Source organism: Thermodesulfobacterium hveragerdense DSM 12571, from assembly GCF_000423845.1.
Taxonomy (GTDB): domain Bacteria; phylum Desulfobacterota; class Thermodesulfobacteria; order Thermodesulfobacteriales; family Thermodesulfobacteriaceae; genus Thermodesulfobacterium; species Thermodesulfobacterium hveragerdense.
On record NZ_AUIT01000001.1, the window covers coordinates 1 to 112,397 of the forward strand.

A 112,397-nucleotide genomic window follows, 5' to 3' on the forward strand; every position below is an offset into this window, starting at 1 on the left:
ATCTTTAAGTTCAGACTGTTTTTTTATAACCTCTCTTATCTGCTGGTCTACTGATATGTCTTCTCCTTCAAACAGTTTGTACTGCACATCATAGGTAAACACAAACGGGCAGGACCATTCTACAGGGTCCTCAAGCTCTAAGACCTTATGGATAAACATCGCCTCTTCATCAAGAATTTTGTCTCCTACCTTGACAGGCACTTTGCCTATCAACTTCATATAACCAACTTTACTTCCTTTTTCTTTCAGGTTTAAAGCAAGGCCTAACGCTAAGACGTTTCTTCCGGTAAACGGTCTGTTTGATACCAAAAATATGGATTTCATCTCCTTACCCCCTTGTTCCTTATCCTTTTTAATTATATTATGCCTTTTAATAGAACTTTTGACAACTCTCAAAATTAAAAAGCGCGTTGAAATTTCTTAAATCAATTTTAAAATAATATTTATAAAAAGTTTTTTTAAGGAGATAAGGATGGAAATAGTAATCTTAGGTCATCCAGTTTTAAAGGAAAAAGCTTTACCTATAGAAAACATAGATGGAGAGATCAAAAGCCTGGTGGAACAAATGGCGGAAACCATGTATAAAGCCAAAGGGCTTGGATTAGCAGCCAATCAAGTAGGAGTATTAAAAAGAGTGTTTTTATTAGATGTTTCACAGAAAGAAGGAACCCCAAAGTTAGAAGTCTATATAAACCCAGAAATCTTACAAACTGAGGGATACACTACATATGAAGAAGGATGTCTTAGTATCCCTGGATATTATGCCAAGGTAGAAAGACATGCCAAGCTTTATATTAGAGCGTTAGATTTAAATGGCAATCCATTTGAACGAGAACTTGAAGGGTTACATGCTATAGCCTTTCAACATGAATATGACCATTTAGAAGGAATCCTTTTTATAGACCATCTGTCCCCTTTAAAACGTAGCCTTTTCCAAAAATGGTGGAAAAAAAATAAACCTAAGAAATAACCCTAAAAGTTTCGATAAAAATGGTTTCTCCTTTTTGATTTAATTTTATAAAGGCGCCTTCGAGTTTAAGTTGTCCTGTTTTTTCTACCTCTAGCTTTCTTGGAACCATGTTTAAGTACATCTCTAATGCCTGGTCTATCTTCATACCTATGATACTTTCTACTGCTCCACACATCCCTACATCGGTTATATACCCGGTCTTATGAGATAAAATCCTGGCATCTGAGGTTTGAACGTGGGTATGAGTACCCAGAACTACAGAGACCACTCCGTCTAAAAAGTAACCCAGGGCTATTTTTTCTGAGGTGGCTTCAGCATGAAAATCAACCAAGATTAACGGTGTTTCTTTTTTTAATTCTAAAGCTAATTTTTTACCTACCAAAAATGGATTAAACAAAGGACGCATAAAGATGCGTCCTTCAAGGTTAATTACCCCTAATTTTAAATCTTTTTTAGTATATACAGTCCATCCTTTGCCTGGAGCCCCTTCCCCATAATTAGCAGGTCTTATTACTCTTTCAGACTTATTAAGATAAGGATAAAATTCTTTTTTCCAAACATGATTGCCTGAGGTTAAAACATCTATACCATAAGAAAAAAGTTCGTCAGCTACTTTCTCGGTAAGACCATACCCACCTGCGGCATTTTCTCCATTAGCTACCACAAAATCAGGTTGATATTTTTTAAAGACCTCTGGCAGAAGGTCTTTAACCGCTTTTCTTCCGGCACTACCTACGATATCTCCTAAAAACAAAATCCTTATTTCTTTAGTCTCTTCCATAGATTCATCCTGTTAATACCCTTTTATTTTGCGTACTCTATTACCCGGGTTTCTCTTATTACTGTTACCCTGATAATCCCAGGATAGGTTACTTCTTTTTCGATTTTTTGTGCAATTTCTCGAGCTAATACGTAAGCTTGCTCGTCTGAAATCTTTTTATCATCTACTATAACCCTGATTTCTCTTCCTGCCTGAATAGCAAAAGCTTTTTCTACCCCTTCAAAAGAGTAGGCGATAGACTCTAACTCTTTTATTCTCTTTATATAAGCCTCAAGAAGTTCTCTTCTTGCACCAGGTCTTGCCCCTGAAATAGCATCAGCTATCTGCAAAAGAATACCCAAGAGACTATTTATAGGTATATCTTCATGGTGAGAGGCGATAGCATTTACGATTTCCTCATCTTCTCCGTATTTTCTCGCAATTTCAGCCCCTATCAAAGCATGAGGACCTTCTAATTCATAAGAAGCAGCCTTACCTATGTCATGTAATAAAGCAGCCCTTTTGGCTTTTTTTACATCTATACCCAGTTCTCCTGCTAAAGCTCCACAAATAATAGCTGTTTCTATAGAATGTTGAAGCACGTTTTGACTATAGCTTGTCCTATATTTAAGCTTTCCAAGCATTTTTACTAATTCTGGATGAAGACCATAAACTCCTAATTCAAAACAAGCCTTTTCTCCTACCTCTACAAGATGTTGCTCCATTTCTTCTTCTACCTGTCTAACCACCTCTTCTATTCTCGTAGGATGTATTCTTCCGTCTGCTATAAGCCTTTCTAAGGCTAAACGAGCTATTTCTCTTCTAAGTGGGTCTACACAGGAAAGAACTACCACTTCAGGTGTATCATCTATCAAAAGGTCAACCCCTGTTAAGGTTTCAAAGGTTCTTATGTTTCTTCCTTCTCTTCCTATAATTCTACCTTTCATCTCTTCGTTCGGAAGTTGAACTGTAGAAACGGTTTTTTCGGTTACAAAAGGTATGGCTGCTTTAGCCACTGAATAGGAAAGAAGTTCCTGAGTTTTTCTTTTAACCTCTTCTTTGATTTCATTTTCTATTTTCATGATTAATTTTGCCTTTTCTTCTATCAATTCCTCATCAACTCTTTTAAGAAGTATTTCCTTAGCCTCTTTTTCAGAAAGTCCGGCTATTTTTTCAAGTTCTTCCTTTGCCTGATGGTATAATTTTTCTATTTCATGTTTTTGTTCTTCTAAAAAATTCTTAAGTTCCTCTATCTCTCTTAATTTCTTATCTAAACCTTCTTCTCTTTTTAACAACTGCTCTTCTCTCTTAAAAAGATCGCTTTCTTTTTTAGAAAGATATTCTTCTTTACTTACTATTCTTTCTTCTTTTAGGATTACTTCTTGAAGTCTTTTGTTAAACTCTTCTTCTAATTTTTGTTTATGAGACAAAATTTGTTCTTTAACCTTAAGTTCCGCCTGTTGAAGCCTAAAATTAGCCTCTCTTTCTGCCTTCTCTAAAACCTCTTTAGCTTTTTTTTCTGCCTCTTTGATGATTTCTTCAGCAGTTTTTTGAACCAAAAGGTTCTTTTTCTTCTGGAAGTATAAATAGCCCCATAATATGGCTATTCCCAATAAACTACCTAAAATCAAGCCTAAAACAAGACCCATAAGACTCCTCCCTTATATATGATTTTTAAGGAGGAAGGAGAAAAGAAAAATTTAAAAAGACTTAAGAAAACCCCAGGGTGCCGTGGGAGCTCCCTGCTCCAAGCTCTTATTCTAAAAACTTTAGGGGTGGGGTCTGGCTAGTCTTAGACGCTCTTGACGAGCAAAAGACTCCAGATCCACCAAACCCCAAGAAACTTTTAGTGTTAGCTTGGCAGGGCTCTACTCTTTTCACGAACACCCCAGGGATGGTTTTTCTTGTTCTAAAAACTCTCCCAGTTTTAAAATTTGTCCCCTAAGGTATTCTTCTAACTCTTCTTTTTCTCTTTTAAGCTTTACATAATCATGAGCTACCTGTAAAAGTAGCCAAACCGCCAGCTTAAAAGTAGGAACTTTTTTAATCTTCTCTACCTCTTTCTTTTTTTTCTCTAAATAAGCAAGCACCTCTGTTATTTCTTCTTCCGAGATATAAGCTCGGAAGGTAAACCTTTGCCCTAAAAACTCAAAAACTACTTCTTTTGAATTTAACATAGGCTTTTACATCTATCTTTAAAATCTATATTTGGGAGAGTTTCTCTATCAAACTACCAATTTTTTCTTTTAAAACCTTTCTTTCCTCCTCCCTCCTTTCTATTTCCTCTATAAGCCTTGCATTTTCCTCCTCTTTGCTTTTTAATTTATTTATAAGTTCTTCTTTTTCGTTTCTAAGTTGGACTACCAAAGCTATAAGTGCATTTATCTTTTCTTCCAAGTTAGCAATTTCCTGAAAAGCCATTTATTATGACCTCCCTTCCCTTTTAATTTTTTGATCTGTCTTCTTTTAGTAAAATATATTTTCAGGTTTTGTCAAGGGAAAGAACGACCTCTCTGTAGAATTGACAAAAGTTTCACGTCTGATAAAATTGGAAGATAAAAAATTTTGAAAAACAAATGTCAAAGAAAAACCAAATCTTTCCTTCAAAAGAACTTTTAGAAAATTCCTTTTTTGCTGATCTTCACATCCATTCCAAATACAGTAGAGCTTGTAGTCAAAAAATGGAAATTCCTCAGATAGCCCAGATAGGGCAAAAAAAAGGACTTTCCTTGATAGGTACAGGGGATTTTACCCATCCTGCTTGGTTTAAAGAATTAAAAACCTGGCTTGAGTTTGACCCATCTTCAGGACTTTTGGTTTTTAAAAACCTACCTGAAGGTCCTAAATTTATCCTTACTTCCGAGGTTTCCCTGATTTTTTCTCAAGGAGAAAAAACCAACCGAAGGGTTCATCTTATCCTTATATCTCCTAATTTTGAGGTAGCCGAAGAAATAAATCTTTATCTTTCTAAACTTGGGTCTCTAACGGCAGATGGAAGACCTACCTTTGGAATTTCTTGTAAAAAACTGGTGTTAGACCTGATGACAATCTCAAAGGAAATAATGGTTATCCCTGCTCATGCTTGGACCCCCTGGTATTCAGTCTTTGGAGCCTTTTCAGGCTTTGATAGCCTCGAAGAAGCTTTTGAAGAAGCTAACTCTTATATCTATGCGATAGAAACTGGCCTTTCTTCAGACCCAGAAATGAACTGGCGAATTTCTAAGCTTGACTCAATTACTCTTATTTCTTGTTCTGACGCCCATTCCCCTGCTAAATTAGGAAGAGAAGCTACTGCTTTTTTTTACCCTCTTACTTATGAAAACATCTATTTTTCGATAAAAACAGGAAAGATAGCATTTACCATAGAGTTTTATCCTGAAGAGGGGAAATACCACTTTGACGGCCATAGAAATTGTAAAGTCAGCCTTTCTCCTAAAGAAGCCAAGGCTTTAGGTCTTAAATGTCCTAAATGTGGAGAAAAAATTACGATTGGGGTTCTTCATCGGATAGAAGATCTGGCTGACAGAGAGGAGGGATATATCCCACCTAATAAACCTCTTTCGGTACACCTGGTACCTTTAATAGAGCTCCTAAGTGAAATTTTTAATCTTTCTCCTACTTCTAAAACTTTAGCCAAACTTTACGAGCAATATACCTCACTTGCTGAAAATGAATTTAACCTTCTTTTAAAATTGACAAAAGATGAAATAGTTTCTTTTTTACCTGAAAAATTAGCAGAAGCCATCCTCAAGGTACGAAAAGGTGAGGTGTCTGTTAAACCAGGTTATGACGGAGAATATGGGGTGGTAAAGGTCTTTTCTAATTTTGAACCAGAAGAACCCTTCCTTAAACAACAACCTCTTTTTTCTTTTTAAAAGTTTTACCTTTTAAACGTGTAATTTTTACAAAATTTTTTATTTTTTACAAAACCAAAATTAGATAACCTTTCGTTTCCTTTTGAAATTTTCTTAAAAATCAAACTGGTTATTCTTTAGATTTGTCCGGGTATTTTAGGCATGTTTTTTGTTTTTTAAAAATACAAAAAACAACTGCAGGAGGTAAAAACTTATGAGTAAAAAGGTAAAATTTTTTATTTTAGGATCTTTAATACTTCTCTTGCTAAACCCTTTAAGTTTAAGAGCAGAAAACCTTAAGCTCGATGTCTCTTTTTCGGAAGACAAGATAACCCATTTTTATTTCGCAGTAAGCAACTATTTTCAAGTCCCTAAGGAAAAAATTGTTATCCTAAAAAAAGGCTCTATCCTTAAGGAAGAAGAACTTCCTTTAGTTTTATATTTAAGCCAAAAAAAGAAAATAAGCCCAGAGTTTATTATAGACCTACGTAGTCGAGGCTATAGTTGGTATGAAATTTTTCTCTATTTTGGTCTTAAACCAGAAAAGGAGTTTGAAAAATGGGTTGTGATCTATCAGCCCTATTATGGTCCTCCTTATGGAAAGGCGTGGGGATACCATAAAAAACATCCTACCCGTAAAATAATTTTTACTGATCATGACTTGATAATATTATCTAACGTCCATTTTATGTCAAACTATTATCAAATTAAACCTATAAAAATAAAACAAAAGCTTGATACACATCGAGATATCCTAATACTACATGAACACTTATTTAGAACCAAACACCGAATAAAAATTAGGTAATAAAATTAATCCCCCGGAAGATAGTTTTCCGGGGGTAAATTTCTAAATTTTTAAATTAGCACCCTTCTACTTTTTTCTTAGCGCCAGCGGGTTTATTAGCCTTTTCGTCTTTCTTAGCTTCTTTTTTAGCTTCTTTCTTTTTAACTTTCTTTTCTACCTTTTTTTCGGTAGCGGTAGCATTAGCCTTAGCACCATCCTGTTTAGCAGCCTGTTCAGCTGCAAAAACAGGAGAAGCTAAAAGGGCTAAAGCAGCCATCAAACCTAATACTTTTTTAAACATACTTAGTCCCTCCTATAAAATTACTTCTTTTCAGCAGGTTTTTCAGCGGGTTTTTCAGCTGGCTTCTCAGCGGGTTTTTCAGCTGCTTTCTCAGCAGGCTGAGCTGGCTGAGCTGCAGGCTGAGCTGGCTGAGCTGCTGGAGCAGGAGCCTCTGTCTTAGGTGCTTCAGGCTTTGGAGCCTCTTCCTTCTTCTGCTGACATCCTGCTAATCCAATCACACCAGCTAAAGCCAAACTTAACATGAAAGATACTACCTTCCTCATCTCTCTTACCTCCTTCCTTTAATTTTTGATTTGTATAAAGTATTCAACTTTTATTTTTTTTGTCAAGGGGTTTTTAATCTAAATTCTAAAATTCTTTTTTAAAAACTAAACTCTTGTATAAACCTGTTTTCATATATTTTAATAATCTGTCCTGTTTTATATCAAGAAAACCTAAAAGTTGAGAAGGAACCTTATATTTAAAAACATCTACTCCCCCGCCTATCCCTAACATATTGATTAACATATTTGAAAGAGCAACTATAGCTGCCACATCACTTTGTAACATAAGGTCAGGGTCATGATGAGCTCTTATGGCAAAACAGATGTTTTCAGGGAATCCCCATCGTTGTAAAAGGGTAGCTCCAACCAAACCATGGTCTACTCCAAGCACTAACCACTCTACTTGAATAAAGTCTTGTTTTGGATTTTCTTCAAAGGTTTTAATAAACTTATTTAATTCAAGTTTAGTGTAAAGATCTAATACGATCTTTCCTATATCGTGTAATACCGAAGCTACATAAACTGCCTCTATCTTATTTATCGAAAAACCTACATCTAAAGCTATTTCCTCTGCGATAAAACCACAACCTAAGGAATGCAACCAAACATCTTCCGAGCTTAATCCATAACCTATCAGACTTTTTTCAAAATAGTTTTTAGCTACAGAAGCGACAATGATAAACTTAATCTGGTTCACCCCAAGCAGCATCAAGGCTTTAAACAAGGAGTCTACTTTTTGGGGTAGTCCAAAAGCAGGAGAGTTAACTATCCTCAAAAAATTGGCTACAATACCAGGATCACTTTTGATAACCTTCTCTACCTCTCTTAAATCTACCTCTTCCTTTCTTAAGATCTCTAAAGCCTGCATAGCTACCTTAGGAAAAGTAGGAATCTTATCAACCTTATCAAAAATTTTTTCTAAAACTTGTTCTATCATAGCTTTTCTTCTTTCCCGTCAATTTTTATTTTGACAACCTTTTCTTCTAAATCCACCTCAACTTTTACACCACTGTTAAGCCCTACCCTAAATATTACCTGATCTTCTGGTATCATATATCTTTTAAACATCATCTTTACTATTTTTAGATTTACCTCTGTAAGGTTTAAAAAATCGGGGTTGTTCTGGTATACACTACCTCCAGCAACCACAATTTTAGCGTTACTCCAGTTTATCCCAGAACGTTCTATTTCTTCTAAAAACGAAGGAATAAGAGATTCTCCAGAAAAAATTGTGACCCCTTCTTCTATTTCTAAATCTAAATCCTTATAAGGCAAAACAAAACAACATAATCCACCTTGCATTTTTGTTTTGTCAACCACTCCTATAGCTAAACCACTTCCAATAAAACCTGTGGTTAAAACAACTGGTTTATCTTTTAAAATTTGATATTGACCTATATCTACTTTTACTCTCATACTCAGTCCTTTTTTAACTAAGATCCATGATACGATATTTTTTGGTAGGAGCGCTAACTACCTCTAAACTGTCTATTTCTTGTAAAGCCTTTACCACGTTTTTTTCCTTGGCTTCGTGAGTAAGCATAACTATAGGAACCGCCTGTTTCTTTTTTTGCCTTCCAATCTGAACCACAGAGGCAATACTTATGTTATACTTGCCTAAAACACCAGAAATTTTAGACAATACCCCTGGTTTATCTACTGCAGAAAAACGAAAATAATATTTAAACTCTACTTCTTCCATAGGCTTTATTTTATATCTTTTTTCATCAAAGGTCAAGGGATACTTTATAAAGGGTTTCTTTTTAAAAAAAGAAAACTCTATAGCTGTTATAAGATCGCTTACTACGGCACTAGCAGTAGGTTCTTTACCTGCCCCCAACCCATAAAGTAGAACGTCTCCTACAAAATCTCCTGTCACATAAAAAGCGTTGTAATTTAAACGAATAGAGGCTAAAACATGATTTTCAGGAATAAGGGTAGGATGAACTCGTACTTCTATGTCATTTTTATGTTTGATAGCAAAGGCTAAAAGTTTGATAACATAACCAAAATTTTTAGCAAAATTTAAGTCTATAAGGTCTATATTTTCTATTCCTTCTAAATAAACCTGAGAAGCTTTAATAAAACTACCAAAGGAAAGGGAAGCCAAAATAGCTATCTTATGGGCTGCATCCATACCGTTTATGTCTAAAGTGGGATCAGCCTCTGCGTAGCCTTTTTTTTGAGCTTCCTTTAAGGCTTCTTTAAAATCTGTCTTTTCTTCCAGCATTTTAGTAAGGATATAATTAGTCGTTCCGTTCACTATACCTACTATCGATTTTATCTTATTTCCTATAAGTGCCTCTCTAAGAGTTTTTATGATAGGAATACCCCCACCTACTGAGGCTTCAAAACCTAAAAACCTCTGCCTTTTTAAAGCTTCCCCCCAAATTTCGTCTCCATATTCAGCAAGTATAGCCTTGTTTGCTGTCACTACCTCCTTTCCCTTTTGTAAAGCCTTTAGCACATACTCTTTAGCCGGTATAATTCCTCCAATCAACTCACAAACGATAGATATCTCTGGATCCTCTAATATGTCTTCAACAGAGGTGGTAAAAATCTCTGGACTAACCGAAATACTTCTTATTTTCTTTGGGTCCCTTACTAAGATCCGTTTAACCACAGGGATTAAACCTATTCTTTCTTTAATAACCTCTCGATTTTTTTCTAACAACTCATAAACCCCTGTCCCTACCGTTCCAAAACCTAAAAGCCCTATCTTTACCTCCTTCATAAAACCCCCTTTCTTAATCTATCTTAAAGATAGGTCACATACCGAACAACCTAATCCTTCAACCTGGTCTTCCCCTAAATATATCACCTGTTCCTTTTTACAGCCATAACGATAAACGGTAACTCCTTTAAGACCTAACTCATAAGCCTTTAAATAAATAGCCTTTATTTCTTCGACGGTAGTTTCTGGAGATAAATTTATGGTTTTAGAAACGGCATTATGGGTATGCCTTTGGAAAGTGGCTTGAACCAAAAGATGGTTTGCAGGAGATATTTCATAGGTGGTTACAAAAAGTTTTTTAATTTTTTCTGAAATTGTTACATGTTTTAAGGTGCCTACTTTTTTTACTTGAGATAAAATCTCTTCTACCTCATCGTCTTTATAACCTTCTTTATACAAAAACTCTAAAAACAACGGGTGAAATCCTTTTAAAAGTTTATTCTCTAAAGTCTTTCTTTCGTAATAAACTCCAAAAAGAGGTTCTATACCTGAAGACACACCAGCTATCAAAGAGATACTACCTGTAGGAGCGATGGTAGTAGTGGTAGCATTCCTTATAGGTAAATTAAGGCTATCCCAAAAACTACCGTAAAAAGCAGGAAAACATCCTCTTTCTTTAGCTAACTGATGAGACGCCTTTACAGACTCTTTTTCGATAAATCTCATAATCTCTTCTGCTAACTCTAACGCTCTTTTTTCTCCATAAGAAACCTCTAACTTGATAAGCATATCAGCAAAACCCATCACTCCCAATCCTATCTTCCTGGTAAGCCTGGTAATTTTAGCAATCTGTGGGAGAGGAAACCTGTTAACCTCTATCACGTCGTCTAAAAACCTTACTGCTAACCATACAACCTCTTTTAGTCTTTCCCAATCTATTTTTTTATCTTTAACAAAATTTGCCAGGTTTATAGATCCCAAATTACAAGACTCAAAAGGTAATAAAGGTTGTTCTCCGCAAGGGTTAGTAGCCTCGATTTCTCCCAAATGCGGGGTTGGGTTATACCGGTGTATGGTATCAACAAACAAAACTCCAGGATCTCCAGATGCCCAGGCACAATAGGCTATCTTTTCAAAAAGTTCCTTAGCCTTTACATATCTTTCAACTTTTTTATTCCTTGGATTAATCAGAGGAAAAACATCTCCCTTTTTTACAGCCTCCATGAAGGAATCGGTTATCCCTACGGAAAGGTTAAAATTCTTTAAAGCCTCAGGGTCTCTGCACTTTATTTCTATAAACTCTTCTATGTCAGGGTGGTCTACCCTGAGAATTCCCATGTTAGCGCCTCTTCTCTTTCCTCCCTGTTTGATAGCCTCAGTAGCGGCATCAAACACTTTAATAAACGAAATAGGCCCACTTGCTATACCTTGAGTGGTTGCTACCATGTCTCCTTTAGGTCTGATCTTTGAAAAAGAAAAACCTGTTCCTCCACCAGATTTATGGATAAGAGCAGCGTGTTTTAGAGTTTCAAAGATCGATTCTAAAGAATCTTCAACAGGAAGAACAAAACAAGCAGAAAGCTGTCCCAAAGGAGTTCCTGCATTCATAAGGGTGGGAGAGTTAGGTAAGAAGTCTAAATTAGCCATAAGCTGATAAAATTTTTCCTGATAAAAAGCTACTTGAGGGTTCCCACCAAAAGCAAGCTCTCCTTCTGCCACTGCTCTTGCTACCCTTTGAAAAAGCTCTTCGGGAGTCTCTACTACTTCACCCTCTTTTTTTAAAAGGTATCTTTCTCTCAAAATCAGCCAAGCTGGTTCGGTTAAATTAACAGGGCTTTTTGTCATAAAATCCAAAAATCTTTAATGGTTTAGGTCTACCAGAACCAAGGTTTGATATTTAGGCTCAGGTGGATTTTGTAGGTCGATGTTTTGGAACTCTAAAGATAGTTTGTTAAGAACAAAGTTAAGGAAAGATTCTAAAAGTTCCTTTTCATAATACCAGTTCTTTTTTACATAATTTTCAAAACTTGCAAACAACATCTCTTTTATTTCTGGTTTAAGTTCACAACGATTTTCTTTTTCATAAAAAAGTTCGTTTATAACCTTTGTCCAAGAACTTTTAGGTAAAGCTTTAAACACAAATTCACCTTTATCTTTCCAGTAAAAAAGAGAAGTAATAATAAGGTTACTCCAGGTTAAAAAGTTTACATCATAGTTTCTACCCGGAAGGTTTACCTCTCTAATCCAGCCAAGGGTTGAACCAAACATCCTCTCTATCACAGGAGCCATATATCCGATCTCTTCGATGTATCTACGGACGGTATTGACCTCACTAACTCTTTTAAAAAATGTATATTCTTCTAAAGTACCTATTTTTTCTGGACGAAAATATCTAATTTGATTAAGATTTTTCACCCAAACCCCGTCTAAGTATCCTTTATACGGTTGGTCAAGATATCTCAAAACCGAAGGGTCAAAATCTTTGCCTTTAACCATGGATAAAGCAAACTTTCTAAGGTTTTTAAGTAAGGTTTGGGCTATCCTAAAAAGGTCTTCAAGGATATGTTCTTCTACCAACCGTTTAGCAACCTCCAAGTTCCCTTGAGAAAGATATTCTATCCCTAAGTTTAAACTACCCCAGACTTTATCAAGGCTTTTTTTTACCTGTTCTATCTCGTCTATCACTACATTATCAACGATAATCACCTTATTAGATAACCAGGCAAGCTCTTTTTTAATCCTGTCTATCTGATAGGAATCTTCGATTTTTTCTAAAACCTTAAAAATCATCAAAGTCTTATCTCCGGGATAAACCATGATGTTAACCGGAGAGAACTCTTCCCTCTCTTCAGAGGGAGAAAGATAAACAGGCTCTATTTTCTTTAAATTTTTAGGATGCTGAGGAGTATAAACATCTAAAGCCTCAAAGTATTCGGGAATTCCTTCGTCAGCTAACCTACCATTCCTCCATCTATAAGCTCTCTCTTCTACCTCTACCGGTATCTCCCAGATAACAGACTCAAGCAAGGAAAAATAAGTTTCTGACATCTCTTCTCTTAAAAGTTCTACCATCCTTCTAAAGTAAAACTCTAAGGCTTCATTTTTAAACTCTATAAAATAGAAATCATCCAACGTAAAATAAGGCAAAAAATCCATAGCTTCTATCAGTTCCATATCATCTGGCTTTTTGTATACCTTGACAAACTTTTGAAAAATAGCTATCAAAAAATCAAAATCCGCTACCTTTAACCACTCTACAACCTTACCTTCTCCTGCCTGAAAAAGTAACAAAATCCAAGAAGCTACCCTTTCTGCTTTAATACGATCTTTATACCAGCAATCTATGTCAAACATAAACTGAATCTGGGTACCTTTAGCATAGGAAAGAAGTTCTACCGTTAAGTCAAGAGAAGAAGCTTTTATGGTTAAGAATAACTCTTGACAAGGTAGATTTTTTACCAAACCCTCTGGATAAGGAGAGTTTAGTATAAGTTTAGCTTTAGCTTCCCAAGGAACACTGAGCACTAATTCATACATCTTATAAAAATCTAAAGCTTGAAGCTTTTTCTCTAATTCCTGGTCTGGAGTTTTTAAAATCTCCTCTAACGTGAGACCTTCATAGGTCCTGTTGAAAAGCATCTTCATAATGAAGAACCTCCGACCCTTTAATCACTAACACGTCAAACCTTATATTCTTTATTTTACTCAAACTTTGAGAATTTTTAACCCAAAACTCTTCAGCTACCGCAAGAATTTTTTTCCTTTTTCTTAAATCAACCTTATCTTCAGCAATAAGTCCTAAGTCTTGAAAATCAGTCTTTACTTCTACAAACACCAATAAATCTTTCTTAACCGCAATCAGATCTATCTCCCCTTGCTTAGTACGAAAATTCTTTCCTATAATCTTAAATCCTTTGGACTTAAGGTATTTTTCTGCTAAGCTTTCGGCTAAATTTCCCTTTTCTTTAGAAGAAAAAAGGCCGATCAATTTTTTAATCATAGAAAACACTGATAATAAGTTCTATGGACCTCGCAAGGACCGTAAATTTTAATCTTACTAAAATGAAGCTTAGTTCCATAACCTTTGTGCTTTTCAAAACCATATTGGGGATAAACCTTGGCAAGCTCTTTCATATAGTTATCCCTTGCCACCTTAGCCAGTATCGAGGCTGCAGCTATACAAACGCATAGATTATCACCCTCTACTACTGCTTTCTGTACTCCTCGAAATTCAGGGATCAACAAAGGTCCGTCTACTAAAACCACCTGCGGTTGAGGATTAAGTCTTTTTAAAGCCTCATACATAGCCTTAAACGTAGCCTTGAGAATTCCTTGAGCATTTATCTCGTCAACGTCTACCTTAGCGATAGCGTAGGTTAAAGCGTTAGAGCAGATGTAATCAAACAGCTCTTCTCTTTTTTTTGGGTTTAATTTTTTAGAATCTTTTATTTCCTTAGGGTCAAAACCTTCTGGAAGGATAACTGCTGAAGCAAACACAGGGCCTGCAATAGCCCCTCTTCCTGCTTCATCAACCCCAGCTATAAGACTATAGCCCCTCTCTTTTAGATGATGTTCTAAGTCTGAAAAATGGATTATTGAAGGTTTGGTTAAAAAAAAGGAATGACCTTTTTTCTTCAACTTTAACTTATAATACAGGAAGGGGCTAAGCCCCTTCCTGTATTATTCCATAACTTTGTTGTCAAACCTTTCTTTAATACGGGCCGCTTTACCAAAACGTTCTCTAAGATAGTAAAGTCTTGCCCTTCTTACTTTGCCTCTCTTAACGAGTTCTATCTTTTCTATCCTTGGAGAATGTAAAGGAAAAGTTCTTTCCACACCTACTCCAAAGGAAACCTTTCTTACCGTAAAAGTAGCGTTAATTCCTGAACCTCTTCTTCTGATAACTATACCTTCAAATACCTGAATTCTTTCTTTTTCTTCTCCTTCTTTTAACTTAAAATGAACCCTCACAGTATCCCCAGGATTAAACTTAGGGAGACCTTCTTTGAAATAATTTTTTTCTACCTCTCTTACCAAAGGATGCATAAAAAACCTCCTTATCTCCGGTGCCTTTTTGATTTTTTTCTTTTTAAAACATAAAAATGGGGAGGCCGACGGGGCTCGAACCCGCAACACCCGGGGCCACAGCCCGGTGCTCTACCATTGAGCTACGGCCTCCACCTGTAGTTGAATAATATTATAGTATACCCTATAGAAAATTCAATAGCCTAACTCAAACTTTACCTTAAAAACTCAACAAACTCTTAGTGTAAACTATCAAAACTTGTAGTATAATCAAAGATCATAATATAAAAAATATAAATAAATCAAAGTTATGACCAAAAGGATAAATCCTAACCTTCTTACCTTGTTAAGGGTGGTGTGTTTGCCTGTTCCTTGCGTGCTTCTCTTTATAAACTCATCGATCACTAAATTTATAGCCATGGGCTTGTTGTTATTTCTTTCTCTAACCGATTATTTTGACGGCCTCTTAGCCAGAAAATACAACCGAACCTCAAAACTTGGGGCACTCCTTGACCCGATAGCCGATAAAATCTTTGTAACTACCATCTATCTTATACTGGTAAAACTCGCCTATTTCCCTTTTTTACCTGTCTTTTTTCTTCTGCTGAGAGAAATTCTAATCTCTTTTTTAAGAAGTATACTTCCTCAAAGCATGAAAGTTAATCTGATAGCTAAATTTAAAACTTTTTTCCAGATGTCCTTAGCTGTAGGGGTAATATTTGCTAAAACCCTCTATCCTAACTTAAACCCTACCTTAGTAGAAATCCTGGTTTGGATAGCGGTGCTACTTTCTTACCTAAGTGCTCTAAAGTATATTCTACAAATCATGAATAAGTTAAATTATATCTTTCAAAAAAAATTTCAGAATAAACTACTCTATGAAGTTTTATGTCCTTTGTTGTTATTGTTGTTTTTTCCGTTTACAGAGAGTTTTTTCTGGGGGGTACCGTTCCTTACAGGAATGTTATTTTTAAAAGGGGCCAACAAATTAGAGACAGACAAAAAAGAAGAACGAATTACTCTTTTAGGATTTTTTTTGTTATCCTTAGCAGGAATGCTTGAAGCTATCCTTTGGGGAAAGATAAGATTTTCACTACTTTTCTTGTTGTTTTATCTAATCTTAAAAGAAGGGATTAAAAGTTTTAATATTATAAAAGAAGCTTTTAAAGGCTAATTTTCTGGTTCTTCTTGTTCTTCTTCTTTTTTACCTGGAAAAGGAATAACCTTTTCTTCAGGTTCTTTTTTTTCTGGTTTTCTAGGGATTTCCTTTTTTTGGCTGTAAGAAAAAGAAGGTTCGGCAAACTTAATAGGAACTGCTTGTTGATAAAAGCTTAAAAGTGTCTTAGGTATATCAAGGGTATACCAAACTATATGAATCCTCTGTAAAGTAATCGTAGGTATCCCAATCAAATAAGGATAAAGCCCTGTTTTATCAAAATTAACCAAAGCAGGCCATTCTACCTCAAAAAACTCCTTTTTTTCTAACACAAACTGGATGGTTTCAAAAATGAGGTTATAACAAACGATACCTAAAAAAAGGCCTGTCTGCAGCTGAAAAAGTACAGGTTGTTTGCCTATGGGTTGTTCTGCCATATAAATATTTTATTCTCCTTTATGGTTTTTGCAACTTTGATTTTTAGTTACAGTGTATACCATATAAACCTTAGATTGTAAAAATTACTTTTTATGTTTAATTTAAAAATAAAGATTTAGAAAAATTGAGTCAAGTGTAAAAGAAGGGGGGTTAATGGAGAAAGCTCAAATTTTAGATCAACTTAAACAAAACCCTGAGACTATAGATCGTTTAGTTTATCAAGCTGTTTTTGAAGAAAGATCTTTGTTAAATGTTTTACAGGGAGCACTGAATGATTTAGGGTTTCGTGGTTATAGCATCTATCCCTTATATAGGGAATTTTCGAAAAAGTTTCTTGGTTTTACTGTCCCTGCCATAAACATTCGAGGGATGACTTATGATATAGCCAGGGCTATTTTTAGAACAGCCAAAAGGCTTAAAGCTGGAGCTTTTATCTTTGAAATAGCCAAATCTGAAATAGGGTATACCAAACAGCCTCCGTTAGAGTATGCTACCGTAATTTTAGCCGCTGCCTCTAGAGAAAACTATCGTCTGCCGATTTTTATCCAGGGAGATCATTTTCAACTTAACAGAAAATCCTTCTTTGCAGACCCTGAAAGAGAAAAAGAAAATCTTAAAAACCTGATAAAAGAGGCTCTATCAGCCCAGTTTTATAACATAGACATAGACGCTTCAACTTTGGTAGACTTAGAAAAAAAGGATGTGTTTGAACAACAGAGATACAACTATGAAGTAACCGCTGAGTTTTGTGATTTTGTGAGACAAAACGAACCTAACGGGATTAAAGTAACCTTAGGAGGAGAAATCGGAGAGATAGGAAGTAAAAACAGCACTCCAGAAGAACTAAGAGCCTTTATGAAAGGGTTAAATCAGAGTTTAAAAAAGGGAGAGGGAATCTCTAAGATTAGTGTGCAGACAGGCACCATCCATGGTGGAGTGATGTTACCTGATGGAAAAATAGCTGAAATCAAACTTGATTTCAATACGTTAAGAGAGCTTTCTAAGATAGCCAGAGAAGAGTTTGGTCTTGCAGGAGCCGTCCAACATGGAGCCTCTACCTTACCTGAAGAATACTTTAGTCTTTTCCCAGAAAACGAATGTGTAGAAGTTCACTTAGCTACCGGATTCCAAAACCTGCTTTACGATCATCCAGCCCTTCCCTCTGAGTTTAGACAAACAATCTATCAGTATCTTAAAGACAACTTCAAACAGGAATGGAAAGAAGGACTGTCAGAGGCCCAGTTTATCTATAAAATCAGAAAAAAAGGTTTTGGTGCCTTTAAAAAAGCTTGGTGGGACCTTGATTTTGGGGTAAAAAAAACCATCTTAGAAGACATGGAAAAGCTTTTAGAGAAAATCTTTTTACGGTTAAACCTTAAAGATACTGAAAACCTGATAAAAGATTTGTTTAATCTTTAAGTTTTATAAAATTGCCTGGTAAAACCTGGACTATTCCTTTAAACTCAAGCTCTGTGATGGTGGACAAAACCTCAGATGCGGGCAGGTCGGTTTGCAAAAGAAGGTCCTCTAAGTGTATAGGATAAGATGAAAGAAAAGATAACACCTCTTTTTCCTCTCTGGTTAGTTTTTCTTGAGTTGCTTCAGCTTGACCAAAATCAAACAGGTTAGAAATTCTATCCTTTTCTTCTACCCCTAAAAATTCTAACAATTCTTCTGGAGAAAATACTGGTTGAGCCCCTGATTTTATGAGAAAATGGGTACCTTCACTTTGAGGAGAAAAGATACTCCCTGGAACAGCATACACTTCTTTGCCCTGATTTAAAGCCCATTTAGCAGTGATAAGAGTTCCGCTTTTCTTCCCGGCTTCTACAACCAAAATAGCCTCTGAAAAACCACTTATCAGTCGGTTTCTTATGGGGAAATTTTCCTTTCTGGGAGAAGTACCGAAAGGAAATTCTGAGACTACAGCCCCGTATCCATCAGAAATTTCATCAAATAAAGGTTTATTTTCAGGAGGGTACACCACATCTAAACCTGAGCCTAATACTGCTATCGTTTTACCTTCAACCTCTAAACAAACCTTATGTGCTATCGTATCGATTCCCCGTGCAAGACCAGATACCAGGACTACACCTACCTCTGCAAGCCTTTTAGAAAACTTATAGGCTACCTCTTTTCCATAGTTAGTAGGCCTCCTTGATCCTATTACCCCAACCGAAGGACTTATTTTCTCGAGATTACCCTTTACATAAAGAAAAATAGGGGCATAAGGGATAAGTTTTAGTTTTTCTGGAAACTCTTTGTCCTCTCGAAAAAGGATCTTTATTCCTAATTTTTCTGCCTTTTCAAACTCTTTAAGACCTAAAATCTCTATCTCTTTAACTTTGTATTTTTTATAAGCTAAAATTTCTTCTAAAAGAATATCTTCCTCAAAAAATTTTATGGTTTTTAAGACATTTTTTTCTTTAAGATAAAAACCAAGCCAAAGGATCTTTTTATCCATCCATAAACCTCAAGGTTAAGCTTTGACTTGAAAGCTTAAAATCTATAAAAGAGGAAAAATTTTCTAAAAACGCTTTAAAGCGTTCTAAAATTTCGAGTTCTAAGGGTCTATCCCAGTTAAACTTAACAGACTTCCCTTTGATGGTAATCACAAGTTTACCTTGTTTTAAGGTCAAAAATAAAAGTTCACCAATCCCACAAAACAAACCTTTTACAAGATTATGAGGAAGTCTTACCTCTCCTTTCTCTTCTTCTACCACCTCTTTTAAGACGTTATGTTTAAAAACTAAATCTGCTTCCCAAAAGACTAAAGTCTCTTCTAACAAAGCTTTTAAGTCCCAAGACCCTAATGAGGTGTCGTTTATGTCTGCATAGGCTATGTCTAAATGTTGCAAAAGTTTTTTAAGAAGGTTAAAAACCTTTTCTAACCTTATGGCTAATTCTTCTGAGGATAACGAATCTTTTTTCATCAAAAGTATCTGAAGTTCTAAAAAAGCCCCTTGCAGTATTCCTCTGAGGTTATGGAAATGACCTTGAGTTAAACTTCCTAAGGCCAAAGTTTTGCAGAAAAAAAGATCTTCTTTCATTGTTCTTTCAGAAGTTCTCTTGAAAGTAGGGCTCTTTTAAGGGTTAAAGGGTCTACAAACTGTAAATCCATACCCATAGGAACACCACAGGCTAACCTGCTAACCTTTATATGATAGTCTTTCAGCACCTGTAGGATGTAGCTTATGGTGGCTTCTCCCCCTAAGGTTGGAGAAAGGGCAAAAATAACCTCTTCAACCCCTCTTTTTCTTATCAAAGACAGAAGTTTATCTATCTCTATCTCTTTAGGACCTATTCCATCCTTAGGGGATAGGAGATAGTGCAACACAAAATAATACCCTTTATATATACCTGTATTTTCTATGTGAAAAAGGTTAACCGGATTTTCTACGATACAGAGAGATTTGACCTCTCGGGTATCATCATTACAGATTTTACATATTTCCTCTTCAGAAAGATTTCTACAAAACTTACACAACCTTATCTTATAAGGGAGTTCTTTTATTAAATCACCTAAGTTTTCACAGAACTCAGGCTTTGATAACAAAAATAAGGCAATCCGGGTAGCACTCTTTTCCCCTATCCCTGGAATTTTAGAAAAAGATTCTATAAGCTTTCTTAAAGTAAATGGATAACCAACTGACATAACGTCTAAAATAAGCCAGGAAGATTAAAACCTCCTGGTAATTTTAAACCACCGGTAATCTTTGCCATTTCTTCTTCTACCATTTCTTTAGCTTTTTTTAAGGCTTCGTTTACTCCGGCTAAGACCAAATCTTCTAACATTTCTTTTTCTTCTGGGTTTAAAAGTTCTTTTTCTATCTCTATAGAAAGGATTTCTTGTTTTCCGTTAGCAGTAACGGTTACCATACCTCCGCCTACCTGTACGGTAACCGTCTTTTCTTCAAGCAGCTTTTGGGCCTCTTCAAGTTTTTTTTGCATCTTTTGAATTTCTTTCATCATTTGTTGTAATTGGGGTGGTAGCTTCATATCTTTACTCCTGATTTAAGATTTGAATGTTAGCTATTTTAGCAGAAAAAATAGACAAAACCTCCCTTACTTCAGGCCTCTGTTTTATTTCTTCAACCTTAGGTTGAGATGCAGCCTCAACCTCTATGCTTACCGGTTTTTTAAAAAAATCTTTGATCTTTTCTATAAGTTCTTCAAAATGTGGAGAATTTTTTAATGTTTCTTTAACTCTTAAATATATATGTTGTGCCTCAAAAGAAGGGTTAGGTAAAGTTTTGGCAAGACCAAACAAAAGAGGACGTTCCCTTTGAAGCTTTTCTAAAAACTCTTGCCAGGTTTTCTCAGAGGAAACCTGAGATTCTTTATTTTCTTCAACTTCAGTCACCAAAGGTTCTGAGCTTACCTGACCAAAAGCAAGGTTAGGTAAGTTTTCAAGTTTCTCTATCAATTTATTTATTGGGATCAATTTAGCTTGTTCACAAATCCTTACCAGCGCTAACTCAAACTGGAGTTGAGGATAACTACTTCTTCTTAAAACCTCAAGGTCTCTGGTAAGACTTTGCAAAACCAAAAAGATTTCTTCCAACTCATACTCTAAAACCAGGTCCACAAGCTGAGGATTTTGGAATGGCTGAGCTTTTTCATGAGGTAAGGCTTTCATCAAGAAAAGTTCTCTAAAAAATTCGGTAAGTTTTTCCATAAGATAGATCAAATCAGTTCCTTGTTCATAAATCTTTTGAGCCACTTCTAAGGTTTTTTTAAGATTTTTTTCTAACAGTACCTGGGCTAACTCTTCTACCAAAAGGGCTTCATGCCATCCAAAAGCCTGGATGATATCTTCTTTGGTATGACTACCATAGGCCATAGCCTGATCTAAAAGCGATAGGGCATCTCTTAAACTCCCTTGAGCTTCCTTGGCAATAAGCCTTAAGGCATCTTCTTCTATTTGATATTTCTCTTTTTCACAAATAGACTTGAGATGCTTTATCAACTGAGGCAGGTCTAACTTTCTAAAATCATAACGTTGACATCTCGAAAGTATGGTAGGTAAAAGTTTATTTGGCTCTGTGGTAGCTAAGATAAAATAAACGTGGGAAGGAGGCTCTTCTAAAGACTTAAGCAAGGCGTTTGAAGCCTCTTTGGTAAGCATATGAGCTTCGTCTATGATATAGACCTTAGCTTTACCTCTGGTAGGGGCATATTTAAAGTTTTCTATGATTTCACGGATCTGGTCTATACCTCTGTTTGAGGCAGCATCTATCTCTATAACGTCTACAAAAACCCCGCGGTTAATCTCCAAACAATTAGGGCACTGATTACAGGGCTCGTACCCGTCAATTAAGTTTAAGCAGTTTAAAGCTTTGGCCACAATCCTTGCTATAGTGGTCTTACCTGTTCCCTTGATACCAGAAAATAAAAGGGCATGAGAAAGTTTCCCAGATTTTATAGCATTAGCTATAGTCTTAACTACATGAGCCTGTCCAATTACTTCACTAAAAGTCTGAGGTCTATACCTTCTGGCTAAAACCAAATAAGACATGTTTACTATTTTAAAGCTATTTTGAAAGTTTACAACCGAAACCTGAAATCCAGCTCTCTTTTAGTTTTTCAATTTCTTCCTCATATTCTTTTGCAGGCCTCTCCATACCACAGGTAAGACACCTTACCTTAGCCTTAGCTCAAGTGCCATCTAAAACTGCTTTTCCTCTACAATACTTACACGTAAGATAATCTTCGCTCTCCTTTGTTTTACAACTTTCTGAAAACCTGTCCATTTTTCTCTAAAAAAATCGAGTTACTACATATTCTGCAAAAGGAAGACAGGCTGTAAAGGCTGGAGAAACGGCATTCAAAATATGAAGGCTATGTTTGTCTCCTTCTATCACAAAATCCTGAACTAACTCCAACGTATTCTTGTTTAAAAGTTGAGCTCTTATCCCTGGCTTGCCCCATCTGTTAAAACCTTTTTCATCCATTCGGTAGACCAACTTTTTAGCCTCCTTTATCAGATAACTCCTATGATATTTCTTCAACTCATCCCAGGCAAGACTTCTAAACTTAGGATTTTTAAAAAAGAGCAAGCCTAAATAACCTGTAATTTCAGCCAACTCAGAAAACCTTAGGTTAGAAAAAATCTGATAGTTTTCTCTCGAAAAACAAGGGGTAGCCGTAGGACCTATTTTAATGGTATCGTCAATTTTTATCGTAAAATGAACACCTAAGAAAGGATTTTTAAGATTGGGTGTGGGATAGATGTTTCTCGAAATAAACTGAGAATTGCCTGTATATTCCAGATAAAGTCCTTTAAAAGGTAAGATAACGTAGTCTTTACCAAAACCAAAGTCTTTAGCTATCTTATCTGCATAAAGGCCGGCTGCGTTGATGATTTTTTCTGCAGAAAAAACGATATCTCCAGCTAAAATAGTATTTTCACTAAGTCTTTTTTGATAAGGGGTTTTAAAGAAAAACCTTACTCTTTCTGCCTCTAAGTCTGTTTTAAAGGCATGGAGGATCTCTATCGGGTTTACGGTAGAGGTGTTGGGGCTCCAAAGGGCTAACTGAAAGGTTCTTGCGTTAGGTTCGATTTCTTTAAGTTCTTTTTCGTCTATCAGATAAACTTCTACTCCGTTAGCCTCTCCCCTTCTTTTAAGTTCATAAAGGGTAGGAAGGTCTTCTTCGGATTTAGTTACTACTACCTTTCCACATTTTCTAATACTAAGCCCTTTGGCCTCGCAGTAACGAGTAAGTTCTTCGTTACCCTTTTTAGTGAATTTAGCCTTTAGCGAATCTGGGTAGTAGTAAAAACCTGCATGAAGCACCCCACTATTTCTTCCACTACTATGAGCCCCAAGTTCCTCTTCTTTTTCTAAGACAACGACCTCCTTTTCTGGAAACCGCTTTTTTAGTTTTAAAGCTAAAGAAAGTCCAACGATGCCTGCTCCGATGATAAGAAAATCTGTCTTGATTTTTGACATAAGTTTAAATTAATTAAGTTTTCCCTTTAGTCAAGGCTTGCGTATTTTTTTAGTTGAAAAAAAACAGAAAAACCCTATTATTTAAAACATGAAAAACTTAGTTCTTTATAGGTCGCTAAACTCCTTTTTAAAGGAAAAATTTGGAGAAAAGGTAAAAAAAATCCCTTTAGATGCTGGGCTTAGCTGTCCCAATCGAGACGGCACTAAAGGGTATGGAGGTTGTATTTATTGCGATGCTAAGGGTTCAGGGACAGGGCTTTATACTCAGGGTAAAACCTTAGAAGAACAGGTTTTACACTTCTTAAATCTTTACAAACCTAAAGGATTTAACAAGTTTATCGCTTACTTCCAGTCGTTTAGTAATACCTACGCAGACCTTCAAACCCTTAAAAGATTTTATAACGTCCTGTTTTTAGATCGTTCCATCGTAGGGATGGCGATAGGGACTCGCCCTGATTGTGTAAACGAAGAAATAATCAAACTTTTACTTAATTACATAGATCTGGGTTACTACGTATGGGTAGAACTTGGGTTACAAACCATCCATAACGAAACCTTAAAACAGATAAACCGGGGGCATACCTTTGAAGATTTCTTAAAAGCCTATAATCTGTTAAAAAAGTTTGGTATACCGGTGGTGGTACATACTATCTTTGGATTACCTGGAGAAACCAGAGAAATGATGTTAGAAACAGTAAAAACCCTTGGTAGACTTAAGGTTGACGGAATTAAATTTCACGCCTTATACATCCCTAAAGGTTCTCAACTCGAAAATTTGTATCGTCAACAAAAATACACACCTTTAGAAAAAGAGGAGTATGTTTCTTTAGTGGCAGAAGCTTTAACTTATCTTCCAGAAACAACGGTGATCCATAGACTATGCTCAGAAGCGCGAAAAGAAGATTTGATTGCACCTCTATGGGTTGCCCAAAAACACGAGATAGTATCTCAGATCCAAAAGTTTATGCAAGCCAATCAGCTTTATCAAGGGAAAAATTTCAACCGTATTTAATGTTTTATCTGCAGGTTGTTTATTATGGTCTTAACCCCTGGCACACTTTTAGCTATAGCTACTGCTTTAGACTTTTGATATTCGTTTTCTACCACCCCGGTAAGGGTTACCACACCGTTTACCGTATCTACATCTATAGAAAAGGCTTTTAAATCTTTATCTTCTATGAGTTTCATTTTGATCTTAGCGGTGATCTTTGCATCATCTATCTGTATACCTACACTCCTTGGATCAGTAGCCACCTTATACCCTGCCGCAACCCCACCACCTACCAATACCCAACCACATCCCCCAAGGTTTAACCCTAAACCTAAAATCATCAAACCCAACCCTAATTTTTTCAAAATCATCTGACTAAAGGTTTCTTGATTTTTTCCGATTTTATATCTAAAATAAAAATAGTTAAGCATAAGGAGCCTCCTTATGAAAATAGAGAATAAAAACCTAACTTCTTTTAATTTTACCATAAAGCCTGAAAAAGTAGAAGGAGTGGTCAGCTCCTTTGCTGAATATCTAAAGGTAGCCCTTTCTGAGTTAGAAAAACAGGAGTTTTTACAAAAGACTCAAGAAGAGAAAATCCAGATGGCTTTTAACAAAATAGAGCAAACTTTAGGAATCTTAGAAAGTATGGTAAACTCTTCATTATCTTCTTCAAAAGCAGAAACTATAGGAGATTTTCTACTTTCTCAAGCGATGGAGATAGATAAAATCGTCTCTTCTTTACCTGAGTCTTATACCAAAAAATTTATCAAAGACTGGGTCTTTCTCCTTGGGGTAGAAGCCCAGAAAATAAAAAAAGGCTTTTATTCTTAACGCCTTTCTCTTAAGGCTAACTCTAACAGTTTTTGGATTAAACTTTCAAAGGTATAGCCTGCTACTTTAGCAGCAAGAGGTAAAAGGCTTGTTTCTGTCATCCCAGGTATGGTATTAGTTTCTAAAACATAAAGTTCCTGGTCTTTTATGATCATGTCTGTTCGGCTATAATGTCTTAGTTTGAGGCATTTGTGTGCTATCAAGCCATAGGTTTGTGCTTTTTTTGTCAGCTCTTCTCCTATAGGTGCAGGGCAAATTTCTTCGGCAAGTCCTGGTGTATATTTTGTAGTATAATCAAAGGTCTCAGAGGCCTTAGGTATGATCTCTACCACAGGTAAAGGTTTGTCATCTAAGATTCCTACTGTGATTTCTCGCCCTTTCAAATACTCTTCTATCAAGATTTCGTTATCGACAGCATAGGCCTTTTCTAAGGCCTCAGACAAATCTTTTTCTTGTTTGACTATGGTTAAACCGATACTTGAACCCTGAGTTGCAGGTTTTACCACCACAGGATATCCCAACGATTTAGCAAAATCTCTTGCTTTTTCGAAACCTTCTTCCTTGGTAAAAGCGTGTCCTTCTGGTACTTTAAGCCCTGCTAAACGATAAAGTTGTTTGGCTAAAACTTTATGCATGGCAAGGGCACTCCCCAGAACCCCTGCCCCCTGATAAGGAAGACCTATAGAATCTAAAAAACCCTGCAAGGTTCCATCTTCTCCCCCAGGTCCATGTACTACCAAAAAGGCACAATTAAACTCTTTGGCCCTCTGCATCAAAGCCAAAAGGTCGGTTGCTGGGTCAAAAAACTCATACCTATGTCCTAAAGCCTCTAAAGCCTTCTTTACTGCTTGGGCTCCTTTAAGAGAAACCTCCCTTTCAGAAGACCTCCCCCCTGCAATTAGAGCAATCCTTAAAACAGGCTTCGAACACATCCCTTGCCTCCTTCTCAAGTCTTTCTAAGGTTAAAAGTTTTTCAGGCCCAAAGCTTAAACCTTTAAAAATCCTATCCTCTATCACATAAGAAAGCTTTTCTAAAAAATAAATCCTAATTTGAGAAGAGGGAGTTCTGCCATATCTCATCTTAAGGTCAGAAAACCTTTCTTTAAGACAAACTATCTCTTCGTGTTTTACCCTTTTGTCTGTATAATAAACGATCTCCTCTTCGGTTATCGGACCTTTTAGGGTGCTAAGGTCTAAATATACATGGGATTTTATGATAGAAGCTATTTTAGGATAGCCTAAACTTTTTAAAAACCTATAACCTGCTATAGCATGGTTAGTTCCTTTTAAGATAGCTTCGTATTTTTTGATGTCATGAAGCAAAGCCCCTGCGATCAGTAAAGGAATCTCAAGGTTTGCCTTAAATTCTTTTTTTAATCTACATCCTAAAAATAGCGAAAGTAAAGCCACTTTTTCAGAATGACTGATGATATGAGGAGGGACTCCTTCTTTTTCTAAAAGAGAATAACAATCTTTTACCGAAAGCATCGCTTAAAGGTTTAGGTTATAAATTTTAGCCAGAAAAGATAGACAGGAGAGGCCACCATAACCCCATCGATCCTGTCAAGAAGGCCACCATGTCCCCAAACAATTCTCCCTGAATCCTTTTTGCCTACCATCCTCTTAAACGCAGACTCTAAAAGGTCACCCAACACCCCAAACAAGCATAAAATCAAACTGATTAAAAAGTTTATCTCAAAACTAAAAATTTTAAAGAGGTAATTACAAAAAACACTTACCACAACCCCTAACAATATTCCTCCTATAAATCCCTCCCATGTCTTTTTAGGAGAAAGCGTGGGTACAAGGGGTCTTTTTCCTATGAGTTTTCCTGTTAGATAAGCCCCAGTATCATTAGCAAAAACCACCGCAAAAAAATATACCAGATGTTCCCTACTAAAAAAACCTAAAATTTCTAAAAAAGGATAAAAACCTATCGCCACATAAAAAAGGCCTAAAACCGCCGGAAAAAACTGTTTAGCAAACCTATCTTTTTCATACTGTCTAAGAAAAGGTAAGAAAGGAAATACCAAGAACATAAAAAAAACCATCAAAGGGTCTTTTAACCAAAAAAAGCCTAACAATCCAAAGAACCATAAAATAGACAAACCCAAAAACCAGGGAAACTTTAAGTCATAAAGCCTTGTCCATTCATATAGGCAGATTAAGCCAGAGAAATACACCAAGGTTATAAGTAATTGATAAGGGCTTTTCATCAAAACAAGCACCAGAAGAGGAAAGAGAAATATAGTGGTAAACACCCGCTTAAAACTCATGAACACCACCAAATCTTCTTTCTCTCTTTTGATAGGAATAAAGCGCTTTTAGATACTCTTCCTCGGTAAATTCTGGCCAATAAACCGAGGTAAAATAAAGCTCAGTATAGGCTATCTGAAAAAGCAAAAAATTAGAAAGTCTTTCTTCTCCGCTTGTGCGGATAAGGAGGTCTGGATCAGGTATGTCTTGGGTATAAAGATGTTCTCTAAATACCTTTTCGTCTATGGTTTCTGGGTCTAACAGGCCTTGTTTGACCTTAGTTGATATGTCTTTTACAGCCTTTAAAATCTCTGCCCTACCTCCATAGCTTAAGGCTAAACACAAAGTAAGCTTAGAGTTGTGTCTGGTTTCTTCCTCTATCTCTTCTATCAAATCCACCAAATCTTCGGAAAAATCCTTCCTATCCCCGATTACTTTTAAACGAATACCTTTTTCTATTAAAAAGTGTTTTTCTTTGGCAAGAGAAACCTTAAAAAGTTCTAAAATAGTCTCTACTTCTTTCTTAGGGCGCTTCCAGTTTTCTTTAGAAAAGGCAAAAAGGGTTAGATAGGGAATTCTTAGTTCATAGGTCTTTTCTATCACTTTCTTAGCGGTTTCTGCCCCTTTTTTATGACCATAAAATCGAGGAAATCCATGCTTTTTAGCCCATCGACCGTTACCATCCATGATTATAGCAACATGCTTGGGAAGCTTAGAAAGATCTAAAGAAAATGAAGAAAAAGCCATCGGGTTATACGGAGAGGATCTCTTTTTCTTTATCTTTTAAAATCGTATCTACCTTTTTGATATAATCGTCTGTAAGTTTTTGCACTTTCTTTTCAAGTTGATTGTAGTCGTCCTCTGAGATCTCTCCTTTCTTTTTAGCTGCCTTAAACTTTTCAAGCACATCCCTTCTGATGTTTCTTATGGCAATACGAGACTCTTCAGCCAGTTTATTAGCTACCTTTACCAGTTCCTTTCTTCTTTCCTCGGTAAGAGGTGGCATCACAAGCTTGATGGTTTTTCCGTCTGAGGTAGGGTTGATCCCAAGGTCAGATTTTTGAATAGCCTTTTCTATCTCTTTTACCAAACTTGCATCCCAAGGTTGAATAACTATGGTTTTCCCTTCGAGGATGTTAACGGTTGCTATCTGAGGAATAGGCATCTTTGTCCCATAACAGTCCACCTTGATACCCTCTAACAACCCTATAGAAGCTCTTGAAGTCCTTAAATGGGAAAACTCTTCTTTGAGGCTTTTAACTGCCTTTTCCATCCGGTTCTTAGCATCCTCTAAGGCTTGGTTCACAGACCTCACCTCCTTTTAAGCTTTAATGTAAGTTCCCACACTTTCTCCTACAACCGCTTTTTTTATGTTGCCATAATTTAAAAGGTCAAAAACCAGAATAGGAAGTTTATAATCTCTGGCTAAGGAAAAAGCTGTAGCATCCATCACCTTAAGCCTCTTCTGCAAAGCTTCATCAAAAGTAAGCTCGTTAAACTTTTTAGCATCAGGATGTTTTTTTGGATCTTTATCGTAAACACCATCTACCTTGGTAGCCTTAAAAAGAACTTCACATTTAAGCTCAAGGGCTCTTAAAACCGCTGCGGTATCAGTGGTAAAGAAAGGATTTCCGGTGCCACAGGCAAGGATAAGCACCCTACCTTTTTCAAGATGCCTGATAGCCTTTTCTCTTATGTAAGGTTCTGCCACTTCTATAACCTCAAGCGCAGACATCACCCTGCAAGATACTCCTTGCGCTTCTAAGGCATCCTGCAGGGCTAAAGCGTTGATAAGGGTTGCAAGCATCCCCATGTAGTCTGCCCGGGCTCGATCCATCCCTTGCTTTTCTCCAGCTATTCCTCGAAAAATATTTCCTCCCCCAATAACTATACCTATCTCAAGCCCATACTGATATACCTCTTTTAACTCCTCTGCTATCTGGTTGATCACCTTAGCATCTATACCAAAAGATTTGCTTCCAAGGAGAGCCTCTCCCGAAATCTTAAGAAGCACCCTTTTATACTTTAGTTCAGTCACCCTATTCTCCTATCTGAAACCTAGCAAACCTTTTGATAACTATTCTTTCACCTGTCTTGGCTATCAACTCATTTAAGAGGTCCTGGATGGTAACCTCTGGATTTTTGATAAAAGGTTGTTCTAAAAGCACGTTTTCTTTATAAAACTTTTCCATCTTGCCTTCCACGATTTTGGGAATGACGTTTTCAGGCTTTCCGCTTTCTCTTACCTGTTCTTCATAGATTTTCTTTTCCCTTTCGATTACTTCCTGAGGCACCTCTTCTCTGGTGACAGCTACAGGGTTGGTGGCAGCAATCTGCATGGCTATGTCATGGGCAAACTGCTGAAACTCCTCTGTTCTTGCCACAAAATCTGTCTCACAGTTTACCTCAACAAGCACACCGATTTTTTTGTTGCTGTGAATATAGGCAGCTACCACCCCTTCACTGGTTGCCTTACCGGCTCTTTTAGCGGCGATAGCAAGCCCCTTTTTCCTCAAAATGTCTACGGCCTTTTCTATGTCTCCTCCTGCCTCTTCCAAGGCTTTTTTACAATCAGAAAAACCAGCAGCCGTTCTTTCTCTAAGCTGTTTTATAAGGTCTATACTAATCTGAGCCATCTCGTAAAACCTCCTTTTTTTCTTTTAGTCTATGTTTTTAGCAAGTTCTTCAAACTCGGTTTCCTTCTTTTCTTCTGCCAGTATCTCTTCTAAAATAGCCTCAGCCGCAGCCTCTTCATCTCTCTTTAAAAATTCTTCCTCCAAACTTAACTCTTTGTCTGTCTGAGCAGCCACCTTTTCCTTATAGATCTCTAAACCCTCCAGACAAGCATCAGCGATCTTTCCGGTAATAAGTTTAACTGCCCTTATAGCATCGTCATTTCCAGGAATGATATAGTCTATTAAATCTGGGTCACAGTTGGTATCAACGATGGCTACGATAGGGATACCAAGTTTTCTGGCTTCTTTTACCGCAATTTCCTCATGGACCGGATCTACCACAAACAAAGCCTGAGGAAGGGTTTCCATCTCTTTAATACCCCTTAAGTTCCTATCAAGTTTGTCTTTTAAACGTTCAAGTCTTAGTCTTTCTTTTTTAGGAAACCTCTCTATCGTCCCATCTTCGAACCAAGACTCAATCCTTTTTAACTTTTCCACACTCTGTCTGATAGTCCTAAAGTTGGTAAGGGTACCACCAAGCCAACGATAATCCACATAATACATCCCACATCTTTCTGCTTCTTCTCTGATGGTGTCTTGGGCCTGTTTTTTGGTGCCTACAAACAGAAGCTTTCCGCCTTCTGCTACCAGGTTTACCACAAACTCGTAGGCAATCTCAAAAAACTTAAGGGTTTGTTGAAGGTCGATGATGTGGATCCCGTTTCTTTCTCCAAAGATGAAGGGCTTCATCTTTGGATTCCAACGACGGGTCTGATGTCCAAAATGAACACCAGCTTCTAAAAGCTGCTTCATCGTAATGTGGGCCATTTCTCCTTCCTCCTTTTGGGGTTTTAGCTTCCGCCTAAGGTAATGGAACACAGAACCCTTGTCTCAAAAAAAGGGCACCCCAAACCTTAGACGTGCTTTTTAAATGTTTTCCTAATTAAAACATAGTTTTATATTTTTTCAACTTAAAAACCAAGAGAACCTAAGGTGTCCAACGACAAAACTGGTCTAAAATTTGAAGACCAGGCTTTCCACTTTTTTCAGGATGAAACTGAAGGGCTACCAAGTTTTTATAGGCTACCACCGAAGGAAAGGGGATACCATGAAAGGTAATCCCGTATATTACCTCTTCCTCTTCTGGCACTACATAATAACTGTGAACAAAATAATATTCATACTCTATGTCAAGGCCCTGAAAAACAGGATGAGGCCTTTGCCAAACCACCTGATTCCACCCCATATGCGGAACCTTTAACCTTTCTCCCTCAAACAAAAGAGGATCAGGAAATCTTTTTACCTTACCTTTTAGAAGACCTAAGGTTTTAGTTCCTCCGTCTTCTTCACTTTCTTCAAAAATTACCTGAGTGCCAAGGCAAATCCCTAAGATAGGGGTTCCTTTTAAAAAGGTCTCTTTTAAAAACTCGTCTAAACCCGTTTCTTTTAAACTATCCATCGCACTTTTAGCCGCTCCTACCCCTGGGAAGATAATCCTTTCTGCCTTTTTAAGCTCCTCTGGGTCGTCAGAAATAATCCATCTATATCCGAAAAAAGAAAGCGCTCTGGCTACACTGGTAAGATTACCGGCCTTGTAGTCAACTATCCCTATCATAACCCTTCCACCTCTCTTTTAAATTCTCTAACCTCTTCCCTGGTAGCTACATTCTCTAAACTGAGGCTCTTCCTTTTTAAATCTGCCTCAAACCTTTTAAAAAGTCTCTTAAGCTTTCTTCTCAAAGCCCCGTCTTTAAATTCTTCTTCCAACCCAGAATTCTTAATGAAATTTTTAAGCCTCCTTACGTTTATAGCTGCCCGAGAGAGGCCACGATAAAAGGGTTTTTCTATAAACTCAGCCGTCAAATCACGCTCTATGATAGCTAAATACCTTTCTATTACAGCTTGCTTTAAGGCCTTGAGCTCTTCTTGAGTAAGGGTAAGGCCTAACCCTTCAGGGGGATGAGAAGTAAGATAAAAAAAACTATTCCAAAAGCATACCTCAGGGATTTCCCCTCCTTCATAAAGTATAAACTCTATCTCTTGTAACACCTCTTTTCTTATACCCATCTTTTCCTGTAGTGCTTAGTCTTCTCTTTCAGCTAAACTTTTTAGCTCATCTATAGGTGGAAGGTCTTTCAGGGATTTTAATCCAAAATATTCTAAAAAGAAAGTGGTGGTCCCATAAAGAAGGGGCCTTCCAGGCACGTCTTTTCTACCAACCACCCTGATGAAGTTGTTTTCAAGTAAGGTCTTAAGGGCAGCCCCTACATCAACCCCTCCTCTTTTGGCAGAAATCTCAGCCCTGGTAATCGGTTGAAAATAGGCTATCACCGCCAGGGTCTCAAGAAGGGTTTTCGTCCATCTAAAGCCTTTAGGCTTTAAAAAGGTTTTAAGATAGTCTGCTACCTCTGGGGCAGTTTCTAACCGATAACCCTCAGCCACCTCAACCAGCCTAACCCCTCTTGACTGATATTCCTCTTTAAGTTCCTGTAAAATGCTTAAAATTTCTTCCTTAGAAAGGTTGTCACAAACCTGAGACAACTCCTTTAAACTTACCGACCGACCTGCCACAAAAAGCACCGCCTCAACCACCTTTTTATAAAAATCCCTCTCGTAAAACATCTTTTTTAGGCTGAATAGTAGGTTTGACCTTTAAGTTCTTTTAACTTTAAGACTCCTTCTTGGGAAAGCCTTTCTAAAAGCTCTAACAAAACCTTAGACTCTACTCCAAAGGCTTCGCTTAATTCTTCGACTGAGGCAGGCCTTCTTTTTACGTAGGCTACCACCTGTTTCTCTAAACCTTCAAGAGTTAGGCTTAAAAGCCTTTTTTCAAGCCTCTCTTTATTTACTATAACCTCTGCCTTTTCTCCTAAAAATCTGGCTATTTCCTCTAACCTGGCATAAGATAAAGGGTGAGCCTCACGATAGGCTACCGGCCTTACCGCTGTGTTTAACTGAACTTTATGAGGGTTTATTTCTTCTATACATTTTTTAAGTGCCTCCAAGTCTTCTTGGCTGTCGTTTATCCCGGCAAGGAAAAACACCTCAACCCACATCTCACCCTTCATCTGTTTTCTCAACTCTTTTAACCCATCGATAATGTTTTCTAACCTTACCCCTTTTTCCGGTCTATTTATCCGATCAAACGTTTCTTTGCGGGCAGCATCAAGGGAAGGAAGCACAAGGTCAGCCTCACACATAGCCTCTCTAACCGAAGAGATATGCAACAAAGTGCTGTTGGTAAGCACAGCCACAGGCTTTGAAAGGTGCTTTTTAGCTAAAAACAGGGTCTCTTCAAAATAAAGGTTTAAGGAAGGCTCTCCGCTTCCGGTAAGGGTAAAAACATCAAAAAAATCCTGTCTTTCTCTGGCATTAAGTATGGCCTCTTCTATCTCCTCTTTGGTAAAATAAAACCTTCTTTCAGCGGTAAGAAAGGTGGTTTTTCCTACCTCACAATACAGGCAGTCCATAGAACAAACCTTTTGGGGAACCAAATCTATCCCAAGAGACCTGCCAAGCCTTCTTGACCGAACAGGACCAAAAAGTAGCCTTTTAGGGGGAATAAAAGAACCTTCCATCAAATCCTCTCAAGTTTTTTACTAAAGAAAATAATATAACACTTTTTTGTTTCTAAAAAAGAGGAAAAAACCCTCTCTCTTTTAAAAATTAGATTGGTAAAAAAACAAAGACAAAACCTTTGAACGACCAACTCTAATCTACCAACTCTAATCTACCAACTCTAATCTTCAGATAAAAAAGACTTTTTATATTTCGCTACAGGAAACAGCACCAGAGGTTTCGTTATAACTGCAGGAAACATCGCCTGAGACAGAGGTAGCAGTAAGTTTGATGGGAGTCTCTGACTCAAGGATCAGAGTTTGGGTGTATTTAGACTTAGAACAGTTGGCTACTATTTCGGCTGTAGAAAAGGATGAGTCCTCTTGCTTAGAGATGGCGATTTGATTAAGGCAGTTTCTTATGTCAGAAAGTAGGGAAGTTCTTATGGCCTTTGGTAGGTATTGATGGTAAAAAACGATAGCCATCCCTACAAGGATGGCTATCACCGCTATAACTACCAAAAGCTCAATCAGCGTAAAGGCTTTAGACATAAAAACCCCTCCCCTCGCAAAAGGAGGAGAGGGTTTTTAATTTAACATTATTATGAACAGGTCATGGTTCCGTTGGCAGCTATAGTGCAAGTCACACCTGTTGCAGGACCTTTACAAGTACCCGTAGCGGTATCGTTGCCAAAAGTTACGTCTACATAGGTAGTACTCCTCAGAATATCAGCAGCGTTTTGACAAGCAGCCATATTCTGAGCCTCAGGATGTTCTGCAAGATAAGCTGCACATTGGGTCATTGCGTTTCTCAAGTCTGACTGACAACCCGCTATTGCTGCGTTTCTACGATACTTTGAAAACTGAGGGATGGCAATGGCAGCTAAGATAGCGATGATGGCAACCACGATCAAAAGCTCAATCAACGTAAAACCCTTACCTCTACTCATAACACACCTCCTAAACTTTTTTAACTTTTTATTAATATTAAATAACAACTTTTTATATAAAAGTCAATAACTAAAATCAGTTAATTTTTATAAAAATTTATAAAAAATAAGCGGATTTTTATAAATTTTTGAGTAGTAGCCAAAAAACTTGCCTATCCTTTTGAATGTTTTTAAAATTTTGGTATATTAATTTTTTAATAAAAAACAAGGAGGGAAAGATGAAAGTAGGTATTATCATGGGAAGTGATTCTGACCTTGCTGTTATGAAAGATGCTGCAGAGACCTTAGAAAAATTTGGTATACCCTTTGAGATTACCATAGCCTCTGCCCACAGAACACCTGAAAGGGTTCATCAGTGGGTAACCACCGCAGAACAAAGAGGAATAGAGGTAATCATCGCAGGGGCAGGGATGGCAGCCCATCTTCCTGGGGTGGTTGCCTCTCTTACTACCCTTCCAGTAATAGGAGTTCCTATAAAAGGTAAAGCCTTAGAAGGATTAGATGCCCTTTTTTCTATAGTCCAGATGCCACCTGGAATCCCTGTAGCCACCGTTGCCATAAACAGTGCCAAAAACGCCGCCCTTTTAGCCATACGAATCCTTGGGATTAAATACCCTGAGATCAAAGAAAAGCTTGTGGCCTATAAAGAAAAGATGAAAGAAGAGGTCCTAAAAAAAGCCGAAAAACTCGAAGCCTTAGGCTATAAAAAATACTTAGAAGATTAACCGTTTAGGGTTCTAAGTACTTAAAATAGCGTTGCCCGATGTCTTTACGGTAATGAGCACCGTCAAAGTGGATTAAAGATACCGCCTGATAGGCCCGCTTTATGGCTGAGGGGATGTCTTTATCAAGGGCGGTAACCCCTAAAACCCTTCCGCCTGAGGTATAAAAGGCATCCCCCTCTTTTTTTGTCCCTGCGTGGAAAACGATTACGTCTTCAAGCTGTTTTACCTTATCTAAACCTTTTATCTCTTTCCCTTTTTCATAGCTTCCTGGATAGCCTTTGCTTGCCATCACCACACATACGCAGGCTTTCTCGGTTTCAACAAGATCTACCTTATCGAGCCTGCCGTTAAGGGCTGTGTCTAAAAGCTCGACAAAGTCATTTTCTACTCGAAGAAGAATCACCTGGGTCTCAGGGTCTCCTAAACGGCAGTTAAACTCAAGCACATATGGAGTGTGGTTTACGATCATTAGCCCTGCATACAAAAACCCAAGATAAGGATGACCTTCTTTGGCTAAGGTCTTTAAAACAGGAGAGATAACCTTTTCTTCGATCTCCTTTCTTAGGTCTTTAGTAATCAAAGGGGTAGGAGAATAGGCTCCCATTCCTCCTGTGTTTGGGCCCTGGTCTCCGTCTAAAAGTCTTTTGTGGTCTTGAGAGGTGGGTAACGCTTTAAAATGTTCTCCGTCGGTGATTACGATATAAGAGGCCTCTTCTCCTACAAGTTTTTCCTCGATCACTACCCTTTGGCCAGCCTCTCCAAAAATCCTTTGTTCCATCAACTTTTCCACAGCTTGAAAGGCTTCCTCCTTGGTATCACAAACAAACACCCCTTTTCCGGCACAAAGTCCGTCTGCCTTAACCACCAAAGGTGCCCCAACTTTTTCTATGTATTGCCTTGCTTTATCTGGGTCGTCAAACACCTCAAACCTTGCGGTAGGGACCCCTGCTTTAACCATTATCTCCTTGGCAAAAATTTTGCTCCCTTCAAGGTTTGCGGTAAAACGATCAGGCCCAAAAACTTTAATCCCTTTTTCTTCAAGAACATCTCTTATCCCTTTTACCAAAGGCTCTTCAGGCCCTGGCAAAACAAGTCCTATCCCTTCTTTTTTACAAAACTCTGCAAGGGTAGAAAAATCAATAGGTTGAATATCTTTGGGAACCTCGGTTATCTCTTCAATCCCCCCGTTGCCAGGAACACAATAAAGTTTCTCAAGATGTTTAGATTTTTTAAGCACATAGCAGATGGCATGCTCCCTTCCACCACCACCCACAACTAATATCCTCATATCCCTACCTCTCAGACCCAATTCTTACTCAATTAAGTTATTATAAATCTGAAAAATTTCAACAAAAATTAGATAAAAAAGGCTGTTTAAACAGGGTTGTTTTTTTGTCAAGTTATTTTATATTTTAGAAGTCTCTAAAAGTATCATCATATCAGCAAGGGGAGGAAAAGATGTCTAAGATTTGTGAAGTATGCGGGAAGAAGCCTCATGCAGGAAACCAGATAAGCCACTCTGCTAAAAAGTCTACAAGATGGTGGTATCCTAACATTCAGAGTGTTAGGGTAAAATTGGAAAATGGCCAGGTTAAAAGGATGAAGGTATGCACCCGCTGTTTAAAGGCTGGGAAGGTTAAAAAAGCGGTGAGTTAAACTAATTTCCTTTCTACGAAAAGGACGCCGCTTATTTTAAAAAGATTAGAAATAATCTTGTCTAAGTGTTCTTTATTGTTAACCTCGATATAAAAATCAAAATAAGCTTTTTGGTCAGAGGTGGTCCTCACCTCTGCCTTTAATACGTTACTTTCTGAGGCAGCTATCACAGAAGAAATGTTAGCCAGTAATCCTTTACGGTCTGAACAAACTATAGAGATATGTACAGGGTAGGAACGGTTTTCTATCTTACCCCATCTAACCTCGATCAGCCTTTCGGTGTCTAAATCTTTTAAGTTTGGACAATCAAACCTATGAACCGAGATTCCCTTGCCCCTTGTGATATAACCTATGATTTCATCCCCTGGAATGGGTCTACAGCACTTGGCTAAATGGAAAAGAACGTTGGTAGTTCCGTCAACCACCACCACATCTTTTAGATTCTGGGTTAAAAACTTTTCTACTAGATCTTCTTTTATTCCTAACTTTTCTACTTGTTCTTCTATCGGAAGCTCTTCTTGAGGTTCTTCTACCTTTTTGGTTTCTAAATAGTTTTTTAATATTTGCTTTGGGGTAATCTTTCCAGAACCTATAAGAAAATAAAGGTCTTCTGTATTTTTTATCCTAAACTCTTGGGAAAATCTGATAAGATCCTCTTCTTTTATAGAGGTGGTACTTAATCCTTGTTTTTTTATTTCTTTGTTCAGAAGTTCTTTTCCTAACTCTATCATTTTTTGTCTTTCTTCTCGGTTTAACCACTGTTTTATCCTGCTTTTGGCCCTACCTGTTACTACGATTTTTAACCAGTCTCTGCTGGGGGTTTGGTTAGGAGAGGTTTCGATTTTAACGATATCACCTGTTTGAAGCTTATAGTCTAAAGGCACAAGTTTATCGTTCACATAGGCCCTTATACACCTGTTACCAACCTCGGTATGGACCGCATAAGCAAAATCAAGGGGAGTGGCTCCTACCGGAAGGGTGATAATATCTCCTTTAGGGGTAAACACATATATTTCGTCAGGGAAAAAGTCAAGCTTTAATGACTCAAGAAATTCGCGCGGGTTTTTAAGCTCTTTTTGAAGTTCTATCAGTTTGCTTAGCCATTCTAAATATTTATACTGTCCATGCTTTGAGGTAAAGACACCTTCCTTGTATAGAAAATGAGCGGCTATTCCCTCGTTAGCCACCTTATCCATGTACTCAGTTCTGATCTGTATCTCTATCTTTTTACTATCAGGCCCTAAAACCGTGGTGTGTAAACTTTGATACATATTAGGTTTGGGAAGGCTTATAAAATCTTTAAACCTACCAGGAATAGGAGGCCAAAGGGCATGCACCAACCCCAAGGTTTTATAGCACTCCTCTACGGTGTTTACGATAACCCTAAACCCTATGATATCATAAATCTGGTCCAAATCTTCTATGGTTAGGTGGTATTTGAGAAGCTTCTTGTAGATGCTATAAAGATGTTTACTCCTACCTAAAACCCTTCCACTAATCCCGTTTTTTTCTAAAAGGGCTCTTAAAAGGGACTTAACTTTTTCTATATACTCTTGAGAGGCCTCTACTCTCTTTTTTAACTCTTGTTCTAACCTGCGAAACTCTTCAGGATATAAATACTTAAAACTCAGGTCTTCTAACTCGTTTTTTACCCAGTCTATTCCTAACCTACCGGCTAAAGGAGCGTATATTTCAAGGGTCTCTCTGGCAATCTTTATTCTTTTATGTTCTGGTTGATATTCTAACGTGCGCATATTATGCAGCCTGTCTGCTAACTTTACCAGGATCACCCTAAGGTCACTTGACATCGCAAGGATGATCTTTCTTATGTTTTCTGCCTGTTTTGTAAGCTTATCCTTGGAAGTTGTCTTTTCAGCAGGATTAGGCAGTTTTTTAAGCTTGGTTACCCCATCTACGATAAAAGCTACCTCTTCTCCAAACTCTTTTTTTATCTCCTCTAAACTTATCGCACTGTCCTCTACCGCATCATGGAGCAATCCAGCAGCTATGGTAGGAAGGTCAAGCTTCATTTGGGCAAGAATATAGGCTACCTCCATAGGATGGGAAAGATAAGGATCTCCTGACTTTCTAACCTGACCGTCGTGTAGTTTGGCAGCCCAAACGTAAGCCTTCTCTACCAAACGGGTGTTACACCCAGGGAGATAACTCTGTATCTGGTCTAAAATTTTACTTAACGTAATCATATAAATAATTATTAAACAATTACCAATTTTTACAAGGTTGATAAAAATATCGATTTGATATTTTTTAAACTAAAAACTCTTTGATTTTTAGGAGAATACCCTCGGTGCTAAGGTGATATTTTACATGTAAAGTTTTAAGATCTCCGTGTTCTATAAACCTGTCTGGAAGACCTAACCTTTTGACCTCGATTCCTTTGATCCCTTTATCTCCCAAAAATTCAAGCACCGCCGAACCAAAACCACCTATCAGGGTGTTTTCCTCAACCAAAAGTACTTTTTTGGTCTTTTGCACAGAACTTAAAATCAGGTCTTCATCAAGTGGCTTAACAAACCTTGCGTTGATTACTTCTACAGAAAGGCCAAACTTTTCTGCTTCCCAAGCTGCTTTTAAGGCTGGATAAACCATAGATCCTACAGCAAGAATGGTTAGGTCTTTACCTGACTTTAGAACCTCTGCCTTTCCCAAAGGTATTTCCTTAAACTCCCAGTCTAAGCTTACCCCTACCCCAGTGCCTCTTGGATATCTTATAGCTACAGGGTTAGGATATTTTAAAGCACTGTAGAGCATGTGCTGAAGTTCGTTTTCATCCTTAGGTACCATTATCACTAAGTTAGGGATAAGTCTAAGATAAGAAAGGTCAAAAGCCCCGTGATGGGTTGGACCGTCTTCTCCTACCAAGCCTGCACGGTCTAAAGCAAAGATTACCTTGGCCTGGTTTAAGGCTACGTCATGGATTATCTGGTCAAAAGCCCTTTGTAAAAAGGTAGAATAGATAGCACACACAGGGACAAAACCTTCTAAGGCTAAGCCAGCGGCAAAGGTAACGGCATGTTGTTCACAAATACCTACGTCAAAAAACCTCTCAGGATATCTCTCAGAAAATTCCTTAAGCCCTGTGCCTGAACGCATCGCAGCAGTAATAGCCACCAACCTGGGCTCAATCTCAGCAAGCCTGATCATGGTTCTCCCAAAAATTTCTGTATAAGAAGGCGGAGAGTTAGGAGACTTTAGAGGCTTGCCTGTTTTGATCTCAAAGGGACCTATTCCATGAAAAGTCTCTGGGTCTGCCTCAGCGTAGGGATAACCTTTGCCTTTTTTTGTAATCACATGCAATAAAACAGGACCTTTTAAAGATTTTAGGTTGTTGAGTACCTTTATCAGTTCCTCTAAGTTATGACCATCAACCGGGCCTACATATTCAAAGTTTAAAGCTGTAAAAAGAGCACCAGGGGTTATAGCCACCTTTAACAACTCTTCTCCTTTTTTAAGGAGGCTAAGCAGGTTTTCTCCCCCTGGAACTTTATGACTGATAGACTCTATTTCTCTTTTGATAAACCTTACCAGGTTTCCTGTAAGCCTTTTCGAGATAAAAGAAGAAAGGGCACCTACGTTAGGAGCGATAGACATCTCGTTATCGTTTAAGACCACCAAAAGGTCCTCTTTAGAAAAACCTGCGTTGTTTAACCCTTCAAAGGCTAACCCTGCGGTAATAGATCCATCACCTATAACGGCGATTACTTTTCCCTTTTCTTTTTTAAGACGCAAAGCTGTTGCTATCCCAAGCCCTGCAGAAATAGAGGTGCTGCTATGACCTGTGTCAAGGATATCATGAGGGCTTTCGACTCTTTTAGGAAAACCAGCTATACCTTCATACTGCCTTAAAGTGTGAAACTGATCTCTTCTTCCTGTAATAAGCTTATGGGTATAGCATTGATGACCTACGTCCCAGATGATTTTATCCTTAGGTGAGTCAAAAACATAATGTAAGGCCAAGGTTAGCTCTACTACCCCTAAATTAGGGGCAACATGACCTCCGTTTTTAGAGGTTACCTCTATGATATAATCTCTTATCTCTTGAGCCAAAGCCTTCAGATGAGAAATCTTAAGTTTTTTTAAATCCTGAGGGGAGTTTACGTTTTTTAAAAACTTCATCAATACACCCTTTTTAAAACAAACTCAGCCATAGCTCTTAAAGGTAGAGCCTTTTCTCCAAAAGGCTCTAAAGAAGAAATAGCCTTTTTGGTGTAGATTTCTGCAAGTTCTCTGGTTTTCTCAAGCCCTACCACAGAAGGATAGGTGAGTTTGTGTTTTTTTACGTCAGAAAGGGTCTTTTTCCCTAATTTTTTTTCGTCTCCTATCACGTCTAAAAGGTCGTCTACTATTTGAAAAGCCATCCCCAGATGTTTACCATAAGATCTTAGGGCTTGCAACTCCTTTTTTTTAGCCTTGGTAAGTAGAGCCCCTGCCAAAACTGAAGCCTCGATGAGTTTTACGGTCTTGTGAAGATGGATCCATTTTAATATTTTAAGTCCTGCTTTTTTCCCTTCCATCAAAAGGTCAGCCATCTGACCTCCTACCATTCCCTCAAAGCCTACGGCTTGGGAAACAAGACGAATGGCCTTTAAAAGTGCGCTTTTGCTCACCCTTTTTACCTGTTCAGGGTGGGTAAAAAACCAAAAAGCCAAACTTTGCAACCCATCTCCAGCTAAAATAGCTGTTGCTTCGTCATAGGCTTTATGACAAGAGGGTTTACCTCGTCTAAAATCATCATCATCCATAGCCGGAAGGTCATCATGGATCAAAGAATAGGTATGAATACATTCTATGCCTGCAGCAAAAAAGAGAACGTCCTCATCCTTTCCCCCTAAAGCCTCACAGCTTGCCAAACATAGAACCGGTCTTATCCTTTTTCCTCCGGCAGAAAGGCTATAGCGGGCAGCCTCAACCACACGGCCACCATATCCCTTGGGTTTTGGAAAAAACTCGGTTAAAACCTTTTCTACCTTATCAGCCTTTTCCCTTAGGTAAGAAAAAAAATCAAAATTTTTAGTTTCCATCTTTTAAGATCTTTGAAGCCCTCTCTAAGTTTTCCAATTTAAAACCTTTCTCATCCTTAAAGATAACCTCTACCTTAGCCTTGGCTTTTTTAAGCTTCTCCTCACAAAAATGTATCAAAAACAACCCTCTTTCATAGAGTTCTATGGCTCGCTCTAACTCAAGGTTTTTATTTTCTAACTGCCTTAAAATTTGTTCTATTTCAGCTAAAGCCTCTTCAAAGCTTAGCTCTTTCTCCATCCCCTACTCCTTACTCTTCGGTTTTTAAAACCTTAACCAGTAAACTTCCTTTGCTAAGCTTTACCTCCAAAACCTCATCCACTTGCACCTCTTCTATCGACCTAACTACCTTTTTGGTTTCTAACTTTCTTACTATACTATATCCTCTTTCTAAAATATTTAAAGGCGAAAGCGAGGCTAAAAGACTCTTTAAGCTATTCATTCTGCTTTCACAGAACTGAAAATAATTCTCAAAACTCAACTCAAGGCGCCTTCTATAGTTCTGTAAACGATCAAATTCCCTCTGTAAAGTTTCGGCAGGATGATATCTTCTTAAAGAAATTTTCTGGTTAAGAACCTTTCTTTCTTTATAAGCTATCACCTCGTTTAAGAGTACGTTTAACCTGTAAAACTTTTGTTTTAGGTCCTTTTCTAAGCTATGCAAAAGGTTAAAGGGGCTTCTTTCTGTCAAGGCTAATTGTATTTGATAGAGTTTATTTTGCTTTTTAGAAAGGATGATGTCTAAAAACTGTTTATACTTCTTTTTATAATGCTCGAGTTTTTCAAGCCATTTATGTTTATCAGGAATAACCTCCTGAGCGGCGGCAGAAGGGGTAGGACATCTTTTATCAGCTATCATGTCGCATAGAGTATAATCTATCTCATGGCCTACAGCAGAAACTACCGGTATTTTTGACTCACTTATCCCCAAGATGATCTCTTCTGTGTTAAACGGGGCAAGGTCTTCAGCAGAACCTCCGCCTCTGGTAATAAAGATTACATCTACATCGTAAAAATGAAGGTTTATATCTTTGATAGCCTGAACGATTTCTTTTTCTGACCCTTCTCCTTGTACTCTCGAGGGATATACCAAAACCTCTATCTCCCATCTTTCTGAAGCTATCTTTAAAAAGTCTTGCAAGGCAGCACTAAAGATAGAGGTTATCACCGCTATTTTCTTTGGAAAAGAAGGTATAGATTTTTTGCGGTCTGGGGCAAACAAGTGTTGATATTTCTTTATTAACTGTTGTTTTTTAAACTCGATATATCCATTTCCAAGAAGTTCTATCCTTCTAACAATGAGATAGACTTCACCTGTCTTAGGATAAAAGTTCAGCTTACCCCAACATAAAACCTTAAGCCCATTTTGAAGATAAGAAACTATTTCTCTATCTTTCTGGTCGTTAAAGATTATGGCTTTAATGGAGGCTTCTTCTTCGGTAAGGTTAAAATAAAGATTTCTGTTTTGAGCATGTCTAAGATTACTAATCTCTCCTTCTACCCATAAAAGAGAAAAACCCTCTTCTACAAGTTTTTTAACCCTTTGAGTAAGCTCTTTTACCGTAAAGTAGGATCTTTCTAAACCTTCTATCGGTTGGTTAAGCTGATATTCAAATTGTTGCCCCATACTTTAATAAATTAACATAATTTTTAGGTTTTACATCAGGACAGGTCTAAAATTAAAAAAACGTTTTTAATAGGAACTCCAAAATTAACCAATTACCTATAGGCAGGGCAAAAAACTTTAGGTTGCAAAATCTGGCTTAAGTTTTAAAATTTATTATCTCTTAAAAAATTTTAAAAGGGGTTAACCTATGGGAAAAAAGCCAATGACCTTAGCAGAAAAAATTTTAACCCAAAAAGTTGGAAAAGAGTATGTAGAGCCAGGAGAACTGGTAGAGGTACCGGTAGACCTAACCTTAGCTAACGACATCACCGGGCCTTTGGCCATCAAGGTTTTCGAATCCACAGGGATAAATGAGGTTTTTGACCCAGAAAAAATCGCCTTGGTTATGGACCATTTTACCCCTAACAAAGACATTAAAAGTGCTGAGCAGGTAAGGATATGCCGGGAATTTGCGAGAAAACATAAAATCACCCATTATTATGAAGGGGGAGCCTGTGGTATAGAGCACGCCCTTTTACCTGAGTTAGGATTGGTTGTGCCTGGAGATATAGTGATAGGTGCTGACAGCCATACCTGTACTTATGGAGCTTTGGGTGCCTTTGCTACAGGGGTTGGGTCTACAGACCTTGCTGGGGCTTGGTTAACCGGAAAAACCTGGTTTAAAGTCCCTGAAACCATAAAGTTTGTCTATTATGGTACTCTAAAACCCTGGGTTACAGGAAAAGACTTAATCCTTTATACCATAGGAGATATCGGAGTAGACGGAGCCCTTTATAAGGCAATGGAGTTTACCGGAGAGGTTATAGAAAAATTATCTATGAGTGACAGGTTTGCCATGTGTAACATGGCCATAGAGGCTGGGGGGAAGGTGGGCCTAATCGCTCCAGATAAAAAAACTTTAGCCTTTGTTAAAAAACATTCTAACAGAACGCCTTTAGTCCTAAAACCTGATAAAAAAGCAAACTATTTAGAAATAAGGGAGTATGATGTATCTAAAATAGACCCAGTGGTTGCTTTGCCTCATCTTCCTTCTAACGTAAAACCGGTAAAAGACTTACCTAAGATTTACATCGACCAAGTAGTAATCGGGTCCTGCACCAACGGAAGATTAGAAGACCTTATCATAGCGGCAAAAATCCTTAAAGGAAAAAAAATAAATCCCAACGTAAGGTGTATCATCATACCTGCTACTCCTAAAATCTACAAGGAAGCCTTGAAAAAAGGGTTGATAGAAATTTTTATAGAAAGCGGGGCTATCGTTTCTCCTCCTACTTGTGGGCCTTGTTTAGGAGGGCATATGGGCATTCTTGCTAAGGGTGAAAAGGCGGTGGCTACCACCAACAGAAACTTTGTAGGGAGGATGGGACATCCTGAAAGTGAGGTATATTTAGCCAGTCCGGCTGTGGCAGCTGCAAGTGCCGTATTGGGCTACATCGCTACACCAGAAGAATTAGGCTTATAAACTCAAAGGGAGGGTTAAATGATGAATAACATAAAAGGTAAAGCCTGGAAGTTTGGAGACAACATTGATACAGACGTTATCATACCTGCAAGATACCTTAACACCACCGATCCACAGGAACTTGCCAAGCATTGTATGGAAGATGCTGACCCAGAGTTTTCTAAAAAAGTAAAGCCTGGAGACATAATTGTAGCAGGTAAAAACTTTGGATGTGGGTCATCCAGAGAACATGCCCCCATAGCGATTAAAGCTTGTGGTATTTCTTGCGTGATAGCTGAAAGCTTTGCCAGAATTTTTTACCGTAACGCTTTTAACACCGGACTCCTTATCCTTGAATGTCCTGAAGCTTCAAAGGATATAGAAACAGGAGATGAGCTTGAGGTCTACCCAGAAGAAGGAAAAATCGTCAATCTAACCAAAAATAAAACCTATACCACCAAACCTTTACCACAGTTTATGAAAGAAATTTTAGAGGACGGAGGGTTAATCCCTCATATCATGAAAAGATTAAAACAGGGTTAAAAATGAAGGTTACCCAAGAAGAAGTAAGTTTTGAAACCTTAAGAGAGATAGTTAAAACCTTAAGAGGAGAAAACGGATGTCCCTGGGATAGGGAACAAACTCCTCAGACCTTAAAAAAATACCTTATAGAAGAAACTTATGAGTTAATAGAAGCTATAGAAAAGGAAAAAGATGAAGAGGTAAGGGAAGAGTTAGGGGACCTTCTTTTTTTGTTGATCTTTATCTTATATCTTTATGAGGAAAAAAACGCTTTTTCCTATAAGGACCTTTTTTATTATACCGCCCAGAAAATGATAAAAAGACATCCTCATGTATTTGGTGATGAGGTTGCTAAAACAGCAGAAGAGGTCCTCAAAAACTGGCAAAGGATAAAGAAAGAAGAAGGAAAAAGTTCTTCTGTTTTAGGGAACATCCCTAAAAGTTTACCAGCCCTGCAAAGGGCCTTTCGTTTAGGAGAAAGGGCAGCCAGGGTAGGGTTCGACTGGGAAAAACCTGAAGAGGTTTTGAATAAACTTAAGGAAGAGGCTGAAGAGTTAAAAGAAGCTATCCAAAAGGGGGAAAAAGAGGCCTTAAAAGAAGAAATAGGTGACCTTCTCTTTACGATAGCCAATCTCTCTCGCAAGCTAAACATCAACCCTGAAGAAGCTCTTAAGGTGGCTTTAGAAAAGTTTGAAAACCGTTTTAAACGGTTAGAAGAAGTAGTAGAAAAAAGAGGACTTTCTTGGAAGGACCTTAATTTAACCCAACTTGACCAAATCTGGGAAGAGGTAAAAACCTCTGTATGAATCAAACCATATTGAAGGTAGAACATCTTTCGTTTGCCTACGACGGAAGCTTGGTCCTTAACGACATAAACTTTGAGATAGAACAAGGGGATTTTTTAGCCATCATCGGACCTAACGGAGGGGGAAAATCCACTTTAATCAGATGTATTTTGGGGTTCCTAAAACCTATTAAAGGGAAAATCCTTTGGTGGGGGAAAGAACTAAAAAATTTCAAAGAGTGGTATAAGTTAGGATATGTCCCACAAAGAGCTGGAGATTTGATAGATTTTTTAACCCCACTTACAGTAAAAGAATTTCTATCTTTACCTGCAAAATGGTACCATAAGTCTTTAGATAAAAGTTATTTGGAAGAGGTGATCCATCTTTTAGGTCTCCAAAACCTTTTAAATCAAAAATTAGGGAAACTTTCTTATGGACAGCTCCAGAGAGCTTATATCGGGAGGTCTTTGATCTTAAAGCCAGAGGTATTGATACTTGATGAACCCTCGGTAGGCTTAGATTTTTTTTCTCAGGAAAGGTTTTATAAGTTATTAGAGAGCTTGCATCAAAAAGGGTTAACCATTCTACTAATTACCCATGAAACCTGGTTAATAACCAAATCGGTAAACAAAATAGCCTGTATCAATAAGAATCTCTTTTTCCACGGAACCCATGAAGAGTTTTGTACGGTAAGCCAACAAAAGGATTTCTATTCGGACTATCACCGGATAGAACATTCCCATTGGTAAAAATGACTGAACTTTGGTTATCCTTAGGATTGTTAAAATATGGGCTTTTAGCTGGAGTTTTTCTTGGGATTTCCTTTGCCTTTACTTCACCCTTTTTAATTTTAAAAAGAAATTCTCTTTTTCCCCATGCCCTAACCCACGTTTTATTCTTAGCTATCATCCTTATTTCTATAATCTCTGAATATTTCCCAGATATTTTTACTTACCCTCTTTTAGAATACCCTATCATGGGGCTGGTAACCAGCTTTTGCACCTCTTTGATATTTGTTTTAAAAAGAACGTTTAGACTTTATGAAGACACAGCAACTTCTATCATAACCAGTTTAGCCCTTGGTATAGCTTTAATCCTTATTACCAAAACCTCTCAATATGACACGAGACTCCTTTCCTATCTATTTGGAAGCTTATTGACCGTTACCTCTAAGGACATGTTTAACAGCCTATGGATAGCCTGTCTAACGTTGCTGGTGTTTTATAAATACTATCCTCTATGGATCACCCAGACTACAGACCATGAAATCCCCGGGGTTAACTTTAAATGGGCTAACTTTTTGTTTCTTGCCATCTTAACCCTTCAGGTGTTTATCAGTATCAAACTTATGGGAGTGCTTTTAGTTTCTTCTTTGTTTGTTTTTACCAGTGTTTTGGGGTTAAAAACAGGAAACAACGTAAAACAAACCATTTTTCTTACAGGTCTAACCAATCTTTTTAGTATCTTAGCAGGGACAATAGTGTCTCTGGTGTGGGACATTCCTTTCTCAAGTGCTGTGGTTCTTTGTATGAGTTTTTGGCTGCTAATCTTGTTTGTTCTAAAAATCTGGAGGACTTAAATGTTAGAATTTATAGACAGCCATGCTCATCTTAACCTTCCAGATTTCAAAAAAGACTTAGAAGATACCATCAACCGGGCTAAACAAAACGAGGTTATCCATTGTGTGGTGGTAGGAATTAACCCTTCCACCAATAAAAAAGCCTTAGACCTGCATCAAAAATATCCTGACTTTATTTCTCCAGCCCTGGGATTTCATCCCCACGAGGTAAAAAAGCTTTCTGAAGAAGATTACAAGGAATTAGTAAAACTTTTGCCTCAAGCAGTAGCCCTTGGTGAAATCGGACTTGACTGGGTAAAAGAGTATTCTCCTAAAGAGATGCAAATAGAACACTTTGAAAGACAACTTGAGATAGCCAAGTCTCAACAAAAACCAGTAATCCTTCATCTTAGAGGTGAAGAAAGCCTCTGGGAGACTGCGATAACCATCCTTAAAAATTTTTTACCTCTTAACTTTGTATCTCATTGTTTTACCTCTGGTCCTAAAATAGCTAAAAAAATACTTGATATAGGTGGTCATATTTCTATTCCAGGGGTGGTGACCTTTCCTAAAGCAGAAGATCTAAGGAACGCTGTAAAGTTTATCCCTTTAGAACGAATACTTATAGAAACAGACTGCCCTTACCTAACCCCTGTGCCTTTCAGAGGAAAAAGAAACGAACCAGCTTTTTTACCCTATACCGCTCAAAAAATAGCAGAAACTAAAGGACTCCCTTTAGAAGAAGTAGCAGAAAAAGTTAAAGAAAACACTATAAGATTTTTTTCTTTGGTGCTATAATATAGAAGCAATTTTTTAAATGATTAGGAGGATGGCTAAATGCGGCTTAAAAGAGAGTTTTATATAGGTGAGTTAAACAAAGATTTTATAGGAAAAGAAGTTACTGTTTCTGGTTGGGTACTTAGAAGACGAGACCATGGTGGTATCATCTTTTTAGACTTAAGAGATAGGTTTGGCCTTCTTCAGGTAGTTTTTGAAGAAGACATAGACCCAGAGGTACATAACTTAGCCGACTCTATCAGGATAGAATATGTAGTAAGTGTTAGAGGTAAGATAAGGAAAAGACCAGAAGGGATGGAAAACCCTAAGATTTCTACCGGTGACATAGAGCTCGTAGCTACAGACGTAGAAATACATAACACCTCAAAAACCCCACCCTTTCCGCTTGACGAAGACCTTTCTGAGGTCTCTGAAGCTCTCCGTTTAAAATATCGTTATTTAGAGATGAGAAGTCCTGAGGGATTAACCCCTTTTATCTTTAGACACAAGGTAAACCATTCTATAAGAGAATTCTTAAACAGTAAAGGTTTCTTAGAGATTGAAACTCCCTATCTTACTAAAAGTACCCCTGAAGGAGCAAGAGACTATCTGGTTCCAAGCCGTCTTTATCCTGGAAAGTTTTATGCCTTACCCCAATCACCTCAGCTTTTTAAACAGATTTTGATGGTAGCAGGGGTAGACCGATACTATCAGATTGTAAGATGTTTTAGGGATGAAGACCTTAGGGCAGACAGACAACCAGAGTTTACTCAGCTTGACATGGAGATGTCCTTTGTAGAAGAACAAGACGTGATGGCTATCATAGAAGAACTTATTAGTTATATCTTCGAAAAAAACCTTGGAGTCACTCTTTCAACACCCTTTCCGGTTATAACCTTTGAAAAGGCCTTAGAGGAATATGGTACAGACCGACCTGACCTAAGGTTTGACCTAAAATTACAAAACCTGTCTGAGTTGTTTAAAGAGTCCTCTTTTAAAGTCTTTCGAGGGGCTTTAGATGCAGGTGGGGTGGTAAAAGGGTTAAAAGCCCCTGCCTCTTTTTCTCGAAAAGAGTTAGAAGATTTGACTAAGTTTGCTCAAGACTTAGGAGCCAAAGGGCTTGCCTGGATTAAATACAATAAAAATGGAAAAACCTTTGAAGAGAAATGGAACTCCCCTATCGTAAAATTTTTTGAACCCTCTGTTTTAGAACGACTGGTAGAAGTCTTTAAGGTTGAAGAAGAGCAAGTTACTTTCTTTTTTGTAGCTGACTCTAAAGAAATTGCCAACTTGGTTTTAGGAGAACTAAGAAAACATATAGCAAACAAGCTTAACTTAGTACCTCAAGGGGTTTTTACCTTCACCTGGGTGGTAGATTTTCCACTTTTTGAATGGGACGCTGAAGAAAACAGACTGGTTTCTGTGCACCATCCCTTTACCCATCCTAAAGAAGAAGACCTTCCTTTTTTAGACATAGACCCCCTTAAAGTAAGGTCTAAGGCTTATGACCTGGTTTTAAACGGTATAGAAGTAGGAGGCGGTAGTATTCGTATCCATCGCAAAAACCTACAACAAAAAATCTTTCAACTTTTAAACATCTCAGAAGAAGAGGCTGAAGAAAAATTTGGATTCTTGCTTAGTGCTTTAGAGTTTGGAGCCCCTCCTCATGGTGGAATAGCCTTTGGACTTGACAGGTTAATCATGCTCATGCTTGGGAAAAAGAGTATAAGAGAAGTTATAGCCTTTCCGAAAACTCAAAGAGCCCAGTGTCTCCTTACCGGAGCACCGGCAGAGGTTAAAATAGAACAAATACTGGAACTACATCTTCTTCCTGGATGGGAAAAAAAACCTAAAACAGAATGATAAAATTTTTTTTAGAAGGAAGCCTGAAAGGTTTAGGCAAATGGCTTCTGTTTTTAGGCCATCCTGTAATTTTTTGTGAAGGCAAAATTTCAGACCAGGATATTTTAAAACACAAAGATTGTGTTTTTCTTGTTACCAGTCCTGAAACAGCCTTAAGGTTAGAAAAAGCAGGAGTAAAATTTTTACTTCTCCCCAGAGATAACCTAAAAACTCAGGTTAAACTTTGTTTAAATCGTCTTAACCTTAAACCTGAACTTAGGCTTAACCTTTGTACGTTATGCGGAGGAGAACTTATCCCTGTGAACAAAGAAGACTTTAAATCCCTTATTCCCGAAAGAGTATACCAGTTTTATGATGAATTCAACTACTGTCCTTTCTGCCATAAACTTTACTGGGAAGGAGATCACGTAAAAAGACTTCAAGAAAAGTTTCAAAAACTTATTTCTTAAGTTTTTTTATCAATAAGTCCAACACTTGAGAAGCATCTCCTATCAACGCAAGATGTGCCATCTTAACCAACGGAGCTTCTTTATCGGTGTTTACCGCCACAATAAACTCTGAGTTTTCCATGCCTACAGTATGTTGAAGTGCTCCTGAGATCCCAAACCCTATATAAACTTTAGGTCTCACAGTTACTCCACTTACACCGATCATACGGTCTTCTTCAACCCAACCTTCGTAGCAGACCGGGCGTGTAGCCCCAACCTCAGCTTTTAACATATGAGCCAGCTCAAAAAGCTTCTCAAAGTTTTCTTTAGACTTAAGCCCTCTTCCCCCAGCCACCACCACTTTAGCGGTAGAAAGCCTGTTAGGTTGCTTGACAGAGGGTTTAAACTTTCTAACCTTTATCTTACTTGCCCAATTAAATCCCTCAGGCATTGCTACTTCAAAAAACTTTGGTTCTTTTTCTCCGAAAGAAGGAGAAAAGGCACCGATAGAAAGGGTTGCCATAACAGGTGTAGTTTTTAATATAAGTTTGGCTATGATGTTTTCTCCATAAGTTGGTCTTACCATAACTATCTTTCCGTCTTCTACCTCTAAATAATTAACATGAGCACAAAGCCCTAAATTTAGTTTCCCGGCTATCCTTGGAGCCAAAGCACAACCAAGTGAGGTTGCCGGGAAAAACAACCCATAAGGAGAGGTTGTTTTGACAATCTCTATCAAAACCTCGGCATATAAATCATCTTTAAAATGAACCAACTCTTGATGACAAACCATCCAAACTTCATCAGCCACAGATTTTTTTAACACCTCTAAATCCTGGAAAGATTTAAAATTATCCATTAAACAGATAAGCACCACCTTTTTATCTAACTTTAGACCTAATTCTTTTAAAGGGGTAAGCACCTCTATAGCCGAAGGGTGTATTTTCCCGTTAAAAATTTCTCCAAAAGCTAAAAGACTTCCTTTCTCAAGTTCTTCTAAGTTCTTTTTTTCGATCATGTCTCACCTCTAAGGATGGATTATTCCTTTTTGTTCTAAAACCGAGATAAGCTTTTCTACCAGAAAAGAAGGTTCTCCTTCCACCACCTGCCCCTTGGCCTCAAATTTTTTCTCAAAAACCTCTACTACCTGAGTAGGTGACCCATTAAGACCTAACTTTTCAGGAGATAACCTCAAATCTTGAGCTGTAAAAACCAAAGGATCTTTTTCTTTTACCTCTAAAAGTCTCTTTAAAGAAGGAGGTCTTAAATAATCAAAAACCTCAGGTAAAACAGAAGCTACAACAGGAGGCTCTAACTCTAACTCTTCTTCACCATACTCTGTCTGTCTTATCAGTATCCAATTATTCCCTTCTTTTACGATGGTTTTAACATTAGTAATAGATGGTAATCCAAGTAAAGCCGCTGTTTCTGCAGGAACTTGAGAAGTCTCTCCGTCTATAGATTTAAGACCCATAACTACTAAAGAATAAGGAGATAATTTTTTGATAGCCTCAGCAAGGACATAACTTGTAGCTAAGGTATCTGCACCCGCAAAAGCCCTGTCAGACAAAAGTACCATTTCATCAGCCCCTATACCGTATACCTCTTTTAAAAAAGGTATCACATTAGGAGGCCCCATAGTAACCACAGTAATCTTAAATCCATAATTTTCTTTCAGCCTTACGGCCATTTCTACAGCCTGTCTGTCTGGAGGGTTAAGAATTAGTTCTAAACTATCTCTTTTTAGGGTATGAGTCGATGGGTCTACTTTAACTGTCCCTGGTTTAGGCACTCCTTTTATACAGAGGATTATTTTTTCCATCTCTGACCTCTCGTTTATTTATAGTGTTTAAGCAACTCTCTGGCAATCACATTTCTTTGAATTTCATTTGTCCCTTCGTAAATCTGCAGACACTTTGCGTCTCTAAAATACTTTTGAACAGGATAGTCTCTCATATAACCTAAACCACCCATCATTTGGATAGCTCTTTCAGTAACCCACATAGCCACATCTGTAGCAAAACATTTTACCATAGAAGAGGCCCCGGAAAAATCTTTAGCCCCCCGATCTATAAACCGGGCTACGGTATAAAGTAAACTCCTTGAGGCCTCGATTTTCATCGCCATGTCAGCAAAGGTATGGCTTACTGCTTGAAACTGATAAACAGGTTGTCCAAATTGAATCCTTGAGGAAGCGTGTTTTAAAGAAACCTCCATCGCTGCCTGAGCTATGCCTACAGCCTGTGCTCCTGCACCACATCTGGCATAATCTAAGGTTTTTAAAGCCACGATAAATCCCATACCTTCTTTAGCGATAAGTCTTGACTTAGGAATCACACAATCATTAAAAAAAAGCTCAGTAGTAACCGAAGTTCTTAACCCTAACTTCTTTTCCTTTTTTCCTACCGAAAAACCAGGGTCTCCCTTTTCTACGATAAAGGCACTGGCACCTCGAGCACCTTTAGAAGGGTCTGTAAGGGCTATAACCACATAAATATCCGCTATCCCTCCGTTAGTAATCCATTGTTTTACCCCATTTAATACATAGTAGTCTCCTTCTTTTTTAGCTGTGGTTTTGATCCCAAAGGCATCACTTCCTGCCTGAGGTTCTGTCAAAGCAAAAGCACAAAGGCTCTCTCCTTTAGCGATACGAGGTAGATAATGAGCCTTTTGTTCTTGATTGCCAAAAAAAATGATAGGATAAGCACCAAGAAAAGAGGCAGCATAAGTAGTAGAAACACCTGCACAATAGTAAGAAAGATGTTCCACCGCAAGACACATCTCCAAACTACCCCAACCCAAGCCTCCATATTCTTGAGGGACGATTATTCCAAAAAAATCAGCTTGGGCTAAGGCCTTTATAGGTCTTTCATCATAAACCTCTTTTTCATCCCATTCCAAGGCATAGGGCTTTATATACTCTTCTCCAATCCTTTTGATAAGATCAACCAACAATTTCTGAGTTTCATTTAGCCCGTAATCAATCATAAAAGCACTCCTTCAAAACTCAAAATTTTCTCTATTTTACTAAAAATTCTATGTTAAGCAAGATAAAAACACGAAAACTATGAAAAATAGAGGTTATGGGTTTAAAGGCCTTAACGTGTTTCTATATTTTGAAGGAACAGTCTGAGGAAACTGAGTATAATGAACTTTACCTTTTTCGTCTACGTAGTAATAAATTGGGGTGTTTACTTCTGGATTAGAGGAAAGATTTTTATTTTTTGAAGATGATTTTTTTTCTTGTTTAGCCTTTTCTCCTTCTTCTAAAGTAAGATAAGGTTTTAACGATTGTAATTTTTTCAGACCTATCCCTTTTACCTTTTCTAAATCCTCCAAGGATTTAAAAGGCCCGTTTTTCTCACGATAGTCTACGATAGCTTGGGCTGTTTTTTTACCAATCCCAGGAAGTTTTTCTAAATCCTCTACTGTAGCCTGATTTATGTCTAATTTCTTAGCAAAAACTAAAGAAATACTCAATAAGACACTCAAAAGAAAAACAACAATACATGAATAAAAGAAAAGAAAGGGGCGAGAAAGCCCACCCCTTTTATGAAAAGACATTTTTATGCTTTACACACACCCTGTAGGTTTAGGTAATCCAGCCATCTTACAAGCACCTTTTCCAGGACCAGAGGGGAACAACTCATAGATCTTCTTTAATGGATATCCGGTAACCTTGGATAAAATTCTAACCATAGGAGCAACACCGTTCTTCTTGTAGTAATCCTGAAGAACGTTAATCACCTTCCAGTGTTCATCAGTTAACTCCTGAATCCCTTCTAATTCTTTAACATACTCAACCCATTCTTTACACCAAGCATCAAGACCACCTGCTAAGAATCCATCTTCGTCTACTTCAAAAACCTTCCCTTTGTACTCAACTGTTGGCATACCTAACACCTCCTTTTATTTTTTAATTAAACCTTTTTTCAAAAAAAATATTCTAAACCTTAAAACTTATTTTTAAAACTTATTTTTATCTATTTTTACAAAAAAGTCAAGGGTAATTTTAAAAAATTTCTTTAATCATCGGCACTTCATCACAATCAGGAAATTTGGGACATCTTACACAGTCTGACCAAACCTTGTAAGGCAACTCAGACTTATTAATTCTTACAAACCCTACCTTTTCAAAAAAACCAGGCACCCTGGTCAACACAAAAACCCTTGGTATTTCAAGTTCTTTTGCCTCCTGCAAACAAGCCTTTACCAAAGCTAATCCAATACCCTTATTCTGATATTCCTCACTTACCACCAAAGACCTTATCTCTGCTAAATCTTCCCAGCAAATCTGCAAGGCACAAGCGGCAACCACTAAATCTTTATCCTGACAAACAAAAAAGTCCCTTACATGTTCATACAATTCAGATAAAGGCCGAGGAATGACGTCTCCAGTTTTAGAAAAATGTAAAATTAGTTTATAAACATACTTTACATCCGAAAGTTTAGCCTTTCTTATCATTATTAAAAAACCTTATAAAATTACTTCAATTCTACAGCAAAAGGTTTACCCACTCCAAGGTCAGAGGCTACCTTAGTAGCTGCTTTTTCTGCCTCGTCTCTGGAGGCATATCTACCTACATAAACCTTATAAAAGGTTTTTCCCTCAGAAGGAACAGCTTTTACCGTAACCTTATAACCTTTCTTTTCAGCTAAGGTTCTCAACTTTTCAGCAGACTCCTTTTGAGAAAAGGCACCCACCTGAAGTACAAAAGAACCTTGTTTTATCTGATTAGAAATTTTCGCTACCTCTTTAGTTTTAGAAGTAGATGTTTTTTCTTTGGAAGGTTCTTTTACTTCAGATACCTTAGGTTTAGCCTGCTTTTTTTCTTTTTCTGTTACTTGAGTTTCTGCTTTTGGTTCAGGTTTAGAAGGTGGAACAAAGGCTTGAGAGGAAGCATTTTTTTGAAGATCTACAGGTTTTTCTGCCGTTGCGTTTAAACCAGAAGAAGGTGGAGGTGTCACACTTTCATTACTTGTAAGAGAAGGAGGAGGTGGTGGGGGGAGCTCTTCTTTAGAGGTAGACTCTGCGGCTATCTTCTCCTGTTCTTTAGAACCTAATTTACTTCCTACCCAAACTCCTCCAATAAAACTCCAAACCAACAAACACAAACCAAAAAGTATAATAAAAACTAAAGCAATCCTACTTACCTCTATTTTTACCTTCTTTCCCTCCATAAAAAACCTCCTTTTTACATTTTTTCTGGGGAGTTAACCCCTAAAAGGTTTAGGCCATTTTTTAAAACTATCTTACACCCTAAACATAATCCAAGTCTGGCTAAAGTTAACGGTATATCTTCTGAAAGTACCCGATGTTTGGTGTAAAACTCATGAAATTGTTTGGCAAGGTCTAACAGATAATAAGTAAGTTTATAAGGGGCATAAAACTTGCCTGCTGATTCTATCACCTCTTTAAATTCTTCTATCTTTTTGGCAAGAGCAATTTCCTCCTCTGAAGAAAGAAGACTAAAATCCACCTCTCTCCAGTTTATTTGTCCTAAACCCTGCTCTTTTGCTTTCTCAAAAATGCTACAAATCCTTGCGTGAGCATACTGCACATAGTAAACAGGGTTTTCTTGAGACTGCTTTTTGGCTAAATCTATGTCAAAATCTAAAGGTGAGTCAGAAGACCTGGATAGAAAGATATACCTGGTAGCATCTACCCCCACTTCATCTAAAAGTTCTTTTAACTCTACAAATTCCCCTTGTCTGGTCGACATACTTTTAAGTTCCCCACCTTCTATCAGGTTAACCATCTGTATAAGTATTACTTCTAAATTTTCTGAGTTTAACCCTAAAGCCTTGAGAGCCCCTTTTAACCGTTTTACATATCCATGGTGATCTGCTCCCCAAAGGTTAATCGCAAGGTCAAATCCACGGTCTACAAACTTTTCATGATGATAGGCAATGTCTCCTGCAAAATAGGTATATTCTCCGTTAGAACGGATAAGCACTCGGTCTTTTTCATCTCCAAAATCAGAAGACCTAAACCATAAAGCACCTTCTTTTTCATAAACTAAACCTTTTTGTTTTAAAAGGTTTATCAAAGCATCTACTTTGCCTTTTTCATAGAGGCTTTTTTCTGAATACCAACTATCATAAACTACCCTGAACCTTTCAAGGTCTGATTTTATATCTTCAAGGATGGTTTTTATCGCTATCTCTCTGCAGATGGCTATGGCCTCTTTTCTTTCTAATTCTAAAAGGTTAGGATGGTCTGCCAAAATCTTTTTAGCTATGTCGTAGATGTACTCTCCTTTATAAAAATCTTCTGGAAAGTCAATCTTTTCTCCATTTAATTCCTTAGCCCTGAGATAAACAGACTCTCCTAAAATATCCATTTGAGTACCTTTGTCGTTTATGTAATACTCTCTGGTAACAGAATAACCGGTGAACTCTAACACCCTTGCTAAAGAATCTCCATAGGCTGCACCTCTTCCATGTCCGATATGAAGAGGCCCGGTAGGATTGGCTGAAACAAACTCAACCAAAACCTTTTTCCCTTTACCTAAGTTTATCTGACCATAGTTGTCTTTCTCTTCTATGGCTTTAAGTAAGTTTTCAAGATAATACCGAGTAGATACCCAAAAATTGATAAACCCCGGGTTAACAAACTCTACCTTTTCAAAAAGACTTCTTTCTTTAGTAAGTTCTTGAACCAGCTTTTCAGCTATTTCTAAAGGAGGTAGGTCTAAGGATTTTTTTAATACAAAGGCTATGTTGGTAGCATAGTCCCCAAAAAATCCTTTTCTTGGGGTCTCTATTTCAAACTGAGGTAAAGGTATCTCGCCAAAAACAGTCCTAACAGCCTTTTCTACTGCCTCTTTAATCCTCTGTTTTATCAACCTTCGTCTCCTTTCTTAAATTTTTTAAAAGGGTTAGGTCAGGGGAATAGTCAGGACACTTCAAGGGTTGGGTATTGTCAAAAGAAAACTTTTTGGCACAAAACTCCCTCCAAGCACAGGTAGCACATAAAACAGGAAGTTCTGAATTTGATCTTTCTTTTTCTTTCTCCAAAGTTTACTCCTAGTAAATTTTTTTTAAATCTTGAAACTTTTTATTAAGAAACTCCAAGTTTAAGGTTTTGTCAAGATTGGAAAACGAAAAATATGGAGGTAACGGAGCCAAGACTTCAACAGGTTCTTTTTCCAGAGGATGGGGAAAACATAAAAAACAAGCATGCAAAAGAATAGCTTTACCTTGGTTGACCAATCTTTTAGATCCATACCTAACATCCCCTATCACAGGGAAACCAAGACTACTTAAGACTGCTCTAAGTTGATGTTTCCTTCCTGTAATCGGAAAAAGCAAGACTAACGATCTATTTTTTACAACCCGTAACGTTTCATAATAGGTTAGACTTTCTTTTGTGCCTTCATTAGGTTCCCAAAAAACCAGAGCTTTTTGAGATTTTTGGTCCCATCTAAGATAAGCCCTGATCAAATGTTGCCCTTTTAAAGTTCCTTCTACCTCTGCGAGATAAAGTTTACCCACCTCTTTCTGTTTAAAACTTTCGGTAAGTCTTTTAGCTGCTTTTGTCCGCTTGGCAAAAACTAACGCTCCAGAAACAGGTCTATCCAAACGATGAACCACCGCTAAAAAGACGTTTCCTGGTTTATTATCTCTTTTTTTTAAATAATCTTTTAAAAAATTTAACAAAGATACCTCTAAATCCTTTGCTCCCTGAACCACCATTCCAGCAGGTTTATTTACCACCAAAAGGCTTTTATCTTCAAAAAGGATAAAATCTTCTTTCATGGAGTTCGATTTATGTTCTCTCTTTCTTTTAAAAGTTCTTCTTTCTTCTCTTTTATCTCCGACGCCTTTGGAGAAGTCTTTTGATAAAACTCTTCAGAAATCCCAAACAACCTAAAGATAAAGGTAAAAACCCCTTTTCCTAAACTACTGGGATGTAAAGGGATGATGTTATAATTATCGTATGTCCCTACCACCTGTAAAGGTAGGTAAACCAACATCCTCGGTTTCCCAAGGACCCATTCCCCTAACCCTGGAACCTTTTCTATGATCACGTCTATCGTTTTAAAAGGAGAGGCATAAAAAGTAAGGTTTAGCTCCTTAGTTTTCAGGTTGATCGGTCCCTCGCCAAACAATCTAAAACCTGAGGCTGAAAGAAAGGCCTCGTCTATGACTAAAGTAGTATCGGTAAAACGAGAGTTAAAAAGTAATTCTTCGTAGGGTAATAACTGACTTTCTAAATTAGGGATTTTTCCCCTAAAAAGGTCTATCGGACTTAAAAAACCCAAAAGATGAGCTATAAGAGGAGCACGATAAACATATCCCTTTTTAGATTTAAGTATCAACTCTCCTCTGCTATTCGTAATCCAATCTTTATTAGTTCCTTCAAAAAAGGCATATCCTCTTACCTTATAAGGACCTTCTAAGATTACGGTAGGCATCTCTTCTGGATACAGACAGGAAAAAAGGTCTAACAGATCTCCTTCTGAAGGTAAAAGTTCTACAAAAACTTGATGGTTCTCTTCTGAAAGGGAATAGATAAAATCTAATCCTAATCCGCAAAAATTAGCCTTGGTAAGGTTGGCCCATAAAAGTTTCGCTTTAGTGTTTAAACTTAAATCTAAAATAAAGTTTTCTACCTTATGGGAGGTAGGAAGAATAAGGTCGTTTGCGTTCACCTTTAACTCTGCTATTAGAGGAATTCCCTGAAAATACTCCCAGATTTCTTTTTTCACCTTTTTATCAGAGGTTTCTTGGGTCGATTCTAAAACTAAAAACTTTTTTAAATCTATTTTTTGAGAACTTAAATCCCCTGTAACCAAAACATATTTTTGGTTGGTATCCACCTTTAAGTCAGCTAATAAGGTAGAGTTATTCCATTCAAACTTAAACTTTCCATAAATCGTATGGTTCTTGGCAATCTTTCCTTCACCCTCAATCGCTACTCCATCTTTAACCTTAACTCCTTGAAGTGTAAGCCAACCTTCTTCAAGAAAAAGGTTTTTGTTTAAGTAGTCGTTTGCCAAAGACACTAAGATATTTTTTTCCTTTTTAAACTTTAGGTGCAAATTGCTTTCTACTAAACCTTCTAATGGATAAGGCAATTTATCAAATATTGTTCCTAACTCTTCCAAATGGGTTTTACCTTGCAGGGTTAAATCTATTTGATTTTGGGTTAACCTTAATCCAACCCTCTGCTGACTTTCTTTTCCGTTAAAACCCCACAAAATCGATGTTTGGTCTTTAGTTTGGTCTAAAGTTATAGAAATTTCTTTATCTGAAATCTTAAAGGTTCCTCGGGATTGAACCTGTCCGTCTCTATAAGACAAAGATAGGTTTTCTATGTTTATCGGAGATTTTAACAGAAAAGAAGCCTCTTTGAGCCCTAAAACCTTCTCAATCTTATCCTTTAGACTTTCTTTCACCTCTCCTTTTAGTTCTATGAAAATCTCTTGGTCAAAAACCCTACCCTTACCTACAAAATTAGAATCTTCTATTTCAAAAGCAGCTTCTCCAAAAGAAAGCCCCCCCTCACGCCAAACTAAAGGTAAACTTTCTGAATAACCAGAAAACCTTTCTCCTTTTACCTCTTCACTTACCCTAAGATTTACTGCTTTTCCCTTTAAAAAGAGATTGCCTAAAATAGCCTGTTTTAGGTTTACTTGCTCTTGGGCTAACTGTTTTAAATTCCCTCGAAATTCCCCTTCTTCTATCTCTAAATTTTCAAATTTAAGGCCCTTTTCTTTAAAAAACACAGCTACCTCTTTTACCTTATCCTTCAAAAACTCTAAAAACTCAGGTTTTATGGTCATCCCCCAAACTTTAACCCCAAAGTCTAAAGAGGATAAATCTAACTCAAATCCTCCATCTTTTATCGTCAATTCTTTATTAAAAACATTTAGATTAGAAAGATTTAGTTTGTCTTTGTAGTAAAAAATTTTAGCTGTTTTTAAACGCAAAGATTTGGTATAAAAAGGCACGACTAAAGAGGCATCTTCTGAAGCTATGTCGAAGGAGAGTTTAAAAGCATCTAAAGGACCTATTAGGTCTATCTTAGAAACGATGGAACCCTCTGTCTTAAACTCTTTTATTTTTTCTCGGTAAGGCTTAAACATGTCAAAGTTTGCTACAAGCTCTTGGATCTTTTCTGCCCTACCTGAGATGGTTCCTTCTAACCAGAGCTCAGGCTGTCTTTTTGAAAGGTCTAAGCCGAAACTTTTTACCGTCCCCAAGACAGAACCTTCTACTGCCAACGTTCCGTTAAAGATAAGCCTTCCTTCTGAGAAAACCACCTCCCCTGTGACTTGTTCTAAATTTAAAGGAAGAAAACCAAGGATTATCTTACCTTCTTTTAAACGACCTTTTGCTTTTATCCTTTTATAGTCGATAAGTTCTTGCAAATCCTTTCCAGAAAAAACAACCTCTATATCTTCCAAACTTCCGTTACCGATATAATCAAAGACCTCTTTTACCTCCTTCTGTTTTTCAAAAAGAAGGAGTCCTACTTTTTTTATCTCAGCCAAATCAAGTTTCTTAACCTTAAGGCTTGCTTCTAAACCCTCTTTTTTCTTTACGAACTCTCCCTGAGCCTCTAAAAAGGGATTTCTCAAAACTACTTTTTTAAGGGTTAACCTAAGGTCATCTTTTTTAGAACTAAGAACCCCGGTAATCACACCCCCTAAAAACCTTTCTTGAGAGAATTGTTTAAAAACCAGTTGGGGGTTTAACAGTTGAAAAGAAAGATAAAAGGTTTCTTTTTCTAAACTCAGCTCAACCATCAAATCAGAAGTAAGACGCCCTATAAACGGTTCTCCACCCTTAATAAAATTGGTAAAATCAAAATTCTTAGCCTCAATTGAAGTTTCTAAGAAAAGGGTTGCAAGATTTAACCTTCCTTTTATCTCAGCTTCTTTAAACTGAGGACTTTTAAGAGATTTTAACTCCCATAAGGTTTGATGTCGATCTATTTTCAAAAAAAGGTCTGTGTTATCAAAAATCAACCATCCTATAGAGGTTCCATACTCTATGGTTGCCTCTTCAACTTTCAGGTTAAAAGGAGCCATGTTTTTTAATCGGTCTTTTAACTGATACAAGTTGAAAGGTTCTGGTGACCAGTAAGACTTTAATTTAAGTTTTTTTACCTGAAGGCTTTCGGGAAAAAGTTTAAACCTAAAAATTTTTGATAGAGATAAAAAAGCAGTAGCTTCAGGAGCCTTCAATTCATAATATCTATTTTTAAACGTAAAATCTTCAATCCTTACCTTTCCTTCAAAAAGCTCTATCTTTATTTCTTTGTAGTTTATATCTATCTTCTGGGTATTTTTTAAAAAGTTGATCAGAGGTCCTTTAATCCAGGGACGATTAAGAAAAAAATCTATGTTCACTACACATAAAAATAACAAAGAAAAGACAAAAACAAGCAAAAGAAAGGTAAAACGAATTTTTTTCACCATTGTTTATGGATTTTAACCCTAAAAGGTCAAAAAATCAAGAAAAGTTTAGACTTGGGTAAGTTTATAAGCTAAGTGTATTGCCTGAATAAAACTTGATGGGTTAGCAACACCTTTTGTTGCTATATCATAAGCTGTGCCATGACAAGGAGAAGTTCTTATTACTGGAAGTCCTAAGGTTATATTGACTCCGTCTTCAAAATGTATAAGTTTAAAAGGAGCAAGTCCTTGATCGTGATACATAGCAACTACCAAATCATAACGTCCCTGATAAGCCCAGAAAAAAATACTATCTGCAGGATAAGGGCCATATACCGGAAGACCCGCCTTTTGACAAAGGTTTATGGCCTCTTTTAAAACGGTCTCCTCCTCTTTACCTATAAGGCCTCCTTCTCCTGCATGGGGGTTAACCCCACAAAGGGCGATTTTTGGATTTAATACTTTAAGTTTTATTAAAAATTCAAAGGAAAGCTTAGCTGTAGCAAAAACTTTGTCTGCGGTTATCTTTTCTGGGACCTCTTTTAGAGGAATATGTGTAGTAACCAGCGATACTTTTAATCTTTCTCCATAAAAACTCATCACAAAATCTTTAACCCCAAGCTCTTGAGCCAGCCATTCTGTATGTCCCTTATATTTAATACCAACCTTTTCTAAACCTTCTTTACTTATAGGTCCGGTAACCATCGCCTTTATTTTCCCTTTTTTAGCAAGGTCTATGGCTTTTTGTACAAAAAGTCCCATTGCCTGGAATCCTTCAACCGAGGGTTCCCCGGGCTTTACCTCTATTTCGGTAAGAGATAGAATTTCTACCTCAAGAGGGATTTTAATCCCTAACCATTTAGCCCTTTGTTCTAAAACCCGAGCGTCTCCGATAACCAAAAGAGAGGATAAAACCTCAGGAAATTTCTCTTGAAAATGTTGAAGTGATTTAAGGATTACTTCTGTACCTATCCCTGCAGGACACCCTAAGGTAATACCTATTTTATTTTCTATCAAAAGAGACCTCCTTGGGAAAGGAGGCTAAAAAACCCCCTTTTCCCAAGTTTATTTCATTTCTTCAAAATCAGCGTCTATCACATCATCTCCGCCTTTTTTCTGAGAACCTTCTTGAGAAAACTTTTGTTCTTGAGACGTAGAAGAAGCCTTTTCTCTGTAAAGCATCTCTGCAAGTTTATAAGAAGCCTGAGTTAATTCATCGCTTGCCTTTCTTATTTCGTTTATGTCCTCTCCTTCCATAGCCTTCCTTAGTTGGGCTATTTTTTCTTCTACCTCTTTTTTAAGAGGCTCTGAGACTTTATCTCCTAATTCTCTTAAGGTTTTTTCTACAGAATAAATAAGGCTGTCTGCCTGGTTTCGGGCTTCGGCAAGATCCTTTTTTCTTCTATCTTCTTCAGCAAACTGTTCTGCCTCTTTAATAATCTTCTGGATTTCATCTTCACTTAACCCTGAAGTAGGTCTCACTACGATAGACTGTTCTTTCCCGGTGCCTAAGTCTTTAGCAGTAACATGTAAGATCCCATCTGCGTCTATGTCAAAAGTAACCTCTATCTGAGGTACCCCTCTTGGAGCAGGAGGTATGCCTACCAGGTCAAACTTTGCAATACTCTTGTTGTCTTTAGCCAGAGGTCTTTCTCCTTGCAAAACATGGATGGTAACTGCTGTCTGATTATCGGTAGCTGTGGTAAAAATCTGACTCTTTCTGGTAGGTATGGTGGTGCCTCTTGGTATGATAACCGTAAAAACACCTCCCAAGGTTTCAATTCCCAAGGAAAGAGGAGTTACGTCTAAAAGAAGCACATCCTTTACCTCTCCTTTTAACACCCCAGCCTGAATGGCAGCACCCATAGCCACCACTTCATCTGGGTTAACACCTTTCACCGGCTCTTTTCCAAAGATTTCTTTTACCTTTTGTTGAACCCTTGGCATACGGGTCATACCACCAACTAAGATAACCTCACTTATATCCTTTGGAGTGATTCCTGCATCTTTCATGGCAATACGACAGGGTTCTTCTAACCTTTCTATCAAGTCTTCTACTAAACTTTCAAGCTTTGCTCTGGTTAACTTCATTACCAAATGTTTAGGTCCTGAGGCATCAGCGGTAATAAAAGGAAGGTTTATCTCAGTCTCTAAGGTGCTTGAAAGCTCAATTTTAGCCTTCTCAGCCGCTTCTTTTAACCTCTGTAAAGCCATCTTATCTTGTCTTAAGTCTATTCCATGCTCTTTTTTAAACTCTTCTGCAATATAGTCTACTATTCGCATATCAAAATCTTCACCACCTAAAAAGGTATCTCCAGAAGTGGACTTAACTTCAAATACACCATCTCCTATTTCTAAGATAGAGATATCAAACGTTCCTCCTCCAAGGTCAAAAACAGCAATCAACCCTTCCTTTTTCTTTTCAAGCCCGTAAGCTAAGCAAGCAGCCGTAGGCTCGTTGATAATTCTGATAACGTTTAAACCGGCGATCCTGCCTGCGTCTTTGGTTGCCTGTCTCTGACTGTCATCAAAATAAGCAGGAACGGTAATTACCACATCTTTTACTTCCTGGCCTAAATACTCTTCTAAATCTTGCTTGATCTTTCTAAGGATCATGGCTGAAATCTCAGGAGGACTATAACGTTTTCCTCTTATTTCTACATGGGCGTCTCCGTTAGGTGCTTCTACTATCTTATAAGGAACCTTTTTCTTCCATTCCTGTACTACCGGATCGTTAAACTTTCTACCCATCAATCTCTTAATTCCAAAAATGGTGTTTTCTGCATTGATGATGGCCTGCCTTTTAGCAGGAAGGCCAACCAATATCTCTCCGTTTTCTTGAAAGGCTACCACCGAAGGTGTAGTCCTTGTTCCTTCTCTGTTAGGAATTACCTTAGGCTCACCACCCTCAAATATGGCTACACAAGAGTTAGTAGTTCCAAGGTCAATACCTACTATAGGTACTTTGCTCATTTTTCAACCCTCCCTCTAATTTTTATTCGTTTTCTACTATGTTTTCTTCTTCTGTTTCTTTGAGGCTCTCTTCAGAAGGCTTTTGTTCCTCCTTTTTCCCCATACACACACAAACCAAAGCCGGTCTTATTAACCTATCATGCAAGGCATAACCTTTCTGATATACCTTGGTGATACCTCCAGAAGGAACCTCCGGATGAAACTCTGTAGAAAGAGCTTCATGGTAAAAAGGATGAAAAGGCTCTCCTACAGCTGGAGCTACCTGCTTTAGCCCAAATTTTTCAAGGGTAGAAACTAAAGATCTAAAGGTTAACTCAACCCCTTGTTTTAAGGCCTCTATGTTTTGAGTAGTAGAAAAAGCCTCTAACGCCCTTTCTAAATTATCTATAGCAGGTAATATCTCTTTAAAAAAGTTTTCCAAAGCAAACTTATAATACTCTTCTTTTTCTCTTTTAAAACTTTTCTTTAGATTTTCTATCTCAGCCGCATACCTTAAGGCTAAATCTTTCCAGTATTTAATCTCCTCTTCCTCTTTAGCCTTAATTTCTTGTTGAGTTTCACGATTTTCCTCTAAATTATGTTCTTTTTCTTTAACCTCTTCCATATAAGCTCACCTCCCAAACTTAGCACCCTTTACATCTTACCGTTTTAAGTTATGATAAAAATTAAGACTTTTATTTAATTTTTCCAGAGTATTAAACCAAAAAATGCTTGAAAAATGGAAAATTAGAAATATTTTGGCCCAAGCTTTTGAGGAAGATATACCTTTTTATGATGTAACCACAGAACTGGTGGTCAAAGAAGACCCTATAGTAAAAGCTTATTTTTTAGCTAAAGAACCTATGGTAGTATGTGGTACGTTGGTGGTAGAGGAAGGGTTTGCCTTTATCGACCCAGAAATAAAAATCTCTTGGCACTACCACGACGGTCAAGAAATAAAACCCTATACTAAAATAGGAATGGTAGAAGGTAGGGTAAAAAGTATACTTAAAGCAGAAAGGGTGGTTCTTAACCTTTTTCAACATCTTTCTGGGATTGCCACTTATACCCGAAAGATGGTAAAAAAACTTAACCCATATAAAACCATCCTGCTTGATACCAGAAAAACCCTTCCTGGCTTAAAGGTTTTACAAAAATATGCGGTTAAAGTGGGAGGAGCACAAAATCATCGTTTTTCTCTTTCTGATGGTATCCTCATAAAGGATAATCATATCAAGGTTTTAGGAGGAATAGAAAAAATCCCTCAAGTACTTAAAACTTTACCTCATTACCTAAAAATAGAGATAGAGGTAAAATCTTTAGAAGAGTTAGAGTTTTTATTAAAAGCCAAAGCACCTATAGATGTAGTTCTTTTAGATAACTTTACCCCAGAAAACGTGCAGAAAGCAAAAGATCTTATCAACCATTACAACCCTAATCTTAAAATAGAAGTCTCTGGTGGGATTAATTTAGATAACATAGAGTATTTTGCCAAACTTGAGGTTGATTATCTCTCTTCTGGGAGCTTAACCCATTCGGTTAGAGCAGTAGACATTAGCTTAAAAATAGAATAGAGGGAGGGAAGAAACCCTCCCCTTGGTATCATTTTAAAGGTTAGCGAAAGTCTTTTCTAAAGGTGGTACCACTTCTTTCTTTCTACTCATAACCCCTGGCAACCAAACGCTTTTTCCTTCTAATTTCTTTCCAAAAGTAATCTCGACGATCTTTGGTTCGTCTGTGATAACCATCAACTCGGTGCCTTCCTTCATGATGTCTGTTAACATCAACACCACAGAATGATAAGCCCCTTCCACCTTAATCTTGTTAAGTTCATCATAGATTTCATCAAACCTGTTTTCTACGGTTTTTAAGTCGATCAACTCGATCTGACCTACTCCAACCTTTTTACCACTCATGTTGTAGTCTTTGAAGTCTCTCATGATGATGTCTTTGGCAGACATTCCAGAAACATCAGAAAGTTTGGATTTTACCTCTACACCAAAGTTTATAATGTCGTCTATCCCGGCGATCTTAGCCAAAGCTTCAGCTGCTTCTTTGTCAGCCTCAGTGGTGGTAGCAGATTTAAAAACCACGGTATCGCTTAAGATGGCTGCAAGCATGAGACCAGCCATTTCCTTAGGGATTTCAAGCCCTGTTTTATCAAAGAGAAACTTCAAAACAGTACCAGTACAACCTACTGGGAAGTTAACAAAAAATATCGGATTAGGAGTGGTTACATCTCCGATTTTGTGGTGGTCGACCACGGCTACTATTTCAGCCTTGTCTATGTTATCAACACTTTGCACCTTATCAGAATGATCTACTAAAGCAACGGCCTTACCTTCGCCGTCTGTCATAATCTCAGGCACTGCTACTCCAAATTTTTCTAAGACAAACTTTGTTTCTGCATTAGGTTCTCCTTGAATGACAGGCACGGCCTCCTTTTCTACCTTCATGATTTTACAGCCTGCTTTTTTCCAAGCGTTTAAAAGGTAAGCAAACACTATGGCAGAAGCCACAGAATCAGTATCAGGTTTTTTGTGCCCCACTACATAAATTTGATGATGCATAAGGTCACCTCCTAAAAATTTATTTTTGAATTTTAAATAAACTATTATACTAATTTTTCCGTCTTGTCAACCCTAAAAATTAACTATATAATTTTAAAATTAAAAAAAATCTGTTCCCAAAGGGGAAATTTTAAAGTTTTTTGGAATCTTTCCGATTTATTTTATAAAATCTCTTTCAGAGGATTTATGGAGAGAGAAGCCGTAAGAATAGATGTAATAATTCCTTTAGAGGTGACCAAGTTAGACCCCTCTGAGATAGAAAACAGAATAGCCCATGTGGTAGGAGATACCTCTATTTTTTCCTACATTCCTATTAAAGATACGATAGATGAAGCGTTAAACTCTTGGTTAAAGCTAATCAACGCAAAACTTGATTACCTTATCAACCTTATGTCTCGGGAAAAAGAAGGATTTAACAACCTTCCTTATAAAAAAGTAAACTTAAGTGAAAAAGGCCTAAGGTTTATCAGCCAAGACCCTTTTGAGATAAACGATTTTGTAGAAGTAAAAACAGTATTAGACCTTTATCAGCCTGTAGGTTTTTATCTTTATGGCAAGGTAGTCAGATGTAAACCTGTAGAGGGAAAGTTTGAAGTAGCTGTTGAGTTTGTAAACCTTAACAAAACCATCAGAGAAAAAATCAGTTTTTTTATCCTGCAAAAGGAAAGGGAAATCATCAGAGAGATGAGGGAAATCTAAATGCCTTCTATAGTAGGTTTTATTGTAGTCATAGTATGTGTTTTTGGTGGGTATGCCTTAGAACACGGGAATTTTTCAGTTCTTGTACAGCCGGTAGAATGGTTAATCATCTTTGGAGCAGCAGGAGGAGCCTTATTAGCAGCTTCAACCCAACCTGCTTTAAAAGGGGTTATCCAATATTCTATCAAAGGACTTACTAAACCCCAAATTTATGGAAAACAAGATTTTATAGACCTACTGCTTCTTTTAAACGACATTTTTAGAAAAATCAAAAAAGAAGGTTTAATCTCGATCGAGCAGGACATTGAAAACCCAGAAGCAAGTAAAATCTTTTCAAGCTATCCTAAGGTTCTTGCTAATCATCACGCCTTAGACTTTATTAGAAACACTTTTCGTTCTATTTTAACCACCAACATCACACATTTTGAACTGGAAGCCCTTTTAGAAAATGAGATAGAAATCATCCACCATGAAAATTTAGAACCAGTACACCGTCTTGAAAAACTTGCAGACTCTATGCCAGGGTTAGGGTTGGTGGCTGCGGTTTTAGGTATAATTTTAACGATGGGAAAGATTGATGAGCCACCTGAAGTTTTAGGTCATCACCTTTCTATAGCTCTTGCAGGTACGTTTATCGGTATCTTAACCTGTTATGGCTTTTTAACCCCTCTTGTCCAAAAATTGGAGTTTTTTTGCAATCAAGAAAAAGAATATCTTAACGTCATCAAAACCGCTATCGTTTATTTTATAGGAGGAGGAGCCCCTCAGATAGCGGTTGAATTTGCCAGGAGAACCATACCCCCTCATATGAGACCATCTTTTGAAGAACTTGAAAACCTTATGAAAGGTAAAAAATAACAAATAAACCATGACCACTCCTCCTATAATCATCAAAAAGGTAAAAAAAGTCGTCGGAGGTCATCATGGAGGTTCCTGGAAGATTGCTTATGCAGACTTTTTAGCAGGGATGATGACCTTTTTTCTTTTGATGTGGCTGGTAAGTATCATGGAACCTAAACAGAAGGCTCAGGTTGCAGCCTATTTTAGAAAGTTTAACATTTTTGAAAAGGCTGGTGTAAGTATGCTTATGGAGTATTACCGAAAAGGCACATTAAAGAGCGAACAGAGTGGAATCATGCCTGAGGCCAAGTTTGACCTAAAAAAAGAAGAAGAAAAGATAAAAAAAATCGTAGAAACAAGGCTAAAATCTCTTAAAGAACATATTTTAATAGAAACTCAAGAGATTTCAGAAAAAGAAAAAATCATCCGTATAGAAATCGTAGAACTTACCAATCAACCTTTATTCCAGAGCGGTAGTGCAGAGTTAACCCCTGCTGCTAAGTCTATACTACAAACCTTAGCCCAGGAGTTAAAAGACGTTTCTGCAACCATAACCATAGAAGGACATACAGATGCTGTCCCTTCAAGAAGAGGAAAGGTAGGAAACTGGGAACTCTCTACTGCCAGAGCCCTTTCAGCCATGTTAGAGTTAGAAAAAAACGGAGTACCTCCAGAAAAAATAAAAGAAGTAGTAGGATATGCAGACAACCTACCTTTAATAAAAGATAATCCCTCTGACCCAAGAAACAGAAGGATAAGCTTAGTCATACATTACCAACCACCTAAAGAAACCTCCCAAGTCCAACCTATCTCCTCTACCAACTCAACTCCTTAGCCTAAAAACCACTTTAATAGGAACTTTATCAAAATTCAGATGCTTTTGGAAACTGTTTCTGATAAACTTTTCTATGCTTTTAGGCACCTCTTCTGGGTCAAAATTGATAAAAAATACAAAGGTAGGAGGCTTGGTGTCTGTTTGGGTAGCATAATAAAATTTAAGCTTTTTCCCTTTTATCGAAAAATTATGGTTCTCCTTTAGGTATTCCAAAAGTTTATTCACCTGAGCAGTGTTTACCCTTAAACTATATTGTTCCATTACCTCCTTTAAAACACTCCAAATTTCATTTACCCTTCTTCCAGTTTTGGCTGAAATGGTAAGAATAGGAAGCCAAGGCATAAACCTTACTCCATGTTTTATCCTTTCTAAAACCAGATTTCCAGCCTCTCTCTTTTTATCAAAAAGGTCCCACTTATTTACTAAAAGGATGCAGGCTTTGTGATGTTTATATACCTGTCTTAACAAACGCTGATCTTGGTTAGTTATCCCTTCCTCTGCAGTAACCATCATAAGTACCACATCTACTCTTTCAATAGTATGTAAAGCCTTATCTACACCAAATTTTTCTGCTCTCTCTTCTAACTTAGTTCTTCTTCTTATTCCTGGAGTGTCTATCAACAAAAAAGTTTCTCCGGTAGGTAAACTTAACCTTACATCTACACAATCTCTGGTAGTCCCAGGAATTTCAGATACGATCACCCTTTCATATCCTACCAAACGGTTAACAAGCGTACTTTTCCCTACGTTTGGTCTTCCAAGAATCGCTATCTTTAGCAGCTCTTCTTGAGGTATTTCTTCTATCGATCCTTCTAACTGCTTTTCTATTAGATTTTTTAATTCGGTAATATTTTTTTTGTTTTTAGCAGAAATAGGAATAATCTCTGGAAAACCTAAAGAATAAAATTCAAAAATCCTTTCTTTATCTTCCTTGGCTTCTACTTTGTTTATTACCAATAAAATCTTTTTATCTTTTTTTCTCAAATATTCTGCAATAACCTTGTCTCCTTCAGTCAATCCCTGTTTAGCATCCACCACAAAAATAACCAAATCAGCCTCTTCCAAAGCCTGGTCTACCAGCTTTTTGATGACTTCACTAAAAAACTCTTTTTCTCCCCATTCTATACCCCCTGTATCAACTAATTTTACCCCTTTTCCCTCTTCTAACTCAAGATATCCCTCTACCAAGTCTCGAGTAACCCCAGGGGTTCGTTCAACGATAGCTTTTTTCTCTCTGATAAGGGTGTTAAAAAGTGTGGATTTACCTACATTAGGTCTTCCTACGATAAATATTTTAGCCATAACTCATCCCTTTAATATAAGTTTATCTAAAATCTTATACATCTACCACACACTGAGCTATCCAAAGGTCACCTTTTCTCTCTACCTTAGCCAAAGTAAAAGTAGCTCCTTTTACCTCAACCCCATACCCAAACTTTTCTGGAGAATATTTTTCTCCTAATAACGTCCCCTCTAACCTTACTCTCTGATCACTTTCCCATATTTTACCTTTAAATTCTTTAAAAAAGACATTTTCCAAAGCAAACAAGCTTAACACCTTATTGATAAAAATCACCACCAGTTCCTCTAAAAAATCTGCCTCTACCTTTATCTCTACCCTTTGATCGGCTGCTATTTTATTAAAATCTACTTCTTCTCCAATCAAGCTAAAAAGGGCCTTTATCAAATTAGAAAAAGCCTCTTCTAAGGTCTTTCCATAACCTCTTATCCCTATGTCTGCTCCATGTTCAAAAGTTTCGTAACTTTTAGATACCATGACCTTCTCCTGAAGTTTTAGTTTAATTCCCCATATCTATGATAAATAAAGGTCTTACAAGAGTCATGACTTATATAGTAAGGAACTAAAGGGAAAAACATCTTAACCTCAAAATTTGTTCTTCTTGTTTTTTCTGAACATACTATAAAATAATCATCCTTTGGGAAAACATAAAGGGTTCCTTCTTCAGCAGTAGAAAAATGAGGAATACCTTTTGTCTCAAGCAAAATTTTAACTTCTGGATGAGGATGATAAGGTCCTCTACCTGAAGTCAAAACTACTTTAGGTTTTAACCAGCTTAAAACCTCCTGATTTATCCCCTTTTTTGAACCATGATGAGGAGAAATCAACACCTCAGCCGGGAAAACTCTACCCTCTTCTTTTAACCTATAAAACCGCTCTATGTCTATATCGCCAGGGCAAAAAATGGTCAAACCTTCGTGTTCTAAAACTACAACCATGCTCTCTCGGTTAAGATCTTCGTAAAATTCAGCTCCAGGGAAAAGAAAAACCTCTGTCTCTACTATTTTTAAACTCTGAAGAGAAAAAATCTCTTCTAAAGGATAAAGTAGGCTTACCTTTTCCCAATCTTGTGAGTTAAACTTTCCCGTAACCTCTCTTTTTATTAAAAAATTTTTTTTCAGGGTGTTATAACCTCCGCTGTGGTCAAGGTCAGGATGTGAAATTATTAACAGTTCTATCATCGAAATCCCAAGCTTTCTCAAAGTAGGCTCCAAATAAAACTTAGTCCAATTAAAACCTTGACTCCCTGAAGAGTTAGTAGCAAAATTGGGCCCTGTATCTATCATGATGTATCTATCCGCAGACTTAAAAACCATGGCATTTGCTCTACCTACATCTAAAACAAGAAAGTAACTTACTCTTTTGTACAGAGTATCAACAACTATCACAAATAATGAAAAACTTACAAAACAAATCAGAGAAATCTTTTTAGAACCAAAATACCAGGCAATACCTATAAAAATAATAAAGCTTAACCATAACCAACAAAAAAGGGTTAAAGGTAAGTTTAGATTGATATAGCCTTCCCAAAAAGGTAAGTAATTATATAGGCAAAAAATTTTTCCTATAAAATTACCTAAACCTAAGGCTATTTCTGGTAAAATGAAAGAAAAAAAAGCTACTAAGATGCAACCGGGAATAAAGATAAAACTCCAAAAAAAGCCTGCCAATAGATTATTAAAAACCGTCCATATAGGGAATTTTCCGTTTATGGCAAAAATAAAAGGCATAAGTAATATACTTACTACCACAGAAACCCAAGAGGAATAAACTATCCAGTTTAAAAACCGATGATACCACCTATCAGAAGATAAAATTCTATTTAAAAAGCCAAAAAAGTAAAACCTATAAAACCTATCACCTAAAATCAAGCCTAAGGTAGCCATAAAAGAAAGTAAAAACGAAAAGTTACCTATCAGGTAAGGTTGAAAAACAAGGATAACTCCTGCGGTAAGAAATAGGATGATTAAACCTGAAGTTCTTCGAAAAAACAATCGAGAAAATATGTAGATAAAAAGAAACAGAAAAGCTCTATAGGCTGAAGGGCAAAAACCAGAAAAGACAAGAATAGAAAAGGCTGCTGGAAGGGCTGTTATATAAGCTAAATTTTGTAAGGGATATCCCCATTTTACCGCAGGGGTAAAACCAAGCAACCAAAAACTGAAACGATAAAATAACCAAAACATAACAGCTAAATTAAAACCTGAGATGGCTAAAAGATGGTAAAGTCCTTGATCCTTTAATCTTTCTTTAACTTCCTCTGGAAGGTTAGTTTCTACTCCTAAAACCAAAGCTTGAAAAAGACCTTTTGCCTCTTGGTCAAGTCTTTCTGAAAATTGAAAAAGTTTAAACCTTAAAGCCTCTAATTGAAAACCCTTAGAATCCCTGCATACCCAACCTTTTTCCTTTATAAAAACTAACTCTCCTTCGTATCCTTTGGCTTTTAATCTTAATTCCTTTTGGAAAAAGAATGGAAGGGAATACTCCTTTATATTTTTAGGTTTGAACCACATAAGACACTCTTGACCAGGACTAAAATATAAACCATCGGTTTTAAACACAATCCTTCCTCTTTCTTTATCATAAGCCTCGATAAAATAACCTCCAAAATAGGGTTCCACCTTCTCTATACTTACATAACTTCCAAACTCTCTGTCCTCTGTTAAATTTAAACGAGATTCCCAATAATTTTTGCTAAAAATTAAAGAACCAATAAGAATAACACTGAATAATAAAAGATTGAACAACCTCTTTTCTTTAGATAAAAAATACCAAAAACACAAAAAAAGCATCAAACCTAAAGAAGGTACCCACCAAGGAATACCTAAAAAACCTAAAAAAAGACCTAAAGAAATTCCTGCTACCAACAAGAAAAGCTTAGAATTCTTTTCAGGAAAAAAGGTTTTCTTAGGGGGTACGCTCTCTTTTACCAAAAAGAGCCTCTCCTATTCTAATAATAGTAGCTCCTTCTTCTACAGCTACGGTATAGTCGTGACTGGTTCCCATAGAAAGCTCTCTAAATTCATTGCCTAAATAAGGTTTCAACCTTTCAAAAAGTTTGCCCATTTCTACAAAATAAGGCCTTACTTCTTCGGGATTTTCCTTATAAGGAGGTAAACACATAAGACCTATTATCTTAAGTTTGTCAAAATTACTTATTTTTTCTAAAAAATCCTCTACCTCATCTTTGGTTATCCCTGCTTTAGTAGGTTCCTCTCCTATGTTTATTTCCACCAGCACCGGGACTCGTTTGTTTAACTTCTCAGCCTGTTTTTGTATTTCTTTAGCCAAATCATAACGGTCTAAGGTATGTAAAACCGAAAAAAAGTTTAAAGCCCTTTTCACCTTGTTGGTCTGAAGCCTTCCTATGAAATGCCATTCTATATCTAAGAAAAAAAGTTCTTTGATTTTTTTCTCTCCCTCTTGTACATAGTTTTCTCCGAAAAGTTTTATACCAAGTTCATAAGCAATCTTTATTTTCTCTATACTTTGACCTTTAGAGGCACCTAAAACTTGAATTGAATCCATTGGTCTACCAGCTTTTAAGCAAGCTTTTTGTAGGTTGTCTATTAAAATTGTATAATTTTTCTTTAAAACCTCTTTTAAGGATTGCATGCCCAAACCCCCTTTTCTGTAACCAAAAAATCTACCTTACAATCATGAGGTTCTAAAGAAAGTTTGTTAAAAACTTGAAAGGAAAAAGCAACCCCTATTTTTTTCCCTTTTATTTGAGATAAAACTCGGTCATAAAAACCTCCTCCATAACCTATCCTACCTCCTTTCAAATCAAAAGCTAAACCGGGAACAAAGATTAATTCTATATCTCCCAACTCTATTTTAGGATGTTCAACTGGTGGTTCTAACAAACCAAAAGGTCCTGGTCTTAAATCAGAAAAACTGTAAACTTGATGAAAGGTTAGTTTTTTTTGTTGAACCCAGGTTTTAGGTAAATAGACCTTTTTTTCTAAAAAGGCTTTTCCTATCAAATAAAGAAGAGACACTTCACCGTCTTTTGGATAATAGTAAATGATCTTTTGAGTTTTTTGATAAAAAGCTAATTTTTCTATATGCTTACAGATAATAAGACTTAACCTTTCCAGATATTCTAGGTTATAAGACTTTCTAAAAAAACGGATTAACTCACGAACTGCTGATTTTTGCAACTTTAAAAAAAGAGACCCCTGCATCTTTCAGGGGCCTCAAAGATAGATTTATCTAAATGTTTATCGAGGAACGCCTGTTTTTCCTTTCTCTGCTACCAAAAGTCTGGTCAAAGCTCTCTGGAGAGCAGCTCTTGCCCTGGCATAATCAATTTTCTCTGCCTGAGCCATATATTGTTGTATCCTTTTTTCTGCCCTTTCCTTGGCTTTTAAAGCCCTTTCTACGTCTATTTCATATGCTCTTTCGGCTGATTCTACTAAAAAGGTTATCTTATTGTTAAAGACCTCGCAAAAACCACCGCTTATAGCTACCCACTCTTCTTTATCTCCTACACGGTAACGAAGAGGTCCTATTTTCACTGCCGCTACCATAGGGGCATGGTTAGCTAAAACTCCAAACTCTCCAGCTACCCCTGGAGCAGTGACGATGTCTACCTCTTCACTTACCACCACCCTATCTGGGGTTATTATTTCAAGTAAAATCTTAGCCATTTATCCCTCCGTTAACCCTCCAGTAACTTCTTACCTTTTTCTACTGCTTCTTCAATGGTTCCAACCATATAAAAAGCCTGTTCTGGGAGGTCGTCGTGTTTTCCTTCTAATATCTCTTTAAAACCTTTGATTGTATCTTCAAGCTTTACATATCTCCCAGGTGTACCTGTAAACTGTTCTGCCACGTGGAAGGGCTGAGAAAGGAACCTTTGGATCTTTCTAGCACGAGCCACGATAATCTTATCTTCTTCAGAAAGCTCTTCAACGCCAAGGATGGCTATGATGTCTTGAAGGTCTTTATATCTCTGTAAAACCTGTTGTACTTGACGAGCAACCATATAGTGTTCCCAACCTAAAACATTAGGATCAAGAATACGAGACTGAGAATCCAATGGGTCCACAGCAGGATAAATACCAAGCTCTGCAATTTGTCTGGACAAAACCACTGTACCGTCAAGATGGGCAAAGGTAGTAGCTGGTGCTGGGTCTGTCAAGTCGTCTGCAGGCACGTAAACACACTGCACAGAGGTAATAGAACCTTTACTGGTAGAGGTAATCCTCTCTTGCAAAGCTCCCAAGTCTGTAGCCAAGGTAGGTTGATAACCCACTGCAGAAGGGATTCTTCCAAGAATAGCAGAAACCTCAGAACCTGCTTGGGTAAAACGGAAGATGTTATCGATAAACAAAAGCACATCCTGTCCTTCTTCATCTCTAAAATATTCAGCTACAGTAACCCCTGTAAGACCAACTCTTGCACGTGCTCCAGGAGGCTCGTTCATCTGACCATAAACCAATGCAGCTTTATCGATAACTCCCGAATGTTTCATCTCTAAATAAAGGTCGTTACCTTCACGGGTCCTTTCTCCAACGCCACAGAAAACAGAGATACCACCATGTTCCATAGCGATGTTATGGATCATTTCCATCATAACGACTGTCTTACCCACACCTGCTCCACCAAAAGTACCCATCTTTCCACCACGAGGGAAAGGAATAAGAAGGTCAAAAACTTTAACACCTGTTTCCAAAACCTTAATGGTCACATCCTGTTCTGTAAGAGCTGGAGCTGGTCTGTGAATAGGATAATACTTATCAGAGGTAATAGGACCTGCTTCGTCCACAGGCTCACCTACCACGTTCATAATCCTTCCAAGGGTTGGCTTACCTACAGGCACTTTAATAGGCTCTCCGGTTGCCCAGACCTCTTGTCCTCTTCTCAAACCGTCGGTAGTATCCATAGCAATACAACGAACAACGTTATCTCCTAACTGTTGAGCTACCTCTAAAACTAAGTTCCACTCTCTATCATCTATAGCTGGGTTGGTCACCTTTAACGCATCAAGCAGTTTAGGAACCTGTCCCGGAGGAAACTCAACGTCTACAACTGGACCCATAACCTGAACTATCTTTCCCATTACTTTTTCAGCCATACTTTAACCTCCTAAAAGCTTTTAATATTTGTTAACCTTTTTTGATAGCTTCAGCACCACCAACTATGTCCATCAACTCTTTAGTAATAGAAGCTTGCCTGGTTTTGTTAAAAAGCAAGGTTAATTGCCTTACCATATCTCCACAAGCCCTATTAGCATTATCCATAGCCGTCATACGAGCTGCTTGTTCACTAACCGCCGTCTCAAGCATAGCCGCAAAAACTACCGTGTTTACATAAAGAGGTAAAATCTCAGGTAAAAGCTCCTCCTCTTCTGGTTCATAGATATAAGAGTAGCTAACCTTAGGCTTTTCTTCACCTTCTTTTGGTTCAAAACTCAAAGGCAAAAGCTTTTCTACCTTAGGAATTTGTCTGATTAAATTAACAAAATAACCATATACAATATAAACCTCATCCCATTCACCATTTAAAAATGCTCTCATAGCCGAACGAGCTATTTTTCTTGCATCTTGAATAAGCACCTTACCCATCACATCCGTATAAGCTTCTTTGATGGGTGCCCTTTTAGCAAAATAATTTGCTCCTTTCCTACCTACACAGATTAACTCTACCTCTTTACCTTCTTTTTTAAATCTCGCTATCGTCTTTTCTGTTTCTTTTATCAACATAGAGTTAAACGCACCACAAAGACCTCTGTCGGCAGAAACTAAGATGATACCAACCTTTTTTACCTCTCTTACCTGAAGTAACTCTATCTTCTGGGGGTTGATACCACCAGAGCTTACAAGGTTACCTATTGCCTCTTCAAACTTGTTTTTATAAGGACGAAAACCTTCAAGTCTCCTTTGGATAGAACGAAGCTTGGCAGAAGCCACCATGTTCATAGCTTTGGTGATCTGCCCTATCTTCTTTACCGCATCTATCTTCTTTCTGATATCTCTTAAGTTAGGCATTTTTACCCCCTTTATCTATCAACCAGCTAAAAACCGCTCAACTCTTATGGGATAGGCACAGGCTCCACGTTGTTGTTTTTCTTAAACAACTCATTAAACTCTTTAAAAGCTTGGTTCATTTTTTGTTCTAGATCTGGAGAAATTTCTTTTTTCTCCCTTATTTCTTTATAAATTTCTGGATATTTACTTTCGATAAACTCATAAAGCTCTTTTTCATACTGTCCTAAAACCTCTAAAGGCATTTCATCTAAAAATCCCCTCGTTCCAGCAAAGAGAATACATACTTCTTTTTCTACTGGAAGAGGTTGATACTGAGGTTGTTTAAGAATTTCTACCAAACGGGCACCTCTGTGAAGAACCCTTTGGGTAGCCTTATCAAGCTCTGAACCAAACTGAGCAAAAGCCGCCAACTCTCTATACTGGGCAAGCTCAAGCCTTAACCTTCCTGCTACTTGTTTCATAGCCTTAATTTGAGCAGCACCACCTACTCGAGAAACCGAGAGACCTACGTTGATGGCTGGACGAATACCAGCAAAGAACAAACCAGGTTCCAAATAGATCTGTCCGTCAGTAATAGAAATAACGTTGGTAGGAATGTAGGCAGAAACGTCTCCCTGCAAGGTCTCGATAATAGGTAAAGCTGTTAAAGAACCTGCACCATAGCTATCATGAAGTTTAGCTGCTCTTTCTAAAAGCCTGGAGTGGTTATAAAAGATGTCACCAGGATAAGCCTCACGTCCAGGAGGTCTTCTTAAAAGGAGTGACACCTCACGATAAGCGTTAGCCTGTTTGGAGAGGTCATCATATATAATCAAAGCATGTCTACCTGTATCTCTGAAGTATTCACCAATGGCACATCCAGAATAAGGAGCAATGTATTGCAACGTAGCTGGGTCAGAAGCAGCAGCCACGACGATGGTGGTGTATTCCATAGCACCATATCTACGTAACACTTCTACAATCTGAGCTATGTTGGATTTTTTCTGTCCTACAGCGACATATATACAATAAATATCTGAATTTTTTTGAGCTAAAATAGCGTCTATAGCTATCGCCGTTTTTCCTGTTTGTCTATCACCGATGATAAGCTCTCTCTGTCCCCTTCCAACAGGGGTCATAGCATCAATAGCTTTGATACCGGTATACATGGGTTCATGCACTGGTTTTCTCTTAATGATACCTGGAGCTTTAACCTCTATCCTTCTAAATTCTTTAGCTTGGATAGGGCCCTTTCCATCAAGAGGTCTTCCTAAGGGGTCTATAACCCTTCCAATAACTGCCTCTCCAACCGGAACCTCTGCAATTCTTCCTGTTCTTTTTACAGTCTGCCCTTCCTTAATCTTAGTAGCATCACCCATGATAGGGATACCAACGTTGTCAAACTCTAAGTTTAGCGCAATTCCCATTTCCCCTGCTTCTACAAACTCAATAAGCTCCATAGCCTGACAATTTCTTAAACCAAAGGCACGGGCAACACCGTCACCCACCGAGATAACTACACCCATCTCGTTTAAGTCTATCTTTTTCTCATACTCCTCAATCCTTTTTTTAATTAAATCGCTGATCTCCTCTACCCTTATCCCCTGCATCACAGCACCTCTCCTTTTATGATTTCTTTAAATTTTTCCAACTGAGTTTTTATGGTGCTATCTAAAACTAAATCTCCTACTTTTACCTTAACCCCACCTATAATACTTTCATCCAGCTTAGGCTCTAAAACCACTTCTTTTTTAAGAAAACCTTTCAAAACCTCCTGCAACTCCCTAACCTCTTCTTCAGTTAAAGGATATGCAGTATAAACCTCCCCTCTGGCTATCCCAAGTTCCTCATCTAATAACTCTTGATAAAGAGCAAAGATCTCTCTTATCAACTGTATCCTTCTTTTTTCAACCAACAACCTCAAAAACCTTTCCACCTCAGGCTCAACCTGAAGGGCCTTTAAAAGCTCTTCTACCACCTCCATCTTTAAATCAGGGGGGTAGATAGGGCTTTGTAAAGCCTGCAAAACTTCAGGCATAGAGTCGAGCAACTCTTTAATCTTTCCAAGTTGCTCGCCAAACTCCTTGGTTTTGCCTAACTCTTTTGCTGCGACAAAAAAACCTTTAGCATACTTTAAGGCTATAACTAGTCCTTTCAATGAACCACCCTCCCTCTGATTTCGTTTATAAATTCTTTATAAATCTTTTTCTGGTCTTCCTCGGTTATGCTTTTTCTTAAAAGATCTTCAGCTAACTTAACAGCAGCCTCGGCTACCTCTTCTCTTAACATGTTTTTAGCCTTTTCTATCTCTTGTTGAATATAAAGCTCGGTCTGCTGCTTAATCCTTTCAGCCTGAAGATTGGCCTCCTCTATGATTCTTTCCTTTTCTTTAAGACCCTGGGCTACATAATTTTCATAGATAGCTTGCGCTTCTTTTTCAAGATTTTTAACCTTTTCCTGTAATTCTAAATATTTAGCCTCAGCCTCTCTTTTCTTTTCCAAAAGCTCGTTATATTGCCGCAATATATTCTCTTGTCTAGACTTAAACATACTCACTACAGGTTTTCTAGCAAACTTGTAAAGAATGACTACCAAAGCTATAAAATTTAAGGTAAACCAAAAAAGGTTTTTTAACTGGGTAGGAGTTACACCATGAGAACCACCTTCCCCTCCACCAGCCGCCCAAACTAACTCAACTCCAACCAATAAAAGAACCAATAAAAACCCAACCATCGCCTTCATGCTTCTCATACTTTCCTCCCTAAGACTCTTTCAACAATCAAACCTGCAAACATTTCAACACGACCTTGCAAATCTTTTCTAATAGCCTCAAGTTGACTGTTAAACTCTTGAGACCATTTGTTTTTATACTCTTCAACCTCTTTCAACACCTTAGAAAGAACTTCTTTTTCAACCTTACGAGCCTCTTCTTTTAACAGTTCTCTTTTCTGAGCCCCCTCTGCTCTGGCTTTAGCAAGTTCTTCTTCATATTTTTTAATGATGTCTGAGGCTGAATTTAAAAGCTCTTGCGTCTCTTTTTCCAAGCTTGCAAAATGTTGTTCTCTTTGTTGCATAGCTTTCATCACAGGTTTGATCAAAATGTGATACAAAATAAACGTCATAACCAAAGCTTCAGCAATTTGCACAAAAAGCGTAAAATCAACGTTTATCATCTTTTGTCCACCCCTTTACCTAAACTTTTTTATCATCTTAAAGCTACATTTGTATTATAAATTTTTAAAAAGTCAAGTTTTAGAAAGTTATAAAAAATAAGTTATAAAAAATAAAATTATTTAAAGAAATACTTTTTTATTGCCACGTTAAATAGCAAATACAGTAAAATATAAACCAAAATCGTGATAGAACCGCCATAACTTAAAAAAGGTAAAGGAATACTGGTCATGGGTAACAAACCTGAACAACCACCTAAGTTAAAAAACAATTGCCAGAGAAAAATTAAACTTACCCCTAAGCTTAAATATTTACCAAACCAGTCTTTGGTAGTTTGAGAAACACAGATTCCAAAATAAATCAAATAACCATAAAGCGCTAAAAAAACTGAAACCCCTAATAAACCCCAAGTTTCTGCCCAAACAGCAAAGGCTAAGTCGGTGTGCTTAGCAGGTAAATATCCTAAACGGGTAGACCAACCTTTATAAAATTTTTGTCCTGTAAGACCACCAGAACCTATGGCTATTAAAGACTGGTTTAACTGATATCCCCAGGTCTTAGCATACTTTTCAGGTTCAAGATATCCATAAATTCTCCCTTTTTGGTGAGGCTTTAATTTTTGCCATGCTATAGGAACAAACACAAAAGAAAATAAAAGAACACCACTCAAAAGCAGTATAAAAATCCTCTTAGGTATTCCAATAAAAAGTAACCAAGAAAAAAACATCACTCCCATGATAAACGCATAGTCAAGATCAGCAGGCATGATTAAAATAAGGGGCAAAGCAATCAACCCAAATATCTTAAGCAGTTTTTTGGGGGGGATTACTTCAGAAGGTTCTCTACTCAAATACAGGCTTATCAACCACAACAAAATAAATTTAACAAACTCCGAGGGCTGTAAAGACAAAAATCCTAAGTTTAACCAGCGTTTACCAAAAATTAACATGATAAACAGCACAAAATTTAAAATCCAATAGGCATACCAAAGTGCCCTAAACGACACCTTCTTATAGTCTGTAAAGAAAAGCAAAAAGAAAAAAATAGAAAGACCTAAAACATGCCACAATAAATTTTTTATAAAAAAACCTAAGCTTTCAGCGATGAAAAACTGATGTATATTACCTAAAGCAAATAACGCTAAAACCACTAAAAAACCTTTTAGATTTCTTTTTATGGCTTCTTTATGGTTATCTTCTTTCACCTGCATTTTCTTCCTCTAAAGGATTAGCTATTTCTCCGGTAAAATTTTCTCCAACTTCTGGTATCTCCTCTCTCTCTTCTTCTAAAGCTTGGTTAGGAGGTGTAGAAATTTTAAAAAATACCTTGTAAAGTTCTCTTGCAAGAGGTGCAGCAACTCCTCCTCCACTACCTCCATGTTCTACAAAAATTGTGCTAACTATCTCTGGAGTTCCCTTTCCTGCATAACTTACAAACCAGGCGTGATGTTCAAGATGTTTTGTCTTAGCAGACAAAGAAACAACCTGAGCAGTACCAGTTTTACCAGCTACCATTATACCTGGCACCGCAGCTGACTTAGCAGTCCCAGACCGGACCACCTCTATTAGACCTTGTCTTATCCATTCTAAGTGTTGAGGGGTCATTTCTATCTTTTTTTCTAAAACTGGTTGAAATTCTATTTTAGTCCCATCCACTTTTTGGATGGTTTTTACTATATAAGGTCGGTATAGATATCCACCGTTGGCTATGACCATATAAAGCTTAGCTAATTGTAACGGAGAAGTTAAAATGTATCCCTGTCCTATTGAAAGAACTACAGTCTCTCCTGGAAACCAATCTTGTTTTAGTCTTTTCCTTTTCCAGGCCCTATCAGGTACAAGTCCAGCGTCTTCCTCTGGCCAACCTAAGGCTTTTTGCCCTAAACCAAATTCTTTAGACACACTCGCTATATCGCCTACATCAAGTTTAGTCCCTAAGGTATAGAAATAGACATCACAAGAAACCGCTATAGCCTTTATCAAACCTACTGTTCCATGCCCTCGGTGTTCCCAACACTTAAAAGTCCTGCTACCAAAATTAAAATATCCTGGGCAAAAAACAGACTGTCCAGGGCTGGTTATTATCCCTTTTCTGAGAGCTGTTAAAGCAGTGATAACCTTATAGGTTGAACCTGGAGGATAAACCTTTAGGGCTTTGTTTAAAAAGGGGCTCTGTTTAGCAGAGGAGATAGCTTGCCATTCTTCTTTGGTAAAACCTGTGATAAACTTCTGTGGATCCACAGAGGGGGCACTAACCATCGCCAAGATACCCCCGTCAGAAGGAGAAAGAGCTACGATGGCCCCTCGTCTAACTTTAAGCAATTCATAGGCTGTAAGCTGAAGGTTGTGGTCAACTGTTAGAATAAGGTCGTTTCCGGCTATAGGTTCGGTGCGGGCAATCACCCTTCCTAACCTACCATAGGCATCTCTTTCGATTTCAACATATCCATTTTTACCCTTAAGTTCCTCCTCAAAAACCTTTTCTAACCCCTGCCTTCCTATCAAATCCTCTACAGAGTATCCTTTATCTTTAAGTTTAAGATACTCCTCGCGGTTAATCTTAGAAACATAACCTATTAGATGAAAATAAGCTTCTCCATAGGGATAATACCGCTCTGACTCTACTTCTACACTTACCCCAGGTAGATAATAAAGCCTTACCATAATTTTAGCCACTTCATCCCATCGCAAATCAGACTTTAAAAGCACTCGGCTTATTGATGTTTTCTTTAAAAGATAAAATCGCTCTTTTAAACTTCCAAAATCTTCCTCTAAAAGTTTACTTAATTTGTATAATACTTCATCCTCTTTATCTTTAACCCCTTCGATATCTATGTATAGATTAAAAACCGCTTTATTGGTAGCTACTACTACCCCATCTGCGGTGATGATGTTACCTCGCGGGGCTTTAATGGTATAGGTTACTACTGAACGAGATTTAGCTTTTTTAACATAGTATGAATGTTTTATAACCTGCAAGTAAAAAAACCTACCCCAAAGAACTGCTAAAATAAAAAATAACAAGATCTTTGCCCAAAAAACCCTTTTTTCCCAGAACTCAGATTTTAAAATTTTTTGTTTAACCTTACTTAAGTCTTTGATTACAAAGGCTCTGTTCTTCATCCATCTATTACTCATCTTTCCTAATCAACAGATCTTTAAGAAAAAATTCGAACCCTAAAACCCATACCAAGGTAACCACAAAGAAATGCAACAACTCTTGAATCTGATGAGCCCAAAAACTGAAAGTAAAGCTAAAGGGCACGGTCAAAAGAAATAAAAACAGTTTAGTGACAAAAAAGGCTAATAGATTAATCACCCAAACAAGCAGCTTACTTTTAATGTTGTTTAGATTTAAATATCCTTTAAACCAATAAAAAACTACCCCCATAAGAAAAAAATATCCTACGTTAGAAATCTCTTGATTGATTTCTATTCCACTTATAAAACCCAAAAATAACAGATAAATCCATAACCCAACATTGACTTTTCTATAGCTTAAAAAAATTAAGGCTATACCCAAAAAAGGATTTCCTACAGGAGCTAAGAAAAAAGATTGCAAAAACCCTTTTAAAAAAAGCACCAAAAAAACTAAAGGTATCCCTATAAGAAAAAATTCCTTAAGATTCATCTCAAACTTTAAAAGCTTATCTCAGGAATTTTAGCCAGTACAAAAATCATATCCACACGATAAAGGTCTACCAAAGAAGCTATTTCAGCCATTTTAAAAACACTCTGAGCAGGGTCTCTGTATACATTAACTATCTGCCCTACCAAAAGACCTGAAGGGAAAAGACCGTCTTGGCCTGAAGTAAGAACCTCATCTCCTGATTTAACTTGAGCATCTGAAGGCAGATAATACACAAAGGGGTGAGACTCTGCCCTTCCTCTTAAAATACCACGGTCTCCAGTCCTTAAAACCTTAACATCTGCGGCAAAAGAAGGATGGTTTATCAAAATAACCTTACTCCAATGGTTATACACCTCAACCACCTGCCCTATCAAAGCCACTGCCTCACCACCTGCGACAGCCAACACAGGCATCTGAGGCATCACCCCGTCCTTACTCCCTTTGTCTATAAAAATAAGGTCAGAAAAGTAGTCTAAAGGTTTATAAATAATCCGTGCGGCTATCTTAGGATAGTTAAGCTTAGAGGAAATTTTATAAAATTTTTCTAACTCTAAGTAAACCCTCTCTCTTTCTTGATACTGAGCTAATTGAGCTTTTAAAAGTAAAATTTCTTCTTTAAGTCTTTCGTTTTCTTTTTTTAAGTTTACCAAAAATATATAATTTTCTAAAAAACCTCTGCTTTTTTCTCCAGAATAGGTAGCACCTTTCCAAAAAGGAGAAAGAAAAAAACCTAAAAATTCATTAAAAAAATACGTCTTTTTGACCGCATACCAACCAAGAAATAAAACCAACAAACCTAAAATGATAGACAATTTAAGTTTGTTAATCTTCATCCTGTATAGGTTTTAAACAGCCTTTGTCTGAATAAATTCCTTTACTTTACTTATCGAAGCAGGTAATACCTCATATTTCTGAGGAAGTTGATAAAGCTTCTTAATTTCAGAAGGAAGGTCTAACTCAAAACCTAAGGCCTTGCTTACTGTTTCAGGAAATTTGGCAGGATGGGCGGTAGCTAAGCAAACTATGGGGATATCTTCTTTAAAACGTTTAGCTGCTTTAACTCCCACGGCAGTATGTGGGTCTAAAATATACCCGGTTTCTTGATAAAAAGTCTTAATCGTACTAAATGTTTCCTCCTCTGTAGCCCGTTCTGACACAAAGTCTTGCTGAATTCTTTCTATCATTTCTTGATCAAACCTTAAAGCCTTTTCAGAAGCAAACCTCTCCATAGCCTGTTTAGTTTTTTCAGGATTCTCTCCTAAAAGGTAGTAAAGGTAGCGTTCAAAATTACTCGCTATCTGGATATCCATAGAAGGGCTGATGGTAGGTTTTACCGTGCCTAAGGAATAATCCCCAAAATTCACAAACCTATATAAAATATCATTTTCATTGGTAGCCAAAATTAGCTTAGGAATTCTTTCTTTACCTAACATTCTTCTTACTAAATAACCAGCAAAAATATCCCCAAAGTTTCCTGTAGGTACAGAGAAAATTACCTTTTCTACCCCTTCATTTTCACAAACCCTAAAATAAGCCCAAAAGTAGTAAATCATCTGAGCCATAACCCTGGCCCAGTTGATCGAGTTTATCGCCGTAAGTCGGTATTTTCTTTTAAATTCAAGGTCCATAAAAATCTTTTTCACTATTGTTTGGCAGTCATCAAAGGTCCCTTCTATTGCCAAGTTAAAAACGTTTTCATCAGTCACAGTATTCATCATTAAAGCCTGAACTTCAGAAACTCTTTTATAAGGATAGAGGATAAAAATAGCGATGTTTTTCTTACCCCTCACCCCATATATAGCTGCAGACCCGGTATCTCCTGAAGTAGCACCTAAGATATTTATTTTTTTTCCTGTTTCTAACAAAAGCTTCTCAAAAAGATTCCCTAAAAACTGGAGGGCTACATCTTTAAAGGCCCAGGTAGATCCATGGAAAAGTTCTAAGATATAAAAGTCTCCTGCTTTTACTACCGGAGTGACCTCTTTAGTCCTGAAAGTTTGATAAGATCTATCGATGATTTCCTTTAGTTCTTCTTCGGGGATATCGTCTATGAAGTATCTAAACACGTTTAAAGCAAGTTCTTGGTAAGAAAGAGAACTTAAACGTTTTATCTCCTCAAGAGAAAGTATAGGGACCTTCTCCGGTATGATCAAACCACCATCAGGAGCCAAACCCTCAAAAACCGTCTGCTTAAAAGAAAGTCTTTCCATTTCCCCTCTTGTGCTTATATATTTCATCTTCTGCTCCTTCTAATATCCTTTAGTTTTTAACACCTCTAAACGATTTTTCATCCTGTCTATAAACTGTCTGATTTCAGCCTTAAAATCAGCCAAACTTTGATGATTTTTCTGATAAACCCTCAGAAGTTCGTTAAGCCAGTATTCTACCGTCTCAATCTCTTTTAGGGCAAGTTCTTTCTGGACCTTTTGCTTCAATTTATTTAGAATCTTAGGGTCTAAACCCTCCATTTTAGCCCTCCATTTTGTTTAATTTTTCTCTTACCACGTTAAAAACCGCTGCAATGATAAGATGATCAGGAATTTCTTCTATCTTATCTTTGCACAACACATCACACACTTTACCACACAGTCCTAAGCAAAAACTTTGTCTCGTTTCTATGTCTAAAAAGTCCTCGACAAACTTATCCTCTATCAAAATCCTTTTTTGCCAATCTTTAAGTTCTTTAGGTCTTTCTTCTACCTCCAGTTTCTCAAACTCAACCTTAACTCCCATCTCAAACAAAATAGGAGTTAACGTCATAAGTGCTTTTTCCAGGTTTAGATAGGTAAGGTTCATCCTTTCAGCAAAGGGATTTTCTTCTTTTCCTTTTTGCCAAACTATTTTAAGGGATTTCATAGGGTTAAAACCATAAAATCTTCGGCTAAAACAACCTCACCTGAAAAATGTTTTTTTATTATATCTGGTATTTCTTTTTTTTCACTATGGGGATAAAAATGAGAAAGAATAAGTTTACCCACCCTACTTCCTTCTGCAATCATCCCTGCCTCTGTAGGAGAAAGATGTCCCTCTACCTTAAACTCTTCTGAATTAGCACATTCTAAGATAAGAACATCTGCTTTTTCAGCAAGCCTTATAAGGGAGTCACAAAAACCAGTATCTCCAGAATATACCAAGCTTTTTCCCTGGACTTCTAACCTAATGGCTAAACTTTCAGGATTATGTTTAACCGGAGAAGTTTTAGCTTTAAAAGGTCCGATTACAAATTCATACCCTTCTGTTAACGGAAGTTCAACCAACCTAAAAACCTCCTCAGGAGGTTCAACCCAGTGGTTCAAGGCCTGATTTAATTTCTCAAGAAGATTTAAGAACCCTTTTGGTGCATAGACATACACCGGTTGAAACCTCTGATAACCAAGCTTGTAGCGGCTGGCAAAAAAGAACGGAATAAGGTCAGAAATATGGTCTGGATGAAAATGAGAAATAAAAATAGCTGAAAGGTCTTCTAAACCATAACCAAGCTTTAAAATCTGTTTTAATACACCATAACCAAGGTCAAGAACCAGTAAAAACCCATCTTTTTCTACCAGATAACCTGGAGAGTTCCTGTCAAGTCTTATCCATCCAGTCCCTGAGCCTAAAACAGTTATTTTCATGTAAAACTAATCCCAAACTCTTCAGCTAATCTTTTTTTCTCCTTTTCTGTGAGTAGCTTTGTGGCCTCTTGTTTAAGTAGCTCAGAAACCTCTTTTTCTCTGTTAAAATGAACATAAAGCCAGGCTAAGAAACTTAAAGTTTCTCCGTCTCTTTCTGGGAGGTTTAAAGTCTTTTTTAACAATTCAAAGGCTTGTTCGTACCTCTTTTGTTGAAAAAATAGCTTTCCTAAATACAACTCTTCTTTAAGAGTTAACTTGTTTGTGTTTAAAAGAACCTCTTCTAACTCTTGATAAGCACCTATATCCCATAGAAATTTTACCAAAGCCTCTCTAAAAACATGATTTTCTGGTTCTAAAAGATGGGCCTTGTAAAAATGATACCTTCCTTTTTCATAATCTCCTTTTTGATAATAGATCAAGCCCAGGTTGTAATGAATAGCAGGGTCTTCTTTTTCACATCCACAAAGACGAGATTTTAATATCTTTTCTGCTTTATCAAAATCTCCTAAAAGATAGTAGATAGCCCCCTTACTTAAAGCAAGCTCTACAGGTTGCTTGGTATGATTTTCAGCTAAGTTATAGTATTTTAAAGCCTTCCCTAAATCCTCCCATTCATAATAAATGTCTCCTAACACATGATAACTAAAACCCTCAAAAATTACCTTGTTTTCCCCTTTCAACCTTCTTGAATGCTCCAGAGCAGAAATAGCATACATCAAAGGTGAAGATTCTTTAACTTTGTAAAAATCCCAAACTTCTTTGGTAAGAATCCCTACATTTTTAAATAACCCCTGAGTATTAGTCCATAAAGAACTAAAGTTTCCTTTTCCTACCAGCAACAATCTTTCTTGATTTTCTAATCTTTCTAATATCTCTACATCTTTAAACTGCAGTTCTAAAATAGACTCTTTTTTGTCTGCTAAGAAGATAAAGTCTCCTTCAGTTAAAAACCTTTCTTCTATGGTCTTAACCAACCCTAAATTCTCAAAAGGGAGATAATTCTGTAGGTTTTCTTTGGTTGACAAGCTAAATCTACTAAAGTCTAACCATTGAGGTATCTCTAAAAACTGTTTACAATCCTCTAAGGTTCCCAGTTCTACCTCAACCGCTACAAAAGGAACTTCTTTTTTCCAAAGAGAAAAAAGAAGTTTGGTCAAACCTCCCCAAGAAATAGGATAAAAAAACAGATTTTTTTCTATCCTTATAAAGGAAAATCCTTCCAGGTTTTCTAAAAAAGTCTCAGGACATCTAAAAAGATATCCTTTTACCTTTTCTTTTTCAAGCACTAAACTTAACATCTCACTTTTAAAAAAATTTCTATCAACATTTTCCCATAGGTATCTTTCTATCAGTAAAAGCGGCAAAAGTTTTTCTTTAGGATAGTGAGAGAAAAGTTCTATAGTTGAGTACCTAAAAAACTCTCCTAAGTGTAAGTTTTCACCTGAAAATTTTTGTTGCAAATAAGGTAAAAACCAAGACCAGTTAAGAGGAACCTTCAAACTCATGTTTTAACCTCTGAAAAGCTCTTAAAATTTCAGGATAGTCTTCTGGAAAAAGACATCTTGGATCTATCACCAAAAAATCTTCTTCTATCCTGGTAATGATGGGAGGGTTATTTTTTCTTAAAAACTCCTGCAACCTTTGAGGAGAAAACTTTTCTGAATAAATACCTACTACAAAAGAAGGAAGGTCTAACAAAGGCAAAGAACCTCCTCCTGTTTTTCCTGAACTTTCGATCACTTTAAAAGTAAAACCTTGTAAATCAATCTTTTTTAACTGTCTAAAAAGCTTTAAAGACGCTTTTTTTAGTTTTTCTTTAGGGGTGAGGATCATTTTTAACGTAGGTATATGCTCTATGGCTAAAGTTTCATCACGGTAAAGTCTTAGAGTTGCTTCTAAACCTGCTAAAGTAAGTTTATCTATCCTTAGAGCACGGTTTAAAGGATTTTTTCTTATTTTTTCTATAAATTCTTTCTTACCAAGAATGATACCGGCTTGCGGGCCACCTAAAAGTTTATCTCCTGAAAAAGTAACAATATCTACCCCTGAAGCTAATACATCTTTAACCGTAGGTTCCTTGGAATAACCGTATTTAGAAAGGTCTATCAAACATCCGCTCCCTAAATCTTCCATCACCGGAAGATTATATTTCTTGCCTAAAGCTACCAACTCTTCCGAACTGACCTCTTTGGTAAATCCTACGATAGCAAAATTACTTTTGTGAACCTTAAGAAGTAATCCGGTATTTTCGTTTATCGCCCTCTCGTAATCGTAAAGATGGGTTTTGTTGGTAGTTCCTACTTCTCGCAAGATACAGCCAGCCCACTTCATCACGTCAGGCACTCTAAAAGACCCTCCGATCTCTACCAACTCTCCCCTTGAAACGATAACCTCCTTTCCCAAAGCTAACGTATTAAGTGCAATCAGTACGGCAGAAGCGTTATTGTTGACTACCAGTGCACCCTCAGCTCCTGTAATTTCTATAAGAATTTCTTCTACATGGGCATATCTGCTTCCTCGCTTACCCTCTTCTAAATTAAACTCTAGGTTACTATAAAATCTTGCAACCTTTACTATCTCTTGAATAGCTTTTTCGGCTAAAGGAGCTCGTCCTAAGTTGGTATGTATGACTACACCTGTGGCGTTTATCACTCTTTGCAAAGAAGGTCTTTCATAGTTTTCAAAAACCTGCTTGATCAAGTCTATCAACCTTTCTTCAGTAAGGTCTTTTAGTTCACCTTTTTGCCATTTTTCTCTTATAAGGGCTGTAACCTTTCGAGCAGGCTCAGTAAAATAACTCAATGTATAGTTAGGATAAAGAAGAGATAAACGTTGCTTGACTTCGTTGACAGAAGGAATCCTCATGTCTAAAGAAACTTCTTCACAAACCTTTCTATCCGTTCTAATGCCTTTAAAATTAATGTTTCTTCAGGAAGAAAGATGATACGAAAATGTTTAGTGTTAGGTTTTTGACCAAAACCACTACCATGAACTACTACCACTCCTTCCTCTAAGATCAACCTTTTCACAAAATCTAAATCTTCAATGCTTGGGATTTCAAACTTAGGAAAAGCATAAAAGGCACCTTTAGGTTTTACACAAGAAAGGCTATGGATACTGTTTATTCCATCTACCAAAAGGTCTCTTCTCTTTTTAAGTTGAGGTATCACTTGTTTTATGTAAATATTTTCTTGATTAAGGGCTGCAGGGATGGCAAACTGAAGAGGATGAGAAGCACAAAGTCTGGTACGTGCAAGTTTATGGATAGCATCTACATAATCTTTAACCATTTCCTCTGGACCAGAAACTATCCCCCAACCTATCCTAAAACCAGGAGCAAAGTAATTTTTAGAAAGACCGTTAAAGGTTAGCACAGGAACTTTATCGGTTAAGGAAGCGATAGAAACATGCTCTATTCCTTCTTCCAGAATAAATTGATCGTAAATCTCGTCAGAAAGCACTACGAGCTGATATTTTTCTGCTATTTCTAAAATTTTTTCCAAGGTTTCCTTAGAATAAATAGCTCCGGTGGGGTTGTTAGGGTTGATGATTACTATGGCCTTGGTTCTTGTATCTATCAGAGGTTCTATCGAGTTTACGTCTATTTCCCAGTCTTTTTCTTCATCAAGATAATAAAATCGCGGTTCAATCTGAAACTTAGCAACTATCGCCTGATAAAGAGGATAACAAGGAGAAGGGAGAAGAATGTTATCTCCAGGGTTAGCCAAGGCAGAAATGGCAAACTCTATGGCTTCAGATGCCCCTTGAGTAATATAAATATCAACAGGTTTTATCCCCTTTTTTAGGGCATAACTTTCTATAGCTTCTATAGCTTCAGATATACCGGTAGACTCTGAATAAGAATTAAGATTGTTTAAAAGAGCTTCGCAAGCAGCTTTAACGATATGTTCTGGTGTTTTAAAACCATATTTAACAGGATCTCCTATGTTAAGGCAGATAAGGTCTTTTCCTGCTTTTTTGGCCTCCTGAGAGGCTTCAACGATATCTCTTATCGCATATTCTACCCCAAAAGTCCTTTCAGCAGGGATGATCTTAAATTCTTTGCTCATTTCTTCTACCAATTTCTTTATAGTTAGGTACATATTAAAAATAATAATCCTACTAAAAATTGTTTTGTCAACCCTTTTTAGGCTAAATAGTCTAAAATTTTTAATAATAACATAGAACTTGATTTTTAGCTAATTGCCTTTAAATTTATTTAAAGTTTTTAATATATTTTAGGTAAGGGTAAATGCCGCCTGCTGGGGAGAAGACCCTTACCTGATAAAGGGCGGGATACAAATACCCCAGTCCAAGAGGGTAAACTTTCACCTCTTGGTATAAAAAGGGAAAGAACCATGCTAAAACTAAAACCTTGCAAAAATACCTATACTTTAAAAGATGTAGAGACTCCTAATCTGCTTAAAGAATTTTTCCCTTACATAGAACCACCAAGAATTATTTTTGACGGAAAATACATACCCCCTCAACCTGCTAAAAATCTTTACATCACAGACACCACCTTTAGAGATGGGCAACAAGCCAGGGTTCCCTATACTCCAGAACAAATTGAATTTCTCTATAAGTTTTTACACAAACTTAGCGGGCCTAAAGGGATAATAAGGAAAACTGAATTTTTTCTTTATACCGCAAAAGACAGAGAGGCTTTAGAAAAATGTTTAGCCTTAGGGTATCAATATCCTGAAATTACAGGCTGGATAAGGGCTAACAAAAACGACCTAAAATTAGTAAAAGAGGCTGGACTTAAAGAAACAGGTATCCTTACCTCCTGTTCTGACTATCATATCTTTTTAAAACTCAAAAAAACAAGAAAACAGGCTTTAGAGGATTATTTAGCTATCGTAAAAGAAGCCCTTTCGTTAGGAATTCGACCAAGGTGTCATTTTGAAGACATAACCAGGGCTGATATTTATGGGTTTGTGATACCCTTTGCTATAGAGCTTATGAAACTTAGAGAAGAAAGTGGTATAGATGTTAAAATCAGACTTTGTGATACCTTAGGATTGGGTGTACCTTATTCTGAGGCAGCTCTTCCTGTAAGTGTACCGAAGCTTATTAGGGCTTTTATAGAAGAAGCTGGGGTTCCTGAAGAACTTCTTGAGTGGCATGGCCATAACGACTTCTATAAAGGGGTAATAAATGCAACGGCTGCTTGGCTTTACGGATGTACCTATGTCAATACCTCTCTTCTTGGTATAGGGGAACGCACAGGTAACACCCCTCTTGAGGCGATGGTGTTTGAATATATTGCTTTAAAAGGTACAGCTGATGGCATGGATGTTTCTGTCATAACTGATATCGTAAATTACTATAAAACCGAACTTCATGAAAAAATCCCTCCCAGGCAGCCTTTAGTGGGAGAAGAATTTAACGCTACCAAAGCAGGAATCCACATAGATGGTTTGATAAAAAATGAAGAAATTTACAACTCTTTTGATACCTTACGTGTATTAAAAAGACCTATACAGATCATCATCACGGATAAAAGCGGAACCGCTGGAATTGCCTATTGGATTAACATGCACTTTAGGCTTGAAGGAGAAAAACAGATTGATAAAAGACATCCAGGGGTGGCTAAAATCTACAAAAAAATCATCGAAGAATATGAAAAAGGAAGAGTTACCCCTATTTCTAACGAAGAGATGCTGGCTTACACCAAAAAGTATCTCCCTGAACTCTTTGTATCCGAGCTTGACCATCTAAGGGACTATGTCATAAAACTTATGTCTCATTATATCGAAGACCTCTCTCAAGAAAAAGAAATGTCTACCCTTAAAGCAACCAAAATAAGGCCTGTGCTCAAAAAATTTTTGGAAGAACATCCATACGTTCAGTTTATTTACATAGTTGACGCAGAGGGAAAACCCGTAGTGGGGTTGACCAACGATATCGAATTTCTTCCCAAGTTCGAAGAGCTTCTTAAAACAGAAACGTTTGAAAACAGAGAGTGGTTTAAAGTTCCGATGAAGACGGGTAAAACCTATACTTCCAAGTTTTACACTTCTAAGATTACAGGTAATCTTTGTATTACTCTTTCTATCCCCATAAGGAATAAATACGAAGAAATCATCGGAATATTAGGAATAGATATAAAGTTCGAAGATGTGGTGAAAATGGAAAACGGTTTCTATGAAATTTAAGGGCATCTGGATATTTCTATCTATTCTCTTAGCCTTAGCAGGAGCTTTACCTACTAAGGCTACTGAAACCTCTGAAGGTCTTCCTCTCATTACTGTTGAAAGCCAAACCTTTGGAAAAATATTAGTCAGGGTTCCTGATTTTAAAGGAGACCCTTCGGTTTCTGCCAAATTAACCTCCCTTTTAAGAAAGATGATAAACCTACATCTTTTTGTCTTAGCAACCCCTAACCCTCCCTTTTCTCAGCCTATCTCTAAAGAATATTACCTAACCGGAAGTTTTAGCCTAACCTCATCGGAGATTACCTTTAAAGGGCAACTTGAAGACCTTCTTGAAAAAAGGATCATAGGCGAATACCACTTAAAAGGTACTCTATCTCAACCAGAAAGACTTATCTATCTTATTACAGATAAACTAATCGAAGACCTTTCCCATCATAAAGGAATAGCCTACTCTAAGATAGCTTTCGTAAAAAGAACCTTAGGAAAAGACCGTCTATACCTTGCAGACTTCTCTAAAGAAAACCCTAAGGAATTGAGATCAGCCCCTCTTATTCTCTTCCCTAAGTTTTCTCCTTCTGGTCAAAAGTTAGCTTATTTAGTATATGAAAAACAGCTCTACTTCTTAGAAATTTTAGACCTTAAAACCGGAGAAAAAAAGGCCTTTAACATAAAAGGTATAAGTTCTACCCCTGTATGGAGTCCTGATGAAAAGAGTCTTTTTTTAACCATAGAAGATCAAGCAGAAATAGGAATTTATAGATTTAGCTTAGAAAATCAGAACCTCGAACCTATCTTAAGAGGAGAAGGGATTTATCAGGTAGGAGACTTATCGAAGGATGGACAAAAACTTCTTTATGTACATGATAGAAGGACAGGAAAACCTACTATCAATCTTTTTGACTTAGAAACCAAACAGACAAAAAAAATTTCCAAAATAAGGGCTTACAATACCTCTCCCAGGTTCTCACCAAAAGGAGATAAAGTCCTTTATTTGTCAAGAGGCGGGGGCCTAACCTATTTAGTTTTACAAGACCTTACCACTGGAAAGGAAGATAAATTTGCCTTCAAAGGCCGTTTAGAAGACCCAGCCTTCTCACCTACAGGAGACTATCTCCTTGCCTCTGGAGAAGGTCCTCAAGGGCATGGTATATACCTTATCCACCTGCCCTCTCATCTATCTCAGGTCTACATCTCAGGAAAAAATTTTCTCTTTCCTACCTGGAGTAAACTTTAGACATACTTCACTAAACTCATTCCACTTACCATAGCTGTAGCTTTAAGGGCTGCATCATAAGCTATAGAAAGCATCTGCATCTTGGTAGCAAGCTCTGCCAAATCTGCACTTTCAAGAGACCCAAGATTATTCTCCAAAGTCTGTTTAAAATCTGTATAAAGTTCTTTTTTAGTCTCAAGATGAGATATTTGAGCCCCTATCAAACTTCTTTTTTCTGCTATATGGTTGTAAACTTCATCAAGCTTACCTATAAATCGTTGGATATTATATGTTTCCTGCTGATAGTCTATCTGGTTATCGGTTAAAAGTAGTCTTTTTAACCCTATAAGGGTTTCAAAAATCCCTGAATCCATAAAAACTTTTTGTCCGTTTTCTCCCAATTTTATCTGCATACCTTTATCATAGCTTATGGAAAAATCTTCTACTGAACCGTTATAAACTACCTTCTCGATTACCTGACCATCAGGAAGGGTTTCTTTGGTTAGTTCAAAAGGGAAAGTCCCTGGGGCAAAACCACTGGTCTTTTGCCCTGCAAATAGATACTTCTCGCCTAACTGAGAGTTAGCTAAGGATAAAACCGAATGGAGGATTTTATCTATTTCCTCTGCGGTAGCTTTCCTTGCGTTGATATCTTGAGTTGCATTTGCAGCCTGGATAGCAAGCACCTTTGCCCTTGCCACCAAGTCTTCTACATTTCCTAAGGTTGACTCTTGGGTCTTTAAAAAGGCCAGTCCGTCATCGATAGCCTTTTGATACTTCTCAATTTTATTAATTCCTTGTCTATAATTAAGAGAAATAACCACATCTGAAGGATTATCTGAAGGTCTGATAAAATTTTTACCTGAAGAAATCTTAAGTTGGGTTAAGTTTAAGTCAGAGGAAAGTCGGTTTAGGTCTGTAAGCACACTATTATATTTGGTGTTAAAACCTATTCTCATGGTCTTACCCTCTTAATATTAACGTTTTGCACTGATAAGGTTTTCTAACATATCTTCTACTGAGGTTAAAATTTTTGCGGCTGCAGCAAAGGCTTGCTGATATTTGATAAGATTAGTCATCTCTTCGTCTAAAGAAACTCCTGAAATACTGTCTTTTATCGCCTTTATCTGAGAAATTAAAGTTTCTAAAAAGTTTTTGTTATCTTTTACGGCCTTGGTAGCAGACCCCACCTCTCCTACCAAACTTGAATAATAGTCCTCAAGGGTAGCATAGTTTAAATTTTCTCTGGTAACAGAAGAAAGGTCTGCTATAGCCTGAGCAGTCCGATTATCCCCTCTCTTAAACTCATAACCCTTAAGAGCATTTATAAACCCCTGATCATATTTAGTTTGGGTATAGTTGATTCCATCATAGACCTCATCTTGGACTACAAAGGTAGCTGTTTGATAAAGTCCAGTAGTTTCTACCATTAGCTTGCCAGACCTATCAAGCCTTGCAGAAAGCCCATACTTTGCATTTTGAGGTGAATTAATCTCTCTGATCACGTCTAAAATAGTCTTTCCATCATCAAGTCTTACCTTAAGGGTATCTAAGTAACTTCCCTTTTTATCAAAAAGATAAAATGAAAGGTAATCCTGAGAGTTAGGGTCTAAATCAAAGTCTTCAAAACCTGTCGTTACCCTAAGGGTAGCAACATCTGGATCCCCTCTAAAAGAAGGGATATACATCTGTTGAGTTCTTAAAAAATCTATAAACCCGTTTACGTTACTATTGTCTCCTACTTCGAAGGCGTAAGCTCTGGTCTGGTTAGCCTCAAGCCCTAAAACTGCTTTATTTTCGGCATCTATGTAAGCTCTTAGATAAGGAAGCCTGTCTATTTTAGCAAGGATAGAGGAGAGGTCTTCGTTTGTGGCCACAGGAATCTCTATAAAATACTCTTGAGAAGGGGTAATATTCCATCTATAGTTAGGACCAAAATAACTATTCTGAGTTAACTCAACAGAATTAAAATTTAACTGACTATTACCTGCAGTTTTATTTTCTATACATAACATCCCGTCTTTTATATAAATCTCTACCGTATAGTTGTAGGTAGCTTTTATATTTTCCATAAAGTCTTTTAGCGTGTTAAAAGGATTGACCGTAAAAGTACCGGCTACCACTGTTCCATCATAAAGAGTTCCTCCGTAGTTTATGATGGTTCCGTCAGAAAACCCAAGGGTTGTCAACTTGGTATTTTCAGAAACATTACCTCCTAACACAAAGAAGACCTTTTCGTTATAAAGGTTTTGATCAAACAAAGGCACCTGATTGACCTTATCATCATAAAACCGAAGATAGATTTTACTTAAGCTATTATCAAAAGTTTGAGAAGGATTAACTGTGGAAACACTCTTATAGGTTTTAAAAAGAGGATTTTCTGTTCTTAAGGCGTTTAAGTCCATCTTACCTGAGGCAATTAACTCTGGTTTTAGCACAAGAGCATTGTTTACCGAAAAATCTTCTGGGTCTGTTCCTACAAAAAAGAGATTTATTCCGGTAGCAAGCAGAATCCCTGAGGTATCGTTTGAAAAGGCAAAAGCATAGCCTTCTTTAGCCTGAAAAACAAGTTTTCCTCCTCTTACCAAGGCCTTAAGATGTTGAGCATTCGGGTCTGAAGGGTCATAAAAACCTGCTTGTTGAAAAGACAGGTTAATCCTATCTACTAAATCATCAAGGGTAGCGTTAACAGATAACCCATCAACCGATACTTTTACAGGAGTGATCTGACCTTGAAGATTTTTAACCCATATGTAGAAAAACCCTGTAAATTGATTTCCTGTCTGATTTTTGGCAAGGTCAAGAAAATAGGGCAATTCTTTGATATATTTTTGGGCTGAATAAGCCCCTTCTAATTCTCCTGTGTAGAACGTAAGCCCTACCCCTTGAGTATGAAGCTCGTTTACAGCCTTTACCAGCTCTTCGCCAAAGAGTTTAAGTTTTCCTGCCAGGTTTAACTCTTCTACCCTTCTTTGATAAGCAGGGTCTGAAAAGCTCCCAAAATCAAAAGGACCACTCATAGAAAAACTAATCTTTCCAGGACCTCTAAAGTTGTCTTCCACAAAAAGCCTGCCATCCTTTATATAAGCCTTAACTGTATAGTTATAAAATCCTTCTATTTGGTCTAAAAGATCTCTTAAGGTGACGTCAGGGTTTATTGAAAGGTCATAAGAGATGCTTCCAGAGACAGCATTCCCAAAATGATCGGTGCCTGTAACATTAAAGGTTACAGTACCAGAAAGTCCAAGATCTGAGAGTTTGTCGCTCTCAGAAATCGCTCTCCCCCAAATATTAAAACTTATTTTGTTTCCTGAAACATATTCGTAGTTGTATTTATCTGAAAGCTGTTTAAGAAGTCTCAACCAACCCCCAAGCTCTCCGGAAGCCACCTCCTTGCTTGAGATAGGTACCTTGCCCCCTGAGGTATCTACCCAATATATGTCTGTACCAGAGATCTCAAGCTTCCAGGTTCTATCCAAATTTACCAGGTTAAACCCTTTACCTAAAACAACATTATAAGCCCCTTCTTTGGTTTCAAAATACTGAATAGAAGCTAACTGGGAGAGTTGTCTAATAAGATTATCTCTTTGGTCTCTGAGATCGTTAGCGGTTTTTCCTCCAGACTCAAGTGCGGTAATCTGCAGGTTTAATTCAGCGATCTGAGAAGATATTTTATTGATACTTTCTGCCATGGTTTTAAGTTTAAGCCCAATTTGGTTTTCAAGATCTCTAAGTCCTTGGAACTTACTTTGGAAAATTTCAGATATTAACTTTCCGTTCTCTAAAACTTGCGTTCTTGCGGCTAAATTTTCAGGGGTGTTAGCTAAGGCTTGCCAAGAATCCCAAAAATTCTTTAAAACTGTCGTAAGTCCGACCCCTTCGCTTACCTCGTTAAAAAGACTTTCTAAAACGTTAAGCCCAGACTCTTCTGCATTGTATAGTCCCAAATCTGTATACTTTAGATTCAGGTTTCTTTCTAAGAAAGTGTCAAAGTATCTCTTGATGAAGTCTACCCTTACACCTGTTCCTATAGGCCCTACAGGAGATGGACTGGGAGGATAGGTGGTTTCTACGACCTTTTGTCTGGAGTAGGCCTCGTTATTTATATTAGAAATATTATGTCCTATAACCTGAGTAGCTAACTGAAAGGCAAGAAGCGAATTTTTAGCTATGTTTAAAGTGCTTGTAAGCCCAGCCATGGTCTATCCTTAAGCAGATTTAGAAATAACCCTTGGAGGTTGTTGTGAGACTTTTCCATAGGTCTCTTGCTGGCAAAAGATGTTGGTTAAAAAGCTATAGGCTTCTTCTACAAAATTAAGACCAGCCTGTATTATCATCTTATTCTTTTCATTGATTCTAAAAATCTCTTCTAATATCTCTTGTTCTTCTTGAGTAAAGTCATCTTTATCTTTTAAAAAATTTGCAAGCCTGGCTTTATAAGAAGCCCATTTTAAAATTTCCTCTATCGCCCCTTTCATAAGAGCCTTTTTTTCCTTTTCTAAAGTCTCTTTTAGTTCGATAAGTTCTTTTCGTACCATCTTAAACTCACCTCCTTTGTAATTATTTATCGGATTTTTCTATCTTATTCTTTAGATAGGCACTTTTTAAAAGGTTTTTATAAAGATAATCCCCTAAACTTCCTGGCCTTCCAGCTACATTCCTTCCTATTTCCTGATAGAGAAAATCTTGATAAAAATTTTTTTCTAAGGTTTCTGGAAATAAATTGCTTTTAAACATAGATTGGTCAAAGTTTTTCAAAATTTCATACCAGACAAGGGATTCAAACTCATTACAAAGGGTTTTTAAAGCAGCCTTAGGGTCTTTTTTTGCTAAATTGTTTATTTCATTTAGGTTTTGATAGTAAATTCCATAAGCTTTCATCGTTTAATCCTCTTTATATGATCATCAAATCTGCGTGTAAAGCCCCTGCAGCCTTTATTGCCTGTAAGATAGCGATAAGCTCTCTTGGGGTGGCTCCAACTGCATTAAGGGCCCTAACCAGTTCTCCTAAGGTTACCCCTTCCTCTAAAACCACAATTTTTGCTTTTTGTTCTTTAGCCTGTATTTCTGTTCTTGGAGTCACCACGGTTTCTCCAGGAGAAAGAGGATATGGCTGAGAAACTTCTGGCAGTTCTTTTATCTCAACGCTTAAATTTCCATGAGCTACCGCTACCCTTGAAATCTTTACGTTTTCTCCGATGATAACCGTACCAGTTTTTTCGTCTATAACCACCCTTGCTGGGCTATCAGGTATAACCTCAAGATTACCTATTTCTCCTAAAAGTTTTACTACCCTTTTCTGATAGTTAGAAGGTACGTTTAACTCTACGTTTTTAAGGTCTAAGGCCTTCGCATAGTTTCCTTTTAGGTAAGTGTTGATAGCCTCAACTATCTTTGAAGTCGTGGTAAAATCCTCGGTTTTCAGGCTTAAAACCACCTTTGATAGACTGTTTAGGTCTTCCATCGGGACCTCCCTTTCTACTATGGCTCCGTTAGAGATCTTACCTACGGTAGGATGGTTTACCTGAACTTGAGCCCCACCTCCTTGGGCCCCAAAACCACCTATAGAAATAGGTCCTTGAGCTAAGGCATAAACCTGACCATCAGGACCTTTTAAGGGTGTCATCAATAAGGTTCCTCCCTGAAGACTTTTAGCATCACCTATAGCAGAAACCTCTACATCGATCCTTTGTCCTGGCTTAGCATAGGGAGGTAAATAGGCAGTAACCATCACAGCAGCCACGTTCTTTAATTTCACCTGTTCCTTAGGCACCAAAATCCCAAACCTTTCAAGCATGTTTACTATAGACTGTACGGTAAACTTAGTCTGGTCTCCGTCTCCGGTTTGTTTAAGCCCAACTACCAGTCCATAACCTACCAAAAAATTACCCCTAACCCCTTCTACCTCGCTGATATCTTTAAGCCTTACAGAAAAGGCCTGGTCTACTAGAAAAAAACACAAACAAAGTAAAAGACAGATTATCCTTCTCATACCCCTCCCTCTAAAACAACCAAAATAGTTGTAAAAGCCTGGTAATGATTCCCGGTCCACTTGCAGCCTCACTATTAGGCCCTTTACCGCTGTATTCGATATAGGCATCAGAAATCTGGGTAGAAAGTACCGAATTGTCTGCAGCTATGTCTTCTGGTCTTACGATCCCTGTAAGGGTTATATACTCAAGGTCTCTGTTTCTTTTAATAGACCTCACCCCTTGAATTACTAAATTCCCGTTTGGTAAAACTTTAACCACCCGTGCACTTAAAGTGGCTACAATCCTACTTTGTCTTGATATCTGTCCCTGTCCAGAGGTAGAAGAACTCATCTCACCTTTAAACAGAGTCCCTAAATCTGCGGCATCAGGTAAAAACATATTTTTTATATCTTTTTCATAGCCTAAAATACTTGAGAGACCCGCAGAAGCAGAACTACTTTTTCCACTTTTTTGACTTACCGTGTTAGAACTTTGATAGGTCTCTACAATCTTAACCGTAAGAATATCCCCTACAAACCTGGCTCTTTTATCTGCATAGCCATATAAATCCCTTCCCTCTTTAAACAAAGACCCCTTAGTCAAATAACGCCCTTCTTCTACTTGAACGGCTACCTCAGGAGGTGGTGGGGGGGTGGGAGGGGTCTTTGGGTCAAACTCCCAACAGCCCCACAAAAATACAAGCCACAATGATAGCCAAATTTTTGACATTCTCATTATAGCATCACCTCGATTTCGTTTGGTGAGATTACTTTGCCTAAAACCTCTTTGGTACTGGTTAAATTTTTAACCTTTATAACCTCCCCTTTTCTTCCGTCTTGTAAGGCCTTACCCTTGGTTCTAACCAAAAATCCCTGTCCTCTACCTATAATTAAAACCTCTTGTCCTCTTTTTATTAAAAGAGGTTCGTTCAAAAACGACTTTCTTAAAATCACGTTAGGCTTAAGGCTTGTTCTTACCTCTTTACCTAATACCTCTTTTTCTTCTAAAACCACGTCCTGAGGAAGCCTTGAGAGCGGCCTCTCTTGAAAAACTAAGTGGTTCTTAGTGATTACCTCTCCTTTTTCTAACGGTTTAGCTAACACTGCCACAAAAGCGTAGGTTTCTACATAACCCCAGAGTCTAACCCTAAAAGCTTCTTTTCCGTCTTTAAAAAACACCAGAATAACTGTGTTAGACCCAAGACCTGGTCTTCCTAAAAATTTAACTTGGTAAGGTATTCCTTTAATCACCTTAGCTTCCCTTGGTTCTACACTAAACCTTTCTAAACTCAATTTTGGATATACCTTGCTTAGCCTTGCTTGTATTTCTTGCAAGAAAATTTTTTTATAATCTGCCTCAGTATAAAACTCTTCTCCTTTAAGAGGCTTAAAACTAAGCACAAAGATTATAAAAAAGGCCAACAACCAACTTCTTTTCATCTATCCACTACCTCTTAAGGTTGTTAGCTATTTCTAAAAGCTGGTCTGCGGTTAAAACCCCTTTTGAGTTAGACTCATAAGCCCTTTGGGTAATGATCATTTTTACCATCTCTTCTACGATGTCCACATTAGACATCTCAAGATAACCCTGAGCTATGGTTCCAAACCCATTTTGTCCAGGGTTACCCTCTATAACATCTCCTGCAGCATCGGTAGGTTTAAATAGATTTCTTCCCACAGCATAAAGACCTGCAGGGTTGGTAAAATCATAAAGAGTAAGCTGGGCTTGGGCTAAGGTTTCTCCTCTTGGGCCAAGGGCAGTAATGATTCCGTCTGGGGTAACCTCAATCCTTGCTGTACCTTGAGGAACGGCAAACTCAGGTTGTAATCTTGCACCGTCAGGGGTAACGATGTATCCATCACGATCAAGTTTAAAGTTTCCTGCCCTGGTATAATATTCCTCTCCTCCCATGATTACCCTAAAGAACCCTCTACCCTCTATCGCCCAATCAAGCTCTTGGTTGGTTAGCTGATACTCTCCTTGGGTAAACAACTTAGGAACAGCCACCGGCCTTACCCCAAGACCTATCTGCATTCCCACAGGTACTTGGGTTCCGTCTGCTGTCAAAGCTCCAGCAAGCTTTAGGTTTTGATAAAACAAATCCTCAAAGTCAACCCTACTCTTTTTAAAACCTACGGTGTTTACGTTGGCAAGATTGTTGGCTATCACGTCAAGTTGCAACTGCTGCCCTTGCATCCCTGTAGCAGCACTCCAAAGTCCTCTTATCATCGTACTTTTCCTCCTCTACCAAGTATCTTTATCTATTCAAACCTAACAGTTTTTCTGTTGCTTCATCCCAACCTTGAATACTTTTTTGGACTGACTGAAAAGTCCTCTGAATCTCAATCAAGCCCACCATCTCTCTTATAGGATTTACGTTAGACTTTTCTATAAAACCTTGTCTAATCTCATAATTAGTAGCGGGTATCTCTTCCATACCTTCTGCCATATATAGGTTTTCTCCTATTTTTTTAAGTTTATTTAGATCTTGAAAAGTAACTACATCAAACCTTCCCAACTCTGTTCCGTCTATAGATAAAACCCCATCAGGAGAAATTTGCAGTCTATAATCCTCCATTGTAATAAGTCCTCCTCTTGCCATACCAGGGTCAACCACCAAAGGAGCTCCGTTAACCAAAACTTGATATCCTTCCGGAGTAACCAACCTCCTTTGAGTATCAATCGTAAAATTACCTGCCCTGGTATAAGCTATTCCATTAGGAGTTTGAACCTTAAAAAAACCTTCCCCTACGATAGCAAAGTGTAGGGGATTTTGTGTATTTTCTAAAATACCCTGTTCTTTATTCAAATAAGGTACTGTTTCTTTAAATGCCCTTATTCCTTTAGGACCTATTTTTTTCATCAAAACCTCTTGGAAACTCAACCTGTCTTCTTTATAACCTGGGGTGTCGACGTTAGCCAAATTGTTGGTAGTAACCGTTAATCTTCTGTCAAGAAGTTGGGCAGCCTCTAAAGCCTCAAGTAACCCTAACTGAGGATTAATGTGTATCCCTTTCATATAAGACCTCTCTCTAAACAAAGAGTTTCTGAAAGGTTATATACAAAAAATATGCCTATTTTTCTAAGCCATAAAACTTACTGATACGATCCGTTAAAAAAAAGAAAAGGTAAAACTTTTCCTGCTGATTTTCAGGTTAAGGAAAATTTTTCTTTATAACTAATGAAATATCTTTCCTAAAAACCCTATCCCATGAAACACCCTACAAAGCAACAAGACCTGTCAATTTTTTGACTTTATCAAAAAGTTGACTTTGTGTAAAACTAAAAATTTCCGCCGATACTAAAGTTGAAGTTACTTGAATCCTCTCGAGGTTTTTTATCGATATTATAACCCCATTCTAATCTTAAAGGACCGAAAGGAGAAAGCCATCTTAAGCCTATACCTACACTTTTTCTAAGGTCTGAAAACTGAAATTCGGTATTTTTATCCCAGACGTTTCCCATGTCGTAAAAGACTACCCCGTTTAAATTGATATTTTTTATAAGTGGGAAGATAACCTCTAACTGGGTATAAAACTTTCTGGTACCTCCTATTTTATCTTCTGTCTCAGGATCCTTAGGAGAAATGTCTCCGTATTTATATCCTCTTACCGAATTTATTCCTCCTAAGAAAAACCTTTCATAAACCGGGATTTTTCTTGCTCCACCTTCGGTTAGATATCCGTATCCAAGAACCCCATGGAAAGTAAGCTTATGAAAGGTATGATAGACCTGGTGTTCACCTTCTATTTTTATGTAATTACTGTCTCCTCCTAACCATTTTTCGGCAAGTTCAAAATCTAAAGCATGATACCAACCTTTGGTAGGCATAAAAAACCTGTTCCTTGAGTCATAGTTTAACCCAAACTGAAAGGCACTGGTAAGTTTGATATCCTTAGATTCTAAAATGATTTTGGCTACGTTATCTGAAAGGTCTTCAAGGGTAGTATGGTCTAATCTATAGCCTGCATACACAGAAAGTTTTGAGGTAAGGTTATATCCTATTTTTAAGGAAGCACCTTTACTATCTTTGGTAAAATCGTCATATTCTATCTCAAAGTTATAAAGAGACCATCCAAGAGAATATTTGGTATCCCTAAAATATGGGTCGTAAAAATTTATAGAGTAGCGACTGGTTTTTGTGCCAAGTCTTGCTGCCAAGTTTAACCTCTGGCCTTTACCTAAGAAGTTTCTTTCTGTTATATCTAACATTAACATAAACTTATCATAAGAACTATAACCACCACCGATACCAAACGAACCAGTAAGCATTTCTTTAACCTTTACCTTAAGGTTGACTTCATCTTCTTTTGCAGCCTTTTCTTTTTCTATCTTTACATCTTCAAAAAAACCCAACCTTCTTATCCTTACCTCACTTTCTTCTATTCTCTTTTCACTGTAAGGCCAACTTTCAGCTATGTTAATTTGTCTTCTAATCACCTTATCCCGGGTTTTGGTGTTCCCTTCTACCTCGATACGGTTGACATAAACCACCGGCCCTTTATCCACCTTAAAGGTTAGGTTGATAACCTTTGCTTTGGGGTCTTTGCTAAAATCAGTGGTCACCTTAGCATAGGCATAACCATAGTCTGCAAAAAGATGGGTAAGCGTAGTCTCATCTATTTTTAAAGACTCTAAACTAAAAACCTTCCCAGGCAAGGTCTTTAATTTTTTGTAAACCTTGTCCTCTGGAAAAAGATCCTGTTTGATCTCAACCTTCCCAACTTTATACTGCTCCCCTTCTTCTATAAGAATTCTTATTATTACTCCGTCCTCTTCTTCTTTCACCAAAGGTTCTCCTACCTTAACATCGATAAAACCACGGTTTTTATAAAAACTTTCTATTTTTCCTAAATCCCTGTAGAGAAAAGCAAGGTTATAAACCCCAGGTTCAGATACTGGCTCTGGGCTAGTCAAAGTCTTTAGATATTGAGTAGCCTTTTTAATAGGAGAAAATATAGACTTTTCTGAGACGGAAAGTAAACCCCTCAGATCTTTTTCTGAAACAGCTTTATTTCCTATAAACTCTATCTTCTTTATATATTTTTTCTTCCCTTCTTTTATCTCTACTATCAACTTTACTTGGGCTTGAGAAACCTTTTCCAAATCTAACTTTATATCAGTTCCGGTATAACCTAACTGTTCGTAGTAGGCTTTTACCGTCTCAAGAATCCTGTCAAGCTCCTTAGACGTAATAACCGTACCTTCCTTAAGATTGATGATTTTCAACAGATCTTCACTCTTTACCTGTTTATTACCTTTAAAAACTACCTCCTTGATAGAAGGATTCTCTTTAAATTCAAAAACTACTATCGCCCCTTTGACTCCTTTTTCTAACTTAACCTCGATGTTCTCAAAGTATCCCATCTTATAGAGATTTCTCAGATCTGCGTTTAATTTTTTATAGTCAAGGATGTCACCAGGTTTGGTAGTAAGGTTAGGATAAATCAGGTCTTCTTTAATCCTCATATTACCTAACAGTCTTATCTCTTCTACTATGTCTTTTTTCTCAAGAAAACTTTTTAGATATGGTACTGTATTAGAAACCAAGGTATCTATGTTTCCTGTTTCCCCTACCACGTTAAAATACTGGGTGCTTGGTCCAGGTAAAAGAAGTTTCCATTCAAAGCTCACACTATTCCCTATAACCACACCTTTAACCTCAGCTATCCCTTCATAAATCCCTGTTTTCAAAAAGGCCTTAGCTTCTTCAGTAGAATAAACCTTCTTTTCTAACAAAAACCCTTCTTTTTGAAGGGTTTCTTGAAGTTTTTTAAGGTAAACTTCTAAAACCTGACTACTGGTAGGGTCACCTATGGTTTTAGCATAATAAATAAGAAGGTTTGTCTGAGCTGAAAAAAGTGAAGGCAGCCACCCCAGCCATAGAACGATAAAGATTAAAAATATCTTCTTCAAGGTTTAACCCCTATTCGAGGGTCTCTTTTTCCCATTTTACCAGAAAACCGTTTTTTAGCAAAAAAATTTTTTTCATTCTTTTAGCTAAATCCCAGTTATGGGTTACCATCACCACTGCGGTGTTAAAATCTTGGTTAAGGGTTAAAAAAGCGTTGATTACCTCTTCTGCACTTGCTGGGTCAAGGTTACCGGTAGGTTCATCTGCCAGCACCAAAACCGGATTTAAAAAAAGCGCCCTGGCAATGGCTGCCCGTTGTCTTTCTCCTCCAGAAAGAGAAGAAGGCTTATGGTCTTTTCTATGAAAAATTCTAAGTTTTTGCAAAAGAACCTCTGTCCTTTGCATACATTCCTCTATGGTCAGATTGGCAATCAATCCTGGAAGGATAACGTTTTCCAAAACCGTAAACTCTGGTAAAAGATGGTGTAGCTGAAAAACAAAGCCTATCCTCTTTCGTATTTCAAGGATAAGCTCCTCTTGTTTATAATCTATCTTTTTACCCAGAAAATATACCTCTCCGTCTGTAGGCTGATCAAGGGTACCCATAAGGTTTAACAAAGTGGTCTTCCCAACCCCAGAAGGTCCTACTATGACTATAAGGTCTCCTGGATATACCTCCAAGTCGATTTTTTTTAATACCTCGATCTCTTCGTTTGCATGCTGGTATTTTTTTGAGATAGATTTCAGGACTAAAACAGGAAGGTTATCCATGGCGTAAAACCTCTGCAGGCATAACTTCAGAAGCCTTTTTAGCCGGATAAAGACAGGCTAACAGACTTATCAAAAGAGAAACCACAACGATAACCAAAAGGTCGAAAAATTTTAAAGAAACCGGCATGTATTCTACTGGATAAACATCACTTGGAAGCTTTACCACCGGATATTTAGAAAGAACCCAACAAAGACTGCCTCCTAACATTAAACCTAACAATACCCCTATAACTGCAAACAAAAAGCCACTATAAAAAAACAGGATTATTACATCCTTAGAAGAAGCCCCAAGAGCTCTTAAAATAGCTATATCCATTTTTTTCTCAGAAACAAGCATGATCATGGCGGCGATTATCGTAAAAAGAGAAACGGCAATCATAAGACTTAGCACTACAAAGAGGCCTAACTTTTCCATCTTAAGGGCAGCAAAAAGGTTTTTATTCCATTCCTGCCAGTCAAGGATTTGAACTCCCAAACCTAAGGAGGAAAGCAACCTATCTTTGTAAATTCCTGATTTAAATGGATCTTTTAGCTTAATCTCTAAGGACCTGTTGGTAGGGGTAAGATAAGAAAAAAACGCTTCAGAAGGGGCAAAAACAAGGTTTAAATCAAAATCATAAACCCCTGTTTCAAACCAACCTACTACCTTTAAGTCTAATATTTTAGGCATAAAACCAAATGGAGTAAACATACCCTGAGCACTCATAAAATTTAAAACTTCTCCTATCCCAAGTCCTAATCGGTCTCTTAGTTTTTTCCCTACCACTACCGGAATTACCTTCTGTTCTTTTGCAATGATTAAAAAATCCTTCTCTACATAAAATACCTTAAAACCTTTTTCTTTGGCCAGCATATCTAGGTTAGAGGCTTTAAGCACTATACCGATAGGATGGGAACGAGCGATGATTAACCCCTGGATAGAAGACGTCTCCTGAAGGCTTACCAGTTGGTCCTTAGGGATTTCTTTTTCTACCAAGTTCTTTATCTTAGGGGTTAACCCTTCTTCCCAGAAGGTAATCGTGATATGGGGGTTTAAACTTAAAATCTTTTCTGCTACCGCTTCTCTAAAACCGGTTATCACAGCGTTAACCACAGTTAAGGCTCCTACACTGAGAGCTACTCCTAAAACAGCAATAACCGCTATTATCCCTGTAAAACGCTCTCTTTTTCGTGAAAAAACATATTTTAAAGCTAACCAGAGCCTCCAGTTGTTAGAAAACCTCATTCAAAATATCCTTTTAAAGATCCTCTTTTCTTCTCAAGTGGGGGAAAAGAATGACCTCTCTTATCGAGGGACTGTCGGTAAAAAGCATAATCACTCTATCTATACCGATACCTTCTCCTGCACAAGGAGGCATACCATATTCAAGGGCTCGGATAAAATCTTCGTCAATCTCAGGGGGTATTTCTTCGTCTATTTCTCTTAGTTTAATTTGTTCTTCAAACCTTTCCCTCTGGTCCCTTGGGTCGTTTAACTCTGAAAAAGCATTAGCTACCTCTTTTCCTGCAATATACAACTCAAACCTTTCTGCAAAATCAGGGTCTTCATCACTTCTTCTGGCTAAGGGAGAAACCTCCACAGGAAATTTTACCACAAAGGTAGGTTGTATAAGTTTAGGTTCTACCAATTCTTCAAAAAGCTTAGTCCACCACTTCCCTATACGTGGGTCTTTTAGGTTTAGCTCAACCCCTTTTTCTTTAGCAAACTTAATAAGTTTTTCCTTTTCAAAGAGTACCTCCTTAGGAATACCTCCTAACTCTATAAGAGAGTCTAAAAACTCAACTCGTTTCCAAGGAGGAGTAAAGTCTATCTCTTGACCTTGGTAAGTAATCTTAGGGTTACCTGTTATTTCCAAGGCAAGCCCATAAAACAACTCCTCGGTTCTTTTCATAAGATCTTCATAGGTAGCATAAGCCTCGTAAAACTCTAACATCGTAAACTCTGGATTATGTCTGCTTGAAACCCCTTCATTTCTAAAATTTCTGTTAAGTTCAAACACCTTATTAAAACCGCCTACGATAAGTCTCTTTAGATAAAGCTCAGGCGCTATCCTAAGATACAAATTCATGTCTAAAGCGTTGTGATAGGTAATAAAAGGTTTAGCAGCTGCACCCCCTGCTATAGGATGCATCATCGGGGTTTCTACCTCTAAAAACCCCTGAGAAATAAAATAATCCCTTATATACTGAATAATCTGGGTGCGTAGTCTAAAAAGCTCTCTTACCTTAGGATTCATGATAAGGTCTACATAACGCATCCGGTACCTTAACTCCGTATCCTTAAGTCCGTGATATTTTTCAGGTAAAGGCCTGAGAGCCTTGGTTAAAAGCTTAAAACTCTTCACCAAGATGGTAATCTCACCGGTCTTGGTTTTGATAAGCCTTCCTTTAACCCCTATGATATCCCCTATGTCTATAAATTTCTTAAAAAATTCAAAATCCTCTTGAGCCAACTCATTTTTAGCCACTAAGATTTGAATTTTGTCTGTATCGTCTTGGAGATGGGCAAAAATAAGTTTACCCATCTCCCTTCTTGCCATAACCCTTCCTGCTACCACAAATTCTTGGGTCTTTTTTTCTATCTCCTCAGGGCTTAATTCTTGATATTTTTCCTTTATATATTTTGCTTTATCCTTAGGACGAAAATCGTTGGGATAGGTCTTAATCCCCATAGACTCAAGTTTGGCAAGTTTTTCAAAACGCACTTTGATAACCTGACTTTCCTCTAACATCTATTATCCCTCCAAAATTTTTACTCCAGCCCTATTTTATTACGAATTTTACTTTTTCCAACCTACCTTAAAGCCTTGAGGTAAAAACAGTAAAAGGCAACATTTCAGATTCCAAACCATACAAACCCCTTTGTATTGCTTGACTTTTTAAAGATTAAGTCTTAACATATTTAAAAATAAAGAGGGCATAAAAGGGGGTTTGATTTTATGAAAATAAAAATGGTGTTGCATGGGATAGCCATGGATCCTATGTCTAACAGTCCTGTGATGTTATTAAAAGAGGCAGAAGGAGAAAGGATCCTTCCTATTTGGATAGGAGTTTTAGAAGCTACTTCCATCGCAGCTAAGTTAGAAAATATACAATTTCCAAGACCATTAACCCATGACCTGATCAAAAATATATTCGAAAATCTGGGAATTACCATTCCCAAGGTTGAAATCGTAGACCTTAAGGACAATACTTATTACGCTCTTATTACTGTAGTTACCGGAGATAAGGTTTTAGAAATAGACTCCCGTCCCAGCGATGCTATAGCTTTAGCTTTAAGGCTTAATGCTGAAATCTTTGTAGATGAAGAGGTGTTCAAAAAGAGTCAGATTTATTCTGAAACTCCAGTAGGTGAAAAACAAGGAGAAATGGTAATCACTACTAAAGAGGAAAAAGAAAAACTGAAAGATTTTCTGGAAAATCTGGATCCTAAACTTTTCAAATACAAAATGTAAGGAATTGGAAGTTGTTTGATTTGCACTGCCACTCAGTCTTTAGCGATGGAGAACTTATACCAGCAGAGTTATGGAGAAGGGTTCAAGCCTTAGGCTATCAAGCCATAGCCAT

General features: G+C 37.4%; 118 protein-coding genes, 1 tRNA gene and 1 pseudogene (1 of these 120 running past the window's edge). 25 read left to right on the plus strand and 95 right to left on the minus strand.

From position 1 onward, the window contains the following. A pseudogene (locus tag G580_RS09325) lies at window positions 1–324 on the minus strand (AAA family ATPase); the annotation flags it as partial. 148 nt (window positions 325–472) lie between these two features. On the opposite strand from G580_RS09325, the gene def reads away from it, so the two are divergent. Further along, window positions 473–970: a peptide deformylase gene (gene def / locus G580_RS0100010; protein WP_028840500.1), complete on the plus strand. Its 498-nt coding sequence runs from the start codon at window positions 473–475 to the stop codon at window positions 968–970. Here the strand turns inward: def and G580_RS0100015 are convergent. The 4 genes from G580_RS0100015 to zapB all read right to left on the minus strand — a co-directional run bounded on the left by G580_RS0100015 (window position 960) and on the right by zapB (window position 4,151). Then, window positions 960–1,751: a TIGR00282 family metallophosphoesterase gene (locus tag G580_RS0100015; protein WP_156874751.1), complete on the minus strand. Its 792-nt coding sequence runs from the start codon at window positions 1,749–1,751 to the stop codon at window positions 960–962. The two genes, def and G580_RS0100015, sit on opposite strands and share 11 nt — an antisense overlap. A gap of 23 nt (window positions 1,752–1,774) precedes the next feature. Next, window positions 1,775–3,379, minus strand: a complete 1,605-nt coding sequence (gene rny / locus G580_RS0100020) for a ribonuclease Y (RefSeq protein ID WP_028840502.1) — start codon at window positions 3,377–3,379, stop codon at window positions 1,775–1,777. Between the two features lie 228 nt (window positions 3,380–3,607). Next, entirely contained in the window at window positions 3,608–3,907 is a 300-nt protein-coding gene (gene zapA / locus G580_RS0100030; RefSeq protein ID WP_028840503.1) for a cell division protein ZapA, read from the minus strand. A gap of 25 nt (window positions 3,908–3,932) precedes the next feature. Beyond that, window positions 3,933–4,151: a cell division protein ZapB gene (zapB, locus tag G580_RS0100035; protein WP_028840504.1), complete on the minus strand. Its 219-nt coding sequence runs from the start codon at window positions 4,149–4,151 to the stop codon at window positions 3,933–3,935. Window positions 4,152–4,306: 155 nt separating this feature from the next. Between zapB and G580_RS0100040 the strand changes: the two genes are divergently transcribed. Together G580_RS0100040 and G580_RS0100045 are read left to right on the plus strand one after the other, a co-directional pair. After that, entirely contained in the window at window positions 4,307–5,605 is a 1,299-nt protein-coding gene (locus G580_RS0100040) for an endonuclease Q family protein (RefSeq protein ID WP_051172884.1), read from the plus strand. A 193-nt stretch (window positions 5,606–5,798) separates the two neighbouring features. Then, window positions 5,799–6,392: a hypothetical protein gene (locus G580_RS0100045; RefSeq protein ID WP_028840506.1), complete on the plus strand. Its 594-nt coding sequence runs from the start codon at window positions 5,799–5,801 to the stop codon at window positions 6,390–6,392. 55 nt (window positions 6,393–6,447) lie between these two features. Here G580_RS0100045 and G580_RS0100050 read toward each other — a convergent pair whose 3' ends face one another. The 11 genes from G580_RS0100050 to G580_RS0100100 all read right to left on the minus strand — a co-directional run bounded on the left by G580_RS0100050 (window position 6,448) and on the right by G580_RS0100100 (window position 14,787). Then, on the minus strand, window positions 6,448–6,672 hold the full coding sequence (locus tag G580_RS0100050) for a hypothetical protein (RefSeq protein WP_028840507.1): 225 nt from the start codon (window positions 6,670–6,672) through the stop codon (window positions 6,448–6,450). 20 nt (window positions 6,673–6,692) lie between these two features. Then, complete coding sequence (locus tag G580_RS0100055; protein WP_028840508.1) at window positions 6,693–6,935, minus strand: hypothetical protein; 243 nt, start codon at window positions 6,933–6,935, stop codon at window positions 6,693–6,695. A gap of 85 nt (window positions 6,936–7,020) precedes the next feature. Continuing rightward, window positions 7,021–7,872, minus strand: coding sequence for an HDOD domain-containing protein (locus tag G580_RS0100060; RefSeq protein WP_028840509.1), 852 nt, complete (start codon window positions 7,870–7,872; stop codon window positions 7,021–7,023). After that, on the minus strand, window positions 7,869–8,351 hold the full coding sequence (locus G580_RS0100065) for a chemotaxis protein CheD (RefSeq protein WP_028840510.1): 483 nt from the start codon (window positions 8,349–8,351) through the stop codon (window positions 7,869–7,871). Before G580_RS0100065 ends, G580_RS0100060 begins: the two co-directional genes overlap by 4 nt. A 13-nt stretch (window positions 8,352–8,364) precedes the next feature. Continuing rightward, the gene (locus G580_RS0100070; RefSeq protein WP_028840511.1) at window positions 8,365–9,669 is read right to left on the minus strand and encodes a homoserine dehydrogenase; all 1,305 of its coding nucleotides are present in this window, start codon (window positions 9,667–9,669) and stop codon (window positions 8,365–8,367) included. Between the two features lie 18 nt (window positions 9,670–9,687). After that, window positions 9,688–11,454, minus strand: a complete 1,767-nt coding sequence (locus tag G580_RS09330; protein WP_051172885.1) for an adenosylcobalamin-dependent ribonucleoside-diphosphate reductase — start codon at window positions 11,452–11,454, stop codon at window positions 9,688–9,690. Between the two features lie 15 nt (window positions 11,455–11,469). Beyond that, window positions 11,470–13,254, minus strand: coding sequence for a DUF6178 family protein (locus G580_RS0100080; RefSeq protein ID WP_028840512.1), 1,785 nt, complete (start codon window positions 13,252–13,254; stop codon window positions 11,470–11,472). Continuing rightward, a complete protein-coding gene (locus G580_RS0100085) occupies window positions 13,226–13,609 on the minus strand; it encodes a YraN family protein (RefSeq protein ID WP_038041149.1) in 384 nt (127 codons plus the stop codon). Before G580_RS0100085 ends, G580_RS0100080 begins: the two co-directional genes overlap by 29 nt. Further along, window positions 13,606–14,247, minus strand: coding sequence for a ribonuclease HII (locus tag G580_RS0100090; RefSeq protein ID WP_245542816.1), 642 nt, complete (start codon window positions 14,245–14,247; stop codon window positions 13,606–13,608). The genes G580_RS0100085 and G580_RS0100090 overlap by 4 nt, the downstream gene beginning before the upstream one ends. Before the next feature lie 42 nt (window positions 14,248–14,289). Continuing rightward, window positions 14,290–14,655, minus strand: a complete 366-nt coding sequence (rplS, locus tag G580_RS0100095; RefSeq protein WP_028840515.1) for a 50S ribosomal protein L19 — start codon at window positions 14,653–14,655, stop codon at window positions 14,290–14,292. A gap of 57 nt (window positions 14,656–14,712) precedes the next feature. Then, window positions 14,713–14,787: transfer RNA gene (locus tag G580_RS0100100), tRNA-His, on the minus strand. 157 nt (window positions 14,788–14,944) lie between these two features. Between G580_RS0100100 and pgsA the strand changes: the two genes are divergently transcribed. Continuing rightward, on the plus strand, window positions 14,945–15,808 hold the full coding sequence (gene pgsA / locus G580_RS10825) for a CDP-diacylglycerol--glycerol-3-phosphate 3-phosphatidyltransferase (protein WP_051172887.1): 864 nt from the start codon (window positions 14,945–14,947) through the stop codon (window positions 15,806–15,808). On the opposite strand, the gene G580_RS0100110 is transcribed toward pgsA, so the two are convergent. Then, window positions 15,805–16,227 carry a hypothetical protein gene (locus tag G580_RS0100110; protein WP_028840516.1) on the minus strand — a complete coding sequence of 141 codons (423 nt, stop codon included), beginning with the start codon at window positions 16,225–16,227 and terminating at the stop codon, window positions 15,805–15,807. The two genes, pgsA and G580_RS0100110, sit on opposite strands and share 4 nt — an antisense overlap. 154 nt (window positions 16,228–16,381) lie before the next feature. On the opposite strand from G580_RS0100110, the gene G580_RS0100115 reads away from it, so the two are divergent. After that, on the plus strand, window positions 16,382–17,647 hold the full coding sequence (locus tag G580_RS0100115) for a class II fructose-bisphosphate aldolase (protein WP_051172890.1): 1,266 nt from the start codon (window positions 16,382–16,384) through the stop codon (window positions 17,645–17,647). On the opposite strand, the gene dprA is transcribed toward G580_RS0100115, so the two are convergent. The 6 genes from dprA to lhgO form a co-directional block, all read right to left on the minus strand. Further along, window positions 17,637–18,692, minus strand: a complete 1,056-nt coding sequence (dprA, locus tag G580_RS0100120; protein ID WP_051172892.1) for a DNA-processing protein DprA — start codon at window positions 18,690–18,692, stop codon at window positions 17,637–17,639. The two genes, G580_RS0100115 and dprA, sit on opposite strands and share 11 nt — an antisense overlap. Then, a complete protein-coding gene (locus G580_RS0100125) occupies window positions 18,685–19,278 on the minus strand; it encodes a hypothetical protein (RefSeq protein ID WP_028840519.1) in 594 nt (197 codons plus the stop codon). Before G580_RS0100125 ends, dprA begins: the two co-directional genes overlap by 8 nt. Further along, window positions 19,275–19,883: a recombination mediator RecR gene (recR, locus tag G580_RS0100130; RefSeq protein ID WP_028840520.1), complete on the minus strand. Its 609-nt coding sequence runs from the start codon at window positions 19,881–19,883 to the stop codon at window positions 19,275–19,277. The genes G580_RS0100125 and recR overlap by 4 nt, the downstream gene beginning before the upstream one ends. 5 nt (window positions 19,884–19,888) lie before the next feature. Next, complete coding sequence (locus G580_RS0100135; RefSeq protein WP_028840521.1) at window positions 19,889–20,227, minus strand: YbaB/EbfC family nucleoid-associated protein; 339 nt, start codon at window positions 20,225–20,227, stop codon at window positions 19,889–19,891. Window positions 20,228–20,231: 4 nt separating this feature from the next. Next, window positions 20,232–21,746 carry a DNA polymerase III subunit gamma/tau gene (gene dnaX / locus G580_RS09340; protein ID WP_051172893.1) on the minus strand — a complete coding sequence of 505 codons (1,515 nt, stop codon included), beginning with the start codon at window positions 21,744–21,746 and terminating at the stop codon, window positions 20,232–20,234. A 241-nt stretch (window positions 21,747–21,987) separates the two neighbouring features. Beyond that, the gene (gene lhgO, locus G580_RS0100150; protein WP_038041153.1) at window positions 21,988–23,181 is read right to left on the minus strand and encodes an L-2-hydroxyglutarate oxidase; all 1,194 of its coding nucleotides are present in this window, start codon (window positions 23,179–23,181) and stop codon (window positions 21,988–21,990) included. 88 nt (window positions 23,182–23,269) lie between these two features. Here lhgO and mnmL point away from each other — a divergent pair, with 88 nt between their 5' ends. Next, window positions 23,270–24,193: a tRNA modification radical SAM protein MnmL/YtqA gene (gene mnmL, locus G580_RS0100155; protein ID WP_028840523.1), complete on the plus strand. Its 924-nt coding sequence runs from the start codon at window positions 23,270–23,272 to the stop codon at window positions 24,191–24,193. Here the strand turns inward: mnmL and G580_RS10830 are convergent. Beyond that, window positions 24,190–24,603 (minus strand): BON domain-containing protein, encoded by a 414-nt coding sequence (locus G580_RS10830; protein WP_051172894.1) that lies wholly within the window; start codon window positions 24,601–24,603, stop codon window positions 24,190–24,192. The genes mnmL and G580_RS10830 overlap by 4 nt on opposite strands. A gap of 13 nt (window positions 24,604–24,616) precedes the next feature. On the opposite strand from G580_RS10830, the gene G580_RS0100165 reads away from it, so the two are divergent. Continuing rightward, entirely contained in the window at window positions 24,617–25,006 is a 390-nt protein-coding gene (locus G580_RS0100165; protein WP_028840524.1) for a hypothetical protein, read from the plus strand. Here G580_RS0100165 and G580_RS0100170 read toward each other — a convergent pair. The 14 genes from G580_RS0100170 to G580_RS11820 form a co-directional block, all read right to left on the minus strand. Continuing rightward, window positions 25,003–25,938: a D-alanine--D-alanine ligase family protein gene (locus tag G580_RS0100170; RefSeq protein WP_028840525.1), complete on the minus strand. Its 936-nt coding sequence runs from the start codon at window positions 25,936–25,938 to the stop codon at window positions 25,003–25,005. The two genes, G580_RS0100165 and G580_RS0100170, sit on opposite strands and share 4 nt — an antisense overlap. Then, window positions 25,883–26,494, minus strand: a complete 612-nt coding sequence (locus tag G580_RS09350; RefSeq protein ID WP_028840526.1) for an HD domain-containing protein — start codon at window positions 26,492–26,494, stop codon at window positions 25,883–25,885. Before G580_RS09350 ends, G580_RS0100170 begins: the two co-directional genes overlap by 56 nt. Before the next feature lie 11 nt (window positions 26,495–26,505). Further along, window positions 26,506–27,282, minus strand: coding sequence for a phosphatidate cytidylyltransferase (locus G580_RS10835; RefSeq protein ID WP_051172897.1), 777 nt, complete (start codon window positions 27,280–27,282; stop codon window positions 26,506–26,508). Further along, complete coding sequence (locus G580_RS0100185) at window positions 27,272–28,009, minus strand: undecaprenyl pyrophosphate synthase (RefSeq protein WP_028840527.1); 738 nt, start codon at window positions 28,007–28,009, stop codon at window positions 27,272–27,274. The genes G580_RS10835 and G580_RS0100185 overlap by 11 nt, the downstream gene beginning before the upstream one ends. 4 nt (window positions 28,010–28,013) lie before the next feature. After that, window positions 28,014–28,568 (minus strand): ribosome recycling factor, encoded by a 555-nt coding sequence (frr, locus tag G580_RS0100190; RefSeq protein WP_028840528.1) that lies wholly within the window; start codon window positions 28,566–28,568, stop codon window positions 28,014–28,016. 15 nt (window positions 28,569–28,583) lie between these two features. Continuing rightward, window positions 28,584–29,300, minus strand: coding sequence for a UMP kinase (gene pyrH, locus G580_RS0100195; RefSeq protein WP_028840529.1), 717 nt, complete (start codon window positions 29,298–29,300; stop codon window positions 28,584–28,586). Window position 29,301: 1 nt separating this feature from the next. After that, window positions 29,302–29,898, minus strand: a complete 597-nt coding sequence (tsf, locus tag G580_RS0100200) for a translation elongation factor Ts (protein WP_022854550.1) — start codon at window positions 29,896–29,898, stop codon at window positions 29,302–29,304. Window positions 29,899–29,922: 24 nt separating this feature from the next. Continuing rightward, the gene (gene rpsB, locus G580_RS0100205; RefSeq protein WP_028840530.1) at window positions 29,923–30,765 is read right to left on the minus strand and encodes a 30S ribosomal protein S2; all 843 of its coding nucleotides are present in this window, start codon (window positions 30,763–30,765) and stop codon (window positions 29,923–29,925) included. 160 nt (window positions 30,766–30,925) lie between these two features. Continuing rightward, window positions 30,926–31,552: an imidazole glycerol phosphate synthase subunit HisH gene (hisH, locus tag G580_RS0100210; protein ID WP_028840531.1), complete on the minus strand. Its 627-nt coding sequence runs from the start codon at window positions 31,550–31,552 to the stop codon at window positions 30,926–30,928. Next, on the minus strand, window positions 31,549–32,004 hold the full coding sequence (locus G580_RS0100215) for a hypothetical protein (protein WP_028840532.1): 456 nt from the start codon (window positions 32,002–32,004) through the stop codon (window positions 31,549–31,551). The genes hisH and G580_RS0100215 overlap by 4 nt, the downstream gene beginning before the upstream one ends. Window positions 32,005–32,019: 15 nt before the next feature. Next, window positions 32,020–32,529, minus strand: coding sequence for an SMC-Scp complex subunit ScpB (gene scpB, locus G580_RS09360; RefSeq protein WP_169357046.1), 510 nt, complete (start codon window positions 32,527–32,529; stop codon window positions 32,020–32,022). A gap of 35 nt (window positions 32,530–32,564) precedes the next feature. Next, window positions 32,565–33,515, minus strand: a complete 951-nt coding sequence (locus G580_RS0100225) for a radical SAM protein (protein ID WP_028840533.1) — start codon at window positions 33,513–33,515, stop codon at window positions 32,565–32,567. A 186-nt stretch (window positions 33,516–33,701) separates the two neighbouring features. Further along, on the minus strand, window positions 33,702–34,046 hold the full coding sequence (locus G580_RS0100235; RefSeq protein ID WP_028840534.1) for a type IV pilin protein: 345 nt from the start codon (window positions 34,044–34,046) through the stop codon (window positions 33,702–33,704). Between the two features lie 50 nt (window positions 34,047–34,096). Continuing rightward, a complete protein-coding gene (locus G580_RS11820; protein ID WP_028840535.1) occupies window positions 34,097–34,444 on the minus strand; it encodes a prepilin-type N-terminal cleavage/methylation domain-containing protein in 348 nt (115 codons plus the stop codon). 218 nt (window positions 34,445–34,662) lie between these two features. On the opposite strand from G580_RS11820, the gene purE reads away from it, so the two are divergent. Then, complete coding sequence (gene purE, locus G580_RS0100245) at window positions 34,663–35,169, plus strand: 5-(carboxyamino)imidazole ribonucleotide mutase (protein ID WP_028840536.1); 507 nt, start codon at window positions 34,663–34,665, stop codon at window positions 35,167–35,169. Between the two features lie 4 nt (window positions 35,170–35,173). Here purE and purD read toward each other — a convergent pair whose 3' ends face one another. After that, window positions 35,174–36,457: a phosphoribosylamine--glycine ligase gene (gene purD / locus G580_RS0100250; RefSeq protein ID WP_028840537.1), complete on the minus strand. Its 1,284-nt coding sequence runs from the start codon at window positions 36,455–36,457 to the stop codon at window positions 35,174–35,176. Between the two features lie 170 nt (window positions 36,458–36,627). Between purD and rpmB the strand changes: the two genes are divergently transcribed. Then, entirely contained in the window at window positions 36,628–36,825 is a 198-nt protein-coding gene (gene rpmB, locus G580_RS0100255) for a 50S ribosomal protein L28 (RefSeq protein WP_022854560.1), read from the plus strand. Here the strand turns inward: rpmB and G580_RS0100260 are convergent. The 5 genes from G580_RS0100260 to xseA all read right to left on the minus strand — a co-directional run bounded on the left by G580_RS0100260 (window position 36,822) and on the right by xseA (window position 43,492). Further along, window positions 36,822–39,029 (minus strand): RelA/SpoT family protein, encoded by a 2,208-nt coding sequence (locus G580_RS0100260; protein WP_028840538.1) that lies wholly within the window; start codon window positions 39,027–39,029, stop codon window positions 36,822–36,824. The two genes, rpmB and G580_RS0100260, sit on opposite strands and share 4 nt — an antisense overlap. A gap of 64 nt (window positions 39,030–39,093) precedes the next feature. After that, window positions 39,094–40,965 (minus strand): 1-deoxy-D-xylulose-5-phosphate synthase, encoded by a 1,872-nt coding sequence (gene dxs / locus G580_RS09365; RefSeq protein ID WP_425425803.1) that lies wholly within the window; start codon window positions 40,963–40,965, stop codon window positions 39,094–39,096. Beyond that, on the minus strand, window positions 40,962–41,867 hold the full coding sequence (locus G580_RS0100270; protein ID WP_028840539.1) for a polyprenyl synthetase family protein: 906 nt from the start codon (window positions 41,865–41,867) through the stop codon (window positions 40,962–40,964). The genes dxs and G580_RS0100270 overlap by 4 nt, the downstream gene beginning before the upstream one ends. Beyond that, the gene (xseB, locus tag G580_RS0100275) at window positions 41,857–42,105 is read right to left on the minus strand and encodes an exodeoxyribonuclease VII small subunit (protein WP_028840540.1); all 249 of its coding nucleotides are present in this window, start codon (window positions 42,103–42,105) and stop codon (window positions 41,857–41,859) included. Before xseB ends, G580_RS0100270 begins: the two co-directional genes overlap by 11 nt. A 10-nt stretch (window positions 42,106–42,115) precedes the next feature. After that, the gene (gene xseA, locus G580_RS0100280; RefSeq protein WP_028840541.1) at window positions 42,116–43,492 is read right to left on the minus strand and encodes an exodeoxyribonuclease VII large subunit; all 1,377 of its coding nucleotides are present in this window, start codon (window positions 43,490–43,492) and stop codon (window positions 42,116–42,118) included. Between the two features lie 187 nt (window positions 43,493–43,679). Between xseA and leuC the strand changes: the two genes are divergently transcribed. The 8 genes from leuC to G580_RS0100320 are packed head-to-tail and all read left to right on the plus strand — an operon-like array spanning window position 43,680 to window position 50,887. Further along, complete coding sequence (gene leuC, locus G580_RS0100285) at window positions 43,680–44,954, plus strand: 3-isopropylmalate dehydratase large subunit (RefSeq protein WP_028840542.1); 1,275 nt, start codon at window positions 43,680–43,682, stop codon at window positions 44,952–44,954. Window positions 44,955–44,975: 21 nt separating this feature from the next. After that, window positions 44,976–45,476, plus strand: coding sequence for a 3-isopropylmalate dehydratase small subunit (gene leuD, locus G580_RS0100290; RefSeq protein ID WP_028840543.1), 501 nt, complete (start codon window positions 44,976–44,978; stop codon window positions 45,474–45,476). A gap of 2 nt (window positions 45,477–45,478) precedes the next feature. Then, window positions 45,479–46,261, plus strand: a complete 783-nt coding sequence (mazG, locus tag G580_RS0100295; protein WP_028840544.1) for a nucleoside triphosphate pyrophosphohydrolase — start codon at window positions 45,479–45,481, stop codon at window positions 46,259–46,261. Further along, complete coding sequence (locus G580_RS0100300; protein WP_028840545.1) at window positions 46,258–46,989, plus strand: metal ABC transporter ATP-binding protein; 732 nt, start codon at window positions 46,258–46,260, stop codon at window positions 46,987–46,989. Before mazG ends, G580_RS0100300 begins: the two co-directional genes overlap by 4 nt. Window positions 46,990–46,991: 2 nt before the next feature. Then, on the plus strand, window positions 46,992–47,819 hold the full coding sequence (locus tag G580_RS0100305) for a metal ABC transporter permease (RefSeq protein ID WP_156874752.1): 828 nt from the start codon (window positions 46,992–46,994) through the stop codon (window positions 47,817–47,819). Continuing rightward, the gene (locus G580_RS0100310; protein ID WP_028840547.1) at window positions 47,820–48,596 is read left to right on the plus strand and encodes a TatD family hydrolase; all 777 of its coding nucleotides are present in this window, start codon (window positions 47,820–47,822) and stop codon (window positions 48,594–48,596) included. A gap of 39 nt (window positions 48,597–48,635) precedes the next feature. Then, window positions 48,636–50,438 (plus strand): aspartate--tRNA ligase, encoded by a 1,803-nt coding sequence (gene aspS / locus G580_RS0100315; RefSeq protein ID WP_028840548.1) that lies wholly within the window; start codon window positions 48,636–48,638, stop codon window positions 50,436–50,438. Continuing rightward, window positions 50,435–50,887, plus strand: a complete 453-nt coding sequence (locus G580_RS0100320; protein WP_028840549.1) for a Mut7-C RNAse domain-containing protein — start codon at window positions 50,435–50,437, stop codon at window positions 50,885–50,887. Before aspS ends, G580_RS0100320 begins: the two co-directional genes overlap by 4 nt. On the opposite strand, the gene G580_RS0100325 is transcribed toward G580_RS0100320, so the two are convergent. The 14 genes from G580_RS0100325 to G580_RS0100390 all read right to left on the minus strand — a co-directional run bounded on the left by G580_RS0100325 (window position 50,877) and on the right by G580_RS0100390 (window position 65,851). Next, window positions 50,877–51,884, minus strand: coding sequence for an electron transfer flavoprotein subunit alpha/FixB family protein (locus tag G580_RS0100325; protein WP_028840550.1), 1,008 nt, complete (start codon window positions 51,882–51,884; stop codon window positions 50,877–50,879). The genes G580_RS0100320 and G580_RS0100325 overlap by 11 nt on opposite strands. Window positions 51,885–51,893: 9 nt before the next feature. After that, window positions 51,894–52,688, minus strand: coding sequence for an electron transfer flavoprotein subunit beta/FixA family protein (locus tag G580_RS0100330; protein WP_038041164.1), 795 nt, complete (start codon window positions 52,686–52,688; stop codon window positions 51,894–51,896). Between the two features lie 14 nt (window positions 52,689–52,702). Beyond that, a complete protein-coding gene (locus G580_RS0100335) occupies window positions 52,703–53,854 on the minus strand; it encodes an acyl-CoA dehydrogenase family protein (RefSeq protein ID WP_156874753.1) in 1,152 nt (383 codons plus the stop codon). A gap of 93 nt (window positions 53,855–53,947) precedes the next feature. Further along, window positions 53,948–54,346 carry a DUF655 domain-containing protein gene (locus tag G580_RS11180; RefSeq protein WP_211211302.1) on the minus strand — a complete coding sequence of 133 codons (399 nt, stop codon included), beginning with the start codon at window positions 54,344–54,346 and terminating at the stop codon, window positions 53,948–53,950. A 93-nt stretch (window positions 54,347–54,439) separates the two neighbouring features. After that, on the minus strand, window positions 54,440–54,760 hold the full coding sequence (locus G580_RS0100345) for a TusE/DsrC/DsvC family sulfur relay protein (protein WP_028840553.1): 321 nt from the start codon (window positions 54,758–54,760) through the stop codon (window positions 54,440–54,442). Between the two features lie 118 nt (window positions 54,761–54,878). After that, the gene (locus G580_RS0100350; protein WP_028840554.1) at window positions 54,879–55,331 is read right to left on the minus strand and encodes an N-acetyltransferase; all 453 of its coding nucleotides are present in this window, start codon (window positions 55,329–55,331) and stop codon (window positions 54,879–54,881) included. Window positions 55,332–55,351: 20 nt separating this feature from the next. After that, the gene (locus G580_RS0100355; protein WP_028840555.1) at window positions 55,352–56,047 is read right to left on the minus strand and encodes an SPOR domain-containing protein; all 696 of its coding nucleotides are present in this window, start codon (window positions 56,045–56,047) and stop codon (window positions 55,352–55,354) included. 14 nt (window positions 56,048–56,061) lie between these two features. After that, window positions 56,062–57,714, minus strand: coding sequence for an arginine--tRNA ligase (gene argS, locus G580_RS0100360; RefSeq protein WP_051172899.1), 1,653 nt, complete (start codon window positions 57,712–57,714; stop codon window positions 56,062–56,064). Continuing rightward, on the minus strand, window positions 57,695–57,886 hold the full coding sequence (locus tag G580_RS0100365; RefSeq protein WP_028840557.1) for a hypothetical protein: 192 nt from the start codon (window positions 57,884–57,886) through the stop codon (window positions 57,695–57,697). Before G580_RS0100365 ends, argS begins: the two co-directional genes overlap by 20 nt. Before the next feature lie 9 nt (window positions 57,887–57,895). Further along, window positions 57,896–58,627, minus strand: a complete 732-nt coding sequence (locus G580_RS09375) for an RluA family pseudouridine synthase (RefSeq protein WP_051172900.1) — start codon at window positions 58,625–58,627, stop codon at window positions 57,896–57,898. Then, on the minus strand, window positions 58,624–62,298 hold the full coding sequence (locus tag G580_RS0100375) for an AsmA-like C-terminal domain-containing protein (protein WP_028840558.1): 3,675 nt from the start codon (window positions 62,296–62,298) through the stop codon (window positions 58,624–58,626). Before G580_RS0100375 ends, G580_RS09375 begins: the two co-directional genes overlap by 4 nt. Window positions 62,299–62,343: 45 nt before the next feature. Beyond that, window positions 62,344–63,291, minus strand: a complete 948-nt coding sequence (gene pdxA / locus G580_RS0100380; protein WP_028840559.1) for a 4-hydroxythreonine-4-phosphate dehydrogenase PdxA — start codon at window positions 63,289–63,291, stop codon at window positions 62,344–62,346. Window positions 63,292–63,339: 48 nt separating this feature from the next. Then, the gene (gene dnaK / locus G580_RS0100385; protein ID WP_028840560.1) at window positions 63,340–65,247 is read right to left on the minus strand and encodes a molecular chaperone DnaK; all 1,908 of its coding nucleotides are present in this window, start codon (window positions 65,245–65,247) and stop codon (window positions 63,340–63,342) included. Between the two features lie 22 nt (window positions 65,248–65,269). After that, complete coding sequence (locus G580_RS0100390) at window positions 65,270–65,851, minus strand: nucleotide exchange factor GrpE (protein ID WP_028840561.1); 582 nt, start codon at window positions 65,849–65,851, stop codon at window positions 65,270–65,272. 103 nt (window positions 65,852–65,954) lie between these two features. Between G580_RS0100390 and nadC the strand changes: the two genes are divergently transcribed. Continuing rightward, window positions 65,955–66,800, plus strand: a complete 846-nt coding sequence (nadC, locus tag G580_RS0100395; protein WP_028840562.1) for a carboxylating nicotinate-nucleotide diphosphorylase — start codon at window positions 65,955–65,957, stop codon at window positions 66,798–66,800. 33 nt (window positions 66,801–66,833) lie between these two features. On the opposite strand, the gene G580_RS0100400 is transcribed toward nadC, so the two are convergent. Next, window positions 66,834–67,796 carry a manganese-dependent inorganic pyrophosphatase gene (locus G580_RS0100400; protein WP_028840563.1) on the minus strand — a complete coding sequence of 321 codons (963 nt, stop codon included), beginning with the start codon at window positions 67,794–67,796 and terminating at the stop codon, window positions 66,834–66,836. 186 nt (window positions 67,797–67,982) lie between these two features. Between G580_RS0100400 and G580_RS0100405 the strand changes: the two genes are divergently transcribed. From G580_RS0100405 to G580_RS09380, 3 genes are read left to right on the plus strand one after another with little or no spacing between them, the layout of a single operon-like run. After that, window positions 67,983–68,495: a PilZ domain-containing protein gene (locus tag G580_RS0100405; RefSeq protein ID WP_028840564.1), complete on the plus strand. Its 513-nt coding sequence runs from the start codon at window positions 67,983–67,985 to the stop codon at window positions 68,493–68,495. Beyond that, window positions 68,496–69,353, plus strand: a complete 858-nt coding sequence (gene motA / locus G580_RS0100410; RefSeq protein ID WP_028840565.1) for a flagellar motor stator protein MotA — start codon at window positions 68,496–68,498, stop codon at window positions 69,351–69,353. It begins immediately after the preceding gene. Window positions 69,354–69,363: 10 nt separating this feature from the next. After that, window positions 69,364–70,170: an OmpA family protein gene (locus G580_RS09380; RefSeq protein WP_051172902.1), complete on the plus strand. Its 807-nt coding sequence runs from the start codon at window positions 69,364–69,366 to the stop codon at window positions 70,168–70,170. Here G580_RS09380 and der read toward each other — a convergent pair. The 23 genes from der to G580_RS0100530 form a co-directional block, all read right to left on the minus strand. Continuing rightward, window positions 70,159–71,472, minus strand: a complete 1,314-nt coding sequence (der, locus tag G580_RS0100420) for a ribosome biogenesis GTPase Der (protein ID WP_028840566.1) — start codon at window positions 71,470–71,472, stop codon at window positions 70,159–70,161. The genes G580_RS09380 and der overlap by 12 nt on opposite strands. Window positions 71,473–71,506: 34 nt before the next feature. After that, a complete protein-coding gene (locus tag G580_RS0100425; RefSeq protein ID WP_028840567.1) occupies window positions 71,507–71,947 on the minus strand; it encodes an archease in 441 nt (146 codons plus the stop codon). A 17-nt stretch (window positions 71,948–71,964) separates the two neighbouring features. Further along, window positions 71,965–74,403, minus strand: a complete 2,439-nt coding sequence (locus tag G580_RS0100430) for a ComEC/Rec2 family competence protein (protein WP_028840568.1) — start codon at window positions 74,401–74,403, stop codon at window positions 71,965–71,967. Continuing rightward, entirely contained in the window at window positions 74,378–75,085 is a 708-nt protein-coding gene (locus G580_RS0100435) for a YggS family pyridoxal phosphate-dependent enzyme (RefSeq protein ID WP_028840569.1), read from the minus strand. The genes G580_RS0100430 and G580_RS0100435 overlap by 26 nt, the downstream gene beginning before the upstream one ends. Then, on the minus strand, window positions 75,073–75,633 hold the full coding sequence (locus tag G580_RS0100440) for a 5-formyltetrahydrofolate cyclo-ligase (RefSeq protein WP_028840570.1): 561 nt from the start codon (window positions 75,631–75,633) through the stop codon (window positions 75,073–75,075). Before G580_RS0100440 ends, G580_RS0100435 begins: the two co-directional genes overlap by 13 nt. Window positions 75,634–75,693: 60 nt before the next feature. Further along, window positions 75,694–76,122 carry a F0F1 ATP synthase subunit epsilon gene (locus G580_RS0100445; RefSeq protein WP_022854598.1) on the minus strand — a complete coding sequence of 143 codons (429 nt, stop codon included), beginning with the start codon at window positions 76,120–76,122 and terminating at the stop codon, window positions 75,694–75,696. A gap of 11 nt (window positions 76,123–76,133) precedes the next feature. Next, window positions 76,134–77,552, minus strand: coding sequence for a F0F1 ATP synthase subunit beta (atpD, locus tag G580_RS0100450; RefSeq protein WP_028840571.1), 1,419 nt, complete (start codon window positions 77,550–77,552; stop codon window positions 76,134–76,136). A gap of 31 nt (window positions 77,553–77,583) precedes the next feature. Next, window positions 77,584–78,465: an ATP synthase F1 subunit gamma gene (gene atpG / locus G580_RS0100455; protein ID WP_028840572.1), complete on the minus strand. Its 882-nt coding sequence runs from the start codon at window positions 78,463–78,465 to the stop codon at window positions 77,584–77,586. Window positions 78,466–78,509: 44 nt separating this feature from the next. Beyond that, complete coding sequence (gene atpA, locus G580_RS0100460) at window positions 78,510–80,054, minus strand: F0F1 ATP synthase subunit alpha (RefSeq protein ID WP_028840573.1); 1,545 nt, start codon at window positions 80,052–80,054, stop codon at window positions 78,510–78,512. Then, window positions 80,054–80,602: an ATP synthase F1 subunit delta gene (atpH, locus tag G580_RS0100465; protein WP_028840574.1), complete on the minus strand. Its 549-nt coding sequence runs from the start codon at window positions 80,600–80,602 to the stop codon at window positions 80,054–80,056. Before atpH ends, atpA begins: the two co-directional genes overlap by 1 nt. Next, window positions 80,599–81,195 carry a F0F1 ATP synthase subunit B gene (gene atpF / locus G580_RS0100470; protein WP_028840575.1) on the minus strand — a complete coding sequence of 199 codons (597 nt, stop codon included), beginning with the start codon at window positions 81,193–81,195 and terminating at the stop codon, window positions 80,599–80,601. The genes atpH and atpF overlap by 4 nt, the downstream gene beginning before the upstream one ends. After that, entirely contained in the window at window positions 81,192–81,617 is a 426-nt protein-coding gene (locus G580_RS0100475; RefSeq protein ID WP_028840576.1) for a F0F1 ATP synthase subunit B family protein, read from the minus strand. The genes atpF and G580_RS0100475 overlap by 4 nt, the downstream gene beginning before the upstream one ends. A gap of 116 nt (window positions 81,618–81,733) precedes the next feature. Further along, window positions 81,734–82,825: an FtsW/RodA/SpoVE family cell cycle protein gene (locus G580_RS0100480; RefSeq protein WP_028840577.1), complete on the minus strand. Its 1,092-nt coding sequence runs from the start codon at window positions 82,823–82,825 to the stop codon at window positions 81,734–81,736. Beyond that, window positions 82,806–84,737, minus strand: a complete 1,932-nt coding sequence (gene mrdA, locus G580_RS09385; RefSeq protein WP_051172906.1) for a penicillin-binding protein 2 — start codon at window positions 84,735–84,737, stop codon at window positions 82,806–82,808. The genes G580_RS0100480 and mrdA overlap by 20 nt, the downstream gene beginning before the upstream one ends. 7 nt (window positions 84,738–84,744) lie before the next feature. Next, entirely contained in the window at window positions 84,745–85,245 is a 501-nt protein-coding gene (locus G580_RS0100490; protein ID WP_028840578.1) for a hypothetical protein, read from the minus strand. An 8-nt stretch (window positions 85,246–85,253) separates the two neighbouring features. Then, window positions 85,254–86,078, minus strand: a complete 825-nt coding sequence (gene mreC, locus G580_RS0100495) for a rod shape-determining protein MreC (RefSeq protein WP_028840579.1) — start codon at window positions 86,076–86,078, stop codon at window positions 85,254–85,256. A gap of 12 nt (window positions 86,079–86,090) precedes the next feature. Beyond that, window positions 86,091–87,482: a threonine synthase gene (thrC, locus tag G580_RS0100500; protein ID WP_028840580.1), complete on the minus strand. Its 1,392-nt coding sequence runs from the start codon at window positions 87,480–87,482 to the stop codon at window positions 86,091–86,093. Between the two features lie 12 nt (window positions 87,483–87,494). After that, a complete protein-coding gene (locus G580_RS0100505; RefSeq protein WP_028840581.1) occupies window positions 87,495–87,713 on the minus strand; it encodes a hypothetical protein in 219 nt (72 codons plus the stop codon). 1 nt (window position 87,714) lies between these two features. Then, window positions 87,715–88,101 (minus strand): DUF2703 domain-containing protein, encoded by a 387-nt coding sequence (locus G580_RS0100510; protein ID WP_028840582.1) that lies wholly within the window; start codon window positions 88,099–88,101, stop codon window positions 87,715–87,717. Next, window positions 88,098–88,859 (minus strand): MBL fold metallo-hydrolase, encoded by a 762-nt coding sequence (locus G580_RS0100515; protein WP_028840583.1) that lies wholly within the window; start codon window positions 88,857–88,859, stop codon window positions 88,098–88,100. The genes G580_RS0100510 and G580_RS0100515 overlap by 4 nt, the downstream gene beginning before the upstream one ends. Next, window positions 88,856–90,364, minus strand: a complete 1,509-nt coding sequence (locus G580_RS0100520; protein WP_028840584.1) for a tetratricopeptide repeat protein — start codon at window positions 90,362–90,364, stop codon at window positions 88,856–88,858. Before G580_RS0100520 ends, G580_RS0100515 begins: the two co-directional genes overlap by 4 nt. After that, window positions 90,342–91,724 (minus strand): L-seryl-tRNA(Sec) selenium transferase, encoded by a 1,383-nt coding sequence (selA, locus tag G580_RS0100525; RefSeq protein ID WP_028840585.1) that lies wholly within the window; start codon window positions 91,722–91,724, stop codon window positions 90,342–90,344. Before selA ends, G580_RS0100520 begins: the two co-directional genes overlap by 23 nt. Window positions 91,725–91,726: 2 nt before the next feature. After that, window positions 91,727–92,962, minus strand: a complete 1,236-nt coding sequence (locus G580_RS0100530; protein ID WP_245542818.1) for an aminotransferase class I/II-fold pyridoxal phosphate-dependent enzyme — start codon at window positions 92,960–92,962, stop codon at window positions 91,727–91,729. A 255-nt stretch (window positions 92,963–93,217) separates the two neighbouring features. Between G580_RS0100530 and G580_RS0100535 the strand changes: the two genes are divergently transcribed. Continuing rightward, window positions 93,218–95,020 carry a triose-phosphate isomerase gene (locus G580_RS0100535; protein ID WP_028840587.1) on the plus strand — a complete coding sequence of 601 codons (1,803 nt, stop codon included), beginning with the start codon at window positions 93,218–93,220 and terminating at the stop codon, window positions 95,018–95,020. After that, window positions 95,010–96,254, plus strand: a complete 1,245-nt coding sequence (locus tag G580_RS0100540; RefSeq protein WP_028840588.1) for a TolB-like translocation protein — start codon at window positions 95,010–95,012, stop codon at window positions 96,252–96,254. The genes G580_RS0100535 and G580_RS0100540 overlap by 11 nt, the downstream gene beginning before the upstream one ends. Here the strand turns inward: G580_RS0100540 and flgL are convergent. The 13 genes from flgL to lysS form a co-directional block, all read right to left on the minus strand. Next, window positions 96,251–97,192: a flagellar hook-associated protein FlgL gene (gene flgL, locus G580_RS10845; RefSeq protein ID WP_028840589.1), complete on the minus strand. Its 942-nt coding sequence runs from the start codon at window positions 97,190–97,192 to the stop codon at window positions 96,251–96,253. The two genes, G580_RS0100540 and flgL, sit on opposite strands and share 4 nt — an antisense overlap. Before the next feature lie 18 nt (window positions 97,193–97,210). Further along, the gene (gene flgK / locus G580_RS0100550; protein WP_028840590.1) at window positions 97,211–100,432 is read right to left on the minus strand and encodes a flagellar hook-associated protein FlgK; all 3,222 of its coding nucleotides are present in this window, start codon (window positions 100,430–100,432) and stop codon (window positions 97,211–97,213) included. 9 nt (window positions 100,433–100,441) lie between these two features. Beyond that, on the minus strand, window positions 100,442–100,771 hold the full coding sequence (locus G580_RS0100555; protein ID WP_028840591.1) for a hypothetical protein: 330 nt from the start codon (window positions 100,769–100,771) through the stop codon (window positions 100,442–100,444). Between the two features lie 22 nt (window positions 100,772–100,793). Further along, on the minus strand, window positions 100,794–101,114 hold the full coding sequence (locus G580_RS0100560) for a hypothetical protein (RefSeq protein WP_028840592.1): 321 nt from the start codon (window positions 101,112–101,114) through the stop codon (window positions 100,794–100,796). Between the two features lie 13 nt (window positions 101,115–101,127). After that, window positions 101,128–102,225: a flagellar basal body P-ring protein FlgI gene (locus tag G580_RS0100565; protein ID WP_028840593.1), complete on the minus strand. Its 1,098-nt coding sequence runs from the start codon at window positions 102,223–102,225 to the stop codon at window positions 101,128–101,130. 10 nt (window positions 102,226–102,235) lie between these two features. Then, window positions 102,236–102,934, minus strand: a complete 699-nt coding sequence (locus G580_RS09395; protein ID WP_169357048.1) for a flagellar basal body L-ring protein FlgH — start codon at window positions 102,932–102,934, stop codon at window positions 102,236–102,238. A gap of 5 nt (window positions 102,935–102,939) precedes the next feature. Next, a complete protein-coding gene (gene flgA / locus G580_RS0100575; RefSeq protein WP_028840594.1) occupies window positions 102,940–103,644 on the minus strand; it encodes a flagellar basal body P-ring formation chaperone FlgA in 705 nt (234 codons plus the stop codon). Between the two features lie 7 nt (window positions 103,645–103,651). After that, window positions 103,652–104,434 carry a flagellar basal-body rod protein FlgG gene (flgG, locus tag G580_RS0100580; RefSeq protein ID WP_028840595.1) on the minus strand — a complete coding sequence of 261 codons (783 nt, stop codon included), beginning with the start codon at window positions 104,432–104,434 and terminating at the stop codon, window positions 103,652–103,654. A gap of 28 nt (window positions 104,435–104,462) precedes the next feature. Beyond that, entirely contained in the window at window positions 104,463–105,224 is a 762-nt protein-coding gene (gene flgF / locus G580_RS0100585; protein ID WP_038041170.1) for a flagellar basal-body rod protein FlgF, read from the minus strand. Between the two features lie 263 nt (window positions 105,225–105,487). After that, the gene (bamA, locus tag G580_RS0100590) at window positions 105,488–108,121 is read right to left on the minus strand and encodes an outer membrane protein assembly factor BamA (protein ID WP_028840597.1); all 2,634 of its coding nucleotides are present in this window, start codon (window positions 108,119–108,121) and stop codon (window positions 105,488–105,490) included. A 10-nt stretch (window positions 108,122–108,131) separates the two neighbouring features. Continuing rightward, a complete protein-coding gene (locus G580_RS0100595) occupies window positions 108,132–108,830 on the minus strand; it encodes an ABC transporter ATP-binding protein (RefSeq protein WP_028840598.1) in 699 nt (232 codons plus the stop codon). Then, a complete protein-coding gene (locus tag G580_RS0100600; protein WP_028840599.1) occupies window positions 108,823–110,055 on the minus strand; it encodes an FtsX-like permease family protein in 1,233 nt (410 codons plus the stop codon). The genes G580_RS0100595 and G580_RS0100600 overlap by 8 nt, the downstream gene beginning before the upstream one ends. A 13-nt stretch (window positions 110,056–110,068) precedes the next feature. Further along, window positions 110,069–111,562 carry a lysine--tRNA ligase gene (lysS, locus tag G580_RS0100605; RefSeq protein WP_028840600.1) on the minus strand — a complete coding sequence of 498 codons (1,494 nt, stop codon included), beginning with the start codon at window positions 111,560–111,562 and terminating at the stop codon, window positions 110,069–110,071. A 207-nt stretch (window positions 111,563–111,769) separates the two neighbouring features. On the opposite strand from lysS, the gene G580_RS0100610 reads away from it, so the two are divergent. Together G580_RS0100610 and G580_RS0100615 are read left to right on the plus strand one after the other, a co-directional pair. Further along, window positions 111,770–112,285 (plus strand): bifunctional nuclease family protein, encoded by a 516-nt coding sequence (locus G580_RS0100610; RefSeq protein WP_028840601.1) that lies wholly within the window; start codon window positions 111,770–111,772, stop codon window positions 112,283–112,285. Between the two features lie 11 nt (window positions 112,286–112,296). Beyond that, on the plus strand, window positions 112,297–112,397 hold the 5' portion of the coding sequence (locus tag G580_RS0100615) for a histidinol phosphate phosphatase domain-containing protein (RefSeq protein ID WP_028840602.1). It continues 541 nt past the right edge of the window; 101 of the gene's 642 nt are visible here — the first part of the coding sequence; its start codon is at window positions 112,297–112,299; its stop codon lies beyond the right edge, outside the window.

What these genes read in the sequence shown, in the direction of transcription:
- G580_RS0100225 (WP_028840533.1), bottom strand. Translation starts at nt 33,515, where the DNA reads ATGGAAGGTTCTTTTATTCCCCCTAAAAGGCTACTTTTTGGTCCTGTT.
- G580_RS0100165 (WP_028840524.1), top strand. Translation starts at nt 24,617, where the DNA reads ATGAAAATAGAGAATAAAAACCTAACTTCTTTTAATTTTACCATAAAG.
- G580_RS0100445 (WP_022854598.1), bottom strand. Translation starts at nt 76,122, where the DNA reads ATGGCTAAGATTTTACTTGAAATAATAACCCCAGATAGGGTGGTGGTA.
- dnaX (WP_051172893.1), bottom strand. Translation starts at nt 21,746, where the DNA reads ATGTCTTATTTGGTTTTAGCCAGAAGGTATAGACCTCAGACTTTTAGT.
- atpG (WP_028840572.1), bottom strand. Translation starts at nt 78,465, where the DNA reads ATGCCTAACTTAAGAGATATCAGAAAGAAGATAGATGCGGTAAAGAAG.
- G580_RS0100565 (WP_028840593.1), bottom strand. Translation starts at nt 102,225, where the DNA reads ATGAGAAGGATAATCTGTCTTTTACTTTGTTTGTGTTTTTTTCTAGTA.
- G580_RS0100110 (WP_028840516.1), bottom strand. Translation starts at nt 16,227, where the DNA reads ATGGCAGAACAACCCATAGGCAAACAACCTGTACTTTTTCAGCTGCAG.
- G580_RS0100040 (WP_051172884.1), top strand. Translation starts at nt 4,307, where the DNA reads ATGTCAAAGAAAAACCAAATCTTTCCTTCAAAAGAACTTTTAGAAAAT.
- G580_RS0100135 (WP_028840521.1), bottom strand. Translation starts at nt 20,227, where the DNA reads ATGAAGCTACCACCCCAATTACAACAAATGATGAAAGAAATTCAAAAG.
- dprA (WP_051172892.1), bottom strand. Translation starts at nt 18,692, where the DNA reads ATGGATAAAAAGATCCTTTGGCTTGGTTTTTATCTTAAAGAAAAAAAT.
- leuC (WP_028840542.1), top strand. Translation starts at nt 43,680, where the DNA reads ATGGGAAAAAAGCCAATGACCTTAGCAGAAAAAATTTTAACCCAAAAA.
- G580_RS0100235 (WP_028840534.1), bottom strand. Translation starts at nt 34,046, where the DNA reads ATGTCTAAAGCCTTTACGCTGATTGAGCTTTTGGTAGTTATAGCGGTG.
- G580_RS0100515 (WP_028840583.1), bottom strand. Translation starts at nt 88,859, where the DNA reads ATGAAAATAACTGTTTTAGGCTCAGGGACTGGATGGATAAGACTTGAC.
- G580_RS09395 (WP_169357048.1), bottom strand. Translation starts at nt 102,934, where the DNA reads ATGTCAAAAATTTGGCTATCATTGTGGCTTGTATTTTTGTGGGGCTGT.
- mnmL (WP_028840523.1), top strand. Translation starts at nt 23,270, where the DNA reads ATGAAAAACTTAGTTCTTTATAGGTCGCTAAACTCCTTTTTAAAGGAA.
- G580_RS0100300 (WP_028840545.1), top strand. Translation starts at nt 46,258, where the DNA reads ATGAATCAAACCATATTGAAGGTAGAACATCTTTCGTTTGCCTACGAC.
- G580_RS0100535 (WP_028840587.1), top strand. Translation starts at nt 93,218, where the DNA reads ATGCTAAAACTAAAACCTTGCAAAAATACCTATACTTTAAAAGATGTA.
- G580_RS0100560 (WP_028840592.1), bottom strand. Translation starts at nt 101,114, where the DNA reads ATGAAAGCTTATGGAATTTACTATCAAAACCTAAATGAAATAAACAAT.
- flgG (WP_028840595.1), bottom strand. Translation starts at nt 104,434, where the DNA reads ATGATAAGAGGACTTTGGAGTGCTGCTACAGGGATGCAAGGGCAGCAG.
- G580_RS0100125 (WP_028840519.1), bottom strand. Translation starts at nt 19,278, where the DNA reads ATGAAAGAAGATCTTTTTTTCTGCAAAACTTTGGCCTTAGGAAGTTTA.
- G580_RS0100600 (WP_028840599.1), bottom strand. Translation starts at nt 110,055, where the DNA reads ATGAGGTTTTCTAACAACTGGAGGCTCTGGTTAGCTTTAAAATATGTT.
- tsf (WP_022854550.1), bottom strand. Translation starts at nt 29,898, where the DNA reads ATGGCTCAGATTAGTATAGACCTTATAAAACAGCTTAGAGAAAGAACG.
- G580_RS0100310 (WP_028840547.1), top strand. Translation starts at nt 47,820, where the DNA reads ATGTTAGAATTTATAGACAGCCATGCTCATCTTAACCTTCCAGATTTC.
- G580_RS0100335 (WP_156874753.1), bottom strand. Translation starts at nt 53,854, where the DNA reads ATGATTGATTACGGGCTAAATGAAACTCAGAAATTGTTGGTTGATCTT.
- G580_RS0100320 (WP_028840549.1), top strand. Translation starts at nt 50,435, where the DNA reads ATGATAAAATTTTTTTTAGAAGGAAGCCTGAAAGGTTTAGGCAAATGG.
- G580_RS0100345 (WP_028840553.1), bottom strand. Translation starts at nt 54,760, where the DNA reads ATGCCAACAGTTGAGTACAAAGGGAAGGTTTTTGAAGTAGACGAAGAT.
- G580_RS0100610 (WP_028840601.1), top strand. Translation starts at nt 111,770, where the DNA reads ATGAAAATAAAAATGGTGTTGCATGGGATAGCCATGGATCCTATGTCT.
- G580_RS0100405 (WP_028840564.1), top strand. Translation starts at nt 67,983, where the DNA reads ATGGAGAGAGAAGCCGTAAGAATAGATGTAATAATTCCTTTAGAGGTG.
- lhgO (WP_038041153.1), bottom strand. Translation starts at nt 23,181, where the DNA reads ATGTCAAAAATCAAGACAGATTTTCTTATCATCGGAGCAGGCATCGTT.
- G580_RS10835 (WP_051172897.1), bottom strand. Translation starts at nt 27,282, where the DNA reads ATGAGTTTTAAGCGGGTGTTTACCACTATATTTCTCTTTCCTCTTCTG.
- recR (WP_028840520.1), bottom strand. Translation starts at nt 19,883, where the DNA reads ATGTCAGTTGGTTATCCATTTACTTTAAGAAAGCTTATAGAATCTTTT.
- mazG (WP_028840544.1), top strand. Translation starts at nt 45,479, where the DNA reads ATGAAGGTTACCCAAGAAGAAGTAAGTTTTGAAACCTTAAGAGAGATA.
- G580_RS0100435 (WP_028840569.1), bottom strand. Translation starts at nt 75,085, where the DNA reads ATGCAATCCTTAAAAGAGGTTTTAAAGAAAAATTATACAATTTTAATA.
- rpmB (WP_022854560.1), top strand. Translation starts at nt 36,628, where the DNA reads ATGTCTAAGATTTGTGAAGTATGCGGGAAGAAGCCTCATGCAGGAAAC.
- leuD (WP_028840543.1), top strand. Translation starts at nt 44,976, where the DNA reads ATGAATAACATAAAAGGTAAAGCCTGGAAGTTTGGAGACAACATTGAT.
- xseB (WP_028840540.1), bottom strand. Translation starts at nt 42,105, where the DNA reads ATGGAGAAAGAGCTAAGCTTTGAAGAGGCTTTAGCTGAAATAGAACAA.
- G580_RS0100350 (WP_028840554.1), bottom strand. Translation starts at nt 55,331, where the DNA reads ATGATAAGAAAGGCTAAACTTTCGGATGTAAAGTATGTTTATAAACTA.
- hisH (WP_028840531.1), bottom strand. Translation starts at nt 31,552, where the DNA reads ATGATAGGGATAGTTGACTACAAGGCCGGTAATCTTACCAGTGTAGCC.
- flgA (WP_028840594.1), bottom strand. Translation starts at nt 103,644, where the DNA reads ATGAAAAGAAGTTGGTTGTTGGCCTTTTTTATAATCTTTGTGCTTAGT.
- G580_RS0100330 (WP_038041164.1), bottom strand. Translation starts at nt 52,688, where the DNA reads ATGGAAAAAATAATCCTCTGTATAAAAGGAGTGCCTAAACCAGGGACA.
- G580_RS11820 (WP_028840535.1), bottom strand. Translation starts at nt 34,444, where the DNA reads ATGAGTAGAGGTAAGGGTTTTACGTTGATTGAGCTTTTGATCGTGGTT.
- G580_RS09330 (WP_051172885.1), bottom strand. Translation starts at nt 11,454, where the DNA reads ATGACAAAAAGCCCTGTTAATTTAACCGAACCAGCTTGGCTGATTTTG.
- G580_RS0100480 (WP_028840577.1), bottom strand. Translation starts at nt 82,825, where the DNA reads ATGCAGGTGAAAGAAGATAACCATAAAGAAGCCATAAAAAGAAATCTA.
- zapB (WP_028840504.1), bottom strand. Translation starts at nt 4,151, where the DNA reads ATGGCTTTTCAGGAAATTGCTAACTTGGAAGAAAAGATAAATGCACTT.
- G580_RS09380 (WP_051172902.1), top strand. Translation starts at nt 69,364, where the DNA reads ATGACCACTCCTCCTATAATCATCAAAAAGGTAAAAAAAGTCGTCGGA.
- purE (WP_028840536.1), top strand. Translation starts at nt 34,663, where the DNA reads ATGAAAGTAGGTATTATCATGGGAAGTGATTCTGACCTTGCTGTTATG.
- G580_RS0100170 (WP_028840525.1), bottom strand. Translation starts at nt 25,938, where the DNA reads ATGTGTTCGAAGCCTGTTTTAAGGATTGCTCTAATTGCAGGGGGGAGG.
- nadC (WP_028840562.1), top strand. Translation starts at nt 65,955, where the DNA reads ATGCTTGAAAAATGGAAAATTAGAAATATTTTGGCCCAAGCTTTTGAG.
- G580_RS0100475 (WP_028840576.1), bottom strand. Translation starts at nt 81,617, where the DNA reads ATGATAAACGTTGATTTTACGCTTTTTGTGCAAATTGCTGAAGCTTTG.
- G580_RS0100490 (WP_028840578.1), bottom strand. Translation starts at nt 85,245, where the DNA reads ATGAATCTTAAGGAATTTTTTCTTATAGGGATACCTTTAGTTTTTTTG.
- G580_RS0100015 (WP_156874751.1), bottom strand. Translation starts at nt 1,751, where the DNA reads ATGGAAGAGACTAAAGAAATAAGGATTTTGTTTTTAGGAGATATCGTA.
- der (WP_028840566.1), bottom strand. Translation starts at nt 71,472, where the DNA reads ATGGCTAAAATATTTATCGTAGGAAGACCTAATGTAGGTAAATCCACA.
- G580_RS0100390 (WP_028840561.1), bottom strand. Translation starts at nt 65,851, where the DNA reads ATGGAAGAGGTTAAAGAAAAAGAACATAATTTAGAGGAAAATCGTGAA.
- G580_RS0100355 (WP_028840555.1), bottom strand. Translation starts at nt 56,047, where the DNA reads ATGGAGGGAAAGAAGGTAAAAATAGAGGTAAGTAGGATTGCTTTAGTT.
- aspS (WP_028840548.1), top strand. Translation starts at nt 48,636, where the DNA reads ATGCGGCTTAAAAGAGAGTTTTATATAGGTGAGTTAAACAAAGATTTT.
- G580_RS0100055 (WP_028840508.1), bottom strand. Translation starts at nt 6,935, where the DNA reads ATGAGGAAGGTAGTATCTTTCATGTTAAGTTTGGCTTTAGCTGGTGTG.
- G580_RS0100510 (WP_028840582.1), bottom strand. Translation starts at nt 88,101, where the DNA reads ATGAAATCCCTTAAAATAGTTTGGCAAAAAGGAAAAGAAGAAAATCCC.
- purD (WP_028840537.1), bottom strand. Translation starts at nt 36,457, where the DNA reads ATGAGGATATTAGTTGTGGGTGGTGGTGGAAGGGAGCATGCCATCTGC.
- rpsB (WP_028840530.1), bottom strand. Translation starts at nt 30,765, where the DNA reads ATGGCCCACATTACGATGAAGCAGCTTTTAGAAGCTGGTGTTCATTTT.
- motA (WP_028840565.1), top strand. Translation starts at nt 68,496, where the DNA reads ATGCCTTCTATAGTAGGTTTTATTGTAGTCATAGTATGTGTTTTTGGT.
- G580_RS0100115 (WP_051172890.1), top strand. Translation starts at nt 16,382, where the DNA reads ATGGAGAAAGCTCAAATTTTAGATCAACTTAAACAAAACCCTGAGACT.
- G580_RS10830 (WP_051172894.1), bottom strand. Translation starts at nt 24,603, where the DNA reads ATGCTTAACTATTTTTATTTTAGATATAAAATCGGAAAAAATCAAGAA.
- G580_RS0100540 (WP_028840588.1), top strand. Translation starts at nt 95,010, where the DNA reads ATGAAATTTAAGGGCATCTGGATATTTCTATCTATTCTCTTAGCCTTA.
- G580_RS0100065 (WP_028840510.1), bottom strand. Translation starts at nt 8,351, where the DNA reads ATGAGAGTAAAAGTAGATATAGGTCAATATCAAATTTTAAAAGATAAA.
- G580_RS09375 (WP_051172900.1), bottom strand. Translation starts at nt 58,627, where the DNA reads ATGAAAGAAGATTTTATCCTTTTTGAAGATAAAAGCCTTTTGGTGGTA.
- pgsA (WP_051172887.1), top strand. Translation starts at nt 14,945, where the DNA reads ATGACCAAAAGGATAAATCCTAACCTTCTTACCTTGTTAAGGGTGGTG.
- G580_RS0100270 (WP_028840539.1), bottom strand. Translation starts at nt 41,867, where the DNA reads ATGGAAACTAAAAATTTTGATTTTTTTTCTTACCTAAGGGAAAAGGCT.
- mreC (WP_028840579.1), bottom strand. Translation starts at nt 86,078, where the DNA reads ATGAAGATTAACAAACTTAAATTGTCTATCATTTTAGGTTTGTTGGTT.
- def (WP_028840500.1), top strand. Translation starts at nt 473, where the DNA reads ATGGAAATAGTAATCTTAGGTCATCCAGTTTTAAAGGAAAAAGCTTTA.
- G580_RS0100080 (WP_028840512.1), bottom strand. Translation starts at nt 13,254, where the DNA reads ATGAAGATGCTTTTCAACAGGACCTATGAAGGTCTCACGTTAGAGGAG.
- G580_RS0100425 (WP_028840567.1), bottom strand. Translation starts at nt 71,947, where the DNA reads ATGGTATCTAAAAGTTACGAAACTTTTGAACATGGAGCAGACATAGGG.
- atpF (WP_028840575.1), bottom strand. Translation starts at nt 81,195, where the DNA reads ATGAGAAGCATGAAGGCGATGGTTGGGTTTTTATTGGTTCTTTTATTG.
- flgF (WP_038041170.1), bottom strand. Translation starts at nt 105,224, where the DNA reads ATGAAAGGGATACACATTAATCCTCAGTTAGGGTTACTTGAGGCTTTA.
- G580_RS0100505 (WP_028840581.1), bottom strand. Translation starts at nt 87,713, where the DNA reads ATGGAGGGTTTAGACCCTAAGATTCTAAATAAATTGAAGCAAAAGGTC.
- G580_RS0100325 (WP_028840550.1), bottom strand. Translation starts at nt 51,884, where the DNA reads ATGATCGAAAAAAAGAACTTAGAAGAACTTGAGAAAGGAAGTCTTTTA.
- G580_RS0100520 (WP_028840584.1), bottom strand. Translation starts at nt 90,364, where the DNA reads ATGAGTTTGAAGGTTCCTCTTAACTGGTCTTGGTTTTTACCTTATTTG.
- G580_RS0100185 (WP_028840527.1), bottom strand. Translation starts at nt 28,009, where the DNA reads ATGGCTTTTTCTTCATTTTCTTTAGATCTTTCTAAGCTTCCCAAGCAT.
- G580_RS0100215 (WP_028840532.1), bottom strand. Translation starts at nt 32,004, where the DNA reads ATGGGTATAAGAAAAGAGGTGTTACAAGAGATAGAGTTTATACTTTAT.
- G580_RS0100305 (WP_156874752.1), top strand. Translation starts at nt 46,992, where the DNA reads ATGACTGAACTTTGGTTATCCTTAGGATTGTTAAAATATGGGCTTTTA.
- G580_RS0100595 (WP_028840598.1), bottom strand. Translation starts at nt 108,830, where the DNA reads ATGGATAACCTTCCTGTTTTAGTCCTGAAATCTATCTCAAAAAAATAC.
- selA (WP_028840585.1), bottom strand. Translation starts at nt 91,724, where the DNA reads ATGAGGATTCCTTCTGTCAACGAAGTCAAGCAACGTTTATCTCTTCTT.
- G580_RS0100375 (WP_028840558.1), bottom strand. Translation starts at nt 62,298, where the DNA reads ATGGTGAAAAAAATTCGTTTTACCTTTCTTTTGCTTGTTTTTGTCTTT.
- xseA (WP_028840541.1), bottom strand. Translation starts at nt 43,492, where the DNA reads ATGGGGCAACAATTTGAATATCAGCTTAACCAACCGATAGAAGGTTTA.
- G580_RS0100050 (WP_028840507.1), bottom strand. Translation starts at nt 6,672, where the DNA reads ATGTTTAAAAAAGTATTAGGTTTGATGGCTGCTTTAGCCCTTTTAGCT.
- G580_RS0100085 (WP_038041149.1), bottom strand. Translation starts at nt 13,609, where the DNA reads ATGATTAAAAAATTGATCGGCCTTTTTTCTTCTAAAGAAAAGGGAAAT.
- flgK (WP_028840590.1), bottom strand. Translation starts at nt 100,432, where the DNA reads ATGGCTGGGCTTACAAGCACTTTAAACATAGCTAAAAATTCGCTTCTT.
- rny (WP_028840502.1), bottom strand. Translation starts at nt 3,379, where the DNA reads ATGGGTCTTGTTTTAGGCTTGATTTTAGGTAGTTTATTGGGAATAGCC.
- G580_RS0100530 (WP_245542818.1), bottom strand. Translation starts at nt 92,962, where the DNA reads ATGTACCTAACTATAAAGAAATTGGTAGAAGAAATGAGCAAAGAATTT.
- G580_RS0100400 (WP_028840563.1), bottom strand. Translation starts at nt 67,796, where the DNA reads ATGCATCATCAAATTTATGTAGTGGGGCACAAAAAACCTGATACTGAT.
- zapA (WP_028840503.1), bottom strand. Translation starts at nt 3,907, where the DNA reads ATGTTAAATTCAAAAGAAGTAGTTTTTGAGTTTTTAGGGCAAAGGTTT.
- dnaK (WP_028840560.1), bottom strand. Translation starts at nt 65,247, where the DNA reads ATGAGCAAAGTACCTATAGTAGGTATTGACCTTGGAACTACTAACTCT.
- lysS (WP_028840600.1), bottom strand. Translation starts at nt 111,562, where the DNA reads ATGTTAGAGGAAAGTCAGGTTATCAAAGTGCGTTTTGAAAAACTTGCC.
- mrdA (WP_051172906.1), bottom strand. Translation starts at nt 84,737, where the DNA reads ATGAAGAACAGAGCCTTTGTAATCAAAGACTTAAGTAAGGTTAAACAA.
- G580_RS09350 (WP_028840526.1), bottom strand. Translation starts at nt 26,494, where the DNA reads ATGCTTTCGGTAAAAGATTGTTATTCTCTTTTAGAAAAAGAAGGAGTC.
- G580_RS0100070 (WP_028840511.1), bottom strand. Translation starts at nt 9,669, where the DNA reads ATGAAGGAGGTAAAGATAGGGCTTTTAGGTTTTGGAACGGTAGGGACA.
- G580_RS0100060 (WP_028840509.1), bottom strand. Translation starts at nt 7,872, where the DNA reads ATGATAGAACAAGTTTTAGAAAAAATTTTTGATAAGGTTGATAAGATT.
- rplS (WP_028840515.1), bottom strand. Translation starts at nt 14,655, where the DNA reads ATGCATCCTTTGGTAAGAGAGGTAGAAAAAAATTATTTCAAAGAAGGT.
- flgL (WP_028840589.1), bottom strand. Translation starts at nt 97,192, where the DNA reads ATGAGAATAGGTTTTAACACCAAATATAATAGTGTGCTTACAGACCTA.
- atpA (WP_028840573.1), bottom strand. Translation starts at nt 80,054, where the DNA reads ATGCAGGGGATAAGGGTAGAGGAGATCAGCGATTTAATTAAAAAAAGG.
- G580_RS0100045 (WP_028840506.1), top strand. Translation starts at nt 5,799, where the DNA reads ATGAGTAAAAAGGTAAAATTTTTTATTTTAGGATCTTTAATACTTCTC.
- thrC (WP_028840580.1), bottom strand. Translation starts at nt 87,482, where the DNA reads ATGAAATATATAAGCACAAGAGGGGAAATGGAAAGACTTTCTTTTAAG.
- G580_RS0100260 (WP_028840538.1), bottom strand. Translation starts at nt 39,029, where the DNA reads ATGATTACGTTAAGTAAAATTTTAGACCAGATACAGAGTTATCTCCCT.
- G580_RS0100555 (WP_028840591.1), bottom strand. Translation starts at nt 100,771, where the DNA reads ATGGTACGAAAAGAACTTATCGAACTAAAAGAGACTTTAGAAAAGGAA.
- atpD (WP_028840571.1), bottom strand. Translation starts at nt 77,552, where the DNA reads ATGGCTGAAAAAGTAATGGGAAAGATAGTTCAGGTTATGGGTCCAGTT.